This is a genomic window from Leisingera sp. ABD4_442 (genome assembly GCF_056160905.1).
The window spans coordinates 167,603-279,772 of record NZ_JBSWYB010000001.1 but is presented as its reverse complement, the minus strand read 5'-3'; the positions used below and the strand labels follow the sequence as shown (position 1 = coordinate 279,772).

General features: G+C 61.3%; 106 protein-coding genes, 3 tRNA genes and 1 pseudogene (2 of these 110 only partly in view). 45 read left to right on the top strand and 65 right to left on the bottom strand.

Annotation, left to right across the window (positions count from 1 at the left end):
* The 7 genes from argC to ACXAHG_RS01310 all read left to right on the top strand — a co-directional run.
* Positions 1-343 carry the end of an N-acetyl-gamma-glutamyl-phosphate reductase gene (argC, locus tag ACXAHG_RS01340; protein WP_475055515.1) on the top strand. Its footprint begins 686 nt before the window's first position, so only the last 343 of its 1,029 coding nucleotides appear in the window; its start codon lies beyond the left edge, outside the window; the stop codon is at positions 341-343.
* Between the two features lie 39 nt (positions 344-382).
* Positions 383-826 (top strand): cytochrome c maturation protein CcmE, encoded by a 444-nt coding sequence (gene ccmE / locus ACXAHG_RS01335; RefSeq protein ID WP_475043128.1) that lies wholly within the window; start codon positions 383-385, stop codon positions 824-826.
* 199 nt (positions 827-1,025) lie between these two features.
* A complete protein-coding gene (locus ACXAHG_RS01330) occupies positions 1,026-1,637 on the top strand; it encodes a holin-associated N-acetylmuramidase (protein ID WP_475055514.1) in 612 nt (203 codons plus the stop codon).
* Positions 1,628-2,203, top strand: coding sequence for a holin family protein (locus ACXAHG_RS01325; RefSeq protein ID WP_475055513.1), 576 nt, complete (start codon positions 1,628-1,630; stop codon positions 2,201-2,203). Before ACXAHG_RS01330 ends, ACXAHG_RS01325 begins: the two co-directional genes overlap by 10 nt.
* A gap of 111 nt (positions 2,204-2,314) precedes the next feature.
* Entirely contained in the window at positions 2,315-4,279 is a 1,965-nt protein-coding gene (locus tag ACXAHG_RS01320; protein WP_475055512.1) for a heme lyase CcmF/NrfE family subunit, read from the top strand.
* Between the two features lie 5 nt (positions 4,280-4,284).
* On the top strand, positions 4,285-4,758 hold the full coding sequence (locus ACXAHG_RS01315) for a cytochrome c-type biogenesis protein (RefSeq protein WP_475055618.1): 474 nt from the start codon (positions 4,285-4,287) through the stop codon (positions 4,756-4,758).
* A gap of 110 nt (positions 4,759-4,868) precedes the next feature.
* A complete protein-coding gene (locus ACXAHG_RS01310; protein WP_475055510.1) occupies positions 4,869-5,648 on the top strand; it encodes an enoyl-CoA hydratase-related protein in 780 nt (259 codons plus the stop codon).
* Positions 5,649-5,693: 45 nt separating this feature from the next.
* Here the strand turns inward: ACXAHG_RS01310 and ACXAHG_RS01305 are convergent, their stop codons facing one another.
* From ACXAHG_RS01305 to gltX, 3 genes are all read right to left on the bottom strand, one after another.
* Positions 5,694-6,554, bottom strand: coding sequence for a calcium-binding protein (locus tag ACXAHG_RS01305; RefSeq protein ID WP_475055509.1), 861 nt, complete (start codon positions 6,552-6,554; stop codon positions 5,694-5,696).
* Positions 6,555-6,842: 288 nt separating this feature from the next.
* Complete coding sequence (gene gltA, locus ACXAHG_RS01300; protein ID WP_475043139.1) at positions 6,843-8,138, bottom strand: citrate synthase; 1,296 nt, start codon at positions 8,136-8,138, stop codon at positions 6,843-6,845.
* A gap of 127 nt (positions 8,139-8,265) precedes the next feature.
* Positions 8,266-9,666 carry a glutamate--tRNA ligase gene (gltX, locus tag ACXAHG_RS01295; RefSeq protein WP_475055508.1) on the bottom strand — a complete coding sequence of 467 codons (1,401 nt, stop codon included), beginning with the start codon at positions 9,664-9,666 and terminating at the stop codon, positions 8,266-8,268.
* Between the two features lie 79 nt (positions 9,667-9,745).
* Between gltX and ACXAHG_RS01290 the strand changes: the two genes are divergently transcribed.
* Positions 9,746-11,809, top strand: coding sequence for a ComEC/Rec2 family competence protein (locus tag ACXAHG_RS01290; RefSeq protein WP_475055506.1), 2,064 nt, complete (start codon positions 9,746-9,748; stop codon positions 11,807-11,809).
* Here ACXAHG_RS01290 and lexA read toward each other — a convergent pair.
* From lexA to ACXAHG_RS01250, 8 genes are all read right to left on the bottom strand, one after another.
* Positions 11,803-12,510 (bottom strand): transcriptional repressor LexA, encoded by a 708-nt coding sequence (gene lexA, locus ACXAHG_RS01285; protein WP_475043144.1) that lies wholly within the window; start codon positions 12,508-12,510, stop codon positions 11,803-11,805. The two genes, ACXAHG_RS01290 and lexA, sit on opposite strands and share 7 nt — an antisense overlap.
* 145 nt (positions 12,511-12,655) lie before the next feature.
* The gene (locus ACXAHG_RS01280; protein ID WP_475055505.1) at positions 12,656-13,828 is read right to left on the bottom strand and encodes a molybdopterin molybdotransferase MoeA; all 1,173 of its coding nucleotides are present in this window, start codon (positions 13,826-13,828) and stop codon (positions 12,656-12,658) included.
* Positions 13,825-14,724 carry a GIY-YIG nuclease family protein gene (locus ACXAHG_RS01275; protein WP_475043148.1) on the bottom strand — a complete coding sequence of 300 codons (900 nt, stop codon included), beginning with the start codon at positions 14,722-14,724 and terminating at the stop codon, positions 13,825-13,827. Before ACXAHG_RS01275 ends, ACXAHG_RS01280 begins: the two co-directional genes overlap by 4 nt.
* On the bottom strand, positions 14,725-15,195 hold the full coding sequence (gene moaC / locus ACXAHG_RS01270) for a cyclic pyranopterin monophosphate synthase MoaC (protein WP_475055504.1): 471 nt from the start codon (positions 15,193-15,195) through the stop codon (positions 14,725-14,727).
* 10 nt (positions 15,196-15,205) lie between these two features.
* Positions 15,206-16,018 carry an indole-3-glycerol phosphate synthase TrpC gene (gene trpC / locus ACXAHG_RS01265; RefSeq protein WP_475045283.1) on the bottom strand — a complete coding sequence of 271 codons (813 nt, stop codon included), beginning with the start codon at positions 16,016-16,018 and terminating at the stop codon, positions 15,206-15,208.
* An 11-nt stretch (positions 16,019-16,029) separates the two neighbouring features.
* Positions 16,030-16,701: a uracil-DNA glycosylase gene (locus tag ACXAHG_RS01260; protein WP_475055503.1), complete on the bottom strand. Its 672-nt coding sequence runs from the start codon at positions 16,699-16,701 to the stop codon at positions 16,030-16,032.
* Entirely contained in the window at positions 16,698-17,717 is a 1,020-nt protein-coding gene (gene trpD / locus ACXAHG_RS01255; protein WP_475055502.1) for an anthranilate phosphoribosyltransferase, read from the bottom strand. The genes ACXAHG_RS01260 and trpD overlap by 4 nt, the downstream gene beginning before the upstream one ends.
* Positions 17,714-18,295, bottom strand: a complete 582-nt coding sequence (locus ACXAHG_RS01250) for an anthranilate synthase component II (protein ID WP_475055501.1) — start codon at positions 18,293-18,295, stop codon at positions 17,714-17,716. Before ACXAHG_RS01250 ends, trpD begins: the two co-directional genes overlap by 4 nt.
* Positions 18,296-18,484: 189 nt before the next feature.
* Here ACXAHG_RS01250 and ACXAHG_RS01245 point away from each other — a divergent pair, with 189 nt between their 5' ends.
* Complete coding sequence (locus ACXAHG_RS01245) at positions 18,485-20,035, top strand: divergent polysaccharide deacetylase family protein (RefSeq protein ID WP_475043157.1); 1,551 nt, start codon at positions 18,485-18,487, stop codon at positions 20,033-20,035.
* Between the two features lie 121 nt (positions 20,036-20,156).
* Here ACXAHG_RS01245 and trpE read toward each other — a convergent pair whose 3' ends face one another.
* The 5 genes from trpE to fabI form a co-directional block, all read right to left on the bottom strand.
* On the bottom strand, positions 20,157-21,668 hold the full coding sequence (trpE, locus tag ACXAHG_RS01240; protein ID WP_475043159.1) for an anthranilate synthase component I: 1,512 nt from the start codon (positions 21,666-21,668) through the stop codon (positions 20,157-20,159).
* A gap of 15 nt (positions 21,669-21,683) precedes the next feature.
* The gene (locus ACXAHG_RS01235; RefSeq protein WP_475055499.1) at positions 21,684-23,525 is read right to left on the bottom strand and encodes a peptidyl-prolyl cis-trans isomerase; all 1,842 of its coding nucleotides are present in this window, start codon (positions 23,523-23,525) and stop codon (positions 21,684-21,686) included.
* Positions 23,526-23,643: 118 nt separating this feature from the next.
* Entirely contained in the window at positions 23,644-24,819 is a 1,176-nt protein-coding gene (locus ACXAHG_RS01230; protein WP_475055498.1) for an aminotransferase, read from the bottom strand.
* 151 nt (positions 24,820-24,970) lie between these two features.
* Positions 24,971-25,474 (bottom strand): xanthine phosphoribosyltransferase, encoded by a 504-nt coding sequence (gpt, locus tag ACXAHG_RS01225; RefSeq protein ID WP_475043164.1) that lies wholly within the window; start codon positions 25,472-25,474, stop codon positions 24,971-24,973.
* 72 nt (positions 25,475-25,546) lie between these two features.
* On the bottom strand, positions 25,547-26,350 hold the full coding sequence (gene fabI, locus ACXAHG_RS01220) for an enoyl-ACP reductase FabI (RefSeq protein WP_039182935.1): 804 nt from the start codon (positions 26,348-26,350) through the stop codon (positions 25,547-25,549).
* Between the two features lie 132 nt (positions 26,351-26,482).
* Here fabI and pdxH point away from each other — a divergent pair, with 132 nt between their 5' ends.
* From pdxH to ACXAHG_RS01195, 5 genes are all read left to right on the top strand, one after another.
* Complete coding sequence (pdxH, locus tag ACXAHG_RS01215) at positions 26,483-27,088, top strand: pyridoxamine 5'-phosphate oxidase (RefSeq protein ID WP_475043166.1); 606 nt, start codon at positions 26,483-26,485, stop codon at positions 27,086-27,088.
* A gap of 134 nt (positions 27,089-27,222) precedes the next feature.
* On the top strand, positions 27,223-27,762 hold the full coding sequence (locus ACXAHG_RS01210) for a cold-shock protein (protein WP_475043168.1): 540 nt from the start codon (positions 27,223-27,225) through the stop codon (positions 27,760-27,762).
* A 4-nt stretch (positions 27,763-27,766) separates the two neighbouring features.
* Positions 27,767-28,243, top strand: coding sequence for a DUF192 domain-containing protein (locus ACXAHG_RS01205; RefSeq protein WP_475055497.1), 477 nt, complete (start codon positions 27,767-27,769; stop codon positions 28,241-28,243).
* A 43-nt stretch (positions 28,244-28,286) separates the two neighbouring features.
* Positions 28,287-28,363, top strand: a tRNA-Pro gene (locus ACXAHG_RS01200).
* 721 nt (positions 28,364-29,084) lie between these two features.
* Entirely contained in the window at positions 29,085-32,729 is a 3,645-nt protein-coding gene (locus ACXAHG_RS01195; protein WP_475055495.1) for a vitamin B12-dependent ribonucleotide reductase, read from the top strand.
* A 277-nt stretch (positions 32,730-33,006) separates the two neighbouring features.
* Here the strand turns inward: ACXAHG_RS01195 and ACXAHG_RS01190 are convergent.
* The 3 genes and pseudogenes from ACXAHG_RS01190 to ACXAHG_RS01180 form a co-directional block, all read right to left on the bottom strand.
* Positions 33,007-33,871, bottom strand: a pseudogene (locus ACXAHG_RS01190) (IS30 family transposase).
* Between the two features lie 150 nt (positions 33,872-34,021).
* Positions 34,022-34,885: an acyl-CoA thioesterase gene (locus ACXAHG_RS01185; RefSeq protein WP_475043176.1), complete on the bottom strand. Its 864-nt coding sequence runs from the start codon at positions 34,883-34,885 to the stop codon at positions 34,022-34,024.
* Between the two features lie 65 nt (positions 34,886-34,950).
* Complete coding sequence (locus ACXAHG_RS01180; protein WP_475055494.1) at positions 34,951-36,162, bottom strand: serine hydrolase domain-containing protein; 1,212 nt, start codon at positions 36,160-36,162, stop codon at positions 34,951-34,953.
* A gap of 264 nt (positions 36,163-36,426) precedes the next feature.
* On the opposite strand from ACXAHG_RS01180, the gene aroQ reads away from it, so the two are divergent.
* Together aroQ and ACXAHG_RS01170 are read left to right on the top strand one after the other, a co-directional pair.
* The gene (gene aroQ / locus ACXAHG_RS01175) at positions 36,427-36,876 is read left to right on the top strand and encodes a type II 3-dehydroquinate dehydratase (protein ID WP_475055493.1); all 450 of its coding nucleotides are present in this window, start codon (positions 36,427-36,429) and stop codon (positions 36,874-36,876) included.
* A complete protein-coding gene (locus ACXAHG_RS01170; RefSeq protein ID WP_475055492.1) occupies positions 36,873-37,628 on the top strand; it encodes an autoinducer binding domain-containing protein in 756 nt (251 codons plus the stop codon). The genes aroQ and ACXAHG_RS01170 overlap by 4 nt, the downstream gene beginning before the upstream one ends.
* 469 nt (positions 37,629-38,097) lie before the next feature.
* On the opposite strand, the gene tsf is transcribed toward ACXAHG_RS01170, so the two are convergent.
* The 5 genes from tsf to ACXAHG_RS01145 all read right to left on the bottom strand — a co-directional run bounded on the left by tsf (position 38,098) and on the right by ACXAHG_RS01145 (position 41,891).
* A complete protein-coding gene (gene tsf, locus ACXAHG_RS01165; protein ID WP_475055491.1) occupies positions 38,098-38,973 on the bottom strand; it encodes a translation elongation factor Ts in 876 nt (291 codons plus the stop codon).
* A 79-nt stretch (positions 38,974-39,052) separates the two neighbouring features.
* A complete protein-coding gene (gene rpsB / locus ACXAHG_RS01160) occupies positions 39,053-39,826 on the bottom strand; it encodes a 30S ribosomal protein S2 (RefSeq protein ID WP_027237674.1) in 774 nt (257 codons plus the stop codon).
* A gap of 187 nt (positions 39,827-40,013) precedes the next feature.
* Entirely contained in the window at positions 40,014-40,844 is an 831-nt protein-coding gene (gene olsA / locus ACXAHG_RS01155; protein ID WP_475055490.1) for a lyso-ornithine lipid O-acyltransferase, read from the bottom strand.
* Positions 40,841-41,602, bottom strand: coding sequence for an L-ornithine N(alpha)-acyltransferase (gene olsB, locus ACXAHG_RS01150; RefSeq protein ID WP_475055488.1), 762 nt, complete (start codon positions 41,600-41,602; stop codon positions 40,841-40,843). Before olsB ends, olsA begins: the two co-directional genes overlap by 4 nt.
* A 106-nt stretch (positions 41,603-41,708) precedes the next feature.
* Positions 41,709-41,891: a DUF3553 domain-containing protein gene (locus tag ACXAHG_RS01145; RefSeq protein ID WP_475043189.1), complete on the bottom strand. Its 183-nt coding sequence runs from the start codon at positions 41,889-41,891 to the stop codon at positions 41,709-41,711.
* 34 nt (positions 41,892-41,925) lie between these two features.
* Between ACXAHG_RS01145 and ACXAHG_RS01140 the strand changes: the two genes are divergently transcribed.
* Positions 41,926-42,522, top strand: coding sequence for a histidine phosphotransferase family protein (locus tag ACXAHG_RS01140; RefSeq protein ID WP_475055487.1), 597 nt, complete (start codon positions 41,926-41,928; stop codon positions 42,520-42,522).
* A 65-nt stretch (positions 42,523-42,587) separates the two neighbouring features.
* Here ACXAHG_RS01140 and ACXAHG_RS01135 read toward each other — a convergent pair whose 3' ends face one another.
* From ACXAHG_RS01135 to ACXAHG_RS01105, 7 genes are all read right to left on the bottom strand, one after another.
* Complete coding sequence (locus tag ACXAHG_RS01135; RefSeq protein WP_475055486.1) at positions 42,588-43,853, bottom strand: glutamate-5-semialdehyde dehydrogenase; 1,266 nt, start codon at positions 43,851-43,853, stop codon at positions 42,588-42,590.
* A 75-nt stretch (positions 43,854-43,928) separates the two neighbouring features.
* Positions 43,929-45,035, bottom strand: coding sequence for a glutamate 5-kinase (gene proB, locus ACXAHG_RS01130; protein ID WP_475055484.1), 1,107 nt, complete (start codon positions 45,033-45,035; stop codon positions 43,929-43,931).
* Positions 45,023-46,057, bottom strand: coding sequence for a GTPase ObgE (gene obgE, locus ACXAHG_RS01125; RefSeq protein ID WP_475055483.1), 1,035 nt, complete (start codon positions 46,055-46,057; stop codon positions 45,023-45,025). The genes proB and obgE overlap by 13 nt, the downstream gene beginning before the upstream one ends.
* A gap of 118 nt (positions 46,058-46,175) precedes the next feature.
* Positions 46,176-46,712, bottom strand: a complete 537-nt coding sequence (locus ACXAHG_RS01120) for a GNAT family N-acetyltransferase (protein ID WP_475043198.1) — start codon at positions 46,710-46,712, stop codon at positions 46,176-46,178.
* A 282-nt stretch (positions 46,713-46,994) separates the two neighbouring features.
* The gene (gene rpmA / locus ACXAHG_RS01115) at positions 46,995-47,264 is read right to left on the bottom strand and encodes a 50S ribosomal protein L27 (protein WP_019297807.1); all 270 of its coding nucleotides are present in this window, start codon (positions 47,262-47,264) and stop codon (positions 46,995-46,997) included.
* 11 nt (positions 47,265-47,275) lie between these two features.
* Positions 47,276-47,833 carry a 50S ribosomal protein L21 gene (gene rplU, locus ACXAHG_RS01110; RefSeq protein ID WP_475055482.1) on the bottom strand — a complete coding sequence of 186 codons (558 nt, stop codon included), beginning with the start codon at positions 47,831-47,833 and terminating at the stop codon, positions 47,276-47,278.
* A gap of 202 nt (positions 47,834-48,035) precedes the next feature.
* On the bottom strand, positions 48,036-48,887 hold the full coding sequence (locus tag ACXAHG_RS01105) for a DUF2059 domain-containing protein (RefSeq protein WP_475055481.1): 852 nt from the start codon (positions 48,885-48,887) through the stop codon (positions 48,036-48,038).
* 119 nt (positions 48,888-49,006) lie between these two features.
* Here ACXAHG_RS01105 and ACXAHG_RS01100 point away from each other — a divergent pair.
* A tRNA-Ser gene (locus ACXAHG_RS01100) sits at positions 49,007-49,096 on the top strand.
* A 193-nt stretch (positions 49,097-49,289) separates the two neighbouring features.
* Here ACXAHG_RS01100 and ACXAHG_RS01095 read toward each other — a convergent pair.
* The 3 genes from ACXAHG_RS01095 to ACXAHG_RS01085 are packed head-to-tail and all read right to left on the bottom strand — an operon-like array spanning position 49,290 to position 51,610.
* Complete coding sequence (locus tag ACXAHG_RS01095) at positions 49,290-50,351, bottom strand: methyltetrahydrofolate cobalamin methyltransferase (RefSeq protein WP_475055480.1); 1,062 nt, start codon at positions 50,349-50,351, stop codon at positions 49,290-49,292.
* A 9-nt stretch (positions 50,352-50,360) separates the two neighbouring features.
* Positions 50,361-51,287, bottom strand: a complete 927-nt coding sequence (locus ACXAHG_RS01090) for a methylenetetrahydrofolate reductase (RefSeq protein WP_475043203.1) — start codon at positions 51,285-51,287, stop codon at positions 50,361-50,363.
* A gap of 26 nt (positions 51,288-51,313) precedes the next feature.
* Positions 51,314-51,610 carry a virulence factor gene (locus ACXAHG_RS01085; protein ID WP_475043205.1) on the bottom strand — a complete coding sequence of 99 codons (297 nt, stop codon included), beginning with the start codon at positions 51,608-51,610 and terminating at the stop codon, positions 51,314-51,316.
* A gap of 284 nt (positions 51,611-51,894) precedes the next feature.
* On the opposite strand from ACXAHG_RS01085, the gene ACXAHG_RS01080 reads away from it, so the two are divergent.
* Both ACXAHG_RS01080 and ACXAHG_RS01075 read left to right on the top strand, forming a co-directional pair.
* Complete coding sequence (locus ACXAHG_RS01080) at positions 51,895-53,007, top strand: Ppx/GppA phosphatase family protein (RefSeq protein ID WP_475055479.1); 1,113 nt, start codon at positions 51,895-51,897, stop codon at positions 53,005-53,007.
* A gap of 77 nt (positions 53,008-53,084) precedes the next feature.
* Positions 53,085-53,801 carry an RlmE family RNA methyltransferase gene (locus tag ACXAHG_RS01075; protein WP_475043209.1) on the top strand — a complete coding sequence of 239 codons (717 nt, stop codon included), beginning with the start codon at positions 53,085-53,087 and terminating at the stop codon, positions 53,799-53,801.
* Between the two features lie 6 nt (positions 53,802-53,807).
* Here ACXAHG_RS01075 and ACXAHG_RS01070 read toward each other — a convergent pair whose 3' ends face one another.
* Positions 53,808-53,996 carry a hypothetical protein gene (locus ACXAHG_RS01070; RefSeq protein ID WP_475043211.1) on the bottom strand — a complete coding sequence of 63 codons (189 nt, stop codon included), beginning with the start codon at positions 53,994-53,996 and terminating at the stop codon, positions 53,808-53,810.
* Positions 53,997-54,125: 129 nt separating this feature from the next.
* Positions 54,126-54,992 (bottom strand): YihY/virulence factor BrkB family protein, encoded by an 867-nt coding sequence (locus tag ACXAHG_RS01065; RefSeq protein ID WP_475055478.1) that lies wholly within the window; start codon positions 54,990-54,992, stop codon positions 54,126-54,128.
* A 143-nt stretch (positions 54,993-55,135) separates the two neighbouring features.
* Between ACXAHG_RS01065 and cls the strand changes: the two genes are divergently transcribed.
* Positions 55,136-56,551 (top strand): cardiolipin synthase, encoded by a 1,416-nt coding sequence (gene cls, locus ACXAHG_RS01060; RefSeq protein WP_475055477.1) that lies wholly within the window; start codon positions 55,136-55,138, stop codon positions 56,549-56,551.
* On the opposite strand, the gene ACXAHG_RS01055 is transcribed toward cls, so the two are convergent.
* Entirely contained in the window at positions 56,548-56,997 is a 450-nt protein-coding gene (locus ACXAHG_RS01055) for an ion channel (protein WP_475043217.1), read from the bottom strand. The genes cls and ACXAHG_RS01055 overlap by 4 nt on opposite strands.
* Positions 56,998-57,182: 185 nt before the next feature.
* Between ACXAHG_RS01055 and ACXAHG_RS01050 the strand changes: the two genes are divergently transcribed.
* Genes ACXAHG_RS01050 through ACXAHG_RS01040 form a run of 3 tightly spaced genes read left to right on the top strand, consistent with a single transcriptional unit; the run spans position 57,183 to position 61,292 of the window.
* A complete protein-coding gene (locus ACXAHG_RS01050; RefSeq protein ID WP_475055476.1) occupies positions 57,183-57,839 on the top strand; it encodes an ABC transporter ATP-binding protein in 657 nt (218 codons plus the stop codon).
* Complete coding sequence (locus ACXAHG_RS01045; RefSeq protein WP_475055474.1) at positions 57,836-60,253, top strand: FtsX-like permease family protein; 2,418 nt, start codon at positions 57,836-57,838, stop codon at positions 60,251-60,253. Before ACXAHG_RS01050 ends, ACXAHG_RS01045 begins: the two co-directional genes overlap by 4 nt.
* A complete protein-coding gene (locus tag ACXAHG_RS01040; protein WP_475055473.1) occupies positions 60,243-61,292 on the top strand; it encodes a lipocalin-like domain-containing protein in 1,050 nt (349 codons plus the stop codon). The genes ACXAHG_RS01045 and ACXAHG_RS01040 overlap by 11 nt, the downstream gene beginning before the upstream one ends.
* A gap of 26 nt (positions 61,293-61,318) precedes the next feature.
* Here ACXAHG_RS01040 and ACXAHG_RS01035 read toward each other — a convergent pair whose 3' ends face one another.
* From ACXAHG_RS01035 to ACXAHG_RS01025, 3 genes are all read right to left on the bottom strand, one after another.
* Positions 61,319-61,750, bottom strand: coding sequence for a universal stress protein (locus tag ACXAHG_RS01035; protein WP_475055472.1), 432 nt, complete (start codon positions 61,748-61,750; stop codon positions 61,319-61,321).
* The gene (locus ACXAHG_RS01030) at positions 61,747-64,356 is read right to left on the bottom strand and encodes a TRAP transporter permease (RefSeq protein WP_475055470.1); all 2,610 of its coding nucleotides are present in this window, start codon (positions 64,354-64,356) and stop codon (positions 61,747-61,749) included. Before ACXAHG_RS01030 ends, ACXAHG_RS01035 begins: the two co-directional genes overlap by 4 nt.
* A 113-nt stretch (positions 64,357-64,469) precedes the next feature.
* Complete coding sequence (locus ACXAHG_RS01025) at positions 64,470-65,435, bottom strand: TAXI family TRAP transporter solute-binding subunit (RefSeq protein ID WP_475055469.1); 966 nt, start codon at positions 65,433-65,435, stop codon at positions 64,470-64,472.
* A 503-nt stretch (positions 65,436-65,938) separates the two neighbouring features.
* Here ACXAHG_RS01025 and ACXAHG_RS01020 point away from each other — a divergent pair.
* Entirely contained in the window at positions 65,939-66,157 is a 219-nt protein-coding gene (locus ACXAHG_RS01020) for a hypothetical protein (protein ID WP_475043230.1), read from the top strand.
* Positions 66,158-66,238: 81 nt separating this feature from the next.
* Here ACXAHG_RS01020 and ACXAHG_RS01015 read toward each other — a convergent pair whose 3' ends face one another.
* Together ACXAHG_RS01015 and ACXAHG_RS01010 are read right to left on the bottom strand one after the other, a co-directional pair.
* Positions 66,239-69,364, bottom strand: coding sequence for an efflux RND transporter permease subunit (locus ACXAHG_RS01015; RefSeq protein WP_475055468.1), 3,126 nt, complete (start codon positions 69,362-69,364; stop codon positions 66,239-66,241).
* A gap of 3 nt (positions 69,365-69,367) precedes the next feature.
* Entirely contained in the window at positions 69,368-70,519 is a 1,152-nt protein-coding gene (locus ACXAHG_RS01010; RefSeq protein WP_475043233.1) for an efflux RND transporter periplasmic adaptor subunit, read from the bottom strand.
* Positions 70,520-70,793: 274 nt separating this feature from the next.
* On the opposite strand from ACXAHG_RS01010, the gene mtnA reads away from it, so the two are divergent.
* A complete protein-coding gene (gene mtnA / locus ACXAHG_RS01005) occupies positions 70,794-71,900 on the top strand; it encodes an S-methyl-5-thioribose-1-phosphate isomerase (protein WP_475055467.1) in 1,107 nt (368 codons plus the stop codon).
* Between the two features lie 17 nt (positions 71,901-71,917).
* On the top strand, positions 71,918-72,583 hold the full coding sequence (locus ACXAHG_RS01000; RefSeq protein ID WP_475055466.1) for a class II aldolase/adducin family protein: 666 nt from the start codon (positions 71,918-71,920) through the stop codon (positions 72,581-72,583).
* Positions 72,584-72,691: 108 nt separating this feature from the next.
* Here ACXAHG_RS01000 and ACXAHG_RS00995 read toward each other — a convergent pair.
* Positions 72,692-72,777 (bottom strand) — tRNA-Leu (locus ACXAHG_RS00995).
* Positions 72,778-72,941: 164 nt separating this feature from the next.
* Between ACXAHG_RS00995 and ACXAHG_RS00990 the strand changes: the two genes are divergently transcribed.
* Both ACXAHG_RS00990 and ACXAHG_RS00985 read left to right on the top strand, forming a co-directional pair.
* Positions 72,942-73,520: a YqaA family protein gene (locus tag ACXAHG_RS00990; RefSeq protein WP_475043238.1), complete on the top strand. Its 579-nt coding sequence runs from the start codon at positions 72,942-72,944 to the stop codon at positions 73,518-73,520.
* A gap of 2 nt (positions 73,521-73,522) precedes the next feature.
* Positions 73,523-73,990, top strand: a complete 468-nt coding sequence (locus ACXAHG_RS00985) for a disulfide bond formation protein B (RefSeq protein ID WP_475043240.1) — start codon at positions 73,523-73,525, stop codon at positions 73,988-73,990.
* Between the two features lie 62 nt (positions 73,991-74,052).
* Here ACXAHG_RS00985 and ACXAHG_RS00980 read toward each other — a convergent pair whose 3' ends face one another.
* The gene (locus ACXAHG_RS00980) at positions 74,053-74,478 is read right to left on the bottom strand and encodes an Lrp/AsnC family transcriptional regulator (RefSeq protein ID WP_065267363.1); all 426 of its coding nucleotides are present in this window, start codon (positions 74,476-74,478) and stop codon (positions 74,053-74,055) included.
* A 112-nt stretch (positions 74,479-74,590) separates the two neighbouring features.
* Between ACXAHG_RS00980 and rocF the strand changes: the two genes are divergently transcribed.
* The 3 genes from rocF to ACXAHG_RS00965 are packed head-to-tail and all read left to right on the top strand — an operon-like array spanning position 74,591 to position 77,486.
* Entirely contained in the window at positions 74,591-75,517 is a 927-nt protein-coding gene (rocF, locus tag ACXAHG_RS00975; protein WP_475055464.1) for an arginase, read from the top strand.
* Positions 75,514-76,443 carry a citrulline utilization hydrolase CtlX gene (gene ctlX, locus ACXAHG_RS00970; protein ID WP_475055463.1) on the top strand — a complete coding sequence of 310 codons (930 nt, stop codon included), beginning with the start codon at positions 75,514-75,516 and terminating at the stop codon, positions 76,441-76,443. The genes rocF and ctlX overlap by 4 nt, the downstream gene beginning before the upstream one ends.
* Positions 76,440-77,486, top strand: coding sequence for an ornithine cyclodeaminase (locus tag ACXAHG_RS00965; RefSeq protein WP_475043246.1), 1,047 nt, complete (start codon positions 76,440-76,442; stop codon positions 77,484-77,486). Before ctlX ends, ACXAHG_RS00965 begins: the two co-directional genes overlap by 4 nt.
* Positions 77,487-77,674: 188 nt before the next feature.
* Here ACXAHG_RS00965 and ACXAHG_RS00960 read toward each other — a convergent pair whose 3' ends face one another.
* Positions 77,675-78,259, bottom strand: a complete 585-nt coding sequence (locus tag ACXAHG_RS00960) for an HNH endonuclease (protein WP_039123724.1) — start codon at positions 78,257-78,259, stop codon at positions 77,675-77,677.
* A gap of 230 nt (positions 78,260-78,489) precedes the next feature.
* On the opposite strand from ACXAHG_RS00960, the gene ACXAHG_RS00955 reads away from it, so the two are divergent.
* Together ACXAHG_RS00955 and ACXAHG_RS00950 are read left to right on the top strand one after the other, a co-directional pair.
* A complete protein-coding gene (locus ACXAHG_RS00955; RefSeq protein ID WP_475055462.1) occupies positions 78,490-79,143 on the top strand; it encodes a pseudouridine synthase in 654 nt (217 codons plus the stop codon).
* Between the two features lie 13 nt (positions 79,144-79,156).
* Positions 79,157-79,579 carry a VOC family protein gene (locus ACXAHG_RS00950; RefSeq protein ID WP_475055460.1) on the top strand — a complete coding sequence of 141 codons (423 nt, stop codon included), beginning with the start codon at positions 79,157-79,159 and terminating at the stop codon, positions 79,577-79,579.
* Between the two features lie 38 nt (positions 79,580-79,617).
* Here ACXAHG_RS00950 and ACXAHG_RS00945 read toward each other — a convergent pair whose 3' ends face one another.
* Together ACXAHG_RS00945 and ACXAHG_RS00940 are read right to left on the bottom strand one after the other, a co-directional pair.
* Positions 79,618-80,283: an alpha/beta hydrolase gene (locus tag ACXAHG_RS00945; protein ID WP_039145954.1), complete on the bottom strand. Its 666-nt coding sequence runs from the start codon at positions 80,281-80,283 to the stop codon at positions 79,618-79,620.
* Complete coding sequence (locus tag ACXAHG_RS00940) at positions 80,280-81,026, bottom strand: DNA-3-methyladenine glycosylase family protein (protein WP_475055459.1); 747 nt, start codon at positions 81,024-81,026, stop codon at positions 80,280-80,282. The genes ACXAHG_RS00945 and ACXAHG_RS00940 overlap by 4 nt, the downstream gene beginning before the upstream one ends.
* Here ACXAHG_RS00940 and ACXAHG_RS00935 point away from each other — a divergent pair, their 5' ends adjacent.
* On the top strand, positions 81,027-82,244 hold the full coding sequence (locus ACXAHG_RS00935) for an MFS transporter (RefSeq protein WP_475055458.1): 1,218 nt from the start codon (positions 81,027-81,029) through the stop codon (positions 82,242-82,244).
* A 54-nt stretch (positions 82,245-82,298) separates the two neighbouring features.
* On the opposite strand, the gene ACXAHG_RS00930 is transcribed toward ACXAHG_RS00935, so the two are convergent.
* From ACXAHG_RS00930 to ACXAHG_RS00910, 5 genes are all read right to left on the bottom strand, one after another.
* Positions 82,299-83,075 (bottom strand): squalene/phytoene synthase family protein, encoded by a 777-nt coding sequence (locus ACXAHG_RS00930; RefSeq protein WP_475055457.1) that lies wholly within the window; start codon positions 83,073-83,075, stop codon positions 82,299-82,301.
* Positions 83,065-84,690 (bottom strand): citramalate synthase, encoded by a 1,626-nt coding sequence (gene cimA / locus ACXAHG_RS00925; protein WP_475055455.1) that lies wholly within the window; start codon positions 84,688-84,690, stop codon positions 83,065-83,067. The genes ACXAHG_RS00930 and cimA overlap by 11 nt, the downstream gene beginning before the upstream one ends.
* Positions 84,690-86,072: a cysteine--tRNA ligase gene (gene cysS / locus ACXAHG_RS00920; protein ID WP_475055454.1), complete on the bottom strand. Its 1,383-nt coding sequence runs from the start codon at positions 86,070-86,072 to the stop codon at positions 84,690-84,692. The genes cimA and cysS overlap by 1 nt, the downstream gene beginning before the upstream one ends.
* 300 nt (positions 86,073-86,372) lie before the next feature.
* Positions 86,373-86,954: an outer membrane protein gene (locus ACXAHG_RS00915; protein ID WP_475055453.1), complete on the bottom strand. Its 582-nt coding sequence runs from the start codon at positions 86,952-86,954 to the stop codon at positions 86,373-86,375.
* A 240-nt stretch (positions 86,955-87,194) separates the two neighbouring features.
* A complete protein-coding gene (locus ACXAHG_RS00910; protein ID WP_475055451.1) occupies positions 87,195-87,461 on the bottom strand; it encodes a hypothetical protein in 267 nt (88 codons plus the stop codon).
* Between the two features lie 697 nt (positions 87,462-88,158).
* Here ACXAHG_RS00910 and ACXAHG_RS00905 point away from each other — a divergent pair.
* Positions 88,159-89,709, top strand: a complete 1,551-nt coding sequence (locus ACXAHG_RS00905) for a trimethylamine methyltransferase family protein (RefSeq protein ID WP_475055450.1) — start codon at positions 88,159-88,161, stop codon at positions 89,707-89,709.
* Between the two features lie 636 nt (positions 89,710-90,345).
* Here ACXAHG_RS00905 and ACXAHG_RS00900 read toward each other — a convergent pair.
* Entirely contained in the window at positions 90,346-91,566 is a 1,221-nt protein-coding gene (locus ACXAHG_RS00900) for an acyl-CoA dehydrogenase (RefSeq protein WP_475055449.1), read from the bottom strand.
* Positions 91,567-91,665: 99 nt separating this feature from the next.
* Here ACXAHG_RS00900 and ACXAHG_RS00895 point away from each other — a divergent pair, with 99 nt between their 5' ends.
* Positions 91,666-92,577 carry a LysR family transcriptional regulator gene (locus ACXAHG_RS00895; RefSeq protein ID WP_475055448.1) on the top strand — a complete coding sequence of 304 codons (912 nt, stop codon included), beginning with the start codon at positions 91,666-91,668 and terminating at the stop codon, positions 92,575-92,577.
* Between the two features lie 86 nt (positions 92,578-92,663).
* On the opposite strand, the gene phoB is transcribed toward ACXAHG_RS00895, so the two are convergent.
* The 10 genes from phoB to ACXAHG_RS00845 form a co-directional block, all read right to left on the bottom strand.
* Complete coding sequence (gene phoB, locus ACXAHG_RS00890; protein WP_475055447.1) at positions 92,664-93,353, bottom strand: phosphate regulon transcriptional regulator PhoB; 690 nt, start codon at positions 93,351-93,353, stop codon at positions 92,664-92,666.
* 3 nt (positions 93,354-93,356) lie between these two features.
* Positions 93,357-94,067, bottom strand: a complete 711-nt coding sequence (gene phoU / locus ACXAHG_RS00885) for a phosphate signaling complex protein PhoU (RefSeq protein ID WP_039171139.1) — start codon at positions 94,065-94,067, stop codon at positions 93,357-93,359.
* A 16-nt stretch (positions 94,068-94,083) separates the two neighbouring features.
* Entirely contained in the window at positions 94,084-94,881 is a 798-nt protein-coding gene (gene pstB, locus ACXAHG_RS00880; RefSeq protein WP_475043267.1) for a phosphate ABC transporter ATP-binding protein PstB, read from the bottom strand.
* A 15-nt stretch (positions 94,882-94,896) separates the two neighbouring features.
* Positions 94,897-96,255 (bottom strand): phosphate ABC transporter permease PstA, encoded by a 1,359-nt coding sequence (pstA, locus tag ACXAHG_RS00875; protein WP_475055446.1) that lies wholly within the window; start codon positions 96,253-96,255, stop codon positions 94,897-94,899.
* Positions 96,255-97,727 carry a phosphate ABC transporter permease subunit PstC gene (pstC, locus tag ACXAHG_RS00870; RefSeq protein ID WP_475055444.1) on the bottom strand — a complete coding sequence of 491 codons (1,473 nt, stop codon included), beginning with the start codon at positions 97,725-97,727 and terminating at the stop codon, positions 96,255-96,257. Before pstC ends, pstA begins: the two co-directional genes overlap by 1 nt.
* A gap of 114 nt (positions 97,728-97,841) precedes the next feature.
* Entirely contained in the window at positions 97,842-98,897 is a 1,056-nt protein-coding gene (locus ACXAHG_RS00865; protein WP_475043271.1) for a substrate-binding domain-containing protein, read from the bottom strand.
* Positions 98,898-99,103: 206 nt separating this feature from the next.
* The gene (locus ACXAHG_RS00860; protein ID WP_475055443.1) at positions 99,104-100,144 is read right to left on the bottom strand and encodes a sensor histidine kinase; all 1,041 of its coding nucleotides are present in this window, start codon (positions 100,142-100,144) and stop codon (positions 99,104-99,106) included.
* A 105-nt stretch (positions 100,145-100,249) separates the two neighbouring features.
* Positions 100,250-100,771 (bottom strand): gamma carbonic anhydrase family protein, encoded by a 522-nt coding sequence (locus ACXAHG_RS00855; protein WP_475055442.1) that lies wholly within the window; start codon positions 100,769-100,771, stop codon positions 100,250-100,252.
* A complete protein-coding gene (gene gmk / locus ACXAHG_RS00850) occupies positions 100,768-101,409 on the bottom strand; it encodes a guanylate kinase (RefSeq protein WP_475055441.1) in 642 nt (213 codons plus the stop codon). The genes ACXAHG_RS00855 and gmk overlap by 4 nt, the downstream gene beginning before the upstream one ends.
* 16 nt (positions 101,410-101,425) lie before the next feature.
* On the bottom strand, positions 101,426-102,322 hold the full coding sequence (locus ACXAHG_RS00845) for a YicC/YloC family endoribonuclease (protein WP_475055439.1): 897 nt from the start codon (positions 102,320-102,322) through the stop codon (positions 101,426-101,428).
* Positions 102,323-102,561: 239 nt separating this feature from the next.
* On the opposite strand from ACXAHG_RS00845, the gene ACXAHG_RS00840 reads away from it, so the two are divergent.
* The gene (locus tag ACXAHG_RS00840; protein WP_475055438.1) at positions 102,562-103,395 is read left to right on the top strand and encodes a PAS domain-containing protein; all 834 of its coding nucleotides are present in this window, start codon (positions 102,562-102,564) and stop codon (positions 103,393-103,395) included.
* 136 nt (positions 103,396-103,531) lie between these two features.
* On the opposite strand, the gene ACXAHG_RS00835 is transcribed toward ACXAHG_RS00840, so the two are convergent.
* Complete coding sequence (locus ACXAHG_RS00835) at positions 103,532-104,902, bottom strand: class II 3-deoxy-7-phosphoheptulonate synthase (RefSeq protein ID WP_475055436.1); 1,371 nt, start codon at positions 104,900-104,902, stop codon at positions 103,532-103,534.
* A gap of 181 nt (positions 104,903-105,083) precedes the next feature.
* On the opposite strand from ACXAHG_RS00835, the gene ACXAHG_RS00830 reads away from it, so the two are divergent.
* A complete protein-coding gene (locus ACXAHG_RS00830; RefSeq protein ID WP_475043281.1) occupies positions 105,084-106,088 on the top strand; it encodes a GlxA family transcriptional regulator in 1,005 nt (334 codons plus the stop codon).
* Between the two features lie 11 nt (positions 106,089-106,099).
* Here ACXAHG_RS00830 and ACXAHG_RS00825 read toward each other — a convergent pair whose 3' ends face one another.
* Positions 106,100-107,203, bottom strand: a complete 1,104-nt coding sequence (locus tag ACXAHG_RS00825; protein ID WP_475055434.1) for a PQQ-dependent sugar dehydrogenase — start codon at positions 107,201-107,203, stop codon at positions 106,100-106,102.
* 189 nt (positions 107,204-107,392) lie between these two features.
* On the opposite strand from ACXAHG_RS00825, the gene ACXAHG_RS00820 reads away from it, so the two are divergent.
* From ACXAHG_RS00820 to ACXAHG_RS00795, 6 genes are all read left to right on the top strand, one after another.
* Entirely contained in the window at positions 107,393-108,586 is a 1,194-nt protein-coding gene (locus tag ACXAHG_RS00820; RefSeq protein WP_475055432.1) for an ABC transporter substrate-binding protein, read from the top strand.
* A 98-nt stretch (positions 108,587-108,684) separates the two neighbouring features.
* Positions 108,685-109,467 carry an ABC transporter ATP-binding protein gene (locus ACXAHG_RS00815; RefSeq protein ID WP_475043287.1) on the top strand — a complete coding sequence of 261 codons (783 nt, stop codon included), beginning with the start codon at positions 108,685-108,687 and terminating at the stop codon, positions 109,465-109,467.
* Between the two features lie 91 nt (positions 109,468-109,558).
* The gene (locus ACXAHG_RS00810) at positions 109,559-110,272 is read left to right on the top strand and encodes an ABC transporter ATP-binding protein (RefSeq protein ID WP_475055431.1); all 714 of its coding nucleotides are present in this window, start codon (positions 109,559-109,561) and stop codon (positions 110,270-110,272) included.
* Between the two features lie 3 nt (positions 110,273-110,275).
* Positions 110,276-110,731 (top strand): hypothetical protein, encoded by a 456-nt coding sequence (locus ACXAHG_RS00805; RefSeq protein WP_475055429.1) that lies wholly within the window; start codon positions 110,276-110,278, stop codon positions 110,729-110,731.
* A complete protein-coding gene (locus ACXAHG_RS00800) occupies positions 110,731-111,741 on the top strand; it encodes a branched-chain amino acid ABC transporter permease (protein WP_475055427.1) in 1,011 nt (336 codons plus the stop codon). The genes ACXAHG_RS00805 and ACXAHG_RS00800 overlap by 1 nt, the downstream gene beginning before the upstream one ends.
* Positions 111,738-112,170, top strand: the start of a protein-coding gene (locus ACXAHG_RS00795; RefSeq protein WP_475055426.1) for a branched-chain amino acid ABC transporter permease. Its footprint extends 890 nt past the window's final position; only the first 433 of its 1,323 coding nucleotides appear in the window; it begins with the start codon at positions 111,738-111,740; the stop codon falls past the right edge of the window. The genes ACXAHG_RS00800 and ACXAHG_RS00795 overlap by 4 nt, the downstream gene beginning before the upstream one ends.

Below are 112,170 nucleotides of genomic sequence, written 5' to 3'. Positions count from 1 at the left end.
GCAATTCACCCCGCATCTGCTGCCCGCCAACCGCGGCATCCTGGCCACCGTCTATGTGAAGGGCGACGCGCGGGCGATCCACGACACCTTTGCCAAGGCTTACGCCGATGAGCCCTTCATCGAACTGCTGCCGTTTGGCGAGGCGCCGAGCACCCATCACGTGCGCGGCTCCAACTTCTGCCATATCGGCGTGGCGCAGGACCGGATCGAAGGCCGCGCCATTGTCATTGCGGCACTGGATAACCTGACAAAAGGAAGCAGCGGCCAGGCCTTGCAGAACGCAAACCTGATGTTAGGTGAGGAAGAGACCAAAGGCCTGATGATGGCGCCGCTGTTCCCGTAAACGGGGGCGGCGCTGTATTGGGCTTGAATTGAGGACACCATGAAGAACCTGAAGAAACAGCGCCGTATCCAGGTCATCGCGGTTGCCGCGGTGGCCCTGATCGTGGCTACCGCCCTGATCGGCTATGCCCTGCAGGACGGGATCAACTATTTCCGCTCGCCCAGCCAGGTGGCAGAGGAACCGCCGAAACCGTCTGAGGTCTTCCGCATTGGCGGGCTGGTGGCCGAAGGCTCGCTGCAGCGCGGCCAGGGCGAGACCGTGCGCTTTGCCGTCACCGACGGCGGCGCCACGGTGCAGGTGGCCTACACCGGCGTTCTGCCCGATCTGTTTGAGGAGAACCAGGGCATGGTCGGCACCGGCAGCTACGTCAATGGTGTCTTTGAAGCTACTGAAATCCTAGCAAAACATGACGAGACCTATATGCCCAAGGAAGTCATGGACGCGCTGAAGGAACAGGGGGTCTATCAGGAACCCGAAACCTGATTTCCCGTTAAGGAACGGTGCACTCCCGCCCCAAATGACGCCTCCCTTCGGGGAGGCGTTTTGCGTTGGGCCAAGCGCCGCGCGGTGCGCGGCGCGGCAACGCCTTGCACAGGGTGTTGCGTACCCAGCGCACGGTGGTGTCAGGTGATCTTAGCGCCTGTGCGGCAGTATGAACCAAACCGGAAAGTGGTGAGGTGACATGCAGACAGTAATTGAGATTGCAGAACAGATCGTGGCGCGCGAAGGCGGCTTTGTGAATGACCCGGCTGACCCGGGCGGCGCCACCAAACACGGGGTGACCATTGGAACCCTGCGGCGGCTGGGGCTGGACCTGACCGGCGACGGCCGGGTCGGGATCGCGGATGTGCGGGCGCTCAGCCGGGCGCAAGCGGTGGAGATTTTCATCCGCCACTATTACGAGGCGCCCCGCATCGCCAGCCTGCCACCCTGCCTGCAGGCGACTGTCTTCGACATGTATGTGAATGCAGGCAGCAATGCGGTTCGCATCCTTCAGCGGCTGCTGAACGAAATGGGATTTGGCGTGGCCGTGGACGGCGCCATCGGCCCGCAGACCGCCTCGGCAGCAGAGCAGGCGGCATTGGTCGACGCGGAGGCGCTGCGCGACGCCTACGGGATTGCCCGCCGCAACTACTACTTCCGCCTTGCCGACCGCCGCGCCGCCAGCCGCAAATTCGCCCGCGCCCGTGACGGCACCAAGGGCGGCTGGATCAAACGGGCGGAGGAATTCACCTCTGCCCAGTATCACCTGAGCCGCCAGGCATTTCAGCGGAGGACAGCAGAATGGGGCTGATCACGGATATCTTTGGTTTAATTTTCGGGAGCCAGCGCAACGCGTTGCGGGAAACTGTTGAGGTGTTCCGGGAAAATGCCGAGGCCGGTGCCGCGCGGGCGCATGAGATGCAGGGCGCCGCTCTGCAGCAATTGGCAGCGGAATTTCAGTACGGCGGCAACAGCAGGTTCGACCGGTTCATGGACGGTATGAACCGGCTGCCGCGGCCCTTGCTGGCGCTCGGCACCCTGGCGCTGCTGATCTCGGCCCTTAGCGATCCGGTGTGGTTTGCCGCCCGGATGCAAGGGCTGGCGCTGGTGCCGGAACCCTTGTGGTGGCTGTTGGGAGTCATTGTCTCCTTTTACTTTGGTGCACGCCACCAGTTGAAAAGCCAGGAGTTCCAGCAGGGGCTGGCCACCAGTATGGCCCGGGTGCCGCAGGTGGCCAGCAACATCGAAGCACTGGAAGGCATGCGGGCAGACTCGCCTGCTGCTGCCGCAACCAGCACCGATGCAGCCGCACAGCTGGATGCCACCGAACCGGAGGTCAATCCGGCGCTGAGGGCCTGGAAAACCCGCCGCGGCTGATCACAATTTGCCCTCTGCGGCGGCGTGGCGCGGCGTTTGCCATTGGCCCTGCCACCAGACAGGCGTATAGGAAAACCCATCCCTGAAGCCCATGCATGGACAGACCGGCACATGATCACAGAACTCGGACATTTCGCCCTAATTCTCGCCTTCATGATTGCCATCGTGCAGGCGGTTATCCCCTTGATCGGCGCCCATAAACGCTGGCCCGGCTGGATGGCCGTGGCGGAACCGGCTGCACAGGCGCAATTCCTGTTCACCGCCTTTGCCTTCGGTGCACTGATGTGGGGCTTCATTACCTCCGATTTCTCGCTGAAGCTGGTGATGCTGAACAGCCATTCGGCCAAGCCGATGCTGTACAAGATCTCCGGAACCTGGGGCAACCATGAGGGCTCGATGCTGCTGTGGGTGCTGATCGTCAGCCTGTTCGGCGCCATGGCCTCGGTCTTTGGCGGCGGTCTGCCGCCGACGCTGAAGGCACGGGTGCTGTCGGTTCAGGCCGCCATCGGCGTGGCGTTCTTTGCCTTCATCCTGTTCACCTCCAACCCGTTCCTGCGGCTGACGGTGCCGCCGTTTGACGGCCAGGACCTGAACCCGCTGCTGCAAGATCCGGGCCTCGCGTTCCACCCGCCGTTTCTCTACCTTGGCTATGTGGGCCTCAGCATGGCGTTTTCCTTTGCCGTTGCCGCCCTGATCGAGGGCCGCGTCGACGCCGCCTGGGGCCGCTGGGTGCGGCCCTGGACGCTGGCGGCCTGGGTGTTCCTGACTATCGGCATCGCGCTGGGGTCCTGGTGGGCCTATTACGAATTGGGCTGGGGCGGTTTCTGGTTCTGGGACCCGGTTGAAAACGCCTCCTTCATGCCTTGGCTGCTGGCGGCTGCGCTGCTGCATTCCGCCATCGTGGTGGAGAAGCGCGAGGCGCTGAAGAGCTGGACCATCCTGCTGGCGATCCTCGCCTTCGGCTTCTCGCTCATCGGCACCTTCATCGTGCGCTCCGGCATCATCACCAGCGTGCACGCCTTTGCCAACGACCCGGAGCGCGGGGTGTTCATCCTCTTCATCCTGGCCTTCTTTACCGGCGGCGCGCTGACGCTGTTTGCCGCCCGCGCCCAGGCGATGGAGGCCAAGGGGCTGTTCGGCACGGTCAGCCGCGAAACCGCGCTGGTGGCCAATAACATCCTGCTAGCGGTCAGCTGCTTTGTGGTGTTCTTCGGCACTGTTTGGCCGATCGTGGCGGAGATGGTTTTTGCCCGCAAGCTGAGCGTCGGCCCGCCGTTCTTCAACTCTGCTTTCACGCCGTTCATGGTGGTGCTGGGGCTGCTGCTGCCGGTGGGTGCCATGCTGCCCTGGAAACGCGGGCGGATCGGCCGGGTGGCCTGGCAGCTGCGCTATGTGTTCCTGCTGGCGGTGTCGCTGGGTGTCTTGGCCTGGGCACTGCAGACAGGACGTTCCGCACTGGGTCCGGTGGGGCTGTTCCTCGGCTCCTGGATGGTCTTTGGTGCGCTGGCTGACCTGTGGCTGCGCAGCGGTAAATCGAACCGCCTTGGCCGTATGCTGCGGCTGCCGCGGGCGGACTGGGGCAAGGCCGTGGCCCATGGCGGCCTGGGTATCACCATCTTTGCCATTGCGGGTTTGACCGCTTGGGAACAGGAGGATATCCGCGTCGCCCGTATCGGCGACCCCTTCGACGTGGGCGCCTTTACCCTGGTGCTGCAGGATGTGAGCCGCGAGCAGGGGCCGAACTATTTCACCACCAAGGGCCGGGTCGAAGTCACCCGCAACGGCCGCCCCGAGGCGGTGATGTTCCCGGAAAAACGCGACTATCCGGTTGCCAAGATGCCCACCACTGAGGCGGCGATTGATTACCGCGTGACCCGTGACCTTTATGTGGTGCTGGGCGACCAGCAAGCGGACGGCAGCTGGACCATGCGGACCTATATCAAGCCCTTTGCCAACTGGATCTGGGCGGGCTGCATACTGATGTCGCTTGGCGGTCTCCTCAGCCTCAGCGACCGGCGCTTCCGGGTGGCGGCAGGGGCGCGCAAGACACCATCGGCGGGAGTGCCAGCGGAATGAAACAGATGCGTCTTCTGATCCTGGCCCTTGCGGCGCTGATGGCTGCGGCCGTGTTCTCCCCGGCGCCTGTGCTGGCGGTGGAACCGGATGAGGTGCTGGAGGACCCGGCGCTGGAGGCCCGCGCCCGCGACCTGTCCGAGGGCTTGCGCTGCCTGGTCTGCCGCAACGAGAGCATTGATGAATCTAACGCTGACCTGGCCCGCGACCTGCGCGTCCTGCTGCGAGAGCGGCTGGTGGCCGGTGACAGCGACCGTGAGGCAATTGACTTCGTCGTCGACCGTTATGGCGAGTATGTGCTGCTGAAACCCACGGCCTACGGTGCCAACCTGCTGCTTTGGGCGGCGGGTCCCTTGATGCTGCTGGCGGCGCTGGTGATCGGTGTCTTCTATGTCCGCGGCCGGGCTCGCACGCCAAGGGCGTCAGAACAGACTTTGAGCGCCGACGAGCAGGAACGTCTCAGGAAAATCCTGGAGGATTGACGCCGGGTCTGGCTTTCCGGCCCGCTCGCTTTGCGTCACCATGCCTGCCAACCGGCTGCGCTTGCGGACAGATCGTGCGGCCCAAGGCTGTTTTTAGATAGGGCTCTCCCATGGAATACAAAGAAATCCTGTTTTCGCTGCAGGACGGGCTGGCGGTTATCACGCTGAACCGGGAGGCGCGCAAGAACGCGCTGACCAGCCGGATGCGGGCGGAGATCACCCACGCGATGCGGCTGGCTGCGGGCGAGGCGCGGGCGGTGGTGCTGACTGGCGCGGGCGATGCTTTCTGCTCCGGCCAGGACCTGAGCGATGCAGGCAGCACCGGTGGCGCGCTGGATCTGGAGCGCACGCTGCGCGATGAATACCTGCCGATGCTGCAGGCGATCTATGATTGCCCGGTGCCGGTAGTGGCTGCGGTCAATGGCGCTGCAGCCGGAGCCGGCGCCAACCTGGCGCTGGCGGCGGATGTGGTGATTGCCTGCGAAAGTGCGTTTTTCATGCAAGCCTTCACTAGGATCGGGCTGATCCCCGACGCCGGCGGCACCTGGTTCCTGCCGCGCCAGATCGGCCTGGCCAAGGCGATGGGGGCAGTGCTGTTTGCCGACCGCATCAGTGCGCAGCAGGCGAGCGACTGGGGCATGATCTGGGAAGCGGTGCCGGACGCGGAGTTCGACGCCCATTGGCGCGCGCGTGCAGCCTATCTGGCGAGCGGCCCCAGCAAGGCCTTTGCCGCCACCAAATCCGCCCTGCGCAAAAGCTATGGCCGGAGCCTGGCAGAGCAGCTGTCGGAAGAGGCGCATTTGCAGGGCCAATGCGGCAAGACCCGGGACTTCCTGGAAGGCGTCACCGCCTTCATGGAAAAGCGCCCCGCGAAGTTCGAGGGGCGCTGACGAGCTTTGCCTCGTTTCGGAGAAACCGGGACGGGGCAATAGCTGCTACAGTAGCGCTTGCGAAGCAACCAGCCTGACATGTGCTTGCACAGTAAAGCGGCCACCTGTGTCATTGATCCGCATGACGGCATCACCATCGGCATACAAGATGGAGTCCTGGCCGCCTGTACCGTTGGATTCGGTTTCTACAGTCAGCTCCGGGGGCTGCTCACCTTCCGGGAAATAGTAGAACAGCGCGTCTTCGTCCAAATCAAAGTCAGTCACTGCCGCAGCTGAGTTTCCCTCTGCCCAGTAGCCAGTCACGAAATCATTGCTGCCGCCGCCGCCGGTCAGGATATCACCATCGCCGGCAATCAAGGTGTCATGGCCGTCTCCGCCGGCGAGAGTATCGCTGACACCATCATCAGATACCGATGAAAACTCAGGTGTGAATCTGACATCCAGTCCGCTTTGGAAATCATCCAGAGCATCTGCCGCCTGATCCTGCGGAACTTCATACATCAGGCCGCCGGACAGGAGATCATCGCCGGCACCGCCGCCGATGCTGTCGGCCCCGGCACCGCCATAAAGGCCGTCGGCGCCGAAACCGCCTGTCAGGGTGTCATTGCCCTGGTCCCCTTGCAGCCAGTCTGCTCCAAGGCTGCCCGAAATTGAATCATCACCGCTGCCTCCAAGAACAACATCCCGGTCTGAGCCGCCGCGCAGCCAATCGTCTCCTTTGCCAGCGCTGATTGCGTCATCTCCGGAACCGCCTAGGATCGTGTCGTTCTGGCTGGTTCCGTTCAACACATCCTGACCATCAGTTCCCGTGATGGCCTCACCTTCAACAGCGGTGTCATCGTCGTTATCATTCAACACTACGGCACCGATAGTGAGGCCTAAGCCAAGCAAAAGAAGAAGTTCCATAAATGCATCCTAAAGTTTCAGCCGGCCAGAACAGCAAGGACTAGGCCCCAAAGTCTGGTGGTTGCAAAAGGCGTTAATAGTTCCCCTTATTCGGCTGCAGAAATTGAGTCAAATTCTTCCAGTTACTATTTACACCTTTGAAACTTGCGGCGGCCGGCAATGGAATTGTTTCCAAAATGCGTTTGGAAACTGGCGTGCGTGATCGGGACCGAGCCGGTTTCCAGAGGTTCCAGAAAAGGAAAACGCCCCGCGCGGGGCGGGGCGTTTCTGTTTTTTCCTGGACAGTGCTTAGCGCTTTTCGATGTCGACGTAGTCGCGCAGGGTCTCGCCCAGGTAAAGCTGGCGAGGACGGCCGATCTTGTTCTGCGGATCGGCGATCATTTCCTTCCACTGCGAAATCCAGCCCACGGTGCGCGACAGCGCGAAGATTGGGGTGAACATCGAGGTCGGGAAGCCCATCGCCTCCAGGATGATGCCGGAGTAGAAGTCGACGTTCGGGAACAGTTTCTTCTCGATGAAGTAGGGGTCGTTGAGCGCGGTCTGCTCCAGTTCCTTGGCGACCTGCAGCAGCGGGTTGTCCTCGACACCCAAGAGTTCCAGAACCTCGTCCGCGGATTGTTTCAGCACCTTGGCGCGCGGGTCGGTGTTCTTATACACCCGGTGGCCAAAGCCCATCAGGCGGAACGGGTCGTTCTTGTCCTTGGCGCGTTCAATGAATTCGGGAATGCGGTCAACCGAGCCGATTTCCTTGAGCATCTCCAGGCAGGCCTGGTTGGCGCCGCCGTGGGCCGGGCCCCAGAGGCAGGCAATGCCGGCCGCGATACAAGCAAACGGGTTGGCACCGGAAGAAGACGCCAGGCGCACGGTCGAGGTCGAGGCATTCTGCTCGTGGTCGGCGTGCAGGATAAAGATCCGGTCCATCGCGCGGCTGAGGATCGGGTTCACATGGTATTCCTCAGCCGGGACCGAGAAGCACATGTGCAGGAAGTTCGCCGCATAATCCAGATCGTTGCGCGGATAGACGAAAGGCTGGCCGATCGAATATTTATAGGCCATCGCGGCGATGGTCGGCAGTTTGGCGATCAGGCGCACGGCGGCGACCTCGCGCTGCCAGGGATCTGTCACATCCAGCGAGTCGTGGTAGAAGGCCGACATGGCGCCGACCACACCCACAAGGGTTGCCATCGGGTGCGCGTCGCGGCGGAAGCCGCGGAAGAAGTTGAGCATCTGCTCATGCACCATGGTGTGGCGGGTCACACGGGTCTCAAAATCCTCCAGCTGGGTGACGGTGGGCAGTTCACCGTAAAGCAGCAGGTAGCACACCTCCAGGTAGTGGGATTTGGAGGCCAGCTGGTCGATCGGATAGCCGCGGTGCAGCAGTTCGCCCTTGCCGCCATCAATATAGGTGATGGTGCTGTCGCAGCTGGCGGTGGAGGTGAAACCCGGGTCATAGGTGAACACACCTGCCTGCGCATAAAGCTTGCGGATGTCGAGAACATCCGGCCCGGCCGTTGGCGAGAAAATGGGCAGCTCGTAGTTTTCGCCATTCAGGCTGAGCGTGGCAGATTTCTGTGTCTCGGTCATGGATGTCCCTTCCTGTTACAGGCACGAAAGCTGCCGCTTGGGCGTCTTCATGCGGGGCAGCGCCTGCGCGGAGTCGCGCAGGGGTTGTCGTATCAAAACAGGCTTACCCGGGAGTTAAGGACCGGTCTCAGCCTGCTGCGTCTTTGAGCCGGGCGATGGTTTCCTCGCGGCCCAGAATCAGCATCATGTCGAACACCGAAGGCGTTACCGCCCGGCCTGCCAGCGCTGCCCGCAACGGGCCTGCCAGTTTGCCGAACTTGGTATCATGGGCTTCTGCAAATGTGTTCAGAAGCGCCTCCAGATCGTCACGGACCCAGCTAGCATTTTGCAACTGCGGCGTCAATTCTTCCAGTATACCATCGGATACAGAAGTGAGCGCCTTTTCCGCCTTCGCATCCCGTTCAATAGGCCGTGAAGCAAGGATAAAATGCGCTTTTTCAAGCAGTTCGGGGAAGGTCCGGGCGCGGTCCTTGAGGCAATACATCGCAGTTTCCAGCCCCTGTGACTGCGCGTCAGTCAGGGCGGTTTCCCCGGCAGCAGCCAGGTAGGCGCAGATTTCCTGCCGCAGCGCAGCATCATCGCTGACGGCAATGTGCTGGCCGCAGAGGTTCTCCAGCTTTTTGGTGTCGAACCGCGCCGGGCTTTTGCCGATGCCGTCAAAGTTAAACCACTCTTTGGCCTGGCTGTCTGTAAAAAATTCGTCATCGCCGTGCGACCAGCCGAGACGGGCCAGGTAATTGCGCATGCCGGCCGCGGGATAGCCCATAGCCTGGTATTCCTGCGCGCCAAGCGCGCCGTGGCGTTTGGAGAGTTTCTTGCCGTCCGGCCCGTGGATCAGCGGGATATGCGCCCAGACCGGAACCTCCCAGTCCATCGCTTGATAAATCATCATCTGGCGGGCAGCGTTGTTCAGGTGGTCGTCACCGCGGATGACATGCGTGACGCCCATGTCGTGGTCATCAACCACCACCGCCAGCATATAGACCGGGGTGCCGTCGGAGCGCAGCAGGATCATGTCGTCCAGCTGGTCGTTGCGGATGGTCACATCGCCCTGGACCTCATCCTGGATCACGGTCGCGCCGTCCTGTGGCGCCTTGATGCGGATCACGTAAGGCGCGTCCGGGTGGCTGGCTTCATCGGCATTGCGCCAGGGCGAGCGGTAGAGAGTGGACTTGCCCTCAGCCTTGGCCTGATCGCGGAAGGCGGCGATTTCTTCCTGAGTTGCAAAGCACTTGTAAGCCTTGCCTTCCGCCAGGAGCTGTTTCGCCACCTCGGCGTGGCGGTCTGCGCGTTCGAACTGGCTGATCACCTCGCCATCGTGGTCCAGGCCCAGCCATTCCATGCCCTGCAGGATGGCGGCGGTGGCCGCCGGCGTGGAGCGCTCGCGGTCGGTGTCCTCAATCCGCAGCAGGAACTTGCCGCCGCGGCCGCGGGCATAGAGCCAGTTGAACAGCGCGGTACGGGCGCCGCCGATATGCAGATAGCCGGTGGGAGAAGGCGCGAAACGGGTGACAACCGGTTGGGTCATGTGCAGGATTTACCTTTTGGAAACCATGTGAGGCGTAGAGTTTCCGCCTGTCTACCGGGCCAGAAGGCGGGGGGCAAGCATGGGGCTTGGAACTGCAGCCAGCAACGTTCTGCAAGGCCAGCGCGGCAACCTGTTTCCTTGGGTGCCGGTGTTTCTGGGTGCGGGAATCGGCCTCTATTTCAACCTGAAAACTGAACCAGGCATCGTGGCTATTGCCGGTTTGGCTGTTTTCACGCTTCTTCTTGGTGCCTGCGGGCTGATGCGGCGGCCGCTGGCGTTTCTGTGCTGGGGACCGGCGCTGCTGGCAGCCGGGTTGTGCCTGTCTTATGCCCGGGCGCATCTGCCGGCCGCCCCGGTTCTGGACTTCCGCTATTACGGCCCGGTTGAGGGACGGGTAGCGGTGGTAGACCGCTCGCCCACCGATGCGCTGCGGCTGACGCTGGATCGGGTGCGGCTGGGCCGGGTTGCGCCGGGCGATACGCCCGCGCGGGTCCGGATTTCGCTGAAGGGGCACACAGATATACCGCCGCCCGGCGCGCGGGTGATGACCACTGCGCATTTGCTGCCGCCGCAGGGGCCGGTGGAGCCCGGCGGCTTCGACTTCCGCCGCCACGCCTGGTTCAAGCAGCTGGGCGGGCTGGGGTATACAAGGGTACCGGTGCTGCTGGCGGACGCGCCGGGCAGTGAAGTGCCGGTCGAACAGCTGCGCAGGGCGCTGGCGCGGTATCTTCAAAACGCTTTGCCGGGTGAGACCGGCGGGTTTGCGGCCGCTGTAACGGCCGGTGACCGCAGCGGTGTGGGCGAGGAGACGCTAACCGCGCTGCGGCAAAGCAACCTGGCGCATCTGCTGGCGATCTCCGGTCTGCACATGGGTCTCTTGACGGGGTTTGTCTTCACTTCTCTGCGCTGCCTGATGTGCCTGGTCCCCTGGATTGCGCTGTGCTGGCCGGTTAAGAAACTGGCCGCCGCGGCGGCGCTGGCGGCCGGGGCCGGGTATCTGCTGCTGTCGGGTGGCAATGTGGCGACAGAGCGCGCCTTTGTCATGGTGGCGGTGATGTTTGGCGCGGTGCTGCTGAACCGGCGGGCGATCACCCTTCGGGCGGTGGCTGTGGCGGCGCTGATTGTGCTGCTGCGGCGGCCTGAAAGCCTGCTGAGCCCCGGTTTTCAGATGAGTTTTGCCGCCACCGCCGCGCTGGTGGCGGTGTTTGCCGCGCTAAGGGACGGGGCGGTGCCGCTGGGGCCGCGCTGGCTGCGGCCTGTTTTGGCGCTGGTGATCTCCTCGGCAGTGGCGGGGGCGGCAACGGCCCCCTTTGCGGCGGCGCATTTCAACACCATTCCCCATTACGGGCTGCTGGCGAACCTGCTGTCGGTGCCGGTGATGGGCACGGTTGTGATCCCTGCCGCCGTGCTGGCCCTGTGTTTCGCGCCGCTAGGGCTGGAGTGGATCGGGCTGACAGTGATGCAATGGGGCATGGAGTGGATCCTGATGGTGGCCCGGACCGTCTCCGGCTTTGACGGGTCTGTATCGCATGTGGCATCGCCGGGGGCTTGGGTACTGCCGCTGCTGGCCGCCGGGTTTGTTTTTTCGGTGGTTTGGCGGGGGCGGCTCCGTCTGGCCGGGTTGCTGCCTTGCGCTGCCGCGTTTGGGATCTGGTCGATAGCAGAGCGCCCGCACATTCTGATCGCCGATTCCGGCGGGCTGATCGGGGTGATGGGGTCCGAGGGCCGGGCGCTGTCACGCGCCAAGGGGCAGGGGTTCACCGCGCAGATCTGGCTGGAGAATGACGGCGATCCGGCGCCGCAGCCCGCCGCGGCGGCCCGCTGGGAAAACGGACTGGGCAGTTTGCCGGTCTGGCAGGGCGCGGGGTTCCGGCTGGTTCACGCACCGGGAAAGCGTAAACTTGCAGCGGCAAGTAATTGCAAAGACGGGGATATCATCATTTCAACCGTGCCTGGAACAGGCAGCTGCCTGCTGCTCACACCAGAGGTGATGCGGCAGACCGGAAGCCTTGCCCTGAGCCGCGGCGGGAACTTGCTCACGGTGCGGGATGCGGCGGGTGAGCGCCCGTGGACAGACTGGCAGCCTGAGGGACGGGACATCCGCCGCCTTCGGCTGCTGCTGAAGGGCGGGCGCGGTCAGTAAGTGCGGATCAGGCCAACCAGGCGGCCCTGCAGCTGAACCATATTCTCAGGATAGCGGCGGGTTTCATAGGCTGGGTTGGCAGCCTCCAGCGCGATCATGGACCCCTCGCGGAAGTAGCGTTTCAGGGTTGCTTCCTGGCCTTCAACCAAGGCCACCACGATATCGCCGTTGTCGGCTGCAGAGGTTTCGCGGATCACCACGATATCGCCGTTGTTGATACCGGCCTCAATCATCGAGTCGCCCTTGACCTCCAGCGCGTAGTGCTGGCCGGTCGGGGCAATCATGCCGCCGGGCACCGCCACGTGATGCGAAACCTGGCTGATCGCCTCAATCGGGACGCCGGCGGCGATGCGGCCCATAACAGGCAGTTCGACCGCTGCCTGTCGCAGCGGATCTGCCGCCGCGGGTGCAGGCACGGCAGTCTTGGCCTGGCCGCCCTCGATCACCTTGGGCGCAAAGCCTTGCGGCTCAGCTGTGCCGCCAAGGCTTTCGGGCAGGCGGATGATTTCGATGGCACGGGCACGGTGCGGAAGGCGACGGATGAAGCCGCGTTCCTCCAGCGCTGTGATCAACCGGTGGATGCCGGACTTCGACCGGAGATCCAATTCGGTCTTCATTTCGTCAAAACTGGGGGGCACGCCGTCACGCTGCAGGCGTTTGTGAATGAATTCCAGCAGTTGAAGTTGCTTCTTTGTGAGCATCGCCGCTCCCTCCGTGCCTCGTGTTTTCTTTTGTTCTACGCATGTTCACGTTTTGTGTCAACATGGATCTATCTGAAGAATGGCAGCAGCAGGGCCGGAGGCCTGGGCCTCCGGTTTGAGTGTTTGCGCAAAGAAGACGAAGGGGTCAGACAGCGAAGTATTGCACGGTTTCTCCTGCCTGCTGGGCGCGGCCGTTTGGCGGGCGCACCAGAAGGGCATTGGCGCCCGCCAGGATAGTGAGAAGCGAGCTGTCCTGGTTTTCACAGGCCGTCAGCTGACCGTTTTCGACCCGTGCCCGCATGTAATGTTCCCGCGGGCCGTTTTCGCCGAGCGGCTCTGCAAGGGTTGCTTCCTGCAGTTGCTGGGCCGCGGCCGGCAGGCCCAGCATGGTGCGGATCATCGGCGCCAGGAAGACGTGGCCGCAGACCATGGCCGAAACCGGGTTGCCGGGCAGGCCGACCATCGCGGCGCCTGCCATCCGGCCCGCCATCAGCGGTTTGCCGGGGCGCATGGCGACCTTGTAGAAGCTGCGCTCCATCCCAAGATCCTGAGCCACCTTGCCGACCAGATCGTGATCGCCGACAGAGGCACCGCCGATGGTAACGACAAGATCTGCGCCCTCTGCCAGCTCAAACGCGGTGCGCAGGCTGCATTCGGTGTCGCGGGCGATGGGCAGGATGCGGGCGCGGGCACCGAGATCCTCCAGCATCGCCTTGAGGCCAAATGTGTTGGAGGCGATGATCTGATCCGGGCCAGGCGTTCCGCCGGGCATCACCAGCTCGTCGCCGGTGGAGATCAGCGCGACCTCCGGCCGGCGGGTGACGGGGACCGCAGGGATGTTCATCGCTGCCAGCAGGGCGATGTCTGCAGGCGTTAGCAGCCGCGGTGCGCTGACGGTCTGGCCATCGGTGAAATCACCGCCGCGGGGGCGGATATTGTGGTTGCTGCCAGGCGCATCGGTGATGGTGATGAGATCTCCGCTGCGGGTCACATCCTCTTGGATAGCAACGAAACTTGCGCCTTCCGGAACCGGGGCGCCCGTGAAGATCCGCACTGCCTGACCCGCGCCCACACGGCCAGCGAAAGCGTGGCCGGCAGCGGCCTCGCCAATCACCTTGAACATGGCGTGCAGCTCAACCTCGGCGGCGTTGACCGCATAGCCATCCATGGCGGAGGCGGAGAACGGCGGCTGGTCGCGGCGGGCTTGCACGTCGCGAGCCAGGACCCGGCCCGAGGCTTCAGTTAAGGGAACCTCTTCGGTCTCCAGCTGGGAGACCAGAGCCAGAAGATGTGCGCGGGCTTCGCTGACGGGGATCATTTACTACCTCTGAAAATGCGTTCGGCTTCCCAATCTGCGTAGGTTTGTCCTTGGAGTGTTTTCCAAGCAGTTCTGCCATTTGCTGCGCGGCCAGAAATTACTGCGGCTGCTGCCGAAGGACTGGAAAATGCATAGTCTTCGGTCAAAACCGCCGACTGGCCCGAAGGAGTTATTAGCCCGTTTCTCTTAAGATCGTCGTGTATCTTCCAGTAATGTGTATTGTGCCTTCGGTCCCCAACCCAATCTGCCCGAATTTGTGAACCCGCTTGAACAACTATTTCCTGGTTTATCAGAAAAGCACGAGCTTCAAGGTCATGCCTGGGTAGGCGCAATACAAACTCTGGATAGCTAGCGCCTTGAGGTGAGCGCTCGCCCTCTACAAAAAGGCTGCGGCGACCAGTTTGGAACAAGTCAATCTTAATAGCAGGCAACACCATATGCAAAGTTTCCAAAAAGCTTTCCATATTCGCAGTTGCAGCTTCATTCAAACTTGCACCAGAGGGATTATTTCCATTTTCAAGTCGTCTTGAGCCTGAGCTTCTCGCAGCTTCCACCAGCCGGTTTTCCAAATACTTTACGTGCGCCTTGTGAAGAGCATCACCGTGAGTCGTAATAAGTGCAGCGACTTCCCACCAATCCTTTTCGCGAGCGTGTTGAGACAAGCGCTGCGCCATATTTTCGGTTTCACCAATGTAGGCGAGTGGACCAGTGTCATCTTCCCCCAATAGAAGATAAACTCCGGTTTGCTTGGCTTCAGCTCGCACGAGGCCTTCTGCTAAACGGGTTCGCGGGATGCGAAGAACGTGGCCTGTCCAATTGAACATTTCTGCTGTTAACATCCCGTCAGGGTTGCCGTCTACAAAGTACAATTCCAATGACCGGCCCTGAGTGTTCATCTAAGCCTCGTACCTGCCTGATTTCCCGCCATCTTTCAACGTGACGCGGATGCCGCCGATCTGCATCGCCTTATCCACGGCCTTGGCCATGTCATAGACAGTGAGCGCGGCGGCGGAGACGGCAGTAAGCGCCTCCATCTCGACCCCGGTCTGGCCGGTGGTCTTGACCGTGGCCTCGACCCGAACTCCGGGCAGGTCCGGGTCCAGCGTCAGCTCCACCGCGACCTTGGTCACCGGCAGCGGGTGGCAGAGCGGGATCAGATCCGGAGTCTTCTTGGCGCCCATAATGCCGGCCAGCCGGGCCACGGACAGCACGTCCCCCTTCTTGGCGCGGCCTTCGGCAATGATATCAAAGGTTTCTTGTGCCATGACGATGTGGCCCTCGGCGGTGGCGACGCGCGACGTTACCGCCTTGTCCGAGACATCAACCATATGGGCGTCGCCCTTGGTGTCGAAATGTGTGAGGCTCATGGCGCCCTCCTTACATCATGCCCGGCATCAGCGGGTTGGCCAGCAGCGCGCGGGTCGCACCGGCAACGTCCTCCTGACGCATCAGGCTCTCGCCGATCAGGAAGGTGCGGGCGCCATAGCGGGCCATATCGCTGAGATCCTCGGGCGTGAATAAGCCGCTTTCGCAGACGATGGTACGGTCGGCAGGCACCATGCGCGATAGGGTGCGGGTGGTGTCCAGCGTGGTTTCAAATGTCTTGAGATTACGGTTGTTGATGCCCATCAGCGGCGATTTCAGGTTGCAGGCGCGCTCCAGCTCTTCGGCGTCATGCACCTCCAAGAGCACATCCATGCCCCATTCAAAGGCGCTTTGCTCCAGCTCCTGCGCCTGGGCGTCGGAGACAGAGGCGAGGATGATCAGAATACAGTCTGCCCCCAGCGCGCGGGCCTCAGCGACTTGGTAGGTGTCGTACATGAAATCCTTGCGCAGCGCGGGCAGGGAGCAGGCGGCGCGGGCCTGGGTGAGGAAGTCCTTGGCGCCCTGGAAGCTGGGGGTGTCGGTCAGCACCGACAGGCAGGTGGCGCCGCCGTCCTCGTAAGCCTTGGCCAGCTCCGCCGGTGCGAAATCCGGGCGGATCAGGCCCTTGGAAGGGCTGGCCTTCTTAATCTCGGCAATCAGGCCGTAACCTGTGCGGTTGGCTTGCATCAGGCTTTCGGCAAAGCCACGCACCGGGGAAGCCTCGCGCGCCTCGGCCTCGACCGCCTCAAGCGGTTTGGCGGCCTTGTCTGCAGCCACTTCCTCGAGCTTGTAGGCCTTGATCTTGTCGAGCACGTTTTCGGTCATACCAGTTCCACTCATGCCTGGGCCTCCGTTCCTGCGTTCCAGTCTATGGCATCCTCGCCGCGGGCGGTAAGCCAATTGTTCACTTTTGAAAAGGGCCGGGACCCAAAGAAGCCGCGCCGCGCCGACAAGGGCGAGGGGTGGGCTGTTTTCAGGATCAGGTGATCGCCCGGTTTGATATGTTTTTCAAGCTTTTGCGCCGCATTGCCCCAGAGAATGTAGGCGGTTGGGGTTTCGGACGTCAGCTCCAGCACCTGATGCACCAGATGATGCCACCCCAGATGCTTGTGGCCGTTTGCCTCACCCGCTGGGACAGACAGGGCTGTGTTTAGCAAAAGTACGCCCTGGTTTGCCCAGCCGCGCAGGTCTGCGTTGGAGCGGGTGACTCCAAGATCCTCCTGCAGTTCTTTGTAAATATTGGACAAAGATCGGGGCAGGGGGCGCACATGCGGTTCCGCAGAGAAGGCAAGCCCATGGGCGTGGCCCGGCGTCGGATAAGGATCTTGGCCGAGGATCACCACGCGGGTGTCGGCCGGCTGTGTCAGTTCCAGCGCCGCGAACCGCTGGTGAGCGGGCGGCAGGATGCCGCGGGTATCCGCAGCGATTGCAGCGGATATCCCGGGCCATTGGTCGGTGAAAAAGGGCAGGCTGGACCAGGCACCCAGCCCCGCGGGCAGACCGGTCATGCGGCTGAGGTGATCCGGGCCAGCGCCTCAACTTTGGCCTTGGCGGCGCCGCTGTCGATCGACTCGGCGGCGAGCGCGACGCCCTCCTTGAGGTCTGCGGCTTTGCCCGCCACGACCAGCGCGGCGGCGGCGTTCAGCAGCACTGCGTCGCGGTAGGCCGAGGGCGTTCCCTGCAGCAGAACCCGGAAGGCCATGGCGTTTTCCTCAGGTGTTCCGCCGATGATCTTGTCAAAGGAATGCACCGGCAAGCCTGCGTCCTCCGGGTGCAATTCGACATCGCGGACTGTGCCGTCTTCCTCCAGCGCAGAGATCCAGCTGACGCCTGTGATGGTCAGCTCATCGGTGCCGTCAGAGCCATGCACCAGCCAAGCGCGCTCGGAGCCAAGCGCCTTGAGGGTTTCCGCCATCGGGCGGATCATTTCGCGGCTGAAGGCGCCGGTGAGCTGGCGTTTGACGCCGGCCGGGTTGGTGAGGGGGCCGAGGATGTTGAAGATAGTGCGGGTGCCAAGTTCCTGGCGGGTCGGCATCACATGGGCCACTGCAGGGTGGTGCATGGGCGCCATCATGAAGCCGATGCCTGCCTCATTGATTGCTTTTTCAACAACTTCCGGGCCAACCATCACGTTGATGCCCATCTGCGACTGCATGTCGGCAGTGCCGGATTTCGAGCTGAGGTTGCGGTTGCCGTGCTTGGCCACAACCACGCCGGCGCCTGCCGCGACGAAGGCGGTGGCGGTGGAGATATTCAGGGTGTTCTTGCCGTCGCCGCCGGTACCGACGATGTCCATAGCGCCGGCGGGCGCCTTTACCGGGTTGCATTTGGCGCGCATGACGGCGGCGGCGGCGGCGTATTCATCGACGCTCTCACCGCGGGTGCGCATCGCCATCAAGAGGCCGCCGGTCTGGCTTGGCGTGGCCTCGCCTTCGAACAGAAGGGTGAAGGCGGTTTCAGCTTCTTCGCGGGTCAGGGAACGTTCGGCGGCGGCGCCGATCAGCGGCTTCAGGCGGTCGCTCATGCGGGCACCTGCATCACGTCGAGGAAGTTTTTCAGCAGTGCGTGGCCGTGTTCGGAGGCAATCGATTCCGGGTGGAACTGGACACCGTGGATTGGCAGCTCCTTGTGCTGGAGGCCCATGATGGTGCCGTCTTCCAGCTCCGCAGTGATTTCCAGGCTGTCCGGCAGGCTTTCGCGCTCCACCACCAGGGAGTGGTAGCGGGTTGCCTCAAAAGGCGTCGGCAAGCCTTTGAAAACGCCCATATCCTTGTGGTGCATCATACCCATTTTGCCATGCACGATCTCGTGGCAGCGCACCACCTTGCCGCCGAACGCCTGACCAATGGTCTGGTGACCGAGACAGACGCCCAGCAGCGGTGTCTTCGTCTCAGCCGCTGCTTCGGTCAGCGCCAGGCAGATGCCAGCCTGATCCGGGTCGCAGGGACCGGGCGACAGCAGGATGCCTGCGGGCTTCATTGCCATCGCTTCCTGCACATCAATGGCGTCGTTGCGGCGCACTTCCATTTCCGCGCCCAGCTCGCCCAGGTAGTGGACCAGGTTGTAGGTAAAGGAGTCGTAGTTGTCGATCAGCAGCAGCATCGTGGCGGGCTCTTTTAAGGGTGGCGGGCGGGGTGCGCGCCGCAGTATAGTGGTCGCAACATACATGTTCAGGGATACGGGGCAGCGTCAAGGGCAGGATAGGCGAATGCAGGGCGGAACAGGGATTGTCTCCGCCGGGCAGGCCAGAATGGCGCAGCACGGCACAACGGATTGAGAGGCAAAACAGGCATGCGTGGATTTCTGGGCGGCGTGAGTGTCGGGGCATTGCTGGCCGCGGGCGGGCTGGCGATGCTGTCATTGTCGGTTCCTTTGCCGGAGCCTGGTGATCGCATGGCGGGGGGGCGGGCACCTGAACCCGGGCCCGGTGCGCAAGAGCCGCAGGCCGCAACACCCGAACCGGTTGCGCATGAGCCGGGTGACGCGCCGCAGCTGCCCAACGGCGGCGGCAAGGCAACCGATGCGCCGGCCAGCGAACAAGGACCGGATGCGGATCTGGTCGAGGCCCAACCCGCCGCCCCTGCTTCTGCCAGCGGCAGCGATGACCTGAGCGCGCTGGCCGGTGCTGACACCGCGCCAGCGGAAAAGCCCGAGGTTGGGCTGACGGCCTCCGTGGTCTCCTCCGGATCTTTGGAAACCGCACTGGCGCCGGGCGTGTCGGCGGCATCGCAAGAAGATCAGCCGCAGGCGGTGCAGCCCGGGGTCCCTGCAGCCCCCGGCGCTGAGGAGGTGGTTGTCGCCGCCACTGAGCCTGCGCCTTTGCCGGATGACAGCAGCCCGGCTGAGGGGGAATTCCCGGTGTCTGACCCTGTTCAGCCGGACGCGCCTGGTGCGGAGACACCGAATGAGGCGCCCGCCACAGCGGCGGTCCTAGCACCGGATATTGGCAGTGCGCCGCAGGCCACAACCTTGCCGGTGATCAGCGCGGCCCCGGTTCTTCCGCCCGCTGACGGGACGAAAAATGAACCGGCCGAAGAAGACACCGCTGTTGCAGAAGCCGGGCAGGGGGAACTGAGTCCGCGCATCGGAACGCCGGTTGTGCCGCTGACCGACCGGGACAAGCCCCAGGCGGCAAGTTTTGCGGAAGCAGCCTCGTCTGACGAGATGCCCTTTGCGGCGCATTCCGAGCCGTTTGACAACGCCACTGGCCGCCCGCTGATGTCGATTGTGCTGATCGACGATGCGGGCGCAGTCGGGGCCGAGGCGCTGGCGGAGTTTCCCTATCCGCTGAGCTTTGCGATTGATCCGGATGATCCGCAGGCGGCGGAGAAAATGGCGGCCCGCCGCGCCGCCGGGTTCGAGGTTCTGATGCTGGCCGATTTGCCGCGCAGCGCGTCACCGCAGGATGCCGAAACCGCGCTGGAGGTCTGGCGCGGTAACCTGCCCGAGGCGGTGGCGATCCTGGAGGGGATCGAAACCGGCGTGCAGGGCAACCGGCCGCTGGCGGATCAAGTGGCGGCCATGGCGGCGTCAGCGGGCTATGGGCTGGTTACCCAGAACAGCGGGCTGAACACGGTCCAGAAGCTGGCGCTGCGCGACGGGGTGCCCGCCGGGGTGGTGTTCCGCGACTTTGACGGCGCAGGCCAGAATCCGCGGGCGATCCGCCGTTTCCTGGATCAGGCCGCGTTCCGTGCCGGGCAGGAGGGCGCCGTGATCATGCTGGGCCGGCTGCGCCCCGATACGATTTCAGCGCTGCTGCTGTGGGGGCTTCAAGACCGGGCGGAGCGGGTGGCGTTGGCGCCGGTCTCTGCCAGCCTGGAAGCAAAGCTGCCTGAAAAGTAAAACGGCGCCCTGAGCGGGCGCCGTTGCCTCCCCCTCCCGGCGGCGAAGCCGCCTGCCGGGCAGAGGGACAGGAGTATTTGAAACCAGAAAGAAGCCCGGTGAGGGCGCGCCTGGAAGAAGGTCAGCTGTTGCCGTTGCCGGTGAAACGGGCCGCGTCAGCGGCTGCGCGGCGGATGGCGTTGGATTTATGAACGGTCTCCATATACTCCGCCTCAGGGTCGCTGTCATAGACAACGCCGCCGCCAGCCTGGATATATAGGTTCTGATCCTTGACGATGGCTGTGCGCAGCGCGATGCACATGTCCATGTCGCCGCCGGCTGAAAAATAGCCAACGCCGCCGCCGTAGATGCCGCGCTTTTCCGGCTCCAGCTCGTCGATAATCTCCATCGCGCGCACCTTGGGGGCGCCGGAAACGGTGCCTGCGGGCATGCCGGCAAAGAAGGCATCCAGTGCGTCCTTGTCCTCTGCCAGCTCACCCACGACGTTGGAGACGATGTGCATCACGTGGCTGTAGCGCTCGATGATGAACTTTTCGGTCGGGCGCACCGTGCCGATTTTGGCGACCCGGCCAGTGTCGTTGCGGCCCAGGTCCAAGAGCATCAGATGCTCTGCCAGCTCTTTTTTGTCGGCCAGCAGATCCAGTTCAAGCGCCTTGTCCTCTTCCGGTGTCGCACCGCGGGGGCGGGTGCCCGCGATCGGGCGGATGGTGACCTCCTGCCCGAAAACGCGGACAAGGATTTCCGGTGACGCCCCGACCACTTGGAAGCCGCCGAAGTTGAAATAGAACATGAAGGGCGACGGATTGGTGCGCCGCAGCGAGCGGTAGAGCGCAAAAGGCGGCTGACGGAATTCCTGGGTCCAGCGCTGTGCCGGCACTACCTGGAAGATGTCGCCCGCGCGGATGTATTCCTTGGCCTTTTCCACCGCAGCCATATAGCCGTCCTTGGTGAAGTTCGACTGCGGCGGGGAGACTTCGTGCGCGTCGCCCAGATCGCGGCTTTCGGCGGGCATGGCGCGTTCCAGATCGCGCACCGCGTCCATCACCCGTTCCGCCGCCTGGGCATAGGCGGCCTTGGCTGTCTGGCCGTCGCTGGACCAGACGGGGGACACCACAGTGACCTCGCCCTTGACGCCGTCGAGAACCGCAATGACCGAGGGGCGCAGCATCAGCGCGTCGGGCAGGCCGAGGGGGTCCGGGTTCACGTCCGGCAGATGCTCCACCAGCCGGATCATGTCATAGCCGAGGTAGCCGAAGAGGCCGGCCGCGGCCTGGGGCAGATCATCCGGAAGGTCGATTTTGCTTTCGGCAATCAGCGCCCGCAGGTTGTCCATCGGGTTGCCGTCCTGCGGAGTGAAGTCATCCGCATCAAACCGTGCCGAGCGGTTCAGGGCCGACTGTTCCCCGTGGCAGCGCCAGACCAGATCCGGTTTCATGCCGATGATCGAATAGCGCCCGCGCACCTCGCCGCCGGTGACGGATTCCAGCATGAAGGCGTCCTTCTGGGCGCCAGTGAGCTTGAGCATCAGCGACACCGGCGTGTCGAGGTCGGCGGCAAGGCGGGTGTAGACGACCTGATTTTCTCCGGCCTCGTAAGCCTTGGAGAACGTGTCGAAATCGGGGGTCAGGGCCATGGGTGCTTGCCTTGATTACTGAAAGTTTGCTTGCGCTGCGTTCAGCGCCTGCTGGTCAACACGGGGTTCGGCGCGGGTCTGGACGTCCTGCACATAGGCCTGGAACAGCTCGGAGGCCAGGGCCTGGTTGAGCTGTGCCTGCAGCGCCTGGGTGAGCAGGGTCATGTCGTCGCTTGCCTCGGGCGGAAGGATGGCGTCGAGGCGGACAACCACGGCGGACTCCGCATCCTGCACCAGGCGGAAGGCGCCGGTCTCCATCGTGAATACCTGGGTGATCAGATCGGCCGGAACCGTGTCGATATAGGCGGTTCGGGTCAGGCCGGTTTCGGTTTTCACCTCAGCGCCTTCTGCAAAACCGCCTGCGGCTTCAGCCTGGGCAAGCAGGCCCTCGCCCTGGGTCTTAAGCGCATTTGCCAGGCGATCTGCGTTCCAGGCCGCCAGAACCTTGTCCCTGGCATCGGCAAAGGGCTGCGGACGTTCAGGCAGGACCTCATCCAGGCGCAGGGCAAACAGGCTGCCATCGTCCAGGAAGGCCACTTCGGGGAAGTCCTCGGCAGTGACTGCTGCTGCCGCGGAGCGGAACCCCTCATAGGCGGCGATGCCGTCGCTGGCCTCATCGGTCCAGTTGATCTGTGCCAGCTCCAGGCCGCTTTCCGTGGCCAGTTCCTCGAGGGTGGCGCCGCCTGCCAGCAGGTCGTCGATATCCTCGGCCTGGGCTTCGACCAGGCGGCTGGCTCGGCCGGAGGCGATTTCTTCGCGCAGATCCTGCTCAGCCTCTTCAAAGGTGGTGATCTGTGCCTCCAGGCGGCCGTTCACACGGAAGAGTGCCGGGCCGAGGTCAGAGGGCAGGGGGCCTGCCACATCGCCGACCTGAGCGGCAAATACATCAGTGCCTGCTGCGCCGAGATCGCCCATGGTGACGTCGCCCATGTCGATGTCCTGCAGGGTCAGGCCGCGGGCGTCAACCAGGCTTTCAAAGGTCGCACCGCCGGTTTCCAGCTGTGCCTTGGCGCTGGCTGCAGCGTCCTGATCGGCAAAGACCAGGCGTTCGACCAGGCGGCGTTCGGGGACTTGATATTGGTCGGCGCGGTCCTCGAACAGCTGTTTCAGGGCAGCTTCGTCCACCTCGACCTCGTCCAGCAGCATGGATGGGCGCAGCGCGGCGTAGGTGATCAACTTGGTTTCCGGCAGCATGAACTGGCCCTGGTTGGCCTCGTAGAAGGCCTGCAGCTCTGCGTCTGCGGGGGCTTGGGCGGTCAGGGCGATGTCTGACGCGTTGACTTGCACGTATGAGAAGCTGCGGCGGGCGCCGATGAACCCGGTTAGGGTTTCGGTCAGGGTTTGCGGCATTTCGGTGCCGGACAGCACTGCGTTTTGCACGATGGTGCGGGCGGCCTCGCGGCGCAGGTCCTCTTCGAACTGCTTTTCCGAAAGGCCCGCATTGCTGAGCGCAAAGGCATAGGCTTCGCGGTCGAATTCGCCGTTCACCCCCTGGAAGGCGTCGATGGCGGCCAGTTCCGCGATCAGGTTACCGTCGCCGATCGACAGGCCCAGTTCCCTGGCCTCGTGGTCCAGCGCGGCCAGCGAGATCAGGCGGCCCAGAACCACGCGGTCAAGGCCAAAGGCGGTCATTTGCGACATTGGCATGGCTTGTCCGGTCTGCGCCTGCAGGGCGCGCTGCTCGCGCTGCAGTTCGCGCACGTAGTCGCCAATGGTCACTTCGCCGTCTCCGACGCGCGCGACGGAAGACGCGGAGCTGGTGAAATTCACCGCGCCAAATCCGGCAAGGCCGACAATCAGCATCCCCATCAGGATCCAGACAAAGGTTTTGGATAGATGTTTCATGCCTGCGGCCATGATGCCCTCTTTATTGTTCTGCTGCGCAAGGGAGTGCCTTGCAGCGGGAAATGCCGCTGACTGAATACGCGGCTGCCCGCAGAGGGGCAAGATGAATGCAGCGCAAACTGCTGGATGATCAGGGATTAAAGGCCGCCAGGCGTTCAAACAGGGTCCGAATGCCGGCTCGATCCACATTGGCAAAGGCGATGCGGAACTGGCGGGCGCCTTCCGGGTCGCCTTCTGGCATGAACATGGAGCCGGGCAGCATCAGGATTGACGCCTGTTCGACCAGTTTGCGGGCGATCTGTTCCGAGGGCTGATCGAACGGGTGTTCGACATAGGCGAAATAGGCGCCGCAGCCGAGCAGTTTCCAGCCTTTTGCCGCCAGCGCCGGAAAGCCTTCCTCAATCGCGAGGCGGCGGTCGAGGACTTCCAGGCGTTCGCCAGCCAGCCAATGGTGCAGGTTTTCGATCCCCCACAGCGCGCCGGCCTGCCCCAGCTGGGAGGGGCAAATGGTGACGGTATCCAGAAACTTCTCCATCTCGAACAGGCGGTTTGTGGAGGCGGCAATGGCGCCGACGCGGTGGCCAGTCAGCCGGTAGGCTTTGGAGAAGGAATAGAGGTGGATCAGGGTGCTGTCCCAATCCGGCATCCGGAACAGCCCATGCGGCGCGCCGCCGCGGCAGTCGAAGTCGCGGTAGGTTTCATCCACGATCAGCGCCAGGCCGCGGGCGCGGGCCAGGCTGAAGAACGCCTGCACGAGGCCCGCCGGATATTCGACGCCGCAAGGGTTGTTGGGGGTGACCAGCACGATGGCGCGGGTGCGCTCCGTGATCAGGGCCTCCGCCGCGGCCAGATCCGGCAGCATACCGTCGCCAACCTGCAGCGGCACTGCAGTGACGCCCGCCATGTCCAGCCACATTTTGTGATTGAAGTACCAGGGGACCGGGATGATCACCTCATCCCCTTCACCGCACAGGGCGGCGATGGCGGCGGCAAAAGCCTGGTTGCAGCCGGAGGTGATGGCGACCTGTTCCGGCAGGATCTCCGCCTGATAGTGGCGGCACATCTGCCGCGCCAGGGCTTGGCGCAGCGGTTCGTTGCCAAGCACGGGACCGTAAAGATGAGCGCTGACGTCGTTCAGAGCGGCCTCTGCCAGCGCCTGGCGCAGCCCTTCGGGAGGGGCTTCGGCCGGGGCCGCCTGGCTCACATTCAGCAGCGGACGGTCCGGTGGGAACTCCGCTCCGGCAACCCAGCGGCGCGATTCGACGATGGGCGAGACAAAGGTGGCTTGGGTGCGGGACAGGGGCATGGGCGGCTCCGGGCTGCTGCGAAGTCTTAGGCGCACACACAGGCGCGCCGGCCTATGTCTGGCACGGTGCCCGCCCCGGCTCAAGCTGGAAAGGACCAAAGAAAAAGGCGCGCTGTGACGCGCGCCCTAGAAGGCTGGAACCCGGTTCGGATCAATCCTTACCGCGGTAGGGCTCCACATATTGCAGGGCCATGTCCCATGGGAAGAAAATCCAGGTGTCCTGGCTGACCTCGGTGATGAAGGTGTCGACCATCGGCCGGCCCTTGGGCTTGGCATAGACAGTGGCGAAATGCGCCTTGGGGTACATCTGGCGCACCAGTTCCAGGGTTTTGCCGCTGTCCACCAGATCGTCGATGATCAGCACGCCCTCGCCGTCGCCCATCAGCTGGGCATCAGGTGCCTTCAGCACCTCGGCCTCGCCCTGGGCCTGGTGGTGGTAAGAGCGCACCGAGATGGTATCGACGGTGCGGATGTCCAGTTCGCGGCTGACGATCATCGCGGGCGCCATGCCGCCGCGTGTGATCGCCACAACAGCGCGCCAGGCGCCGTCATCGGGGCCTTGGCCGTCCAGGCGCCAGGCCAGCGCCCGGCTGTCGCGGTGGATCTGGTCCCAGCTGATGTGAAAGCCTTTTTCGTGCGGCAGACGATCGGTCATGTTCATTGCTCCCCGCGAAGTCGCGTCAGCTTGCCGGAGCCCGGACCGCTGTCCGGGGCTCCGCCTGTTCAGTTACTTGGAAATATCCGGCGCATCCACCGCCTTCATGCCGACGACGTGGTAGCCGGCGTCCACATGCAGGTTTTCACCAGTCACGCCGGAGCTGAGATCGGACAGCAGGTACAGTGCGGATTTGCCCACATCGTCGATGGTCACGTTGCGGCGCAGCGGCGAGTTGTACTCGTTCCACTTCATGATGTAGCGGAAATCACCGATGCCGGAAGCGGCCAGGGTCTTGATCGGGCCGGCCGAGATCGCGTTGACGCGGATGCCGTCCTTGCCCAGGTCTTCGGCCAGGTATTTGACCGAGGCTTCCAGCGCCGCCTTGGCCACACCCATCACATTATAGTGAGGCATCACCTGCTCAGCGCCGTAATAGGTGAGGGTCAGCAGCGAGCCGCCTTCGCTCATCATTTTCTCTGCCCGGTTTGCAACCGCGGTAAACGAGAACACCGAGATGTCCATGGTCATCTGGAAGTTGCTGCGGCTGGTGTCGACATAACGGCCGCGCAGTTCGTTCTTGTCGGAAAAGCCGATGGCGTGAACGACAAAGTCCAGCTTGCCCCATTTGGCCTCAAGCTCGGCGAACAGAGCGTCGATGGACGCTTCGTCCGACACGTCGCAAGGCAGGACAATGTTGCTGCCCAGCTGTTCGGCCAGCGGGTCGACCCGCTTCTTCAGCGCATCGCCCTGATAAGAAAAGGCGAGCTCAGCGCCGGCATCGGCGCAGGCCTTAGCAATGCCCCACGCAATGGATTTGTCGTTGGCCAGGCCCATGATGAGGCCGCGCTTACCGGCCATCAGTTGACTAGACATGCAGGTTCTCCGCCTGTGATCTGATAATTTAGCGGTGTTTATAATGCCGCGCGGGGCGCTTCAAGGGTTCACGCCCTTGCCGGCACAAAGGAAGCTGCCTAGGTTGCATCAGAATTCCCACGAGAGGTGCCCATGTCCGACCGTACAGGTATTTTCGCAGGCGATGATCCCTTTGCCATTGCCAGGTCCTGGCTGGCAGAAGCGGAACAGTCCGAGCCCAATGATCCCAACGCCATTGCGCTGGCGACCGTGGACGAAAACGGACTGCCCAACAGCCGCATGGTGCTGCTGAAAGAGATCGAAGACAGCGCCTTTGTCTTTTATACCAACTACGGCAGCGCCAAGGCGCAGGAGCTGGATCACGCGGGCAAGGCGGCCTTTGTCATGCATTGGAAATCGCTGCGCCGCCAGATCCGGGTGCGCGGCACCATCACCCGCGAGGAAGGGCCGCAGGCCGATGAATATTACAAGTCCCGCTCTCTCAAGAGCCGCCTCGGGGCATGGGCGTCGAAACAGTCTCAGCCGCTGGACAGCCGCGGCACGCTGATGGCCGAAGTGGCCAAGGTGACGGCCATGAAGGGCCCGAACCCGGAGCGGCCGCCGTTCTGGGGCGGTTACCGGCTGGTTCCGGTTGAGATTGAATTCTGGGCAGATGGCGCGTTCCGGTTGCATGACCGCTTCCGCTGGCGGCGCAATAATGCAGCTGCAGAATGGGAAATTCTGCGGCTTAATCCCTGACCGGAATGGCAAAGGTTTACCTAGGGTCAATAGCAGTTTCGTGACAATTTCAAGTCTTTTTAGCTTGAATTCCAAGGTCAGAATCGCGCATCAGGGCGTCATCAAAATAAAAAAAACGCGGTGGGAATAAGTAAGTGGCAGAAGATCTCAGCAGCTTGCAGCAAGTTCAGGGGCTGGTGAAGTGGTTCGACCCGGCCAAAGGCTACGGCTTTGTTGTCTCCGACGAGGGCGGTCCTGACATTCTTCTCCATGTTAATGTGCTGCGCAATTTCGGCCAAAGCTCCGTTGCAGACGGCGCTCGGATTGAGATTGTCACCCATCAGACCGGCCGCGGTGTTCAAGCTGTCGAAGTGATCTCCATTCAGCCGCCGGAACGCGAAGATGCGCCAGTGCTGAGTGACTTTGCCGATCTGGACATGGTCAGCCTGCAGAACGAACCGCTGGAGCCTGCCCGTGTCAAATGGTTCGACAAGGGCAAGGGCTTTGGCTTTGCCAATGTATTCGGCCGCGGCGAAGACGTGTTCCTGCATGTCGAGGTCCTGCGCCAGTCGGGCCTTGCGGATCTGCAGCCGGGCGAAGCGCTGGCGATGCGGGTGATTGATGGCAAGCGCGGCCGGATGGCCGTTGAGGTGCTGGCCTGGGAGGCCGCACTGTTGCCCGGCGATCAGGATTAATTCCATGATCCGGCGCCTGCTTCCCTGGAGCCTGGGCGCCTGTTTGGCTTTGGCCGCTGGTGCGGCCCTGGCTTCGGACTGCCGGCCCGGAAGCGTGGACCTGCGCGGCGCCTGGGGGCAGACCGCATTCAGCGTTGAAATCGCCGATTCAGAAGAAGAGCGGGCCCGGGGGCTGATGTTCCGCGAAACTATGGCGCGCGGGGCAGGGATGCTGTTTGTCTACGACAGGCCGCAGAGGGCTGCCTTCTGGATGAAAAACACGCTGATCCCGCTGGACATCATTTTCCTGGATGAGCACGGCCGGGTCTCATCGGTTCATGAGAACGCAAAACCCCACGACCTGACCCCGATCCCTGGCGGTGACAGGGTCTTTGCGGTGCTGGAAATTAACGGTGGGCTGGCCCGCCGCTATGGCATTTCTGCAGGCACGGAGATGCGCCATGAAATTTTTTCCGGCAGCGGCGCAGTTTGGCCCTGTTAGGGGTTTTCAAATCAGTTTGGCAGAGATAGGAAGGCGCACGGTCCGGGGCGTGGCGCAGTCTGGTAGCGCACCTGTTTTGGGTACAGGGGGTCGTGAGTTCGAATCTCGCCGCCCCGACCACTTCTCAGCAAAAAATGCAGCGAATCTTAAGCCGGGCGGAACCGCCTGGAGATTCGTTTCTGCTGCAGGGTGCAAACGCGTCCCCGCATTCTCCCCTGAGTGTTAATATTTCATTAACCTCCTGTTAACACACCTTTAACCAACTGCCGCTGAGGGGCATCAGAAGGTTAACCCGGCGCGCGGTCCTCTGCCTTGAGCGGCGTGAGGCCACGGCAACATCACCATAAAGTTGCTCCAGCGCCGGTGTCCGGTTCAGACGCGCGGTTTTGCACAGTTCACTCAGACGGCAGCACAAGCCGCAGTTGGGCGGCGGAGCAGCAAGTCACTTGGTTCCCATAAGAAATCCGGGTTCACGCCACCGTAGCCGGCTTGCCTGTTCCGTCCGGTTGCCTGTGGATGAATCAATGCCCGGAATCGGACCCTGCAAACGGCAGAAAGCGTCAACAGCAAAGATCGTTGCCAAGGGGTAAATTTTACGTTGACCCCTTGTGTCAGAATACGCCAAATTGTGGACACCGGTTGCGACGGCACTAAATCTGGTGGGTTAAGGGGCCGCAGCAACAACGCTGAAAACAGCAGACAGTCCTGGAAGAATGGCCGGCGAGGGCCGCAAGTGCGCCAAATGCGGCGGACACAGGTATTTTGCGTGCTGTGCAGCCGGAAATGGCAGGTGCGGGGGCACCGGACAGTTGACTGACGTGTGCTTGAGAAGGGGCAGAGCATGAAGATCGAACGGAAATACACAAAACCCGGACAGGATGCCTATGCCGATCTGGCCTTTGTCTCCGCCACATCGGAGATCCGCAACCCGGACGGGACCATCGTTTTCCGTCTCGACAATATCGAAATTCCCGCGTCCTGGAGCCAGGTTGCCAGCGACGTCATCGCCCAGAAGTACTTCCGCAAGGCCGGCGTCCCTTCGCAGCTGAAGAAGGTGCGCGAGAAAGACGTGCCCGAATTCCTGTGGCGCTCCATTCCTTGTAAGGACGCAGAGTTTGGCGGCGAGACCTCCTCCAAGCAAGTGTTTGACCGTCTGGCCGGCGCCTGGGCCTATTGGGGCTGGAAAGGCGGCTATTTCTCTTCTGAGGAGGATGCGCGCGCCTATTACGACGAGATGCGCTACATGCTGGCGACCCAGCGCTCGGCACCGAACTCGCCCCAGTGGTTCAATACCGGCCTGCATTGGGCCTATGGCATCGACGGCCCGGCACAGGGGCATCACTATGTCGACTACAAGACCGGCAAGCTGACCAAATCGGACAGCGCCTATGAACACCCCCAGCCGCATGCCTGCTTCATTCAGTCGGTCTCGGATGATCTGGTCAAGGACGGCGGCATCATGGACCTGTGGGTGCGCGAGGCGCGGCTGTTCAAATACGGCTCTGGCACCGGCACCAATTTCTCCCATCTGCGCGCCGAGGGCGAGCCGCTGTCCGGCGGCGGCAAATCTTCCGGGTTGATGGGCTTTCTCAAAATCGGCGACCGCGCGGCGGGCGCCATCAAATCAGGCGGCACAACCCGTCGGGCAGCAAAGATGGTGATCGTGGACGCCGATCACCCGGATATCGAGCAGTTCATCGAGTGGAAGGTGCTTGAGGAGCAAAAGGTCGCGTCGATTGTCGCGGGCTCCAAAATGCACGAGAAAATGCTGAACGGCATCTTCGAGGCGATCCGCGGCTGGGATGGTGCCGAGGCGGACGCCTATGACCCGGCGGTCAATGGCGGGCTGAAATCGGCGGTCCGCGAGGCCAAGAAAGTTGCGATCCCGGAAACCTACATCAAGCGGGTTCTGGATTATGCCAAACAGGGCCATACCTCGATCGAGTTTCCGACCTACGACACCGATTGGGACTCGGAGGCCTACAGCTCTGTCTCCGGGCAGAACTCCAACAACTCAATCCGGGTGACAAACGCCTTCTTGCACGCGGTCGAAAAAGATGCCGATTGGGAGCTGTTCAACCGCACCGACGGTAAGGTCGCCAAGGTAATCAGAGCCCGCGACCTGTGGGAGAAGGTCGGCCATGCGGCCTGGGCCTGCGCCGATCCGGGCATCCAGTTCCACGACACCGTGAACGAGTGGCACACCTGCCCGGAAGACGGTGAAATTCGCGGCTCAAACCCTTGTTCGGAATACATGTTCCTGGACGACACCGCCTGCAACCTGGCGTCGCTGAACCTGCTGAGCTTCCTGAAGGACGGGCTGTTCCAGGCGGATGATTTCATGCATTCCTGCCGCCTGTGGACGCTGACGCTGGAAATCTCGGTGATGATGGCGCAGTTCCCGTCCAAGGAAATCGCACAGCGGTCCTATGACTTCCGCACCCTGGGGCTGGGTTATGCCAACATCGGCGGCCTGCTGATGAACATGGGCTTTGGCTATGACTCGGACGAGGGCAGGGCGCTTTGCGGGGCGCTGACCGCGCTGATGACCGGTGTGTCCTATGCGACCTCCGCCGAGATTGCCTCGGAGCTGGGGCCCTTCCCTGGCTATGCAAAAAACGCAGACCATATGCTGCGTGTGATCCGCAACCACCGCAATGCTGCAAAAGGCAGCGCTGAAGGCTACGAAAACCTTTCGGTAAAGCCGGTGCCGCTGGACATCGCCAATTGCCCCGATGCACTACTGACCGATCTGGCCGCCAGCGCCTGGGACGAAGCACTGGAACTGGGTGAAAAGCATGGCTACCGCAACGCTCAGACCACGGTGATTGCACCCACCGGCACCATCGGCCTGGTGATGGACTGCGACACCACAGGGATTGAGCCGGACTTTGCCCTGGTGAAGTTCAAGAAACTCGCAGGCGGCGGTTACTTCAAGATCATCAACCGCTCAGTGCCCTCGGCGCTGGAGGGACTGGGCTACAGCTCTGCCCAGATCGAGGAAATCGTCTCTTACGCGGTGGGCCACGGCTCTATCGGTAATGCGCCGGGCATCAACCACACCTCGCTGGCTGGCCACGGCTTTGGCCCCAATGAGCTGGCCAAGGTGGATGCGGCGCTGGAATCGGCCTTTGATATCCGCTTTGTGTTCAACCAATGGACCCTGGGCGAGGACTTCTGCACCGGCGTGCTGGGAATCCCGGCAACCAAGCTGAACGATCCCACCTTCGACCTGCTGCGCCACCTTGGCTTCACCAAGGCGGACATCGAGGCGGCCAATGACCACGTCTGCGGCACCATGACCCTGGAAGGAGCGCCGCATCTGCAGCAAGAGCATTACGCGATCTTTGACTGCGCCAACCCCTGCGGCAAGAAGGGCAAGCGTTTCCTGAGCGTTGACAGCCACATCCGCATGATGGCAGCAGCCCAGAGCTTCATCTCCGGAGCGATCTCCAAGACAATCAACATGCCAAACTCGGCCACTATCGAAGACTGCCAAAAGGCCTATGAGCTGAGCTGGAGCCTGGGGGTTAAGGCCAATGCACTGTATCGCGACGGCTCCAAGCTGAGCCAGCCGCTGGCGGCGGCGCTGGTCGAAGACGATGACGATGCGGCCGAGGTGCTGGAAAGCGGCGCGCCGCAGGAGAAGGCAGCTGTTCTGGCTGAGAAAATCGTCGAAAAAGTGGTCATCAAAGAGGTGCTGAAGTCGCACCGCACCAAGATGCCGCAGCGGCGCAAGGGCTATACCCAAAAGGCGGTTGTCGGCGGCCACAAGGTGTACTTGCGCACCGGCGAGTATGAGGACGGCAATCTGGGCGAAATCTTCATCGACATGCATAAGGAAGGCGCAGGCTTCCGGGCGATGATGAACAATTTTGCCATCGCGGTGTCGGTCGGCCTGCAGTACGGCGTGCCGCTGGAGGAGTTTGTCGACGCCTTCACCTTCACCAAGTTTGAGCCCGCAGGCATGGTCCAGGGCAACGACTCGATCAAGAACGCGACCTCAATCCTCGACTATGTGTTCCGCGAACTGGCTGTCAGCTATCTCGACCGCACCGATCTGGCGCATGTTAAACCGGAAGGCGCGACGTTCGACGATCTGGGCCGTGGCGAGGAAGAAGGCGTGTCCAACCTGTCGGAGCTGAGTGAAAGCGCAGCAACCCGGTCGCTGGAAGTTCTCAAGCAAATCTCTTCGACCGGCTATCTGCGCAAGCGGCTGCCGCAGGATCTGGTGGTGCTGCAAGGCGGCCAGACCGATGCAGGGGTGCTGGACACCGGAACCGATCCGGTCGCAGCGCTGCAGACCCTGGTTCCTGAAACCAGCGCAGCACCGGCGCAAAACACGAGCGGAATGGACGCGCGCACCAAGGCAAAGATGCAAGGCTACGAAGGCGAAGCCTGCGGTGAATGCGGCAACTACACGCTGGTGCGCAACGGCACCTGCATGAAGTGCAACACCTGCGGCGGGACCTCCGGCTGCAGCTAACGGAATACCGTCTGTGCCTGCGAATTTCCCTCGGCGGCGCAGACGGCAGCTGGAAGCGGAATTATCCGCTTCCGATACGATCCGGGACGGGTGCGCCCGTTCTGAACACTGAGAAGGCCCAGGTAAGAATACAATCGGGCAGTCAATGAAGGAGCCTGATCGGTGATAACTGGCTTCCTCTGGTTTCAGAGGAAGCCATTTTCTTTTCCCGTAAGGCAAAGGCTGGGGTACGCGTATATGTGAACTCACGCTGAAGCGCAATTTCTGATATGCCGTTCTATTCCAATCGGTTTTGGATTTCCATCAGCTCGTTTTCGAAGATCTCAGCAGGGGTATGGTAGCCCAAGCACTTGCGCGGTGTGGAATTGAGGCGATGGCAAATCGACCTCAAATACCGATTTGTCAGCGCCGTCGGTTCGGTTGATCTGGGCAGATATCGGCGCAGCCTGTTATTGGTGTTCTCAACCGTGCCTTTCTGGTACGGCGCTTGCGGGTCACAGAACCACGCATCCGCACCGGTCCCGGCTTTGAGGTGCCGCCGGTCTGAGAACTCCGTACCTCGATCAAAGGTGATCGACTTGCGCGCCTCGGCGGGCAGGGGAGCCAGGCCTTGGGTTAGCGCTTCCATGATCGGCTTGGACTGGCGATCCTCGTTGCGCATGACGACAGCATACCGGCTGACGCGCTCGACCAGGGAGGTTACGTTGACCTTCCCATATTCCTTGCGGAACATCATCAGATCGCATTCCCAGTGGCCAAACTCGGCACGCTCAGAGATGCGCTCAGGCCTGTGGGACAGGCTTTGGACGTCGAAGATGTGTGTCCTGTTGTGCCTGCGATCTGTTCCGGCGGCCAGCCAGCTTTGAGCCTGTCTTCGATGGCTTCCTTCAGTTCAGGATAAACGATCATCTTGCGATGGATCGCGCGGCGCGCCTCGTATTTGTCCTGAGCGACAAGCGCGTGGTAGCCGTTCAGCTCCGGTAGTTCGTCGTCCGTATATTGGTTCCGCTTGATGTCCCGGTAGATCGTGCAGGGCGCGCGGCCCAAGCGATCAGCGATCTTCGCTATCGGCATTTGGCTTCAAGCCACTTAGCGAGCTTGCGTCGTTCAACCAGCTTCAGGTGACAGTAGTGGCTTCCCATTCTTCATACTCCATGCAACTCTCTGTATTCGTACAGAATTTGCACTTCGTTTGTGAATCCACCCATAGCGGCTTCTGTAGTCTTATAATCAGAATTATGTTAAGCTAATACAGATCTGACACCTCGGGGATCGGATGAAAGCATTAATTTTCAACGATCTACAGGCCGCAGCAAACCTTCCTGGGCTACGCTCGCTACCAACTCACCGCTCTCTGTGTAGATTGATCCGCGATTGAAGCCGCGGCCATTTCCTGTGAATGGTGCGTCCATTGAATAGAGATGCCAATTCTCCAGCTGCACCGGAGCATGGAACCACATCGCGTGATCCAGGCTGGCTGTCATGGCGCCGGGTTTATGAAATGTCAGCCCATGCGGCCGCATGGATGATCCCAATAGTCCAAAGTCGGAGGCATAAGCCAACAGGATATGCTGAAGCTCCGGTCCAGCCCCTTTGGCGGCTTCCATTCTGATCCACATACTGTTGATGTCACTGGTCTTTTCCGGTGCCAGCGGATCCCTTGGCTCAACCTCGCGGATTTCAAACGGCCGCGGCCTGGTGAATTCGCGGCGTTTGTCCGGATCGACGCGGAATGCGTTTCGCAGAAGGATTTCATGACGCGGCTCCAGCCCGGCAGGTCCAGGCACATCCGGCATCGGGTGCTGATGGCTCCAGCCGGGTTCCTGGCCGTGAAACGAGGCCGCCAAGTTCAGGATCTGCTTGCCGTTTTGAATGGCAACCACCCGCCGCGTGGTAAAGCTGCGGCCGTCCCGTGCCGGGTCGACTTCATAGATAACCGGTCGCGAGGGATCGCCAGGGCGGATGAAATAAGCATGAAGAGAATGGCATAAACGCCCGGAAACAGTGGCATAAGCAGCGGTGAGCGCCTGAGCGATTACTTGGCCGCCATAAATCCGAGTAGGCGTTTCGCCGCCAGATCCGGAACCGCGGAACAGATTGCTGTCCAGTGTTTCCAGATCCAGGAGATCAAGGAGGATCTTGGCGGTATCGGGCATTTTGAGCGCTTTCGTTGTTTGGCTTGCAGCGCAGGCAGTTTAGCCGCAAAGCAGCCAGTTGGAAGTCATCCCGTAATAGCCCCATGCACCAGCGCCTTGAGCTCCGGCCGGGAGGGATAGGAACTGGACGGGGCCAGCTGGGTCAGGAAAACCACCGACAGGCCCAGCGTGCGGTCCACCCAGAAGAAGGTCGAGGCGATACCGCCCCAGCTGAAGTCGCCAGCGGATCCCGGGCAGCGGGCACGCGCAGGGTCAAGAACCACCGCGCCGCCAAGGCCAAAGCCCATGCCTTCCATCGGCTGTTCGGCAAAGCTCTGCGGACCCATCGACGCGATTTCACCGGGCAAATGGTTTCTCATCATAAAATCAGCAGTTTGCGGACTCAAGATGAAGCCGTCGGCGTATCGCCCCCGATTGCGGAGCATCTCGGCGAACTTCATGTAGTCGTCGATCGTTCCGATCAGCCCGCCGCCGCCGGACTGCATCTGTGCGCCTTCAAATGGTGAATGCCGGTAGCTGTCCGTCAGGCGCAGGCTGTCCGTGTTCTCTGCCTCTGAATTCAGCGCGAAGGCATCCCCGGCGAGAGGTGTATAGAGAGAGGCAAACCGGTTCCCTGCCCCATTTGGCAGCTGGAAGCCTGTCTCGGACATGCCAAGCGGTTCGAAAATCTCCTCGGCTAGGAAACAGCCAAGCGGTTTGCCGGACACCACCTCAATCACCCGGCCAAGCACATCCGTAGCAACCGAATACTCCCACCGGGAGCCGGGCCTGAAGGCCAGAGGCAGCTCCGCAAGATCACGGACAGCCTGTGCCAAGGGACCCTGATCCGGTTTGAACATCAGATCTGCGCTCTCCATGGCCTCAGGCAGGATGCCGGGGTTGAAAGGATAGCTGAGCCCGCTGGTATGCGTCAGCAGCTGGTGCAGTGTTGGCGGCGCACAGGGTTCCGTGTGGGTAATTGACGCCGCTGTCTCAACAAGGGCCTGCGGAGCGCTGAATTCAGGGAGAAATGCGCTGACGGGGGCGTCGAGATGAAGTTCCCCGCGTTCCAGAAGAATCGTGAGCGCGGTGGATGTCACTGGTTTGGTCATTGAATAAAGCCGGACCAGCGTGTCGCGGGTGAAGAGGAGGTTTTCTTCGATATTTCGCAGACCTGCTGCGTGAAAGAAGCATTCCCTGCCATCGCGGTTGATCAGAAGCGCACTGCCAGCGTATTTTCGTTGGTTCACATACCGCTGCTGCCAGGTTTTGATGCGCTGCAGACGTTTCTTGTCCATTGCCCTGCCCCTCAGCGGTTTCTGCCTGGGCATACTGCGCTGCTGTGGCAGCCAGGTCGAGCCAATTCCGGCTGCAATAACAACCTTTCTGAATTCTAATAAGCAAAAATAAACAAGCGCAGGTTTCTCTGTGCGCTGCGCAGGAAAGCCAGGCTGCTAATTCAGGTAGGAGAAATTTTCCAATTCGTGCGCATTTGTGTATTCGCATTCTGATTGGAATTGTCTTAGAAGTTCAGGGGGAAGGAAGATAAGGACAGACAGGCGATGACGAGTATTCTGGTTTTGAACGGCCCCAACCTGAACCTGCTGGGCACCCGGCAGCCTGAGGTCTATGGCTCGGTCACGCTGAAAATGGTGGAGACCGCCTGTGCAGAGCATGGGCAAACCCTGGGGCTGGAGGTGACGTGCCTGCAGTCAAATCATGAAGGTGCGCTGATTGACGCCATCCATGCCGCCAAGGGCGTGCATGATGGTATTGTCCTGAACGCCGGTGCCTACACCCATACCTCCATTGCCCTCATGGACGCCCTGATTTCCGTTGAAATCCCGGCAGTCGAAGTCCACCTCTCCAACATCCATGCGCGGGAGGCGTTCCGGCACACCTCCTATATCTCCAAGGCTGCGCTGGGGCAGATCTGCGGCTTTGGCGCCCAAGGCTACCTGCTGGCGCTGCAAGCCCTGGATTCGCATCTGAAAGAGGCCGGAAGCGCATGAATCTAAAGGACTACCTCAGCTTTGTCTGCGGCGCGCAAAGCCTGGAGGAGCTTTGGCACGGCCATGTCCAGCAGATGGGCAAATTCGGCTTTGACAGGCTGATCTACGGCTATACCCGCTATAAGACGGAGACCTCGCTGGGGGATCCGGATGATTTTGTGATCCTGTCGAACCACAACAGCGAATATCTGAACGGGTTCCTGCACAAGGGCCTTTATTTTCATGCGCCGATGCTCCGCTGGGCGCTGGAGAATGAAGGCGCCGGCAGCTGGCGTATCGTCCAGGAGATGGCTGCTGACGGCATGCTGGGGCCGGAAGCGCAAAAGGTGCATGAGTTTAACAAGAAGCTGGATTTGACCGCAGGCTATACTATCAGTTTCTATTCCGCATCGCCGCGCTACAAGGGGGCCATTTCTCTGGCGGCCAAACCGGAGATGGGTCAGGTTGAAGTGGACGCATTGTGGGCGGAGGCGGGCGAAGACATCGTGCTGATGAACAATGTCGCGCATCTGAAGATCCTTACCCTGCCCTACACAGCGCCAAACCGCAGCCTGACCAAACGCCAGCGCGAAGTGCTGCAATGGGTGGGTGACGGAAAAACCACCCAGGACATTGCGATTTTGATGGGGCTCACTCCCGCTACGATTGAAAAACACCTTCGTCTTGCGCGTGAATCTTTGTCAGTTGAAACAACCGCCCAGGCTGTCCTGAAGGCTGCGCTGCACAATCAAATGTATGTTATGGATGCATAGGCGGGTGCGAGAAGCCTGCATTAATGCATTGAATTTCAAAGATTAATTGATCGGTTTTTCGATTTTCAATCTGGCAGCGGCCTAGCCGGGAAACCAGGCCTGACCGTGCCAAGGAGCATCTACTAAAAAGTAAGGAATACTATACTACCGTTATAGGTTAATTCGCTGCATGTTTCACTTGTTCCGTGAGTGGTGGCTTTGGCCTAGGAACCTTTGGGTAACGACCCTTGCGATTTCAAGGCTCTCCTACCTGGTCGGGAATAGGCGCGTATTGTTCCGCGTCTATTCCGATATCAGAGGGGCCTCATCCATCCCCATCAGTGAGGCCCCTCGCCTTTCCTTCCCAACAATCGGAACAGACCCAGATCCGGCCGGATATTCCGCCAGCGATGGGTCTTTTCCCGTTGCCTGCGCACAAAAAAACCGGCGGGCCGCCCCGCCGGTTCCAATCCTCAGGCTGTAAGGCAGATCAGCCCTGAGCGGCCTTGGCCACTTCTGCAGCAAAGTCTTCTTTCTCGACTTCGATGCCTTCGCCGACTTCCACGCGGACAAAACCGGTGATGGTGGCGCCAGCTTCCTTGGCAGCTGCTTCCACGGTCAGATCCGGGTTCACCACGAACTGCTGGTTCAGCAGGGTCGATTCAGCCACGAATTTCTTCATCCGGCCTTCGATCATTTTCTCAATCACCTGCTCCGGCTTGCCGGATTCGCGGGCGATGTCGATCTGAACCTGCTTTTCCTTCTCAACGATGGAAGCGTCCAGGTCTGCTTCGGACAGAGCGGCAGGGTTCACGGCTGCAATGTGCATTGCGACCTGCTTGCCGATGGCTTCATCACCGCCGGTCATCGCAACCAGAACGCCGATTTTGCCCATGCCTGCGGTTGCCGCGTTGTGGACGTAGGAAACGACGGTCTCGCCTTCCAGCTTCTCCATGCGGCGCAGCGACATGTTCTCGCCGATGGTGGCGATCTTGTCGGTCAGGGTTGCTTCGACAGACTTGCCGCCCAGGTCGGCTGCTTTCAGCGCTTCGACGTCGTCTGCGGAAAGAGCGGCCTTGGCGATGCCTGCGACCATTTCCTGGAATTCGCCGTTCTTGGCAACGAAGTCGGTTTCGGAGTTCACTTCAACCGCAACGCCTTTGCCGCCTTCGACGACCACGGCCACCAGGCCTTCAGCAGCGGTACGGCCGGATTTCTTGGCGGCTTTCGCCAGGCCTTTGGTGCGCAGCCAGTCAACGGCGGCTTCCATGTTGCCATCGTTTTCGACCAGTGCTTTCTTCGCATCCATCATGCCTGCGCCGGTGGATTCGCGCAGTTCTTTCACCATTGCTGCAGTGATTGCCATCTTAGGCTCTCCTCAATTCAAAAACGGATTTGGGGCAGGTGATACCCTGCCCCGCATGTCAGTTCCGTGACAGGACGGATCAGGCTTCGGCGGCTGCTTCTTCAGCAACGGCTTCTTCTGCCGGTGCTTCTTCCAGCGCGCCCAGGTCAACGCCTGCTGCGCCCAGCTGAGCCGACATGCCGTCCAGAGCCGCACGGGCCACCAGATCGCAGTACAGCGAGATGGCGCGCGATGCGTCGTCGTTGCCCGGGATGATGAAGTCGACGCCGTCGGGGGAGCAGTTGGTGTCGACAACAGCCACAACCGGGATGCCCAGTTTCTTGGCTTCGGCGATTGCCAGTGCTTCTTTTTTAACGTCGATGACGAACAGCAGGTCCGGCACGCCGCCCATTTCGCGGATGCCGCCCAGGGAGGCCTGCAGCTTCTCCTGGTCGCGTTCCATGCCCAGACGCTCTTTCTTGGTCAGGCCTTCGGCGCCGGAGGACATCTTCTCGTCGATTTCCTTCAGGCGGTTGATCGACTGGGAAACGGTTTTCCAGTTGGTCAGGGTGCCGCCCAGCCAGCGGTGGTTCATGTAGTACTGCGCAGATTTCTCAGCGGCTTCGGCGATCGGGCCGGCTGCCTGGCGCTTGGTGCCGACGAACAGGACACGGCCGCCTTTGGCGACGGTGTCGCGGACAACCTGCAATGCCTGGTCCAGCATCGGAACAGTCTGGGTCAGGTCCATGATGTGGATGCCGTTGCGCGCGCCGTAGATGAAGGGCGACATGCGCGGGTTCCAGCGCTGAGTCTGGTGGCCGAAGTGTACGCCAGCTTCCAGCAGCTGACGCATGGTGAACTCGGGAAGAGCCATGCTATTCTTTCCTTTCCGGTTTCAATCCTCGGCGGGGGTTCAGAGCAGATGCTCCAACCGGGGGTCCGTCAGGGATGTCTCCCCTGATCAGGCCAAACCCCGCCTGCGGGTTCGTAGGCGCGCTCATAGAGCAGAAATTGCCAGCTGACAATAGTTGATCCGCAGAAATCGGCGCCTGGTCCGGATTTCAGCTGGGAAGCCCGCTGTGATGGCCTTCGCGGACCGCGCTTCCGGCCGCCGCGGCGAGCGATTTCCGGTCCGGGAAATCTGAAGCTTTCAGGGGCGGATGATAGATCAGCTCAACCTCTCCCTGGCACGGTGCTGCCAGAACCTTGAGGAGATGAGGACCAAAATCCATATCGCCCCACCAGCCGTAAAACCGCGCGGGCGCCCCCTTGGGAGCCCGGTAGATGACGGTAACCGGCTGGATGTGCATCCCGTCCCGCAGATGCTCGTTAAAAAACGCTGCGAAAAGTGTTGTTTTAAAGGGCAGAACCCGCAACCCATCGGTGGAGGTGCCCTCGGGGAAGAACAGCAGTTTATGGCCGGCCTGCAAACGCTGTTCAAAGACCGCCGCCTGTTCCTTGGCCCGCGCCGGATTGCGTTCGATAAAGACAGTGCCGGTAGCACGGGCGAGCCAGCCGATCCCCGGCCACTTGGCGACCTCGGCCTTGGAAACAAAATAGATCCGTTTGCGTGCGTTCAGCGCAAAGATATCCAGCCATGAGGCGTGATTGGCCACGACGGCGCCGCGCGCCCGCATCAAGCTGCCCCGGGTCTTGTAGGTGATCCCCAGAATGCGGAAGGCATTGCGGCACACAAACTGGGTGATAAAGGGGGTCACCGGCCGGTTCACACCGCAAAGCGGCCGCTCGGCCAGCCGTATTGCCAGCAGCAGCAGCAGCCCACCAAAGACCAGCGTTGCCAGCGGCAGCCCGCGCAGCAGCACCAGCCCCCAGCCCAAGGCCGAAATCCGGACCGGATCCGGCGCTTCGCTGCTGTGCCAGCTGACGCTCATGCCCGCTTCCTGCCTCCGGCATAGATCCTGTGCTGGCGCTCGTTCATCCGGGCTGTGTCCAGGATCAGGCAGACATCCGTGGTGTTGAAAGCATGATCCACAAATGCGCCCTCGCCGACATAGCCGCCAAGGCGGAGATAGGCCTTGATCAAGGCAGGTGTTTCAACCATGGCTTGCTTCCGGTCCAGATCATCTTTGGTGATCAAATCCATGGATTCAAACGACTTTGATCTCACCCGCAAGTCTGTTGGCGCAAGATGGTTGTGATGCAGCATTGCCAGCGGTGTGGCCAGCTGCTGCGGGTCAGTGCCGTGGAAACTGGCCACGCCGAACAGAACCTCGATCTGATGGTCTTCGACATAGTCCGACAGCGCGGACCAAAGGTGAAACATCGCCATTCCGCCACGGTAGTCGGCGTGCAGACAGGAGCGACCCAGTTCCAGCAGCTTGCGTCCCGAGGACTTGAGAATGCTAAGATCAAATTCCGCCTCGGAATAGAACTGCCCGGCCTGGGCTGCCTGATCATCGCGCAGCAGCCGGTAGACTCCTGCCACCCGGCCATTGCTGTCATCGGTGACCAGCATGTGGTCGAAAAACGGGTCAAAGCGGTCCCGTTCCAAGCCGGCGCTGTGGTCGACCATCTCGCCGCTGCCGCCAAGCTCCCGCACAAAAACCTCGTACCGCAAAGACTGGGCCGCGCGCAGCTCCTCTTCGCTGTCGGCAATCTTGACGGAAAATACCGGAGAGCTGTCTGGCATTTGAAACCCTTGCGTAGTTCAGGCTTGAGCGCACCGCCCCGATAGGGCAAAGAACGCGCAGAAATTCAGGCTAATTTGAGGGATTACGTTAACCCTTCATAAACCGTTATGGATCAAAGACGGGAATAAGGGAGACACGCGCTCCGTCAATCACCAGCTTCCCCTGATCGGGAAAGTTTACAGTGATCTTGCCGCCCGCGTTTGACTGGACCTGACCGGTTCCCCATTCCGGGTGGTCAGGATGCCGGACAAACATGCCGGGGGCTAATATAGCGTTGAGGTCATTCATCTGCGGATGGCCCAGTTCGGAGGAAGTATACGTTATGGGTGTAGATAACGCCAATCTTGCGGCTTTGGTAGGGTCGCGGATCTGTCATGACCTGATCAGCCCGGTCGGCGCCATTAACAACGGTCTGGAATTGCTTGGCATGGCCGGCAGCATGTCCGGACCGGAGCTGGAACTGATCTCCGACAGTGTTGCAAATGCCAATGCGCGCATCCGTTTTTTCCGCATCGCTTTTGGTGCGGCAGGCGATCAGCAGACACCGCGGACTGAGGTGGTTTCGGTGCTCGAAGACGTCAGCAAAGGCGGACGCATCCAATACCAATGGTCCCCGCTTGAAGGCTGCACCCGCAGCGAGGCAAGGCTGGCACTGCTGTCCGCGCTGTGCCTGGAAAGTGCCCTGCCCTATGGCGGAACGGTCAAAATTTTCTGCGCCGACGGCAAGTGGACCGTGATGGGCGAAGGCCGCAAGGTTACAGTCGATGACGAATTATGGGCACGGATCAGTGGCGGCAATTCGAACGCTGAAATCACTCCGGCACTGGTCCAATTTGCGCTCCTGCCGGAAGCGGCAAAAGAGGCAGGCCGCACGGTGCGTCTGGAGCTGAACCTGGAAAAGATCACGCTGCAGTTTTGAACTGCGCCACTTCTTTTGGTATGAAACGCCGGGCAATCTGCCCGGCGTTTGGCGTTTAATAGGTATCAGGCGCGGGTGGTGCCGTTGCCGCGCACCAGATATTTGAAGCTGGTGAGCTGGGTTGCACCGACCGGACCGCGCGCGTGCATCTTGCCGGTGGCGATACCGATTTCAGCACCCATCCCGAACTCGCCGCCGTCGGCAAACTGAGTTGAGGCATTGTGCATCAGGATGGCGCTGTCGAGTTCCGCAAAAAACTTCTGAACAGCCGCCTCGTCCTCAGTAATGATGCAATCGGTGTGCTGGGAATGATGGGCGCGGATGTGCTGGATCGCTTCATCTATGTCCGCTACCTGCTTGGCTGCAATAATGGAATCCAGGTATTCCTTGCCCCAGTCATCGGCCGTGGCGGCGGTCATGCCGTCCGGTCCGGGCAGCCCTGCCTCGGCGCGGATTTCAACGCCGGCAGAGGCCAGGGCATCCAGCAGCGTCTTGCCCAGTGTGGGCGCGATATCCTGGTGGATCAGCAGGCATTCCGCGGCGCCGCAAATGCCGGTGCGGCGGGTCTTGGCGTTCAGCACCACATCCAGCGCCTTCTGCGGATCGGCAGCTTTGTCGAGGTAGATATGCACGATGCCTTCAAGATGGGCAAAGACCGGCACGCGCGCCTCGCGCTGTACCAGGCCCACCAGCCCTTTGCCTCCGCGCGGAACGATGACGTCCACATAATCCGTCATGGTCAGCAGTTCCTGCACCGCGGCGCGGTCGCGGGTCGGCACCAATTGCACGGCGTCTTCCGGCAGACCGGCTGACTTCAATCCTTCAGCCAGGCAGGCATGGATCGCTTGCGAGGAATGGAAGCTTTCGGAGCCGCCGCGCAGGATCACCGCGTTGCCCGATTTCAGGCAGAGCGCGCCGGCGTCAGCGGTCACATTGGGGCGGCTTTCGTAGATCACGCCAATCACGCCCAGCGGGGTACGGACGCGCTGGATCTTGAGGCCGGTGGGCTGTTCCCACTCCTCCATCACCTCTCCAACCGGGTCGCGCTGCTCCGCCACAGCGCGGAGACCATCAACGATGCCTTGAATACGCGCCTCGTCCAGCATCAGCCGGTCCATCATCGCGTCCGAAAGGCCCTTGCCCCGGCCGAACTCCAGATCCTTGGCATTTGCTGCGATGATCTCTGCCCGGCGGCTCCAGACCGCTTCTGCAGCACCAATCAGCGCTGCATATTTGCGTTCAGCGCTGGCCGTCGCCAGGACTTGCGCCGCTTGCTTTGCACGTTTGCCAAGCTCCGCCATCACGGCGGGGATGTTTTCATTGTCTTTCATATGTCTCGTGCCCTTGCCGGTCCCTGTCTGGCACTGGGTGCCGTCCCGGCTGGAATAAACTATCAGGTGGTGCGTTCAAAGCGCCATATCATCGCGGTGGATCAGTGCAGCGCGGCCGGGATAGCCCAGCGTCGCCTCGATCTCCTGCGATTGGCGCCCCTGGATGGCACGGGCCTCATCGGCGGTATAGCGCGACAGCCCCTGCCCCAGTTTGCGCCCGTCTGGGCCGAGGATGGCCAGCGGATCGCCGCGGCCAAAGTCACCCTCCACATGACGGACGCCTGCGGGCAGCAGGCTTTTGCCGTACATCAGCGCACGGGCGGCGCCTTCGTCGATGGTCAGAACACCGCGGGTTTTCATCGCCGCAATCCAGCGCTTGCGCGCGGCCTGCGGATCCCCCTGCCCGGTGAACCAGGTGCAAGGCACACCTTCCTCAAGCGTTTTCAACGGGTTCAAGGGCGAACCTTCAGTAATTGCCATGGCGCAGCCTGCGGCAGTTGCCATCTTGGCGGCCAGCAGCTTGGTGATCATGCCGCCCTTGGACAGGCCGGAAACGCCATCGCCCGCCATCGCCTCGATCTCGGGCGTGATCTCGTCAATCCGGTCATAGCGCTTGGCGTCCGGGTCCAAGGCCGGGTTGGCGCTGTAGAAGCCATCGACATCAGACAACAGGATCAAAGCATCCGCCCCGACCGTTACCGCAACCTGCGCCGCCAAACGGTCGTTGTCGCCATAGCGGATTTCATCCGTTGCGATGGTGTCGTTTTCGTTGACGATGGGCACCGCGCCCATGCCCAGCAGTGTTTCAAGCGTCGCGCGGGAATTCAGGTACCGGCGGCGGTTTTCGCTGTCTTCCAGCGTCACCAGCACCTGCGCAGTGGTGATACGGTGGGGGGCCAGTGCCTCCTCATAAGCGCGGGCCAGGCGGATCTGGCCGACTGCAGCGGCGGCCTGGGACTGCTCCAGCGGCAGATCGGCACGCGGCAGGCCCAGCACACCGCGGCCCAGAGCGATAGAGCCGGAAGATACCAGCACAACATCGGTGCCGCGGGATTTCAGCCAGGCAACATCATTGGCCAGCGAATGCAGCCAGCCCGCGCGCAGCTCGCCGGTTTCCCGGTCAACCAGAAGTGCCGAGCCGATTTTGACAACAATCCGTTTTGCCGACGTCAGGGCTGCCAAGGCTTTTCCTCCTTGGCGGGTTTCATCCGCAGGCGGTCGTCGTCGATCTCATTGCGCAGGGCTCGCAGGATTTCATTCACCCCCTGTCGGCTGACACCGGACATCAGATGCACCGGGCCGCCCACAGCCGCTTCCAAAGCGGCACGCTTCTCTTCCAGTTCCTCCGGATCAATCGCATCAACTTTGTTGAGCGCGGTGATCCGGGTCTTGGTGGCCAGAACGCCGCCATAGGCCTCCAGTTCACCAATGATGGTCTCGTAGTCCTCAACCACAGTGTCAGAGGTGCCGTCGATCAGGTGCAGAAGCACCGCGCAGCGCTCCACATGACCCAGGAAGCGGTCGCCGATCCCTTTACCCTCATGTGCGCCTTCGATCAGGCCAGGGATGTCCGCGACCACAAATTCGGTGTTGTCAATGCCGACCACGCCCAGGTTCGGGTGCAGCGTGGTAAACGGGTAATCCGCAATCTTGGGCCGGGCATTGGAAGTGGCCGACAGGAAGGTCGATTTGCCAGCGTTGGGCAGGCCCAGCAGACCTGCATCTGCGATCAGCTTGAGCCGCAGCCAGATGGTGCGCTCAACCCCTTCCTGACCCGGGTTGGCCCGGCGCGGCGCCTGGTTGGTGGCGGATTTGAAATGCAGGTTGCCGAAACCGCCGTTGCCGCCCTTGGCCAGCAGCACACGCTCGCCGGGCACGGTGAGGTCGGCCAGCACCGTTTCCTGATCCTCGTCCAGGATCTCCGTCCCGACAGGCACGCGCAGGATGATGTCGTCGCCATCCTTGCCGGTGCGCTGGCGGCCCATGCCGGACTGGCCGTTCTTTGCAAAGAAATGCTGCTGGTAACGGAAGTCGATCAGGGTGTTCAGCCCTTCGGTGACTTCAGCCCAGACCGAACCGCCCTTGCCGCCGTCGCCCCCGTCCGGGCCGCCGTATTCGATGTATTTCTCACGGCGGAAGCTGACGCAGCCGTTCCCGCCGGCGCCCGAGCGGATATAGACCTTTGCCAGATCGAGGAATTTCATGACAGCTCCTTAATGCGGCAGGCCCCTGCCCAACCGCGCAGTACAAGTGTCCCGCCAAGGCCCGGGGCCATGGCGGGACTGTTTCGATTGCCTTACCGCAAAGCGCGCGCCGCGCCAATCACAGTTTTCGGCTGTAAGTCCATGTTGGAACAGAGGTGTCGCGCGCCACCGAATAGCTTTCGGCGTCGCCCAGATAATCAAAGCCGCAATGGATCAGCACCCGGGCCGAGGCCGGGTTGTCCTGAAAAACAGAGGCAAACATCGCATCGTTCCCTTGCGGGTTGGCATCAACCAGCGCCTTCAGAGCCGCAGAGGCCAGCCCGGTGTTCCAGAACGGCGGCGCCGTCCAATAAGAGACCTCGGACTGATTGCGGTCCATCCGCTTGAGACCGATAACACCTTTCAGCTCGGAGTCACCCTCAACAGTGCCATCAATCACCCAGACATCCTCGTCCCGCTCTTCCGCCATGGCGCGCGCCACAAAGGCCTCAGCTGCGCCGGGCGGCAAAGGGTGCGGCACTGAGCGGGTCATACGGGCGACACGTTCATCACTGACATAATGCTCAATCAGCCCAGCGTCGGATTTGCGCAAAGGGCGCAGGATAAAACGTTCCGTTTCAATCACTTGCTGGCACACGATCTGTTCCAGGTTCATTTCTGTGCTCCTCCTCTGCCGGATGCCGGGCATCCGCACGATCCGCGGCTGGCTGCGCGGTTTAACTCAGATGTGTGTGCCAGGCCTGTCAGGCAAGGCATACAGGGTTCAATTCGTTCAAAAATTTCCGTTGGCACGGCGTGAGCGCGCAGTTTTTGCGCCAAAATATACCGGCCTTCAGTTCTGGCAGAAAAGATCATCTTAAACTCGCATCCGGAAACAGAAAGGGGGACCGGCCGTATAGCCGATCCCCCTAAAGATTTCTTTACCCTTCGGGTCGGCTTACTCAGCGGCCTCCGCCACTGGGAGAACCGATACAAAGGTGCGGCCTTTCAGGCCTTTGCGGAAGCTTACAGCACCGTCGGCAGTTGCGAAAAGGGTGTGATCCTTGCCCATGCCCACGCCTTCGCCGGCCCAGAACTTGGTGCCGCGCTGACGCACGATGATGTTCCCTGCGATGGCCGCCTGGCCACCGTAGAGTTTCACGCCAAGGCGGCGGCCCGCGGAGTCGCGGCCGTTGCGTGAGGAACCGCCAGCTTTCTTATGTGCCATTCTCTCTCTCCTTAGCCTTTGGCCAGCTCTTTGGCCTGCTCAACCCACTCGGGCTTCACTTTGATTGCTTCGATACCAGCAATGTCGTCTTCGGACAAGGCTGCGATCTGGGCAAAGCTGGTGAGGCCTGCGTCTGCCAGTTTCGCGGCTGCGGCGGGGCCGACGCCGGTCAGCTGGGTCAGATCGTCCGAACCGGCGGCTTCGGCAGCAGCGGGTGCAGCTTTGGTGGCGGCTTTCGGAGCAGATTTGGTTGCGCCGGATGCCAGGATCTCGGTGATCCGGACCAGGGTCAGTTTCTGACGGTGGCCGACGGTGCGCTTGGAGGAGTGCTTCCGGCGGCGTTTGACGAAGTTGATGACCTTGTCGCCTTTGATCTGGTCGATGACTTCCGCTTTGACAGCAGCGCCTTCGATCAGCGGAGCGCCAACAACCGGTGCGTCGCCGCCCAGCATCAGAACTTCGTCGAATTGGATGGTTTCGCCAGCATCAGCAGCCAGTTTTTCAACGCGGAGCACGTCGCCCGCCTGAACCTTGTACTGCTTGCCGCCAGTCTTGAGGACCGCAAACATGTGCGTCTTTCCTTTTCCAACCGCGTCCTACGGCCCCCTTGCGGGTGTTTCGGCAGATGCCGCCTCGAACAGCGCGCCCCTTTTCGGGGCGTATTACAAATGAACCCCGGCGCGCGGAATCCGGGCCGGGATGCGGGCTTATGGTTCGGAATTCCTGCTGTGTCAACCTGTTTTCCACAGGCCGGGCGGAATGCCCTCTGGGTCAGATATCCTGTCCCGGTGTGAGCTCTGCCATGCGATGCGCCAGCTCCTCAAAACGGTTGGCGGTAATCTCGTACTGGACCGCGTTCAGCAGCTCATACACCCGTTGCATCGGCGCCTCCTCCAGGGCCTCGACATAGGCCTGCACCTCGGCGTCCGTGAACTCCTGATACGTATAAGCAGAAGCGGCAAGGCTGGAGGCCTGCAGGCTGAGGCGCAGCTCGCCCTCCTGCTCCTTCATCAGCGCCTGCAGCCCGTCCGCATCCAGTTCCAGCTTGATCACACCGGCAGCCGCGGCAGCCATCAGGAACCGGAACTGGATCTGTTGCAGCGCCCTGACGCCAGTGCCTGCGGCATCAATTGCCGCCCCCATCCGCTGGTACAGGGCAACGCGCGTGCTGCCAGCCTTGACCAGATCGGAAATGATCCGATTCCCGGCAAGTTGCTTAACCTCGTCATCCTCAATCAGGTGGGACGCGTTTTCCGCCCGAACCAGTCGGCGGCCCAGGTCGCTGGCGTAAAACGATGCGGCATGGTCCAGCGCAGCATCGTCCAGGGTGTTTTCCAGGATTTCCAGCGCAAGGCTGCGCATTTCGGCCGTATCAAACACATCCTCAGACAGGCGGGTCCACTGACTGCCAAAGGCTCCCGCATCAACGCCCAGCATCTCCGGCGCGCTTGAGGCTGACAGGGCGATACTGTCCAGCGCCACGTCAAAGCCGGTCACTTCGAGAAACGCAGCGACCCGCTCCCGGTCCGCGGCGCCGCCCGGCTGCGCGAGTAAAGCAAAGGAAAGCCCCAGAAAAGCAAGGGCACGCAAAAGAAGCATGGCGGAATTGAAGATCATACGCATAGGGCAAATCTAGGCAAAAACCTTTGGCTGACAACGGGAAACCGGCTTTTTTTGCCAAAGCTGCAATTCGCCCCTTGCGCCGGTCAGGAATCAACATTAAACCGCGCCTCACCCCCCGCGGAGAGGTGCCGGAGTGGTCGAACGGGGCGGTCTCGAAAACCGTTGTGGGTGCAAGCCCACCCAGGGTTCGAATCCCTGTCTCTCCGCCACTTTTCCCATTGCAGACCGCTTCGAATTGCCGCCGTTCCACGCGGCAAACGGCGCTTCCTGCCGTTCCGCTGACTCAACCTACCCTTGCGGGCCGCTGCCGCGCGTTAAGAGCAGTTTCCACAGCAACCTGTTGCGGTCAAAAAGAAAGCCGGGCACTTGGCCCGGCTTTCAAAGGTCTTGCTGCTGCGCGGATCAGGCGCGGCGGCGGCGTCCGCCGACGCGGCCGCCACGGCCGCGGCCTTCTTCGCCTTCAGCGGCGGGCGCCTTGTTGAACTTGATCCACTCACCGCCATGCGGGTCGTTGTTGGTCAGGAAGTTGGCAGCGCGGATGGCTTCCATTTCCTTACCGGCGCGCGGCTTGGTGGAGCCGAGGCCGAACATGGTGACAAATGCCTCATCGTCCATGCCTTCCGGCAGGATGATGCCGGCGGCTTCCACCGCAGCTTTTTTCTCGGCGATTGCCTTTTGGGTCACCGGCAGCGCCACCGGGTTCATGATCGCAGAGGTCATGCCCGCGCCCATTGCCATCGGCAGGAAGGCGTTGTTGATGCCGTGGCGGTTCGGCAGGCCGAAGGAGATGTTGGACGCACCGCAGGTGGTGTTCACGCCCAGCTCTTCGCGCAGGCGGCGGACCAGGGCAAAAACCTGCAGGCCGGCAGTTGCCATTGCGCCAACCGGCATCACCAGCGGGTCAACCACAATGTCATGCGCCGGGATGCCAAAGTCGGCAGCACGCTCGACGATCTTCTTGGCGACAGCAAAACGCACATCGGGATCTTCCGAGATGCCAGTGTCATCGTTGGAGATCGCCACGACCGGCACGTTGTATTTTTTGACCAGCGGCAGGATCTGTTCCAGGCGCTCTTCTTCACCGGTGACAGAGTTCAGCAACGGACGGCCTTCGCAGATTTCCAGACCGGCTTCGAGCGCGCCGGGAACCGAGGAGTCGATGCACAGCGGCACGTCGACCAGGCCCTGCACCAGCTCGACGATCTTCTTCATCAGCGGGGGCTCGGTTTCGTTCGGGTTCGGGTTGGAGTTGTAGACCACGCCCGCGTTGATATCGAGCACGGTTGCCCCGGCCAGAACTTGGGCCACAGCGTCCTTTTCAACGGTGGAGAAATCGCCGGCTTCCAGCTCGGCCGCCAGTTTCTTGCGGCCGGTCGGGTTGATGCGCTCACCGATCACGCAGAACGGCTCATCAAAGCCCAGGACCGCGGTTTTTGTTTTTGATTCTACGACTGTACGGGTCATTGTGGATCCTTAGGAGTTAACCGGCTTGGCGGAATCGCCGCCGTTGTTGATGGCCCAGGTGGCATTGGTCTTGATGCCACCCAGCGGGAAGAAGTGGACCTTCTCAATCTGGAAGTCCGGGTTGGCGGCCTTATGGGCTGCCAGATCCGCCAGAATTTCACCCGGCTCATGCGGCAGCAGCAGCTTGGAAACGTCCTTGGCACGCTTCTGCAGCACTTTCAGCGACGGGCCGACACCGCAAGCAATGGCGAATTTGATCATGGTCTGCAGCTTGGCCGGGCCTGCGATGCCGATGTGGACCGGCAGGTTCATTCCGCGCTCTTTCAGCTCGTTCACCCAGTCGATTACCGGCTGAGCTTCGAAGCAGAACTGGGTTGCCAGCGCCATCTGCGCATCGGTGCGCTTGGAGAATTCCTGTTTCCAGTCCAGTGCCGCGTAGGTGTTGGCACGGCCGCCGTTCGGATCGATATCCAAGTTCGGCTCGGGATGGCCCGCAACGTGCAGGTTGGTAAAGCCCGCCTGGTCGAACAGGCCCGTCTCCAGCAACTGCATGGAGCTGTCGAAATCACCATGCGGCTTGGCAACACCGCCTGCCAGGATCAAGCCCTGCTTGACGCCGGCTTCGCCCTGGTAACGGTTGATCCAATCACCCAGGGTCGCCTTGTCCTTGATGATACGCGCCGGGAAGTGCGGCATCACATCGTAGCCTTCGCCAGCGATACGCTTGGCGGTCTCGACCATATCCTCGATCGGGGTGCCTTCGATGTGCGCGATGTAGACGCGGGTGCCGGCGGGCAGCAGGTCGCGGAAATCTTCGACCTTGGCAGCGGTACGGGGCATCACCTCGATGGAATAGCCTTTCAGGAAAGCTTCCATTTCGGGGGTGGCAGCCTGGCCAGCGCCAGAATCGCGTTTTTTAAAGTTCAGCAAAGCCATCACGGCCTCCCATAGTGGTGTCAGGCTCACGCCCATCCGTCGTTTGCGATCAGCGCCTTCAGGCGGTCCTGATCGTATTCCGTTTCCAGGCGGGTTGCCTCAGCTTCGGCAATCTCGGCTGCGTCGCCGTCTGCGGCAAACGGCGCGGCCTTGCGCCATTCGGCAAGATAGGCGTCGCTGTCCTTGGCGTTCACCTTCATAGCCGCGCGGTCGATGGCCTGCTCAAACCGCTCTTCGAGCTGCCGTTTGGCCCCGCGGCGGCCTTTGCCAACGATGACCTGCGCGGGGATATCGCGCCAGTATACGATCGTTACGTCGGGCATGCCTTGATTTCCTCCTAGCCTGGATAGACCACGTTCTAGTGCGGTGGCGCGCCGCAGGTTGGTCGATTTTCGACAACACGATGGGATTGAGCGACGTTTTGCTGCCGCGACACTAGCTTTGTACACCTGCGAATGCCACCGGGCCAAACCGCCAAAATATTCATGTGAATTATGAGATTTCCTCGAAGCGGTGGAAATTGCTCCACTTCTGGCGCCTGACGCTTGCGCCGCAGCAACTGGGCACCTATTGTCGTTGTTAACACGATAATCGGAGGGCGTGAATCATGGCGCCCAGGCGCTCGAAAGGTGCGGGCGCGTTTCCCAAAGCGGTTGAGACCCCTGCACCGGCCCGTCCCGATCCTGATGCGCTTTATGCCGCGCTGGATCTGGGTACAAATAGCTGCCGCATGCTGATCGCCCAGCCTAAGGGCAGCGGTATTCATGTGGTCGACAGTTTCTCCAAGTCGGTGCAGCTCGGCGCCGGGCTGGAGCGGACCGGGCGGCTGTCACGGTCCTCAATGGCGCGCACCATTCAGGCGCTGCGGATCTGCCAACAGAAACTGAAACGCAACAAGGTCAGGCGGATGCGGCTGGTGGCCACTGAGGCCTGCCGCCGCGCCAAGAACGCGCGCGACTTTATCCGCCAGGTGAAACGGGAAACCGGTCTGACGCTGGAAATCATCCAGCCGGAGGAAGAGGCACGGCTGGCCGTGATCTCCTGCGCGCCGCTGGTGTCCACCAAGACAGAACAGCTTCTGGTGGTCGACATCGGCGGCGGATCCACGGAATTGGTATGGATCGACATTTCCTCGGTGCCGCGGCGCGACCGGCCCTCGGCGATCATGCGGCTGCACAACGGGTTTCATACAGCCGAAAGCCCCTTTCCCGCGGCCAAGGTGGTGGATTGGATTTCTGTGCCGCTGGGCGTCGCAACCCTGCGCGACCAATTTAATGATGTGGAGGATGACGCGGCACGTTTTGCTCTGATGAGCTGGTTTTTTGAGGAGAACCTGGCCGATTTCGCCCCCTATAAGGACGAGCAAACACGCGCTGGCTTCCAGATCGTGGGCACCTCGGGCACCGTGACTACGGTTGCCGCTTCGCATTTGGGGCTGAAGCGTTATGACCGCACCAAGGTGGATGGGCTGCGGATGACCAGCGATCAGATTGACAAAGTGATCCGCGGTTATCTAGAACTCGGCCCCCAGGGCCGACGCCGCGACCCGCGCATCGGCGAGGACCGGCAGGCCCTGATCATGTCCGGATCCGCCATCCTGCAGGCACTGTTGCGCTGCTGGCCCACGGACAGGCTGTCAGTTGCGGACCGCGGCCTGCGCGAGGGACTGCTTTACGCGCAGATGAGCGCGGATGGCGTTCTGGAGGACGGCCCCTACTAGGCGGGGCCGGAAAATTGGATTTTTCCGGGCCGGAGTTTTTGCAGAATTCCGCGCTCCCGGGGCATACGGTGGCGGAAATGGCTAAGACACCAACTGGTAAGAACACATCGGGCCGCGGACAGCGCGACCTCAAGGTCAAGGTAAAGTCGGCCCGCGGCCGCAAGCTCAGCTCGACCCGCTGGCTGCAGCGGCAGTTGAACGACCCCTACGTCAAACGCGCCCAGGCCGAAGGCTACCGCGGCCGCGCGGCCTACAAGATCATGGAGCTCGACGATAAATTCCGTTTCCTGGTGAACGGCGCCCGGGTGGTGGACCTGGGGTGCGCCCCGGGCGGCTGGGCGCAGGTTGCGGTGAAACGGATCAACGCATTGGGTGAAAAACCGGGCAAGGCCGTGGGCCGCATCATTGGCGTCGACCTGCAGGAGGTTGAACCGCTTGCGGGGGCTGAGTTCCACCAGCTGGATTTCATGGACGATGGCGCTGATGAGCTGGTCAAGGGCTGGCTGGGCGGCAAGGCCGATGTGGTGATGTCGGATATGGCGGCCGCGAGTTCCGGGCACAAGCAAACCGACCACCTGCGGATCATCTCCCTGTGTGAAACCGCGGCCTATTTCGCCTTTGATGTTCTGGAGGAAGGCGGCACCTTTGTCGCCAAGGTTCTGGCAGGCGGCGCCGAGGGGGAGCTGCAGAAGCTGCTGAAGCAGAAGTTCACCAAGGTGATGAATATCAAGCCGCCCTCATCGCGGTCGGACAGCTCTGAGAAATTCGTGGTGGCCACCGGGTTCCGCGGCTAGGCCCGGTTAGACCCGGCGGCTGTGCGGGGTGGTCAGTGACCGCGCCGCCAGCTCGCGCAGCAGGATCGCCTCTTCCGCGTCATCGTCGGTCAGCCGCGACACCCGCAGCTTGCGGCTGACGTGGCTGGCCATCTCACGCTGGCGCATCAGTTCAAAAAGCCGCATGTGGCGCAGTTTGTTTTGCAGTTTTGTCATGATGGCCCCTTCTGGTTCCGCTGCTATGCTGCGTAAGTAAAAGAGGATTGGGCCGGAACGGAGGCTCAATTGTGGCAAGGCTGCCTTATTGTTCAAGATTAGGAAACAGTTGCCGCAAAGCCGCAGCTGTTATTTCCGCCCTAGGCTGTCAGCCATGTCGATGAGCGCACCGTTGAATTCTGCCCCAAGGATCAGGATCGCGGCATTCAAGTAGAGGAAGATCATCGCCGCCATTGCCCCGGCAAGCCCCGCATAGGTGGCTGAGTACTGGGCAAACGAACCGACATAGACGGCAAAGCCGCTGCCCGCGGCCAGCCACAGGACCAGTGTCAGGATTACCCCGGGGAGTATCCGGCGCAGCCTGTGGACCCGGCCGGGCAGCAGGATGTGAAACGCCAGAACGGCACCAACCGGCAGCAAAGCCGCAAACAGGCCGCTCAAGCCCTGCTCCCATTGGCCGGGCAGCTGTCCGAAAGGCAGCAGGTCCGCCAGGTAACGTACGTACAGCGGCAGGAAAAGTTCGAAAACCGCAGCTGCAAGGATCCCTGCCCCGCCCAGGATCACCAGCCCGATGCACAGGCCGCGGGTCTTCCAGAATGGCCGGGAGTCAGTGTCGTGATAGGCCTGCACCAAAGCGATGCGAACAGCGTCCACGCCGTTTGATGCAAAATAGAGAGCAAACAGCCCCCCCAATGTCGCCAGCTGGGTGCTGGAGGTCTGCAAAACGGCTTCGACCTCAGCCAGGATCGGCCGGGCCACCGACTCGGGCCAGGCGCCGAACACCAGTTCCGTCATGCTGTCCAACTCGACATTCTGGGAAAACAAGCCCGCCAGCGTACCGGCCAGAGCCACCGTGAACAGCACAAATGGAAACAGCGCCAGCATCATCGACATCGCGATATGGCTGCTCATCACCCATCCGTTCTTCTGGCCGAAACGGCGGGCGGCGGTGATCAGGGCGGCCGGCCAAAGCCGGAAAGGTGGTAAAATCGGCATTGAGGCAGAGTTCCACACAGGTTGCGCAAACGCCAGCATCTGCAGGAAAAACTCTCATATTGTTCCCCGGATGCCGCGACCGGGTGTAGCGGCAGCGCGATTGCAGGACTAGGTTGCAATAGAGGCAGCCACCAAGGCCTGGAATGTTCTGGATTGTTCTAAGCTCAGCGGCGCTGGCCGCAACCTGGATTGCAGCGGGGCTTGCAGCGCTCAGCGCTGCCCGCACGGCACGTACGCCGCAGGGCGCCATCGGCTGGGTTGTGTTCCTGCTGGCGGCCCCGGTTGCCGCCCTGCCCGCCTATGCCGTCTTTGGCGACCACCGCTTCAGAGGATACTGGAAAGCCCGCCATGAAGCGGAACAAGCCGTGGCCTCGATCAGGACCTATACCATCGCGCAGACTGAAGATGCGAAGGAACTGCCGGTCGACTCTGCTGTGTTTGAAGCAATTGCCGGGATGGCTGTGTGCCGGGGCAATGGAATGGAACTGCTGACCAATGGCGAAAACACATTCAACCCCATCTTCCAGGCGATTGATAATGCGCAGGAATATATACTTGTCCAATACTACATCTTTCGCGCAGATGGTTTGGGCAGGAAACTGCAGAGCAAGCTGATCAATGCAGCCGCGCGGGGCGTAACGGTTTGGTTCATGGCCGATAGTATCGGCAGCCGCAAACTGCCGCAAAGCTTCCTTCGGGAGCTGGAAGACGCGGGCGTAAACCTGATCGATCCCGCAGCCCGGCGGCGTCCATGGCGCCGGCTGCGGATCAACTTCCGCAATCACCGGAAAACGGTGATTGCCGACGGGCGGATAGGATTTACCGGCGGCTTGAATGCCGGTGATGAATATCTCGGCCTGGACCCGGTCCTGGGCCGCTGGCGGGACACCCATGTGAGGCTGACAGGTCCGGTGGTTCAGCAGTTGCAGCTGTCCTTTGCGGAGGACTGGCACTGGCGCACGCAGGAACAGATCATTGATCTTTTGAACTGGGAACCTGAACCCTCGCCGCAGGACCGGCCCGCGCTGATTGTTTCGACGGGTCCCGGCAATGCCTTTGGCAATGGCTCCATGATGTATTTTTCCGCCATCAGCGCCGCACGGCACCGCGTTTGGCTGGCCTCTCCCTATCTTGTTCCGGACCAGGAGGTCTCCGCTGCCCTGAAGCACGCTGCGCTGCGCGGGCTTGATGTACGTATCCTTTTGCCGGATTCCATTGACCATTACCTGCCATGGCTGGCGGCCTTTGCATTTTTTGATGAGCTGCGGGAGGCCGGTGTCCGGATCCTGCGCTACCAGCATGGTTTCATGCATCAAAAGTGCTTTGTCATTGATGACACGGTGTCCGGAATTGGGACTGCCAATCTCGACAACCGGTCCTTCCGCCTGAATTTTGAAACCATGGCGCTGTTTTTTGATCCGCGGTCAGCGAAAGAAATATTGCAAATGCTGAGCCGGGATTTCGACAACTCCACGGAACTCAGCCAGCCGCTGGAACAGCAAACAAGCACTGTCCGCCTGCTGGCGCCAGTGGCCCGGTTGCTGGCTCCTGTGCTTTAATCTATCGCCTCAGCTTTCTCACCATTCAGTGAAAAAAGGCGGCCCATGGCGCTGACCAGAAAGGCCGTGCTGATGCCAAAGCCAAATAGTCCGGTGACAGCGGCAAAGGCGGCAAAAATCCGCAGCGCGGGGCCCAGAACGACATCGCCGTACCCCAGCGTCGTATAGGTGGCCAAGGAAAAATAGACTGAGGTGTTCCAGTCCGCAATCGCCCCAACCAGAACAAAGGCCGCAGACCATATCCAAACCTGTGCCGTGTGGCTGCCCAGAATGATGAAAATGGCCACCACGAGCATGATACCGATTTGCCAGGGTCTGAAGGGTTTGGCAAAACCCGCTGCCAGTTTGTTCAGAACTGACGAGCACCAGACCAGCACAGAGATTTCCAAAACCAGGCAAACGCTGAGATAGATCGAGCCCCAAAGAAGCTGGTTCCATAATGTCATTCCAGCCCTCCTGCCCGGCACTGCCTATTCAAGCCATGGCTGCACCATAGAAATTCACTCGCCAACCCTCAACTGCAGTTCCGTGGAAATCCTCCGTCATTCTGCCATGCTGGACATTCTGAGGCTTGCAGTATTGAGTTCCCTTGCGAAGCAGACACCGCAACGGCGCTGGAGGGAGCCTCAGGATGGTTCTGAAGATCCGGAATGTGACCAAGGCCTATCCCGGCCAGACTCAGGAAACCGCGGTTCTGCGCGGGATTTCGCTGGATCTTGCCGGCGGACGCAGCCTCGCTCTGACCGGTGACAGCGGCTCTGGAAAAAGCACCCTGCTGCATCTTGCCGCCGCGCTGGATCGTTTTGACAGCGGCGAAATCGAGATTGATGGCACCCCTTTGTCCGGCCTGGGCGACGGCCAGCGCGCAGATCTCCGCAGGAAGAAGGTTTCGATTGTTTTTCAGCAGTTTAACCTGATCCCTTCACTCGACGTCGCGCGGAATATTTCGCTTCATGCGCGGCTTGGCGGACGCTGGGACGCCAATTGGGGGCAGGCCCTGGCCGCCAGGCTGGGGCTTGCTGGGCTGCTGAGCCGTTATCCGGAGCAGCTGTCCGGCGGCCAGCAGCAAAGAGTTGCGATCGCGCGGGCGCTGGCTGTGCGGCCCAAGCTGCTGCTGGCGGATGAGCCGACCGGCAATCTCGATGAAACCGCCAGTGCGGCTGTTATGGAGCTAATGCTGGACCTCGTGCGCGAAAGCGGTACAGCGCTGTTTCTAGTGACACATTCTGCTGCAATAGCCGGCCTCTTGGACCGGCGCCTGCATCTGCGGCAGGGAACGATAGCATGACCCGCACGGCGCTTCTTGCCATGCTTTCGCATTGGCGGCGCCATCCGCTGCAGCTTGCTGTTCTGATCACCGGATTGGCCTTGGCTACGGGGCTATGGTCGGCGGTCCAGGCTATCAATGGAGAGGCGCGTGCCAGCTATGCAAGGGCTGCTGAGCAGCTTGGCACCGCGTCCCTTGACCGTTTGTCACCGCAGAGCGGCAGCATCCCGCTGCGCCAGTATGCGGCGCTGCGCCGGGCGGGATGGCAGGTTTCCCCTGTTCTTGAAGGCACTGTCAGGTTCGGGCAGCAACGCTTTGATATCATGGGGGTTGACCTTCTGAGTCACCCCTTGGTTCCAACGCTTGCCGCGGTGGCTGAACAAGAACAAGTGCCGGCCCTGGAGGCGTTGACACCGCCGGGGCGCTTGTTCGCCCATCCTGAAACCGCAGCCTTGGCCGCAGCCGCTCAGAACGGTATTCCCGTGTCCAGCACGGATACCTTGCCGCACGGCATCCTGATCGCTGATCTGAGCCTGGTCAGCCGCCTGCTGAACCGCCCGGCTGAGCTGAGCTATCTCGTGGTCATGCCCGATCAGCTCCCAGGTGTGTTGCCGATTGCGGATCTGGCGCCGGATCTTACGCTGGTGTCCGGGCAAACGGCTGCCGCAGACACCGCCCGCCTCACCGATAGCTTTCATTTGAACCTCACCGCCTTCGGGTTACTCTCCTTTGCTGTTGGGCTGTTTATTGTGCAGGGTGCCATCAGCCTCAGCCTGGAGCAGCGCAGGGGCATGATCCGAACCTTGCGCGGCCTGGGTGTGCCGCTGCGGCTGCTGGCGATGCTGCTGGCGGCAGAGCTTGCTGCCATCGCACTAATTTCTGCCGTCCTGGGGCTGGCGGGTGGCTATCTGGTGGCCGCGGCGCTGCTGCCGGACGTGAGGGCAACCTTGTCCGGCCTTTATGGTGCGGACATCGACGGAAGCCTGTCATTGCGCCTGCAATGGGTCGCATCCGGCCTGGCAATGGCGCTGGGTGGAACATTCCTTGCGGCGGCGCAGTCTCTTTTTGCCCTGTGGCGGATGCCTTTGCTGGCGGCCCCTGCAACCCATGCCCGCGGGCAGCAGGCAGGGCGCACACATGTGCTCGGTGCCATCGCAGGCTTTTGCCTGATCCTGCTTGGCAGCGCGGTGTTGCAGTTGTTTGATGGTCTGATCGCCGGATTTGCCTTTCTGGCAGGCATCATGCTGGGCACAGCACTGATGCTGCCCTTGCTTATCTCCATAGGCTTGAGGGCGGGCGCAAGGCTAAGCACCCGCCCGTTTTCAGAATGGCTTTGGGCGGACACCCGGGCGCAATTGCCGGGCATGTCCTTGTCCCTGATGGCGCTGTTGCTGGCATTGGCCGCAAACATTGGCGTAGGAACAATGGTTTCCAGCTTCAGGCTCACCTTTTCCGGCTGGCTGGATCAGCGCCTGGCGGCAGAGGTCTATGTTACCGCAGCAAGCGACGCGCAAGGGCAGCAACTGGCGCTTTGGTTAAAGGACCGCGGGATCACTGCCCTGCCCATCCGCCGCAGCGACTTGCGCTATAAGGGTGCCCCATTGCGTGTTTACGGGATTGTGGATCATGCCACATACCGTGATAACTGGCCGCTTCTGCAGGCGTTGCCGCAAGTTTGGGAGCGGATCGCATCAGGCCAGGCCCTGCTGATCAATGAGCAGTTTGCCCGCCGCCACAGCTTGTCTCCTGGACAGAAACTGCCGCTCGCCCCTGGTTGGGAGCTGACGGTTGCTGGCATCTACTCTGACTATGGCAACCCAAATGCACAGGCCATCCTGTCCTTGCAGGCGCTGCTCGCGCGGACGCCGGATATTCCCAACCGCCAGTTCGGATTGAGGCTGCCGCCCGGGGAGGTTCCCGAAATGATCAAGTCCATCAAGGAAGACTTTGACATTCCACGGGAAAACATCGTGGATCAAGCCAGCATCAAAGCCCGGTCCTTGGCTGTGTTTGACCGCACTTTCACAATCACTGCTGCGTTGAACGTGCTGACACTGGGCGTCGCGGCCTTTGCCATGCTGACCAGCCTTCTGACGCTTTGGAACCAGCGGCTGCCGCAGCTTGCTCCGGTTTGGGCGATGGGGCTAAGCCGCCGGCAACTGGCTGCGGCCGAAGTCCTGCGCAGCCTGCTGCTGGCTGCATTCACCGCTGTTCTGGCCCTGCCGCTTGGGCTGGTTCTGGCCTGGGCATTGCTTGCGGTGATCAATGTGGAGGCGTTTGGCTGGAGACTGCCGATGCATTTGTTTCCCTATGAATGGCTGCGCTTGCTGCTCCTGGCTCTGCTGGCTGCAGCGGCAGCAGCCGCCTTCCCGGCCAGCCGTCTGGGCCGGCTGGACCCGTCGGATCTGCTCAGGGTTTTTGCCAATGAACGTTAAGATCATCCCCCTGTTGTTTGCGGTTTTCACGTCCACTGAGGCCTTTGCACAAGGGTATGCTGGATTGGGCACAATTGCGGAAGGCTTTGCAGTTCCGCAAACCGACACACAGCTTTCCTTTCCTGCAGATCATGCCCCCCACCCGGATTTCCGTATTGAATGGTGGTACTTAACCGCCAATCTTCAAAGCTCTGACGGCGAGGATTACGGGATCCAATGGACCCTGTTCCGCTCTGCACTTTCTCCTGGTGAGGCGGAGAGCTGGCAAAGCCCGCAAATCTGGATGGCGCATGCTGCAGTGACCTCGGCAGAGACGCATATGTTCGCGGAACGCATCGCCCGGGGCGGCGTGGGTCAAGCTGGTGTAAGCCCGGATCCCTTCACTGCCTGGATCGACGAGTGGGAGATGAAATCGGAAGGGCAAACTCTTGACAACCTGTCACTTTCCGCGTCGTCTTCTGCGTTTTCCTACGCCCTGGATCTAACCGCCGAGGGTCCCTTGGTCCTTCATGGAAACAACGGGTATTCCGTCAAATCTGACAGCGGACAGGCGAGCTATTACTATTCGCAGCCACGATACCGGGTCGCAGGAACACTAAGGCTGCCTGATGGGCCAGTTGAGGTTACCGGCCATGGCTGGCTGGACCGGGAGTGGTCTAGCCAACCCCTGGCGGAGGATCAAAGCGGCTGGGACTGGTTCTCGCTCAGTTTTGACAGCGGTGAAAAGCTGATGGGATTTGTCCTGCGCGGTGATGCCGGGGACTTCACTTCCGGCACCTGGATTTCCGCTGACGGAACCGTTGCTTCGCTGGAACCCGGGGCATTTATTGCAGAACCGCTGGAGGTGAGCGAAGTTCAGGGCAGAACCGTCCCGACCCGCTGGCGCGTTGCTTTGCCTGAACGGGAGGTTTCTGTGGAAGTGCAATCACTTAACACCCAAAGCTGGATCGGTGCATCGTTTTCCTATTGGGAAGGGCCGGTCAAGGTCACAGGCAGCCACAGCGGCAAAGGCTATTTGGAGATGACCGGATACGACTAGGGCGCCCGCAGGCGCCCCAATCCGTGTCAGCGCACCACAAAGACCGAGCAATCCGAATGCCGGATCACCCGGGCCGCGTTTGGCCCGAGCAGGTAGTCCTTGAGGTCAGGCTTATGCGCACCGATCACAATAAGTCCGCTGCCAGCGGTCTCCGCGACCTTCAGAATCTCCTGATAGGCGGTGCCGGTTGCAACAACATGGCGGACGCTGGCATTACGGTCCTTGCCCAGAACCTTGGCGCACAGATCCGTCAACCGTTGGGTGGTGTCCTTGACTGCCTTTTCGTGGTGGTGCTCTTCGAAGAATCCCGAGACCCAGCTTTCCCCGAAATCCGGCAATACGTTGACCACATCCAGCTGAGCCCCATCCAGATCAGCAAGCCGGGCGGCCTGGGACAGGACCTTTTCATCCAGGACCGGGTCATTCAGCTCCAGAGCGCAAAGAACGGGTTTGCTCATGCTGTTACTCCTTCTTCTTCACGCGCGCGGCCGCGTTGCATCAAGGCAATAAGCGCCACCAGCAGGAGCGCCGGCAGGAACATCAGCTCCTTCGGAAGCTGGCTGGCTGGCGCCTGAATTGCGGCAATCTGCACGGGTTCATCTGCGTAGAAATCGAAGCTCTCCAGGCTGGGGGCTGCCGGGGTTCCGAACATCGGCTCTTCCAGCTTGATAGCGCCGCCTTCCTCCAGCAGCAGCAGGCCGAAGGCGTCCACTGCAGCCTGACCATCACTGCCATCGGCGGTTATGATCATTGTTGTGCTCTTGATCTCAGAGGTGTCGAAATCCGGGCCTTCCACTGTGATCCGGATCTCTGCCCCCGGTTCAGCCTCTCCCAGCGCCTGTGCCAATTGGGCGGGCGGCACCTGGGTAAAGGGCGGCATCACCCGGTCCATAAAGAAATCCGGGCGGAACAGCGCAAAGGCTGCAAAGATCAGCAGAACGCTCTCATAGATCCGGTTGCGGCTGACGAAGTAGCCCATGGTGCCGGCGGTGAAGACCAGAATCGCAATTGTGGCTGATATGGCCACAAGAATGCCCTGGGTCCAGCCAACGTCGATCAGCAGAAGATCCGTATTGAAGATGAACACAAACGGCAGCGCCACAGTTCGCAAGCTGTAAAAGAAGGCGGTGAAACCGGTGCGGATCGCATCGCCGCCCGACACCGCCGCCGCGGCAAAACTGGCAAGCCCCACAGGCGGCGTCACGTCAGCCATGATCCCGAAGTAGAACACAAACAGATGCACGGCAATCAGCGGCACGATGAGGCCGGACTGCGCACCCAGTTCTACCACCACACCCGCCATCAGCGAGCTGACAACGATGTAGTTGGCAGTGGTCGGCAGGCCCATGCCCAGAACCAGCGACAAGAGGCCGACCATCACCAGCATCAGGATCAAGTTTCCGCCCGAGACAAATTCGACCAGGTCAGCCATCACCTGGCCCACGCCGGTAAGGGTCACCGTGCCCACGATCACGCCAGCCGTGGCGGTTGCCAGCGCGATGCCGATCATGTTGCGGGCGCCGTCAATCAGGCCGTTCCAGAAGTCATGCACGCCTTCGGCGAAAGCGTTTGCCATGTTGCTCTGGCCGCGGAAGATCGCCTTGAGCGGTTTCTGGGTCAGCAGGATCACAAACAGCAGCGCGGTTGCCCAAAAGGCCGACAGGCCCGGAGACTTCTGTTCGATCATCAGGAAGTAGACCAGCACGATGATCGGCAGCAGGTAATGCAGACCCGCCTTGTAGATCTCGGCGACCACCGGCAGTTCGACCTCCTTGGCGTTCGGATCATCCGGCACCAAGTCATCAACACCCGAAGCCAGCCACAGCAGCGCAATGTAAGCGGCTACAACCAGCGCCGACAGGGTCAAACCAGAGGCACCGGGCATCGCTGCGATGATCCATTTCACTGGATACTGGACGCCATAGCAGAGCGCCGCAAAACCCGCGAAGAACAGAGCCATACCGCCGATGGTGCGGCCCATGGAGACGACGCGGTTGCCGAGCGTCGGCATGTTCCGCTTCACCGCTTCCAGGTGCACGATGTAGACCAGCGCGATGTAAGAGATCGCAGCAGGCAGGAAAGCATGGGTGATCACTTCGACATATGAGATTCCGACATATTCCACCATCAGAAAGGCAGCGGCGCCCATCACCGGCGGCATGATCTGGCCGTTCACCGAAGAGGCAACCTCGACCGACCCCGCCTGTTCTGACGTAAAGCCAACGCGCTTCATCAGCGGGATGGTGAAGGTGCCGGTGGTGACCACATTGGCGATGGAGGAGCCGGAGATCAGGCCGGTGGCGGCAGACCCCACAACCGCCGCCTTGGCCGGGCCGCCACGCAGATGCCCCAGGGCGCCGAATGCCATCTTGATGAAATAGTTACCGGCGCCCGCCTTATCCAGCAGCGCACCAAACAGCACAAACAGGAACACGAACTTGGTGGAGACCCCCAGGGCGATGCCGAACACGCCTTCCGAGGTGATCCACATATGGCTCATCGCCTTTTTCAGGCTGGCGCCTTTCCAGCGGATAACCTCAGGTACCCATTCGGAGGAGCCGAAGAAAACATAGGCGAGGAAAATCGTTGCGATGATCGCCATGGCCGGGCCAAGCGCGCGGCGGGCGGCTTCAAACAGCAGGATCAGGCCGGCGAGGGCGAACCACTTGTCCATATCATCGGCAAGCCCGCCAGAGTCGACGATTTTCTGATAGAAGATATAGCCGTACATCGCGATTGCGGTGCCGGCCAAGGCAAAAACCCAATCCTGCACGGGGATGTAATTCCGCGGGCTGGATTTCAGCGCGGGATAGGCTGCGTAGGCCAGAAAAAGGGCAAAGGCCAAATGGATTTGCCGGGAATTGTTGATCACGCTGCCGGGCAGCAACTGGTTGGCCAGCGGCGAGGCCAGGATGACTTGGAACACGGACCAGATGACAGCGACGATCGCCAGGAACAGCCCTACGCTTCCCACCGGGTTGCGGGCGCCTGCGTCGGAGGACGCGACCAGTTCCTGAAGTTCTTCTTCGCTAAGCGGCCGATTTCCCTGAGCATCGGATGTCATGGATAATCTCCCCTGCGGCCGCCGTTTCCCGGGGCCGGTATAGTCAAGCCCGGGCCCTGGGCCTCAGGCGGAAACGGGGCGCGTGATGCGCCCCGTTCCTGTTGTCTGGCGGATTATTCGATCCAGCCTTTTTCTTTGTAATATTTGGCTGCGCCCGGATGCAGCGGCGCAGACAGGCCGTCCGCAATCATCTCTTCCGGCTTCAGGTTGGCGAATGCCGGGTGCAGCTTCTGGAAGGCTTCGAAGTTTTCAAAGACCGAGCTGACCACCGCGTATACAGCATCCTCAGAAACGTCGGCGGAGGTCACAAAGGTCGCGCCGACACCAAAGGTGCTGGTGTCGTTGTCGGAGCCGCGGTACATGCCGCCCGGGATGGTCGCGGTACGGTAGAAGGAGTTGTCACCTACCAGCTTCTCAACCGCTTCGCCGTCCACGGTCACCAGGACGGAGTCGCAGGCAGTGGTGGCTTCCTGGATGGAGCCGGACGGGTGGCCGACGGTATAGATCATCGCGTCGATCTGGTTATCGCACAGAGCTGCGGACTGTTCCGCCGCCTTCAGCTCAGTCGCCAAGGCGAAGTCTTCCATGCCCCACCCTTTGGCTTCCATCAGCACTTCCATGGTGCCGCGCTGGCCAGAGCCCGGGTTGCCGATGTTGACGCGCTTGCCCTTGAGGTCGTCAAAAGTGGAGATGCCTGCATCTGCCCGGGCCACGACAGTGAAGGGTTCCGGGTGCACCGAGAACACGGCGCGCAGGCCTTCGAACGGGCCCGCTTCCTCAAACTTGGAGGAGCCGTTGTAGGCATGATATTGCCAGTCGGACTGGGCCACACCAAACTGCAGTTCGCCTTCGCGGATGGTGTTGATGTTGTAGACCGAGCCGCCGGTGGACTCGACAGCGCATTTAAAGCCATGCTCCTTGCGGCCCTTGTTGACCAGACGGCAGATGGCGCCGCCGGTCGGGTAATATACACCGGTCACGCCGCCGGTGCCGATGGTGATGTATTCCTGAGCAAATGCTGCGGGTGCCGCAAAGGACGCCGCCACCAATGCACCGATAGCAAACTTGGTGTGTTTCATGATCAAGTCTCTCCCACTTGTCTTATGATTTGCAGCCCGCCTGAGAGGCAGCGACCTGAATTAGCAGTCTCTTTGCTGCCATTGTTTCCGGCCTGCCAGGCAGGGCGCGTGCCGTTTTATTTTGCACGCGCAGAAGGGTTTCACCGGCACCTCCTCAAGTCAAGAGTGAGATTTATTGACGCACCCGGTGAAGCGTGTTTTTACACGATATTGACGCAGGTTACAGATTTTTCCCCGCCAGGTGGCTGGCGGATCGGGGCTCAGGACACAAAGATTTTTCTTGCCAGGAAAAAATTCTTTCGCCGATTCTTTGCAGCCACTCCGCCTGCGAAGGCACCCTTCCCCGTTCCGCAGCATTTTGAATGGTTTCCGGCGATTTTCAGCTGTTTCCCAACACCCGCTGGTGACAATTGCAGAAAATGACGCTAATACGCTGCACATAAAAAATTGATCCGCTGTTCAAGAATTAATTTGCGGACAGAGTTTACAGGGAGGCTGCGGCAATGCTGCTGAGCCAAGTGATTACCGACAACCCGTCTTTGACGGATTTCTGGGCGCTGGAACGCTGTGTTTCCGCTGCCGCCCGTAGAATACCCGGCGATGCGAATGCGCCCTTGACCTGTGATGTAGAGCCGGAATTCCGCTCCACTCCGCGGAAATGGCAGCTGATCCTGTCTGCAGCGCATGAACGCGGGCTGCGGGCGCGTTGTGTCCGGGCCTGAAGCCTGAGCCTTGCCGGCTCAACTTGTTCCGCACAGAAGACAGGTGCTCCGCCAGTATTTCACCTGGCGGAGCGATTGACGTTATTCTGCCGGACTGGCTGCGGGCGCGCCTTTGACCCGTTCCCGCAGGCCTTGCATCATCGCATATAGAACCGGCACGACAATGACGCCCAGCACGGTGGCTGCAAGCATGCCGCCAAAGACCGCGATCCCGATTGCGCGCTGGCTGGCCGCGCCGGCGCCCGATGCGATCAGCAGGGGCACCACACCAAGCAGGAAGGACAAGGCGGTCATCATCACCGCACGGAAGCGCTGTTTCGCGGCCTCTTGCGCAGCTTCGCGAATGCTAAGGCCGGCGGCCCGCTGTTCCATGGCGAATTCCACAATCAGAATGGCATTCTTGGACGCCAGGCCGATCAGCATGATCATCCCGATCTGGGTGTAAAGATTGATGTCATTTCCGGCTATGGCAACAGCAGCCACCGCCCCGAACAGCGCCACGATCACCGACAAAAGAATGGCAACCGGCATTGTCCAGCTCTCATACTGCGCCACCAGGAACAGATAGCCAAACAGCACCGCCATCGCCAGGATCACGGTCACCAGACCAGCCGAATCCAGCTGCTGCTGCGCGGTGCCGGTCCACTCAAAGGCATAGCCCGGCGGCAGCGCTGTCGCGGCCTCTTCCTGCATCACGCGGATTGCATCGCCCGTAGACAGGCCTGCCCCTGGAACTGCAGTGACGGTAGCCGAACGGAAGATGTTGTGCCGCTTCAGCAGCACCGGCCCCAGCACGTTCTCGACGTCGATCAGGGTCGACAGCGGCACCATCTCACCTGACTGGGCCCGCACATAAAGACCGCCGATATCCTCGATCTTGTCCCGGTAGGAGCCCTCCGCCTGCAGCATCACCTTGTAAACGCGGCCGAACAGGTTGAAGTCGTTGACATAATAAGACCCCAGATGCGCCTGCATGGTCTGGAACACCTCGGCAATCGGCACGTTCAGCGTCTTGGCCTTTTCCCGGTTCAGATCGACGAAGACCTGGGGCACATTGGCGCGGAAGGTGGTGTAGGACTGGGCGATCTCAGGCCGCTGATTGGCGGAGTAAACCAAAGACCCCACCGACTGCGCCAGATCCTGCGGGGTGCCGCCTGCGGTCTGCTGCACCGCCATCTCCACACCTGCGGACATGCCCAGACCGGAAATCGGCGGCGGGTTGAAGGCAACGATGCTGGCCGCAGCCTCGCCATTGGCGATGCCATAGATCTGACCCAGGATCGCATTTGGCTGCAATGCCTCCTCCTGCCGCTGATCCCAAGGGGCCAGGTTGGCAATGATCATCGCACCATTGGCGCTGGCTCCGTTCAGCAGGCTGAACCCGTTGACCAGTACGGTGCCCTGCACGCCCGGAATCTGGCGGATCTGCTCATCAATCCTGCGCGTCACGGCCTCTGTCCGCCCCAGCGCCGCTGCGTCCGGCAGCTGAACATCGACAAACAGGTATCCGTTGTCCTCAGCTGGCAGGAAGCCCTTGGAGGTGGAGTTGAAGACCGTTCCGGTGCCAAAGGCCACGGCCGCGATGATCGCAAGGCCAATGACTGGAAGCCGCAGCAGCCTGGTAACGATGCTGAGATAGCCGCTGCGCACACCGCCGATCATGTTCTCGAACATCGCCAGCAGCCCCTTGGGCGGGCCGGAACGGGCTTTCAGCACGATTGCGCACAAGGCAGGCGACAGCGTCAAAGCGTTGACCGAGGAAATCACCACTGCGACCGAAATTGTCACGGCAAATTGCGAATACAGCCTGCCGGTTATGCCCGGCATAAAGGTGACCGGCACAAACACTGCCAGCAGCACCAGGGTCGTGGCAATAACCGGTCCGGTGATCTGGCCCATCGCCTTGCGCGTAGCCTCCGCCGGGGGCAGCCCCTCCTCTGCGATGATACGCTCGACGTTCTCCACGACCACGATGGCATCATCGACCACAATCCCGATCGCCAGCACCAGCGCAAAAAGAGAAATGGTGTTAAGGGACATCCCCAACGCCAGCAAGAATGCGAAGGTGCCGATCAGCGAGACGGGAATGGCCACTGCTGGAATGATAGTGGCACGGAAGGAGCCCAGGAAAATGAAAACCACGGAGATCACCAGAACAAAGGTCATCATCAGGGTGGAGATCACATCATTCAGCGACTGCTCGACAAAATCAGTCGTGTTGAAAGGCACCGAATAGGAAACGTCGTCGGGGAAATCCAGCGACAGCCGGTCCAGTTCTGCCAGGACATTTTCGGACACCGCTAGCGCATTGGCACCCGGCGCCTGATAGACTGCCAGAATAGTCGCCGGCACGCCGTCATAGTAGCCGGAGGAGCTGTAGTTGGAGGCCCCCAGTTCCACTTTGGCAATATCCCTCAGGCGTACCGTGCTGCCGCCATCGCCTGTACGGATCACGATGTCCTCGAACTCGCTGACCTCGGTCAGGCGACCCTTGGATTTGATCGTGTATTGAAACACCTGGTCGCCAGGAACCGGCGGCGCGCCCACCTGCCCTGCGGACACCTCGATGTTCTGCTCGCGCACGGCGTTGATCACGTCGCCAGGTGAAATCCCCAAACCAGCCATCTTGTTCGGGTCCAGCCAGACCCGCATGGCATATTCGAAGTTGGTCAGGATATCCGCCTTGCCGACCCCGTTCACACGCGCCAGCGCATCCTTGATGTTGATCGCGGCATAATTCGACAGAAACACGCTGTCATATGACCTCTTAGGGGACGTCAGCGCCGCAACCAGCAGCATGTTGGAGGAGCTTTTCTGGGTGACGACGCCATTTGCCGTGACTTCAGCAGGCAGAGCAGCGACCGCTTGTGCGACACGGTTCTGCACGTTGACTGAAGCGATATCGGGGTCGGTCCCGACCTCAAACGTCACCGCCAGCGAGTAGCTGCCGTTGTCAGCGGAGGTGGAGGACATATAGAGCATCCCGTCCACCCCGTTGACCTGCGCCTCAATCGGTGCAGCGACGCTTTTTTCAACCGTCTCAGCATTGGCACCGGGGTAGCTTGCGGTGACATTGACCACCGGCGGCGTGATCTCTGGAAACTGCGCAACTGGCAGTGCAAAGTAACCGATCACCCCCATGACCGTCAGCACCAAGGAGATGACGATCGCGAATTTCGGCCTGGATATGAAAGTGGAGGAAAACATCGCTTATTCTCCAGCCTGCGCGGCCATCACCGGGTCGACCTCGACGCCGGGGCGGATTTTCTGCAGCCCTTCGACCACAACGGTTTCCCCCTTGGTCAGCCCGTCCAGAACGATGATGCCGGTTCCCTGAACATCACCGGTGACGATATAGCGCTGCTGCACCTGGTTCTGCGCATCCACCACCAGCACAAACGGCCCCTGCTGATCACGCTGGATTGCTGCCTGGCTGATGATGATGCGGTCGACAGCCTCCTGCGATTGAAGGCCCACAGTCAGAAAGGCGCCATCCAGGATCAGGCCATCGCCGTTCTGAAACTCTGCCCGCACCGTTACAGCGCCGGTGGCGGGATCAACGCGGTTGCCGGCAAAGGCAATCTTTCCCTTTTCTTCCAGCTCAGCCCCATTGGGCAGCACAACAAAGACCTCTGGCGCAGTTTCAGTGTTGGAGCGGTCGATGCCCTCTGCCTCCAATTCCTGAAGTATTTCGACAAACTGCTTTTCGTTCAGCGAGAACGACACATAGACAGGAGCTTCGCGCACGATGTTGACCAAAGGCGATCCGCTGGGGCTGACCACATCGCCGGTACTGACCTGCACCCGCCCGACGCGGCCCGAAAACGGTGCGTGGACCTCGGTATAGCTGAGGTCCAGTTCCGCCTGCCGGATTGCGGCCGCCGCGGCCCTCACCTGCGCCTCAGCCACCAGTTCATTGGCGCGCGCGGTATCCCGGTCTGCTTCCGGCACGGATCCGCGCTCAAACAGTTCCTGTTTGCGTGCCAGGTCCAGCGATGCCAGTTCCAAGCTGGCCTCAGCCTGCGCCAGTTCCGCCCGGCGGCTTTCCAGCACGGCCTCGTAAGCGCTGCGTTCAATCCGGAACAGGACATCGCCCTTTTCGACTTCGGCGCCGTCCTTGACCAGTACTTCCTCCAGGTAGCCGCTGACCCGCGCCATAATGTCAGCCTTGTCGATCGCCTCGCCGCGGCCGATGAATGTCGCGGTGTCTTTGACCGGCTTGATCACCGCCTCAGAGACGGACACCTTTGGGGCTGCCCCCTGTTGCTGCGCAAATACAGGAGCGGCGCCTGCCAGGCTTAGGGCCGCCGCTACCGCCAGTCCGGCCCCGCCGGCCAGGCCCTTGTTCCAGAAACACATCATCCTTGAGCCTTTCAATTTATCAGAAGAATTCCACACGGCAGGATTTCCCGGAAAACCGGCCGGTAACCATAAAGTTACCCTATTGAATACCGCGCCAGCGCACATCTGCAAGCTGCACACGCCGGGCGCTGGCCATTCCGCCGGGAATAATCCTGGAAATCCGCCGCCGGACGCAACGAAACCTTGCGCGCTGGCCGCATTTCAGAGAAACCAGAGGCCAATCTTCCGGACTATTGGCCTCAGAGGCTGCGCCGCAACACGAAGGGGTTTTCCGATGAAAGTGAATGGTACGCATTACCGCTCTCTGTGGTGGGATCACGACAAAGACGCGCTGCAAATCATCGACCAGCGCTGGCTGCCGCATGACTTTCGCATTCAGCAAGTGAACACACTGCAGGAATTTGCCGATGCGATTGTCGAAATGCGGGTGCGCGGTGCGCCGCTGATCGGAGCGACGGCCGCATACGGCATGGCGCTGGCAATGCGGCTGGACCCATCAGATTCGGCAATGGATAACGCCTGGAGCTTCCTCAACGCGACCCGGCCGACAGCGATCAACCTGCGCTGGGCGCTGGACCGCTGCCGCAGCCATTTGCGCCCTCTCAAGGCGGAGGACCGGGCAGCCGCCGCATTGGCACTGGCCCATGAGATCGCGGACGAAGACGTCGGCATCAACCGCAGCATAGGTGCGCATGGGCTTGAACTGATTAAAGAAATTGCCGCAACAAAGCCCACCGGAGAACCGGTCCGGCTGCTGACCCATTGCAACGCCGGCTGGATCGCAACGGTTGATTGGGGCACGGCCACCAGCCCGATGTATCAGGCACATGATGCCGGCATACCTATCCATGTTTGGGTCGATGAAACCCGCCCGCGCAATCAGGGCGCGCTGACATCCTGGGAGCTTGGAAGCCATGGGATAAGCCACAGCTATATTACTGACAATGCCGGCGGCCATCTGATGCAGCACGGCCAGGTGGATCTGGTGATTACCGGCACAGACCGCACCACCCGCCGCGGCGATGTCTGCAACAAGATCGGCACCTACTTGAAGGCGCTGGCAGCCAAGGACAACGGCGTGCCCTTCTATGTTGCCCTGCCCTCGCCGACCATCGACTGGACAGTCTCCGACGGCGTTGCCGAGATCCCGATTGAAGAGCGCAGCGACCGCGAGATCACTCATGTTCAGGGGAAGACCGGCGCCGGGGAAATCGGTGTGGTTCAGGTGACACCCGATGGAACCCCGGGCGGAAACCCGGCTTTTGACGTGACCCCGAACCGGTTGGTTACAGGGCTGATCACGGAACGCGGCATCTGCGAAGCTTCCGAAGACGGGCTTGCCAGCCTGTTTCCGGAAATGGCCGCAGTACAATCAGCCTGATTGCGGGAGAGCATTGCGTGAAACCTCCGTACCAGGACTGCCTTGAGGTACGGCAGGCTGTGATCAGCGCCTGCCTGGAAATGAATGCAACCGGCATCAACCAGGGCACGTCTGGAAACATTTCCGTGCGCGCAGGCGGCAACATGCTGATCACGCCGTCCGGTGTCCCCTACGGGAATATGGCGCCCGAAGACCTGGTTTGCCTGCCTTTGGACGGAAGCCCGGCACCAGACGGACAGCTGAAGCCCTCGACTGAGTGGCCGTTTCACCTGGCCATTCTGCAGTCCAAGCCGGGCGTGAATGCGGTGATCCATGCCCATCCTGTCTATTGCAGCGCATTGGCCATGAACCGCCGGGTTATTCCCGCGTGCCACTACATGGTGGCAGCCTTTGGCGGCAGCGACGTCCCGGTCGCTGATTACGCGCTGTTTGGCAGCAAGCAGCTTTCGGACAACATCACTCAGGCTTTGCAGAACCGCAGTGCTTGCCTGATGGCAAACCACGGTGCGGTTGCCACCGGCGAAAGCTTGCAGCGGGCGCTTTGGCGAATGGGGGAATTGGAAACCCTGGCAAAGAGTTACGTGGCAAGCCTAACGATAGGCAATCCGCATATCCTGAGCCAGGGCGAAATGGCCGAGGTGATAGCGGCCTTTGCCGATTACGGACTGAAAGACAGCCGTTAATCTTGCGTCTTTGCAAAGTCTGCCGGGCCAAGCCCGGCGGTAGCGGCAGCTGGTGAAAGAAAAAACAAAGGCCCACAGCAAAAACACGCTGCAGGCCTTTGTTTTTATTGGTACCCAAGGCCGGACTCGAACCGGCACGCTGTCACCAGCGGGGGATTTTGAATCCCCTGCGTCTACCATTCCGCCACTTGGGCCGCGCCCTGTTCCTAGCCAAGCTCGCGGCCAAGGTCCAGAGGCAAAACGGGCTTTGGCTTCCGAAAAAAGCAGCTGTGGCAGATTCACAGGCCTCAACGGTTGACGAGGCGCTATGCACATGCCACCTCCCTTGGCAAAACCCGTTGAGGACACAGGGCGCCGCATGCTGAAACCGCTATACGACCGGACAATGGCGCTCGCCGATCACCCTAAGGCGCTGTGGTGCCTGGCGGTTGTGGCCTTTGTTGAAAGCTCTGTCTTTCCGATTCCGCCAGACGTGCTGATGATCCCGATGATCCTGGCCCGTCCATCGCGTGCATGGCTGATCGCACTTGTGGCACTGATCGCTTCAGTGGCCGGCGGTGTTCTGGGATATGCCATCGGCGCCTTCTTCTATGAAGGCATCGGGCAGCCGGTACTGGAGGCCATGGGCAAGGGCGGCGCCATGACGGAGTTCAACACCCGCTTTAACGATTTCGGGTTCTGGGCGGTGCTGGGTGCGGGCATCACACCATTCCCCTACAAGGTGATTACTATCATGTCGGGCTGGACCGGAATGCCGCTTGGCACTTTCATTGCCACCTCTATCCTTGCACGGGCATTGCGTTTTTTCATCGTGGCGGGCCTTTTGTGGCAATTCGGCGCCCCGGTCCGCGATTTCATTGAACGCCGCCTGGGACTGGTGTTCACCGTCTTTATGGTGATCCTGTTCGGCGGCTTCCTGATGGTGAGGTTCATCTGATCATGCACAGGCTTCTGATCGTATTGGCCGCCGCCGGGTCCGCTGCGCTTTTGCTGGGGGCGCTGGGGTTCCAGTACATTGGCGAAATGGCCCCCTGCAAACTCTGCTATTGGCAACGCTATCCCCATGCCGCTGCGGCTGGCATCGGCGTCCTTGCGCTGATCATCCCTGGCGCGCTGCTGCCGTATCTGGGCGCACTGGCTGCACTGGCGACCGCCGCAGCCGGCGCCTATCACACCGGGGTGGAGCGCGGCTGGTGGGAAGGCCCCTCCACCTGCACCTCCGGACCGATTGGCGGGCTGTCGCCGGACCAGCTGATGGAGCAGATCATGGCCGCGCCGCTGGTGCGCTGTGACGAGGTTCCGTGGGAGATGCTGTCGCTTTCCATGGCCAGCTGGAACGCCATCGCGTCCTTTGGCCTTGCGCTGCTGTGGATCGCTGCGGCCAATCACATCCGCAAACAGCCTTAACCTTCCAGCAAGCTTCAATGCGTCCGTCAAGACACTGGCCGCATTGAGAAACCTGAACCGTGTCAGGTGTCCTTCTTGGTTGCCAGCAGCAGATTGGTTTCGCTGCTCACCACACCTTCGAACGTCCGGATCTTGGCCAAGGCCGCATCCAGAGTTTCCAGCGTCTCGGTACCCAATTCGACAATCAGGTCCCAGCGCCCGTTGGTGGTGTGGATCGCCCGCACCTCCGGCAACCCCTGCAATTGCCGGGTGATCCGGCTGGTGCCGCGCCCTTCGATCCCGATCATCATCAGCCCGCGCACCGGATCGCGCAGCACGTCCTCCTTCAGCACAACGGTGAAACCTAGAATATCACCCCGCGCCTGCAGCCGTTCTATCCGCGCTCTCACCGTCGTGCGCGACAGGTTCAACTCCAACGCAAGGTCCGACAGCGACGCCCGTGCATTGTGCCGAAGCGCTGACACCAGCCGCTCATCCGTTTTGTCCATACCCTGCCCCACAATGATCAATTGCACCCCATTATGAGCAAATTGATTGCTGGAATCCATCACGTTTCGGAAGTTTCTAGTACTAAACCTGAGAATTTGGGAGATCAAAACAGTGACCGCACAACACTGCATCCTGATTGGCGCCCCGGTAGATAGCGGCAAACGCAGAGCCGGCTGCCTGATGGGGCCCGATGCCTACCGCACTGCCGGTATCGCAGACGCATTGCGAAGCCTCGGCCACACCGTCGAAGATCTCGGCAATCTGGCCCCGGACAGCCACGCTGCGGACACAAATGACGGGCTGATCTTTGCCCGCAACGAAACCATCGGCTGGACCTCTCGCCTGGCGCAGGCGGCCGAGGATGCGCTGGTGTGCGGCATGCCAATCTTCCTTGGCGGCGATCATTCGCTGTCGCTGGGATCCGTCGCCGGTGCCGCCAACCATGCGGCCAAATCCGGCCGGCCGCTGTTTGTCCTGTGGCTCGACGCGCATACCGACTTTCACACGCTAGCAACGACAGACAGCGGAAACTTGCACGGTACTCCGGTTGGATATTTCACTGGCCGCAATGGTTTCGAGGGCTTTCCTGAAGTTGCCAACCCGGTACCGCAGGAAAATGTCTGCATGATCGGCCTGCGCTCTGTCGACACCCAGGAGCGGCTGGCGCTGGAAGGCAGCAGCATCCTCACCCACGACATGCGCCATATTGACGAAAACGGCATCGCCGGACCGCTGAACCGCTTCCTGGAGCAAGTGGCCCAGGCCAACGGCATGCTGCATGTCTCGCTGGACGTCGACTTCCTGGACCCCTCCGTGGCTCCTGCCGTCGGCACCACCGTGCCCGGCGGCGCAACCGTGCGGGAGGCGCATCTGGTCTGCGAAATCCTGCATGATTCCGGCCTCATGACCTCGCTGGACCTCGTTGAGCTGAACCCGTTTCTGGACGAGCGCGGCCGCACCGCGCACCTGATGGTCGACCTTTGCGCCTCAGCACTTGGACGCCGCGTCTTTGACCGCCCGACACGGAGCTACCAGTGAGCAGCCTGCAAGCCCCCTCAGCAGTGGTGATGATCCGGCCCCACCACTTTTGCTCCAACCCGGAAACAAAGGGTGATAACGCCTTTCAAACGCTCGCAAATACCTCGGCTCAAGCAACCTCTGCCCAAGCACTGGCGGAGTTTGACGGTGCGGTGGAAGCCCTGCGAAACGCCGGCGTTAAGGTGCATGTATTCGACGACACCACCACCGATACACCGGACAGCGTGTTTCCCAACAACTGGTTCTCCACCCATGCTGGCGGCCACGTTGCGGTCTACCCGATGTTTGCCGAAAACCGGCGCAAGGAACGGCGCTGGGATGTGATCGAACTTCTGAAGCACGACTACCGCGTGCAGGATGTGATCGACTATTCCGGTCTGGAACAGGACGGTTTGTCGCTGGAAGGCACCGGCGCAATGGTGCTCGACCATATCGGGCGCATTGCTTACACGGTTAAATCCAATCGTGCCGACCCGGTGCTGCTGGAACGCTTCTGCACCCATTTCAACTTTGAACCCATGGTGTTCGAAGCCAAAGATGATGCGGGCCGGGACGTTTACCACACCAATGTTCTGATGGGCATCGGCACCGACTACGCGCTGATTTGCCTGGATATGATCGTAGATCGCGCCCGCCGTGCCGAAGTTGCGGCACGGCTGGAGGAAACCGGCCGCCGCGTCATTGACCTGACGCCAGAGCAAATCGCCAGCTTTGCCGGCAATGCCCTGGAACTGACTGGCCGCAGCCGCATTTTGGCTCTCTCTGCCAAAGCGCTGCGGGCGCTGCGGTCAGACCAGATATCGGCCATTGAGCAGAGCGCCGAGCCGCTGCCCCTGACCATTCCAACCATCGAAACCGCAGGCGGGTCGGTGCGCTGCATGCTGGCAGGCATCCACCTCAGCCCCCGTGAAAGGAAATCCGCATGACACAGCCTTCGGACAAGGCACTGGTGCCTTTTGTCAGCGTCGATAACATGATGCGCCTCATTCATCACGTTGGCATCGAGCAGATGCTGCGCGACTTGGCGGACTATGTCGAAGAGGACTTCAAGCGCTGGGAGCTGTTCGACAAGACCCCGCGCGTAGCCAGCCACTCCGAAGTCGGCGTGATCGAACTGATGCCGACCTCGGATGGGGAGGCTTACGGGTTCAAATATGTGAACGGCCACCCTAAGAACACCTCCGAGGGGCTGCAGACTGTCACCGCCTTTGGCCTGCTCGCGGACGTCTATACCGGTTATCCGGTACTGCTGACCGAAATGACCATGCTGACCGCCCTGCGTACTGCGGCGACCTCAGCAATGGCAGCCAAGTATCTGGCACCCAAAGGCGCAACCACCATGGCGATGATCGGCAACGGTGCCCAGTCTGAATTCCAAACCCTGGCGATGAAGGCAATCATCGGCCTTAAATCCGTCCGCCTGTATGACAAGGATTCTGCAGCCACCGAGAAATGCGCGCGCAATCTGCAAGGCCTGGGAATTGAGGTGGTCAGCTGCAAGACACCGGAAGAAGCCATTGAAGGCGCTCAGATTCTTACCACCTGCACCGCGGACAAACAATATGCCACTATCCTAACGGACAACATGGTCGGCAGCGGGGTGCATATCAACGCCATCGGCGGCGACTGTCCCGGCAAGACCGAATTGGCGGCAGGCATTCTCAGCCGCTCAGACGTGTTTGTCGAATACCCGCCGCAAACCCGGATCGAGGGCGAAATCCAACAGATGCCGGAGGATTTTGCCGTGACTGAGCTGTGGGAAGTCATCACGGGCCAGAAACAGGGCCGCACTGGCGACCGCCAGATCACCCTGTTTGACAGCGTTGGCTTTGCGATCGAGGATTTCTCGGCACTGCGCTACATCCGCGACCGCATCAAGGGCACCGATTATTTCATCGACCTGGACATGCTGGCAGACCCGGATGATCCGCGTGATCTGTTCGGAATGCTTCAGCGCGCCAAAAGCTGAAGTCACTTAAGCAGAATGCAAGGCGGCACGCCCTAAACGAGGCCGCCTGCATCTTCGGCCTTTTCACCTGCATCAGTTTAACGGGGCTTGCACGCGGCATTCCTGGGGATCGGAACTGCTGCTCTCTCAGCAGTACGCCCTTTGCAGGTGGAAAGGCCGAAACCCTTCGCGCCCCAGTGTTGGCGTTTTCAGGCGTCCAGTTCGGTATCCCAATACAGAAAATCCATCCAACTCTCGTGAAGATGGTTCGGCGGGAACTTGCGGCCTGTATTGCGCAGCTCTTCTGCCCCTGGCCGCCGCGGCGGTTTGCGCAGCGACATGCCGGCCCGGTGCAGTGACTTGGACCCTTTCTTGAGATTGCAGGGGCTGCAGGCCGCGACCACATTCTCCCAGCTGGTCACCCCGCCTGCGGCGCGCGGCACAACGTGGTCAAAGGTCAGCTCACCCTTGCTGCCGCAATACTGGCAGCGGAATTCATCCCGCAGAAACAAATTAAAGCGCGTGAAGGCCACGCGCTTTTGAGGTTTTACATAATCTTTCAGAACCACCACAGACGGTATTCGGATCTCAGTGCTCGGACTGTGCACCACCTCGTCATACTCGGCCACGATCGCCACCCGGTCCAGCCAGGCAGCCTTCACCGCATCCTGCCAGGACCACAAGGACAATGGGTAGTAAGACAGTGGCCGGTAGTCCGCATTCAGCACCAGCGCGGGGTGCTGTTTCAGCGCCCCCGGAGATCTGACAAACTCTGCTCTGAAATCGCCATCCATTTTTGAACGTCTTCCTCGCCCTGATCTTCCGATTTCCGGAACCAGAGCGGGGAACCCGCCCCAGCCTACCATTGACTATATATCGTGGTTAGCGCCTGACAAGCCCTGACAACCTACAATATGTCGGGAGTACGCTGCCGCGATTCCATGACATGCCCGTGACAGTTAACCCCAGTGCGGCTGGATCCGTTCCTCTTGCCCTGCCGCGGCTGCGCGCCTATTGCCATTTCATGACCCGCCTGATCCGTTTCAACAAACCCTATGATGTTCTGCCTCAGTTCACTGACCGGGGCAGTCAGGACAGCCCGCGCGCAACGCTCAGCCAGTATATCGACTGCCCCGGCGTTTATGCCGCCGGACGGCTTGACCGGGACAGCGAAGGGCTGATGCTGCTGACAGACAACGGCAGGCTGCAATCCTGGATTACCGATCCCAAGCACAAGCTTGAGAAGACCTACTGGGTGCAGGTTGAGGGGGTCCCCAGTGACGAAGCTCTGAACCTGCTCCGCGAAGGTGTTGAATTAAAAGACGGGATGACCCGGCCCGCGCAGGCCCGGAGGATCCAAGAACCGCCCGGGCTCTGGGCGCGCACGCCGCCTGTCCGGGTGCGCAAGACGGTTCCGGACAGCTGGATCGCGCTCACCATCCGCGAGGGGCGCAACCGCCAGGTGCGGCGCATGACTGCGGCTGTCGGGCATCCGACACTGCGGCTGATCCGCTACAGCATTGGCGCCTGGACGCTGGACGGGCTGGCGCAGGGCGCCTGGAAGGAACTGGAGCCGCCCCGCGTACCCGGCCCGCCCAAACCCTCGCAAAAACCGCCGCGCAGGCCCAAGGCCGCATCCGCGCGCCCGGCAAAAGGTGACAGGCCCCGCCGCCGCTGATAGCCTGCGGGCTATGCTGCCCCAAGCCCCTGCACCGCAAGCCATCCTCGAAACCGCGCTCTATGTGGATGATCTGGATGCGGCTGAAGAGTTTTACGGCGGCATCCTCGGGCTGGAGCAGGTCCAACGTGCCGGCAACCGCCATGTATTCTTCCGCTGCGGCAAGTCCGTTCTACTGCTGTTCAATGCGGCAGAAACAGTTAAGCCTCCAGGCAACCCCCGACTGCCGGTCCCTCCGCATGGGACCAGGGGACCGGGGCACGTCTGCTTTGCCATGTCTCGCAACGACCTGCTGAAAATGCGCGACAGGCTGCAGGCAGCAGGAGTTGAAATTGAGGCGGAGTTTGATTGGCCGCATGGGCCCCGGTCCGTTTACTTCCGGGACCCGGCAGGAAATTCAATTGAGATTGCGGAGCCGCACCTGTGGTCCTACTGATCCGCAAAGACGCTCCAAAACCTAAATTTTTCAACCTGTTACAGACTTAACTTATCCCGCATAAAGGCCAATGCCACGCTCAACCCATCCGGCGCGATGCCATGGGCCGTGCCTTTCTGAATGTGTGCAAACACATCCTGGAAACCGGCCTCCTGCAGCGCCTCAGCAGCCTCGGGCAGCGATTGCACCGGCACCACGTCATCCTGATCGCCATGCACCAGCAGAACCGGCATCTTGGACACCGCCTCATCCTTCAGCAGCTCCGGTGCCAGCAGACGGCCGGAGAAGGCAACGATCCCGGCAACCGCATCTTCGCGCCGCGGTGCCACATGAAGGCTCATCATTGTGCCCTGGCTGAAGCCGAACAAAACCACCTGTTCCGGCAGCACGTCCTCATCTACCATCAGCGCATCCAGAAAAGCGTTCAGGTCTTCAACCGCGGCCTGCATCCCGCGCATGCTTTCCTCTTCCGACGATCCGTCGATCCAGGGAATGGGGAACCACTGGAAGCCGAACGGTGCCCCGGCACAGGCCTCTGGCGCGTCGGGCGCAACAAACAGCGTATCCGGCAGATGTTCGCCCAGCGGATCGGCCAGCCCCAACAGGTCCGCACCATTGGCGCCATAGCCATGCAGGAACACCACAACAGAGCGGGTATCACCGGAGAGCGGCTCTTTGCGGCCGGCATTCAGTACACGAGTCATCGGATTCCTTCCCTGTCCTTCGCCACCCGGTAATAGGCCCAGAGAATGCGCGCCGCAACCGACCGCCAAGGCGACCAGGCTTCCGCAATTTGCCGCATCTCCCGCTCCTTAGGGCGCGCAGGCAGATCGAACAGCACGCGTGCAGCCTCCTGCAAGGCCAGATCGCCATGGGCAAACACGTCAGCGCGGCCCAGCGAAAACATCGCGTAAATTTCAGCGGTCCAGACGCCAATCCCCGGCACCTGCACCAGCGCAGCAATCACCTCTGCATCAGGCGCAGTGCGCAACGCCTTGAAATCAATACGCGCCTCCGCCAAAGCCCGGGCATAGCGGATCTTCTGACGGCTAAGGCCCGCTGCGCGTAATTCTTCGTCGCTCGCCCATCGGATCTTACGCGGCCCGGTCAGCTTGGCCTCTTTCATCCGCTTCCAGATGGCACTGGCAGAGGCCACGCTCACCTGCTGGCTGACAATTGCACTCAGCAGCTCGGCAAAGCCTTCGGGCTTGCGCCTCAGCGGCAGCGGACCAGTCTGTTCCAGCGCTTCGGCAAACCGGCGGTCCTGCGCCGCCAGCCAGTCCGCGCCTTCGGAGACGCAGTCGCTACACTGAATGATCCGGCCAACTCCAGGCAGGAACAGTTTCTGTTCTGACGCCACGTCACCCCCTTTGACCGCGGCAAATGGGCGGCCCTCCAGCGCGGCAAGCGCCTTGCCCCGCCCGCGGTTCACCGCTACGCATCCCATATGAGCATGACCATGACCACCCCCAGCGACGCGGTCGCCAAGAAAAACGTTGCCATCCTGGTGCTGGCCCAGGCGATCCTCGGCGCACAGATGCCGATGATCTTTATCGTTGGCGGGCTCGCGGGTCAGTCGCTGGCGTCCAACCCGTGCTTTGCGACGCTGCCGATCTCGCTGATCGTGGGCGGTTCGATGCTGGCGGCCACGCCGATCTCAGCGATCATGCAGCGCTGGGGCCGCCGTGCCGGTTTCTTCACCGGTGCTGCCTTTGGCGCCATGGGCGGCCTGATTGGCGCTTACGGTCTGTATCTGGGCTCCTTCCCGATCTTTCTGTTCGGCAGCCTGCTCACCGGCGTCTACATGAGCGCACATGGGTTCTACCGTTTCGCAGCAGCCGACACCGCCTCAGAGGCGTTCCGCCCCAAGGCGATTTCCTATGTGATGGCGGGTGGACTGGCAGCCGCGCTGATCGGCCCGCAACTGGTTAAGCTGACCAGCCAAGCCTTTGTTATTCCGTTTCTTGGCACCTATCTGACGGTGATTGCCGTCAATGTGTTCGGCGCGGCGCTGTTCCTGCTTCTGGATATTCCCAAACCACCAGCGCCCAGCCAAGACAGCCCTAGGGGCCGCAGCCGCCTTGAGCTGCTGAAAACGCCGGTTATTGCCGTATCTGTCATCTGTGCAATGGTTTCCTATGCGTTGATGAATCTTGTCATGACCTCGACCCCGCTGGCTGTTGTGGGATGCGGTTTCACACAGGGCAATGCCTCCGATGTGGTGATGTTCCACGTTCTGGCGATGTATGTGCCGTCCTTCTTCACCGGACACCTGATTACCCGCTTCGGCGTGGAGAAGATTGTCGCTGCGGGTTTGATCATACTTGCTGGCGCCGGCGCCGTTGCGCTGCAAGGCGTTGAACTGGAAAACTTCTTCATCGCGCTTGTGCTGCTTGGCCTTGGCTGGAACTTCGGGTTTATCGGCGCCACCACCATGCTGGCCGGCGCCCATGACAGCCAAGAGAAAGGCCGGATGCAGGGTTTGAACGACCTGCTGGTCTTTGGCGGTGTCACCATGGCGTCGCTAGCCTCCGGCGGGTTGATGAACTGCTCCGGCGGCAATCCGGTGGACGGCTGGAATGCGGTCAATATGGCCATGGCGCCCTTCCTGGTGCTGGCGGGCGGCGCGCTGATGTGGCTGGTGATGCGTCCCAAGGAGGCTTGAGAGGTCAGGACAGAAGAATAAAGGCGCCCAAACAGGCGGCTTTACCGTGACCTCTTACCAGCGCCCGGAGACCGTGCGCCGGATCAACCCTGCCCGGCGCCGGAATTCGCTTAGGCCAAGTGCGCCCTGCGCAACCCGCTCCGGCTCCCGGATCGCCTGTCTTAAAACCGCTTCTGCCTGCCATCCAGCCAGCAGAGCCGCCCCGGCAGATTTCGCGACCGCACCCCTATGGCCGCGCGCTTTAATCAGCCTTTCCAATCCCCTACGCGCCAAAGCTTGCACACCTTCAACGGTGCCGTCCAGCAGCGGGATCCGCTTCTGCGCTTCCAGCTCAGGAATTGCCCGCAGCCAGCTGGCAACACCCATGCCATAGCCGAAGTCCCTGACCACAGCTTCATCCGCCCCCCCCAAGGATGCTGCCGCCATCCACATCAGCGATCCGCTGGTGCGGTCAATGTAGCTGTCGAACTCCGCCTCATCCTCAAACGGATCCTTGTAAATGTCCCAACGCCGCGCCTCGGCCATGCCGTCGATGCAAGCCGCCAGTTCCGGCTTCAGCAGCCGCGCCAAGGGTGTCGCCACATAGTGGCGGCGGACCAGTTTACCCTCCGCAATCTCTGCGCCCACGTCGCGCCACCACTGGACGCGCATCTCGGCAATCATGCTTTCCTGGCTGGCCCAGGGCGCCCGAGCCAGCTCGATATTGAAGGCGTATAGCGAGAACAGCAACGGACGGGCCTGGACCGGCGCCGCCATGGTGGCGAGGAACCGGTCAGGGTCGGCTTTTTGAACCAGCTCCGCGCAGGCGGTCAGATCGGCGTCAAACTGCATCCGCCTGCCCGTCGTGGATTAACTTCCAACGGATTGCGTCCAGCAGCGCCTCAAATGAGGCGTCGATTATGTTTGCACTGACACCGACGGTGGACCAGCGGTGGCCCTGGCTGTCTTCGCTGTCGATGATGACCCGGGTAACAGCCTCGGTGCCGCCCTGGGTGATCCGCACCTTAAAGTCCACCAGCCGCATGTCCTCAAGCTGCGCGGAATAGCGCCCCAGGTCCTTGCTCAACGCCCGTGCCAGCGCGTTCACCGGGCCGCGGTCGCTGCCGGTCTCATCCAACGACTCGCTGACCGACAGGCGTTTCTCGCCATCAACCTTCACCACGACCACCGCCTCGGACAGGCTGACCATGCGGTTATACTTGTTCTTCCGCCGCTCCACGGTGACTTTGTAGCGCTTGACTTCAAAAAAGTCCGGCAGCTGCCTCAGTTCCTTGCGCGCCAGCAGCTCAAACGACGCCTGCGCGGTGTCATAGGAATACCCCTCGGCTTCGCGCTCCTTGATCCGCTCCAGAATCCGCGCCAGCGCCGGGTTGCCGTTTTCAACGCTCAGGCCGGCATCGGTCAGGCGCTTGCGCAGGTTCGACTGCCCGGCCTGGTTCGACATCGGGATCACCCGGGCATTGCCAACCTTGCCCGGTTCGATGTGTTCATATGTGGTGGGATCCTTCAGGATTGCGCTGGCGTGCAGCCCGGCCTTATGGGCAAAGGCCGAGGCCCCCACATAGGCCGCCTGCCGCACCGGAACCCGGTTCAGGATATCGTCCAGCATCCGGCTGGTCCGGGTCAGCCCCGCCAGCGCGTCCAGGCTCACCCCGGTGCCGAATTGGCTGGCATAGGGTTCCTTCAGCAGCAGCGTCGGGATCAGCGCAGTCAGGTTGGCATTGCCGCAGCGCTCCCCCAGACCGTTCAAGGTTCCTTGGATCTGCCGCGCCCCGGCATCCACCGCCGCCAAGGAGCAAGCCACGGCATTTTCCGTGTCATTATGGGTGTGTATGCCCAGCTTCTCACCCGGAATTCCTGCTGCAACCACCTCACTGACGATCCGGTGAACCTCTGCCGGCAGCGCGCCGCCATTGGTATCGCACAGCACCACCCAGCGTGCCCCGGCCTCCAGCGCCGTACGGCAGGCCGCCAGCGCGTACTCCGGATTGTCTTTGTAGCCGTCAAAGAAATGCTCGGCATCAAACAACGCCTCACGCCCCTGTGCCGCGATATGCGCAACCGATGCGCGGATATTGTCCAGGTTTTCCTCCAGCGTGATCCCCAAGGCATGGGTCACGTGGTAATCATGGCTCTTACCGACCAGGCAAACCGCCGGAGTGCCCGCGTTCATCACCGCCGCCAGCACATCATCGTTCTCTGCCGACCGGCCTGCCCTCTTGGTCATGCCAAAGGCGGTCATAGTGGCGCGGGTATCCGGCACCTCCCCGAAAAACGCGCTGTCGGTGGGGTTGGCGCCCGGCCAGCCGCCCTCGATATAGTCGATGCCCAAGGCGTCCAGAGCCGTCGCTATTTGCTTCTTCTCGGCGGTGGAGAACTGCACCCCCTGGGTCTGCTGCCCGTCCCGCAGTGTGGTGTCGTAGAGATAGAGGCGTTCCCTGGCCATCAAAGCGCCTCCAGCTTGGCCGGATCAAACCCGGCACCCGGCACCAATTCCACACCGTCCTTACTCATGCGCACTTCCAACCCTGCCTCTACCAACGCGGCCTTCAGCTGATCAACTTCCGAAAAGTCCTTGCTTTCCATAGCCTTCTGCCGCGCTTTAAACAGTTTCTCTTCGTAAGCAGACAAGTCGACAGCAGGAGCAGAAGCCCAGGCACCCATCTCCTCCGTCAGCAGTCCCAGCATCCGGGCCGAGGCCAGAAGACCGTCGGCATCGCCAGCCGCGGCCAGCTTGTGCAGCTCAGCAATGGCGCCCGCAGAATTGAGGTCATCCGCCAGCGCATCCAGGACCGCGGCAGCAGCGCTGGACGCGGGCTCGATGCCCGCGGTCAGCGCCCGCCACTTGCGCAGCGTTGCCTCGGCTTCCTTGGCTTTCTTGTCGGTCCAGTCCATCGGCTTGCGGTAATGGGTCTGCAGGAACACCAGCCGGATCACCTCACCCGGATACCCCTGGTCGAGCAGGTCGCGGACGGTAAAGAAGTTGCCCAGGGACTTGGACATTTTTTTGCCTTCGACCTGCAGCATCTCGTTGTGTAACCAGTAGCGTGCAAAGCTATCATCGCCATTGGCGCAGCAGCTTTGCGCAATTTCATTCTCATGATGCGGGAACATCAGGTCGTTGCCGCCGCCGTGAATGTCAAAGGTCTCACCCAGCAGCTCATAGGACATTGCCGAGCATTCGATATGCCAGCCTGGCCGCCCGCGGCCCCAGGGGCTGTCCCAGCCCGGCAGATCATCGCTGGATGGCTTCCACAGCACGAAATCCATCGGGTTCTTCTTGTAAGGCGCAACCTCAACCCGGGCGCCGGCAATCATGTCGTCCACCGAACGGCCCGACAGCTTGCCATAAAGCTCTTTCCAGCTGTCGACAGCAAACAGCACATGGCCTTCGGCGGCATAGGCGTGGCCTTTGCTGATCAGGTCTTCGATCATCGCCACCATCTGCGGGATGTACTGGGTCGCGCGCGGCATATGGTTGGGCTGCAGCGCGCCGAGTTCGCCCATATCATCCAGGAACCACTGCGTTGTTTCCGCAGTGATATCGCCGATCGGACGTCCGCTTTCTGCGGCGCGGGCGTTGATCTTATCGTCGACGTCGGTGAAGTTTCGGGCATAAGTCACTTTATCTGCACCATAAACTTCGCGCAGCAACCGGAACAGCACGTCGAACACCACAACCGGGCGTGCGTTGCCCAGATGCGCACGGTCATAAACAGTAGGACCGCAGACATACATCCGCACGTTGCTGGCGTCGATCGGCTCAAAGACCTCTTTCTTGCGGGTCTTCGTATTCTGCAGCTTGATCACTCTGTCCTTGGTTCCCATGCCCGGCTCCTTTTCCGTGCCCAGCCCGATACGGCCAGCACTACCCTTTGCGCGCAGCGCGGGCTTAGCAACTTGTCAGGGAAATGAAAACGACAGAAACCAGCCCGCTGATATGTCAGCAGGTAATGCAGCAGATAATGGTGGTGCAATTCTGGTTCATGCAGGCTGCTTAGCACGGGTCTGCACGTCCGCCAAGGGTTTTGCGATGGGGGCGCAACGGCCGCCCGGCCCGTCTTGGGCACAGACCGGACGGCCAGGGGCGCGGCGGAACAGGAGTGCCGCGCCCGTATTCAGGCAAGCTTAGAACTTGAACGAAGCACGCAGCGAAACAGAGGTCGCATCGGCGCCAACGCCGGAGTTGCCGAACTGGTCAAACTCATGCTCCAGCACTTCGCCGCCAATCTGCCACTGATCCGTGATCTGATACGCGAGGCCAACACCGTAGAATTCCCCGGTCTCACTGCCCAGCGAGCTGTCGGCCTCTGCCACGCCGCCGGTGACATAGGCCAGGACGTTGCCAAAGTCATAGCCGGCCTTCACCTTGGCCCGTGCCACGGAATCCACCGTTGCGCCGCCGCCCAGGTCCAGGTCGGTGCTGTCATATTCCAATTCGCCACCCAGGACAAAGCGGCCAAAGTCATGATTGTAGCCGCCGTGGATACCGTAAGAGGTATCGTCACCCGAGGCGCCATTGGTTGCATCGGCATCCAGCTGGCCAACCTGGCCACCCAGATAGAAACCGGTCCAGTCGCCGCCATCATTTGCCACCGGCACAGGCGCCGGAGCTGGCGCAGGTTCGACCACCGGCTCACTGATGTTGCCGGCAAAGGCCGCACCGCCCATTACGGCTGCGATGGCTGTCATAGCTACGAAACGAGTCATTCAGACTTCTCCTTTTGCAGTCCCGGCGCAGGCTGTGCGCCGGTGAGAGCTACAAAAGACCTTTGCATGCAAACTTCCAGAGGCGGAATCTTCACACGCTCTAAACTGGCGGTGACCGGCCGAATTCTACCGGGCGTCTGCGCCTTTCCGCCGGAAAACTCAGGCAAAAATCCGCCAAGCCATTGAAAAGATGCTGCCGCTTCCCTAGCGGCTGACACGGCGCCTGACCGGATATTCGGGTTAGAAGCGGAAGGCTGCGCTCACTGACAGGGTTTCACCGCGCGCGCTGGCGCTTCCATTCTCCGGACCCGCCTCGTGGTGCAGCAACTCGCCGGTCAATTGCAGGGCGCGGTTCAGGGACACCCGCATCCCCAGGCCGAATATTGCCCCCCGGCGCGATCCCTCAGAGGTTTCTGCCTGGAGGCCGCCCAAACTCACAAAGCCGGTCGCTGGCCCGAAATCATATCCTGCGTGCAGCCGCAGCTGCCGGGTTTCATCAGCTTGCACCGCTTGCGGCAGCAATCCGGACTGCTCTCTTGCAACGGTCCCGGCAAGGAGCATCCCGCCAATTTCACGGCCATAGGCAAATTGGAAAGACCCGGCGTCTGTGGAAATGCCAGACAGCCGCCCGGAGGAGGACTGAGGGTTTCCAGCCAAAACGTTTCGCCATTCTTGAGCATAGGATGTTTGAGCAAGACCGCTGGCCGCACAGGCAATCGCGGCAAGGGCGAGGCAGTTTCTGGCTTTCTTAACCATCGGCATGTGGCAGTGCCCTTTTGAAATGCGCTGTTCCAGCGCTCCATCCCCAGGAGACCCAGTATACCCATTAATGCTTAATATTTGGTTCCCTCCGCCACTTTGCCAACAATAACATTCCGCGGGAAGCGTTAAAAATAGAAGTTACACCATTAAAAATAATGAGATTTTAGACAAAATGGTCTCCACCGCCCAGCCGGGGTTGCTCTCTGCGGTCAGATGAAAAATGTGTCGCTTTTTTCACCGGCGTCGTTAATGTGATAGAAACTGCACGCCAGCGTGCCAATTTGCGGCAAAAGGAACAGGAGTCCGCATGCAGGGAGAACGCTGCCACGTCAGCCTTATCTACCGCACCATTGGTGCGGCGCGCGGCCGTGCAGCCAGGGGACGGCCGCAGTGAGTTGAACGTTTCGAAACCTCACTCTCACATCCCCTGAAAGGCACGAAAATGAACGAACAAGCCTCCTCCTCCCGCGCTGGCCGCAGCGGCGGGCGCAATGCACGCCGCGCCGCCCGTGCAGCAGCCCTGCCGGAACATCTGCGCCCGGTACGCCCCGGCATGGAGTCCACCGCCCTGAAACTGCTCAGCCAGGCGGATATGGAAAAAATCCACGAGGCCGCACTGACAGCACTGGAAGAGATCGGCCTCGCCGACGCGCCGCAAAGCGGTATCGAATATTTGACTGGCGCCGGCGCTGTTCTCGGCGATGACGGCCGCATCCGCTTCCCCCGCGCGCTTGTCGAAGACACAATCGCCAAGGCCAACCGCTCCGTCACGTTGTTCAGCCGGGACGGCAAGACCGATCTGGAGCTGTCGGGCGGCCGCGTCCACTACGGCACTGCCGGCGCAGCTGTCAGCATGGTCGATGTCCACGGCAAGGAATACCGCGATTCCACCGTGCAGGATCTCCATGATGCAGCCCGCATCTGTGATCAGCTGGACAATATCCACTTCGTCCAGAGACCTATGGTCTGCCGTGACATTCCGGACAATTGCGAGATGGACCTGAATTCCATCTACGCAACGACCGCAGGCACAACCAAGCATGTTGGCGTCTCCTTCACGGAACCGGATTTCGTCAAGCCCGGACTGGAGCTGCTGCATATGATTGCCGGCGGCGAGGACAAGTGGCGGGAGCGCCCCTTTGTGTCGAACTCGAACTGCTTCGTGGTTCCGCCGATGAAATTCGCGACGGAATCCTGCGAAGTGATGGAAGAATGCATCAAGGGCGGCATGCCAGTGCTTCTGCTTTCCGCGGGCATGGCGGGCGCGACGGCCCCCTCGACAATCGCCGGGGCAATCACACAAGCGGTTGCAGAATGCCTGGCCGGGCTGGTTTATGTAAACGCTGTAAAGCCTGGAGCTCCAGCGGTTTTTGGCACTTGGCCCTTCGGACTGGACCTGCGCACCGGCGCCATGAGCGTTGGGTCCGGCGAGCAGGCTCTGCTGTCTGCGGGCTGCGCGCAAATGCATAAATTCTACAACCTGCCGGGCGGTGCCGCAGCCGGGGCATCCGACTCGAAACTGCCCGACATGCAGGCAGGCTGGGAGCAGATGTGCTCCGCAGTCATGGCAGGGCTTTCCGGGCTCAACATGGTTTACGAGGCCGCAGGCATGCATGCGTCGCTGCTGGGGTTCTGCCACGAGTCGCTGATCCTCGACAACGATCTGCTCGGACAGGCACAACGCTGTGTCCGCGGTATCGAAGTGAACCACGAAACGCTGGCGCTGGATCAGATGCGCGCAACCTGCCTTGGCGGCCCTGGTCATTACCTGGGTACGGACCAGACCCTCAGCCGGATGCAGGTGGATTATGTCTACCCGGAACTTGGCGACCGGACCTCCCCCAAGGAATGGGCCGAGCTGGAAAAGCCGGATCTGATCGAAAAGGCGATTGCTAAAAAGGAAAAGATCCTGTCAGAACGTGCCTCTGCCCGCTTTGACGCGGAAACGGACATGGCCATCCGCCAGAAGTTCAATATTCACCTGCCCGCATAAGGCCACGCGGATCAGGTCAGAAACGGACCGGTTTTGCCGGTCCGTTTTTTTGTGACTGAAAGGTTTGCACCTTCAGCCGGCTTGCCTTGCTGCGCCCGCCAACTTCATTAAAGTCTTCTTAACTTTCGCCTTGCACCCACTGGCGCATAAAGTTAACCTACTGTAAATGCGCTAAAAAACGCAATAGTGCGCTAAATCCAAGCTGCATAGGTTTGCGCATTTTCACTTGCAGATGCGCAAAACGAACATGCATTTTTGCATAGCTTGCAGTTATTGGGAAAGGCGAGACGCGCTCATTTTGCACGAACGCAAGACGCGGCCTTCAATTTTCTCTTCTGAAGACGTTTTGCAATTTTGCAGAGGAGAGTTTTGACTCTGCCCCATCGCAACAGAGAATGCGCAAATCAGCCTGGTCTTGTTAATCTGATTTACCGCCTCAAAATGCAGCAGGCGTGAAAATGCGCTGCATCAGTCAGAAAACTCATTAACCAGATTTCCGGCCCCAGGACGCTTTACGCGGTGATGCCGCTGTTCAACTATCTTTGCAAAAATCTCCGTTCGGCCAATGGCCGCAAGAACGCAAACTCAAATTGCAAAAATGCAGCGCGAAGCAAGCTCCGCGCTGCGGCTCTGCAATCAGAAGAACGCCTGCAATCCAGTCTGAGCACGGCCCAGGATCAGCGCATGGACATCATGAGTGCCCTCGTAAGTGTTCACGGTCTCCAGGTTCACCATATGCCGGATCACGTTGAACTCCAGGCTGATACCGTTTCCGCCGTGCATGTCACGGGCCATCCGGGCGATCTCCAGCGCCTTGCCGCAGTTGTTGCGCTTGATGATCGAAATCATCTCGGGCGCGGCATTGGCCTCGTCCATCAACCGGCCGACGCGCAAGGAAGCCTGCAGTCCCAGGGTAATTTCGGTTTGCATGTTCGCCAGTTTCAGCTGGAACAGCTGGGTATTTGCCAGCGGCCGGCCGAATTGCGTGCGGTCCAATCCGTACTGACGGGCGGCGTGCCAGCAGGCCTCAGCAGCGCCCATGGCGCCCCAGCTGATCCCATAGCGCGCGCGGTTCAAACAGCCGAACGGTCCCTTCAGTCCTTCGACATGCGGCAGCAGCGCGTCTTCGCCGACTTCCACGCTATCCATCACAATCTCACCGGTGATCGAGGCCCGCAGGGAAGCTTTGTTTTCGATTTTCGGCGCGCTGAGACCCTTCAGCCCTTTATCCAGGACAAAGCCGCGGATCTTGCCGCCATGCGCCTCGGACTTGGCCCAGACCACAAACACATCGGCAATCGGCGCGTTGGAGATCCACATCTTGGAGCCTGTAAGCCTATAGCCTCCATCAGTTCTTTCCGCTCTGGTCTTCATGCTGGCGGGATCTGAGCCGGCATCCGGTTCGGTCAGGCCAAAGCAGCCAATCCATTCGCCCGAGGCGAGTTTCGGCAGGTATTTCCGGCGCTGGTCCTCACTTCCGTATGCGTAGATGGGATACATCACCAGCGAGCTTTGCACCGACATCATCGAGCGGTAGCCGCTGTCGACGCGTTCCACCTCGCGGGCGACCAGGCCATAGGACACATAGCCGCCGCCAAGCCCGCCGTATTCTTCCGGAATGGTGGTGCCAAGGAGGCCCATTTCGCCCATCTCACGGAAAATCTCCGGGTCAGTTTCTTCGTTTTCATAGGCACTTAGCACGCGCGGCTGAAGTTTTTCCTGGGCATAGGCACGGGCCGAGGCGGAGATCATCCGCTCGTCCTCGGTCAGCTGATCCTCCAGACGCAGCGCGTCTTCCCAATTGAAACGGCCCAGATCCGGGGCATCCTTGGCACGCAGGGCGGGTTTGTCGGTCATCTTGTCACCTCAGTGGTTCGCGATTTGGCCAAACCCTAACGGGAGGTGAACGGAAAAAACAGCGAGACTTTGGCAACAAAGCATGACAAACACTCATACATGACAGTGCCACGCAAATTCCTGCCTTCGATTCCCTCCCTGCGCGCGCTGGAAGCGCTGGACCGGCTTGGCAGCGCCTCAGCCGCGGCGGAGGAACTGGCGCTGACGCAAGGCGCGGTCAGCAGACAGCTGCAAACGCTGGAGCGGCAGCTGGGGATGGAGCTTGTGCAACGGGACCAAAAGCGGCTGGCGCTGACCACTGAGGCGCGGGATTACGCGGCGGAGATCCGCCAAGCCCTGAACCAGATCGTGCAATCCACCCTGCGCCTGCAGGCGGCACCGCTGGCGGGCACGCTGAATCTGGCGATCCTTCCGGCCTTTGGGATGCGCTGGCTGATGCCCCGGCTGCCGGAGTTTTCCCGGTTGCACCCGGATGTGACCATCAACATGGCAACCCGGCTGGAGCCATTCAACTTTGCCACCGAACCATTTGATGCGGCGATACATTTTGGAGATGCGTCCTGGCCGGGAACCCAATCATTGCTGCTGAAGCATGAACAGTTGCTGCCGGTCTGCGCCCAGCAGCTTCTGGAGGGGCGCAGGATTAATGAGCCGAGGGAAATTCTGAAGCTGCCTCTGCTGCACATCCAGACCCGGACAACCGCCTGGAAGGACTGGTTTGAACAGCAAGGCATAGAGGCAGGCGCGGACCTGAGCGGCACGATCTATGATCAATTCGCAACCATCACGCAGGCTGCACTGCACGGGCTGGGCGTCGCGCTGATGCCGGATTACCTGGTGGAGCAAGATCTGGCCACAGGCCGATTGATGGCACTGCATCCGGAGCCGGTGGAGAGCGCAGGCGCCTATTACCTGGTCTGGCCGGAGCAGAAATCCAATGCGCCGGCGCTGACGAAATTCCGCGGCTGGCTGGCTGGCAAGGCGCAGCCGGAGGATCCGTTGCCGCGGTGATGTTCAAAGAGTGAAAATCAGGGGGTGATTTGCGTGCACCCCCTGTACACCCCTTGTGCACCCTCTGGTGCCGTTTCAGCCAGGCTTCAGCCCAGGGCGTAGCCGGCGCCGCGCACAGTGCGGACAGGATCGTCGCCGCCATGCTGGGTCAGCGCCTTGCGCAAGCGGCCGATGTGAACGTCGACGGTGCGGGTGTCGACATAGATGTCGCGGCCCCAGACCCGGTCCAGCAATTGCTCGCGGCTCCAGACCCGGCCCGGTTTCTCGATGAAGGTGGAGAGCAGGCGGAATTCGGTCGGCCCCAGCTTGAGCGGGTTGCCGCCCCGGCTGACCTTGTGGGTTTCGGCGTCCAGCACGATGTCGCCGTATTCCAGCCGCACGCCGACCGTGGAGGGCCGGACCCGGCGCAGCTGGCTGCGCACGCGGGCCATCAGTTCCACCACCGAATAGGGTTTCACCACGTAATCATCGGCGCCGGTTTCCAGGCCGCGCACCTTGTCCACTTCCTCGGACCGGGCGGACAGCATGATCACCGGGATGTTGCGGGTTTCGGCGCGGGTCTTGAGGCGGCGGCAAACTTCGATACCGCTAAGGTTGGGCATCATCCAGTCGAGGATGATGATATCGGGCATGTCTTCCTCGACCACCAGCAGCGCTTCTTCGCCATCCTTGGCCCTGAGCACGCGGAAGCCGTCAGCTTCGAGATTGTAGGCCAGCACTTCCCGCTGGGCCATTTCGTCTTCTACAACCAGAACGGTGGGCTGGTCGGCAGCCATCGGTCAGATCTCCTGCGGTGTGGTCGAGGTGGTGTCGGCTTTTTTGCGGTCTTCTTCCGGCTTTTCGCCGGTGACCAAATAGATCACCTGCTCGGCGATCGCGGTCACATGATCGCCCATGCGTTCGGTGTTTTTTGCAATGAAATGCAAGTGCATACAGGCCGAAATGTTGCGCGGGTCCTCCATCATATGGGTCAGAAATTCGCGGAACAGGGCGTTATACATCTGATCCACGTCGCGGTCGCGCTCGATCACATCGCGGGCCAGTTCCACATCGCGCTGAATATAGGAATCAAGCGCGTCCTTCAGCATCCGCTCCACCTCGCGCGCCATGCGGCGCAGGGCGGAGGTACCCTCGCTGATGTTCGGACCCTGGGCCAGAACACCAGTGCGCTTGGCCATGTTTTTCGCATAGTCGCCAATGCGTTCCAGGTTGCCGGCAATCTTCATCACCGACAGAACCAGCCGCAGGTCGGAAGCGGCAGGCGCGCGCAGGGCGATCAGGCGGGCGGTTTCCTCGTTGATCAGCTCTTCCAGCCCGTCGATGGCCTTGTCGCCCTGGCGGACGGTCAGGGCCAATTCCTCGTCGCGGGTTTCCAAGGCACGCGCGGCTTCGCGGATCGCGTCCTCGACCAGGCCGCCCATCTTCATGATCCGGGCTTGAATTGCCTCCAGATCGCGGTCGAAAGCAGATGCAATATGCTGTGCAGTCATTTGATTTTCCTTGAAATCAGCCGATCCGGCCGGTGATGTAGCTTTCGGTGCGCTTGTCTTCGGGATTGGTGAAGATCTGGCCGGTCGGTCCGAATTCCACCAGGTTGCCAAGGTGGAAAAAGGCGGTTTTCTGGCTGACGCGGGCGGCCTGCTGCATCGAGTGGGTGACGATCACCACGGAATACTGGCTGCGCAGCTCGTCGATCAGTTCCTCGACTTGCGCGGTGGCAATGGGGTCCAGCGCCGAGCAGGGTTCGTCCATCAGCAGAACTTCGGGTTCTGTGGCAACCGCGCGGGCAATGCACAGACGCTGTTGCTGGCCGCCGGACAGGCCGGTGCCGGGCGCGTCCAGACGGTCCTTGACCTCATCCCAGATGGCACCGCGGCGCAGGGATTTCTCTACGATTTCATCCAGTTCCGCCTTGTTTTTGGCCAAACCGTGGATCCGCGGCCCATAGGCCACATTGTCATAGATAGACTTGGGGAACGGGTTCGGCTTCTGGAACACCATGCCGACCTTGGCGCGCAGCTGCACCGGGTCGACGCGCTTGTCATAGATATCCTCGCCGTCCAGCAGGATGTCGCCCTTGACGCGGCAAATGTCGATGGTGTCGTTCATCCGGTTCAGGCAGCGCAGGAAGGTGGATTTGCCGCAGCCCGAAGGGCCGATAAAGGCAGTGACGGTCTTGTCCTCGATCTGGACATTCACGTCTTTGATCGCGTGGGAGTCGCCGTAGTAGACGTTGACGTCTTTGGCGGCGATTTTGATTGCTTGCGTGTCCACGGTGTTTTCCATCACGGTCATGTCGTTCATAGCACTATGCCCCTTTTACCAGCGGCGTTCAAAGCGGCGGCGCAGGATCACGGCAAGCGTGTTCATGGTCACCAGGAAGATGAGAAGGATGATGATGCCGCCCCAGGCGCGTTCGTAGAATGCGGGGTCGGCGCGTTTGGCCCATTCGTAGATCTGGGCGGGCATTGCGGAGTTCGGGGCCAGCAGCCCGTCAGCCAGGGTTTCCGGCGCGTTGGAGGCGATGAAGCCGACCATGCCGATCAGCAGGAGCGGCGCGGTTTCCCCCAGCGCCTGCGCCAGGCCGATGATGGTGCCGGTCAGGATGCCGGGCGCGGCCAGCGGCAGCACGTGGTGGAACACCGCCTGCATCTTCGACGCACCGACGCCCAAGGCGGCGTCGCGGATCGACGGCGGCACCGATTTCAGCGAGGCGCGGGTGGAGATGATGATGGTCGGCAGGGTCATCAGCGTCAGCACCAGCCCGCCCACCAGCGGCGCCGAGGTCGGCAGGTGCATGTAATTGATGAAGACCGCCAGGCCCAGGATGCCGAACACGATGGAGGGAACGGCGGCAAGGTTGGAGATGTTCACCTCAATCAGATCGGTGAGCCAGTTCTGCGGCGCAAATTCCTCAAGATAGATCGAGGCTGCGACGCCGATCGGCAGCGCCAGCGCCAGCACCACGAACATCATGAACAGCGAGCCCAGCATTGAGACGCCGATACCGGCCGCCTCCGGGCGGGCGTCGGAGGCATCCGCGCCAAAGATGAAGTCGAGGTTGAAGGTCTTCTCCAGCACACCGGCAGCGGCCAAAGCATCAACAAGATCAAGCTGTTCCGCTGAGATGTTCTTGTCGTTGGCAATGCTGTCACGGGTGACGCGGCCCTTCAGGTAGCCATCCACGCGGCTGGAGGCGAGGAAGCGGAACTCCACCGTCTGGCCGATCTGGTCCGGGTTCGCCAGAACATACGCCCGCAGCTGCGCCGCGGCGTCCTTGGACAGGATACCGGCCAGCTGCTTGGCCTTAAGACCGGTTTCAATGCCCAGATCCTCAACCGCCGCGGTCATGGCGCCCTTGATGATCGGGGCGTAACCGAAAGTGGTGACCTTCTTGATATCAGCCAGGTCGCGGTTGCCTTTCTTGTCGAGCTTCTTCTCCAGCAGCTCCACCTGCAGGGTGATAAAGGTCTGCTGAAAGGCGCCGGTGCCCTTGCCGACGATGGTGGTCACCAGCACCAGCAGCATGATCAGCCCCGCGGTGATGGCGGCGATGCCATAAGCCTTGAACCGGGTTTCCGCAGCGTTGCGTTTGCGGGTTTGCGCGGATTTTTCCAGCAGCGAGCCGCCGTGTTTGCGGGGCGCGGCGCCTGCGGGGGTTTGGCTGAGGTCAGTCATTATTCGTACTGCTCCCGGTATTTGCGCACGATGTAGAGCGCCAGGACGTTCAGGCCGAGGGTCAGGACAAACAGGGTCAGGCCCAGGGCAAAGGCAACCAGCGTTTCGGGGCTGGCAAAGTCGGTGTCGCCGGTCAGCTGGCTGACGATACGGGTGGTGATTGTGGTCATCGACTCCAGCGGGTTGGCAGAGAACTTGGCAATTGCGCCCGCCCCCATGACCACGATCATGGTCTCGCCAATGGCGCGGGAGGCGGCCAGCAGCACCGCGCCGACGATGCCCGGGAGTGCTGCCGGCATCACCACCTGGCGCACGGTCTCGGATTTGGTGGCGCCAAGGCCCAGAGAGCCGTCGCGCATCGCCTGCGGCACCGCGTTGATGATGTCGTCGGACAGCGAGGAGACGAAGGGGATCAGCATGATGCCCATGACAAGGCCCGCGGTCAGGACCGAGGTGGCGCCTGCCATCCATTCAACGCCCAGCAGGCCGCCCTTGCCAAAGAGGTCTGCCAGTGCCGGGCCGACGGTCAGCAGCGCAAACAGGCCGTAGACGATGGTGGGGATGCCCGCGAGGATTTCCAGCAGCGGCTTGGCAAAGGCGCGCACGGCGCCGCTGGCGTATTCAGACAGGTAGATGGCGGCAAAAAGGCCGACAGGCACCGCCACCAGCAGCGCGATGAAGGAGATATAGAGCGTGCCCCACAGCAGCGGCAGGATCGACAGTTCACTGCCGCCGCGGAAGTTCGGCGCCCAGGTGGAGCCGAAGAAGAAGTCCGTCCAGCTGTGCAGGCCAAAGAAGTTTTTAGTTTCAAACAGCATCGACAGAACGATGCCAACGGTGGTCAGGATCGCCAGCGAGGCGGCCAGGATCAAGAGCGCCAGCACCGCGCGTTCCACCACGTTGCGGGCGCGGAAATCCTTGTGGGTGCGGCTGTAAGCCCATGCAAAGCCGCCAAGCGCCAGCAGCGCCACAACCACGGTCATGGCGGTGCGGCCAGTGTTCGAGAGGTTGCGGTAGGCCTGCGCGGCATTCAGCACTTCCGGGCGCACGTCATCGCCCAGGGCCACGCCCACCTCGCCCATCAGGGCGCGGACGTCCTGGCCGCTGCCGGCGACATTGCGGGCCTCGCGGGCGGTCAGCAGCCCCTGCTCCACCGCCAGGTCCAGGCCCTCGGCCACCCGGCGCACATCGCTCATCACCAGGCCGATGGAGGAGCTTTCCGGAACTGCATCCGCCGGGATCATGCCGGAGACGCGGGTCTCGATGAACATGGGCTGAGCCAGCAGCCAGATCGCAAGCGCGCCGATGGCCGGAACAAAGGCCGCAAGCGCCACGTGGTAGCCGTAATAAGATGGCAGCGAATGCAGGTCTTTGACATTGCCCGCAGCGGTGGCAATCGCGCGGCGGCGGCCGCCGTAGTAGCCCGCAGCAGAGAGCGCAAGCAGGAGGGCAACAAGCCAGAAAGTGGGCATGAAAAGCTCCGGTATTGGCGGTGGCGTATTGGCTGCGGCAGCCCTGCCGCGGAAGAAGCGCCGGGGCGGAGGTTGGCTCCGCCCCGGCAAGGATCAGATCACAGGCGGGACAGCTTAGGAGTTGCCGCCCATCACGGCCTCATTGGCAACCGCTTCCTGAGTGTCCGCCAGTTCCGGGTCGGCAACCAGGCCGTATTCGGCCAGCGGGCCGTCTTCGCCGGCAACCTCGTCTGCGACGAAGAACTCAGCGTATTCCTTCAGGCCCGGGATCACGCCGATGTGGGCTTTCTTGACGTAGAAGAACAGCGGGCGGGAGACCGGGTATTCGCCGGTTGCGATGCTTTCGGTCGAGGGAACCACGCCGGACATGGTTGCAACCTGCAGCTTGTCGGTGTTGTTCTCGTAGAAGGCCAGGCCAAAGACGCCGATGCCGTCTTTGTTGGACTCAATCCGGGCCAGGGTCTCAGTGTAGTCGCCGTCGATGTCGACCGATTTGCCGTCGGTGCGCAGCGCAATGCAGGCTTTCTCAGCTGCTTTGTGCTTGGCCTTGTCGGTGTCGCCTTCGGCGTTGGCCAGCAGGTGCTCAAACGCGCCGGTGGCTTCGCAGCCGGCCAGGATTACCTTGTCTTCGAACACTTCGCGGGTGCCGTGCTTGGTGCCCGGAACGAAGGCCTGGATATCGACCGCCGGGAAGTTGGCGTTCACGTCTGCCCAGGTCTGGTTCGGGTTGTCGACCAGCTGGCCGTCAACCAGCACCTTGTCGGACAGCGCCAGGAACCAGTCGGACGGGGTGTATTCGAAACCGTTGGCGTTGATGTCGGAGGCAAAGACGATGCCGTCATAGCCGATGCGGACCTCGATGATGTCGGTCACGCCGTTTTCGGCGCAGGCCTTGATTTCCTTGTCTTTGATCTGGCGCGATGCATTGGCGACGTCGATGGTGTTTTCCCCCACGCCTTCGCAGAAACGCTTGAGGCCAGCGGAGGAGCCGCCGGATTCCACAACCGGGGTCGGGAAGTCGAAGTTCTCGCCAAAGGCTTCTGCCACGATGGAGGCGTAGGGCAGAACGGTGGACGAACCGGCAACCTGGACCTGGTCGCGCGCAGCAGCTGCGGTTGCGGAAACGGCGGCGATTGCCAGGGTGGATGCGGTCAGTTTCACAAAGGACATTTGTGTCTCCAAGAGTTTCATATGTCGATCACCCCCTCGATGATCTTGCCGCCTCTCCTATGGGGTGGTGATGAGGCTTTTGTGACAGCTGTGTAACAGCCGTATGACAAAGCCGGTTTGCGGCGAAAAAAATCGGTCACAAACGGCAACGCCGCCGCCGTGGTTTTACGGCTGCGGCGTGCTTCCGGCGCGTGTTCCTGTGCAGATCAATCCGGCAAAACGACTGTAAAAACAGATCCTTCGCCAACGTTGCTTTCGACGCGCAGACGGCCGCGGTGGCGGTTGATGATGTGTTTTACAATCGCCAGACCCAGCCCGGTTCCGCCCATCTCGCGGGAGCGGTGGCTGTCGGCGCGGTAGAAGCGCTCTGTCAGCCGCGGCAGGTGGACGGCAGCGATTCCGGGGCCGTTGTCGATCACCTGGACAAGCGCGGCGGGCGCACGCACTGACGGATCGCGCTCTGAATGCGTCAGCACGACCCGCACCTGATCGCCGCCGTATTTCACCGCGTTTTCCACCAGGTTGGTGAAGACCTGCTGCAGCTGATCCGGGTCGCCGGTGACACCGACCGGATCCTCCGGTGCCTCCAGTGTCATCGCAGTGCCACGGGCCTCTGCCACTGGCGACAGAGTTTTCAGGGTGGAGCACAGAAGGCCGGTGAGATCCACCTGCTCCTTGGGGCGGACCCGTTCCTCGCTTTCCACGCGGTTGAGTGACAGAAGATCCCCGACCAGGCGGTTCATCCGGCTGGCCTCGCCTTCCATGATCGTCAGGAACCGGTCGCGGGCAGCGGCGTCGTCCCGGGCCGGGCCGCGCAGGGTTTCGATAAAGCCGATCAGGGCCGTCAGCGGCGTGCGCAGCTCATGGCTGACATTCGCAACAAAGTCGCGGCGCATCTGGCCGGCCTGCTGGCGTTCGGTGATGTCGTCGAAACAGGCCAGCACCGCGCCGCCGCCCACCGCGCCGATGCCGGGCACATAGCGCAGGGTGACCGTGTAGGTGGTGTCCTGGGCGCCGTCGTTGGACAGGTGCCGGGCAGTGCGGGGCTGCTTGTCGTGCAGACAGGCCTCGATCGCGGTGGCAACGCTGGGCTGGCGCAGGATGGTGGCGAAGTGGCGGCCCTGCACGCCCTGCCCCAGCAGCGCCTCCGCACCGCTGTTTACGGCGATGAAACGTTCGGTCTGATCCACCATCACCGCCGGAAGCGGAATGGCCGCCAGAAATCCTTCTATCAGCTCGCTCGTCATCTGTTCCCCGCTGTTGACCAGTCCGGCCTGCCTACTGCCGTTCTGTAAACCTGTTGTGGCAGAAACCGTTCAATCAGCGCAAAACCGTGCTGCCTGCGGCGCCGGCTACAGCGGTTTCAGTTCCGCCCGGAACCGGCGCATGTTGTCCTGATAGAGGAGCGCGCTTTGTGTGAGCTTTTCGGCCAGGGCCGCGTCGACCTCGCGCACCACCTTGCCGGGGCTTCCCATCACCAGAGAATTGTCGGGGATTTCCTTGTTCTCGGTGATCAGCGCCCCCGCCCCGATCAGGCAGTTTTTGCCGATCCTGGCACCGTTCAGGATGGTTGCGCCCATGCCGACCAGAGAGTTTTCGCCGATGGTGCAGCCGTGCAGCATCGCCTTGTGTCCGATGGTGCAGTTTTTGCCGATGTTCAGCGGGAAGCCTGCATCAATATGCATCACCACGTTTTCCTGCACATTGGTGCCTTCGCAGATGCGGATTTCCTCGTGATCGGCGCGGATGGTGACACCGAACCAGACCGAAGACCCCGCCTCCATCACCACCTTGCCGATCAGGTTGGCATCAGGGGCAACCCAGGTGTCTTCGTGGATTTGCGGGCGGTCGGCGCCAAGGGCAAAAAGGGTCATGACTGTTCCTCGAACTGGGTCTGCAGGGCGCGGACGTGGTCCTGCAGCTTGGGCTGCTGGATGCGGCGCATCCGCTCTGCCTCGACGATGGTTTTCAGCTTGGCCTCGGTTTCGTCCAGGTCGTCGTTGACCAGCACATAGTCATAATAGCCCCAGTGGCTGATTTCGTCCCAGCTTTTCATCATCCGCTTGGAGATCACCTCGTCGCTGTCCTGGGCCCGGGTTTCCAGGCGGCGGCGCAATTCGGTGATCGAAGGCGGCAGGATGAAGATCGACAGCGCGTGCTTGCCCAGGTCGGAGTTGCGGATCTGGATTTCGCCCTGCCAATCGACGTCGAACAGCACGTCCTGGCCGGCCTCGATGGTGTCCTTCACCGGGCCTGCGGGCGAGCCGTAGAAATTGCCGAACACATGGGCGTGTTCCAGCATGCCGCCCTCGGCCACCTTGGTTTTGAATTCGTCTTCCGACATGAAGTAGTACTCGCGTCCGTGCTCCTCGCCCGGGCGCGGGGCGCGGGTGGTGGCGGAGACAGAGAAGGCAAGACCCGGGTCCCAAGCCATCAGGCGGCGGGCCAGGGTGGATTTGCCTGCGCCCGAAGGCGACGAGAGGATGATCAAAAGGCCGCGGCGGTCCGCCATCAAAGCACTCCTTTTCTTATTCTATGTTCTGGACCTGCTCGCGCATCTGGTCGATCACGGTTTTCAGCTCAAGCCCCACTGCCGTCAACCCGGCATGCTGCGCCTTGGAGCACAGCGTGTTGGCCTCGCGGTTGAACTCCTGCATCAGGAAATCGAGCTTGCGCCCCACGGCACCGCCCTTGACCAGCAAATCGGCGGCGGCGTCCACATGGGCGCCAAGGCGGTCCAGTTCCTCTGTCACATCGGCCTTGACTGCGATCAGCGCCAGTTCCTGCGCCACCCGGTCGGGGTCGGCGCCCTCTGCATTGTCCATGACGCGGGCCAGGTTGGCCTTCAGCGTTTCGGCCATTTTCACCTTGCGCTCTTCAGCACGCTCTGCCGCCTGGGCGGTCAGGGCGGCCACCTGTTCCAGCTGGCCGTTAAGGATTACGGCAAGCGCGGCGCCCTCGGCCTCGCGCATCTGAACGAATTCCGCCACAAGGGTTTCCAGTTCCTTGCCAAGCACGGCAACCAGCGGCGCCGGATCATCGTCGCCCGAAGACTGTTCCAGCACGCCCTTGAACGCAAGAAGCTCTGCCGCAGAGGCGGGCTGCACCTCTACCCGGTTCTGCATGGCAACCGACTGCGCTTCGGCCAGGGCCTTGACCACCGATTGCAGAACATTGGTGTTGACCTGCACTTGGCCTGCGCTGTCCTCGGACCGGGAGATACGCAGCGACAGGGAAACATTGCCCCGCGCCAGCGATTTGCCCAGAACGGAACGGACCTGGTTTTCAAGGCCTTCCAGCCAATCCGGAACCCGCAGGCGAAGGTCCAGCCCCTTGGCGTTGACAGAGCGCAGTTCCCAGCTCCAGCTGTGCGGCCCCAGGCTGCCCTGCGCCGAGGCAAAGGCCGTCATACTGCGGATCGTCATGGATAGAACCCTCGTTTCGCTGGTGATTGGTCTGCTCTACTGTCTCAAAAGTATAGGGTGCAAGCGCAATCGCATAAACTCCCCCATCCCGACGCGTTAACCATTGCTTAAAGAAGTAGTCCAAATTTGAATTAGATTGTGTCATCTTAACTTCAGGGTAACCATACCGGCCCTAAGAGTTAACACAGCCACAGGCTGCTGGAGACCAAGGGGCGTCCGGGGGTCAAGGGGATGAGAAGATGATTTTTGGCAGCCGCAGCGGAACTGACATGCAGACAAGCCAGAACAAGGTTGTATCCATGAGCCGCTTCCGCAAGGGTGGCGCGCAGTCGCCGCTGCGCCAGGCGGAGGCCTATTGGACCGCGCTTCGCCGCGGCGACGACGTGCCCAGCCGGTCGCAGATCGACCCGCGCGGCCTGGAAAACATCCTGAGCAACACGTTTATTCTGGAACGGATCGCACCGGGTATCGCGCGGTTCCGCCTGGCTGGCTCCCTGGTCAATGAAATGGCAGGGATGGAAGTGCGCGGGATGCCGGTCACGGCCTTCTTCACCACCGAAGCGCGCAAACAGCTGAGCTCCGCCATGGAGCATATGTTTGAAACGCCTGCCATCGTCGAACTGGAGCTGCAAATCGAGGCCCCGCGCCAGCGCACGCCGCGCGAAGCCCGGATGCTGCTGATGCCGCTGCGCAGCGATCTGGGGGACATCAGCCGGGTGCTGGGGGTACTGGTGGCAGAAGACGGAACCGCTGCGACGTCCCAGCGTTTCTCAATCAGCTCGATTGAAATGCGCACCGTTGGCAAGTCTGCAGACAGCGGGGAATTCAAGGCCAAGCCGCGCGCTGACGCCAAGGAGGAGCGCCCGGAGGTGAACCAGCCCAATCCTGGCTTTGCTGAGACCCAGGCCCGGTTCAAGCCTGAACGCTCGCTTTTGGATGAAGCCAAGGCGCTGCTGGACCGCAGCCGGACACGGCCGCCTGCGAAACCCGAAACCGAGGCGCAGAAAGACACCCCGGCTGCCGGCAAACGCACTGGCGCACCGCATCTGCGTCTGGTGGTCAGCCGCGACTGACCCTAGGCCAAATCTTATCATTCAAGTACAAGGTCATAGCACTTGAATTGACTGCGCCCCGAGAGAGAACTCCGGGGCGCCTTTTTATCTTCACATGTCTGAAGCGGGCCGCCGCAACCGGCGGCCCCTGCCGGGGTCAGCCGGCCTGGCGTGCGGATTGGCTGGCGCGCAGGGCGGACAGTTCTTCGGCCACCAGGAAGGCCAGTTCCAGCGACTGGCTGGCGTTCAGGCGCGGATCGCAGGCGGTGTGGTAGCGGTCGCTCAGATCCTCTTCGGTCACCGCGCGCACGCCGCCGGTGCATTCGGTCACGTCCTGGCCGGTCATCTCGAAATGCACGCCGCCGGGGATGGTGCCCTCGGCCTTGTGGACGCCGAAGAAGTCACGCACCTCGCGCAGCACGCTGTCGAAGGGGCGGGTCTTGTAGCCGGTGGAGGACTTGATGGTATTGCCGTGCATCGGGTCGCAGACCCAGGTGACGTTGGCGCCCTCTTCCTTCACCGCCTTGACCAGACGCGGCAGATGCTCACCCGCTTTGCCGGCGCCGAAGCGGGCGATCAGGGTCAGCTTGCCCTCTTCGTTTTCCGGGTTCAGGCGCGACATCAGCACCTTGAGATCCTCAGCGGTGGTGGTCGGGCCGCACTTGAGGCCGATCGGGTTCAGCACGCCGCGGCAGAATTCAACATGGGCGCCGTCCGGCTGGCGGGTGCGGTCGCCGATCCAGATCATGTGGCCGGAACCGGCCAGCCATTTGCCGGAAGTCGAATCGAGGCGGGTCAGCGCCTCCTCATATTCCAGCAGCAGGCTTTCGTGGCTGGTGTAGAATTCGACGGTGGAGAATTCATGCGTGGTGTCGGCGCTGATGCCGGCCGCGTTCATGAAATCAATGGTGTCCTGAATGCGGGTTGCGATTTCGCTGTATTTCTGGACTTCCTGCTCGTCCGTAAAGCCCAGGGTCCAGGAATGCACCCGGCTCATATCGGCAAAGCCGCCGGTGGAGAAGGCGCGCAGCAGGTTCAGCGTGGCCGCGGCCTGGGTATAGGCCTGCAGCATCTTCTGCGGGTTCGGGATGCGGGCTGCGGCCGTAAAATCCAGTTCGTTGATGATGTCGCCGCGGTAGCTGGGCAGTTCGACGCCATCAATGGTTTCGGTCGCCGCGCTGCGCGGCTTGGCGAACTGGCCGGCCATCCGGCCCACCTTCACCACCGGCACCTTGGCGCCATAGGTCAGCACCATCGCCATCTGCAGCATCACCTTGAAGGTGTCGCGGATTGCGTCGGCGCTGAACTGGTCAAAGCTTTCAGCGCAGTCGCCGCCCTGCAGCAGGAACGCCTCGCCGCGGCCTGCCGCGCCCAGGTGCTGTTTCAGGCGGCGCGCCTCGCCGGCGAAGACCAGCGGCGGGAACTTGGAAAGCTGAGCCTCGACAGCGTTCAGCGCTGCGGCATCGGTGTAGTCCGGCATCTGCACCCGCGGCTTGTTGCGCCAGTCCGATTTTTGCCATTCGCTCATGACTTTATCTCCGCATCAGAGGTCTTTAGTATATCCTGCGTGCTCTATACAAAATCCGCTCCGCGGAGGCCAGTTTAGAAATGCGCCTACTTGACCCCGGCTTCAAGCTGTGAGCACGGTTTCCCGACCCGCCGCGCAGCAAGCTGCCGCGGCCCGATCTGTTTCTTGAAGGACGCGCGCCATGCAGACGACACGCAAGCCTGCTGATTCTGGAGCTGAAGCCGGCCAGCCGAAAAGGTTCGTTTTTGTGCTTCTCGACAAGTTCACGATGCTGTCTTACGCATCGGCTGTCGAATGCCTTCGGATCGCCAACCGTATGAATGGCGATGATACCTATTCCTGGACTCTAATCGGCGAAGGCGGCGAGACCGTAACCTGTTCGGCCGGAACAACCTTTCAGCTGGACAGCGATCTGATCGAATTGCGCCGCGACGACGTGATGATGCTGTGTTCCGGCATTGACGTGCAGGAAGCCACCACCAAGAAACTGCTGGCCTGGCTGCGCCGGGAGGCCCGCAAAGGGCTGACCGTGGGCGGTTTGTGCACGGCTTCCTATACCCTGGCCAAGGCCGGGCTGCTGGACGGCAAGCGCGCCACCATCCACTGGGAGAACGCCGACAGTTTTGCTGAGGAGTTCGACGAGGTCGACCTGACCAAATCGGTTTTTGTCATTGACGGCAACCGGGTGTCCACCGCGGGCGGGACGTCCTCGATCGACCTGATGCTGAAGCTGATTGCCAATGACCACGGCGAAGAGCTGGCCAATGCGGTGGCGGATCAGCTGATCTATTCCTCGATCCGCACCGACCAGGACACCCAGCGGCTGTCGATCCCGACCCGCATCGGTGTGCGGCACCCGAAGCTGTCGATGGTGATCCAGATGATGGAAGCCAATATCGAAGAGCCGATCAGCCCCTCGGTTCTGGCGCAGGATGTGGGCATGTCCACCCGGCAGCTGGAGCGGCTGTTCCGCCGCTACCTGAACCGCTCGCCCAAGCGCTATTATATGGAGCTGCGGCTGCAGAAGGCGCGCAACCTCCTGATGCAGACCGATATGAGCGTGATCAATGTGGCGCTGGCCTGCGGTTTTGCCTCGCCATCGCATTTCTCCAAATGCTACCGGGCGCATTACGACACCACGCCCTACCGCGAGCGCGGCAGCAAGGCGGCGACGTATAAGGCTTAAGGCCCCGGTTGTCAGCGGGCGATCCGCAAGATCGCCCCTTCCCCCTCCGAGGCAAACCAGATGCTGCCATCGGGCGCCTCCTGCACATCGCGGATGCGGCCTGTCTCGCTGCTGCGCAGTTGTTCAACCTCTTTGAGCGGCGCACCGGACAGGCGGGAGATATAGTCGAACTTGAGCGAGCCGACGAAGATATCCCCGCGCCATTCGGGCCACATCCTGCCGGAGTAGATCATCATGCCGGAGGGGGCGATTGAGGGGTCCCAGTACCATTCCGGCTGCTCCATCCCGGGTTTCGAGGTGCCTTCGCCGATCCGGGCGCCGGAATAGTGGCGGCCGTAGGAGATAACGGGCCAGCCGTAATTGCGCCCTTTGCGGACCCGGTTCACCTCGTCGCCGCCTCTGGCGCCATGTTCGGCGACCCATAGGCTGCCTTGCAGGTCCAATGCCATGCCTTGCGGGTTGCGGTGGCCGTAGGACCAGATTTCCGGCTGGGCATCCTCGCGGCCGGTAAAGGGATTGTCCGCCGGAACCGTGCCGTCGCGGTTGATCCGCACCACCGATCCCTGGTGCAGGCGCAGGTTCTGGGCGCTGGGCCGGTCGCCGCGCTCACCCAGGGACAGGAACAAGGTGCCGTCCCGCGCCTCCACCACTCTGGAGCCAAAGTGACGCCCGCCCAATGCGCCTGGGGCGGCCTCAAACAGGATACGCAGATTGGACAGGCGGGAATTGGCAGGATTGAGGCGCCCAACAGCCAGCGCCGTTCCGGCACCGCGGCCCTGCCGTTTGGAAAAGGTCAAAAACACCTCCCGGCTGCGGGCAAAATCCCGCGGGATCATGACATCCAGCAAGCCGCCCTGCCCTTCGGCGGCCACCGGAGGCGTTCCGCTGATCCGCTGCCGCCTGCCGTCCCGGACATAGTAAAGCTGACCGTCCCGCTCAGTCACCAGGAGGCCGCCATCCGGCAAAAACCCGAAGGCCCAGGGCACATCAAAGCCCTCAGCCATGCGTGCCACCTTGAGATCGCCCAGGCTGCTGGGCAGGTTTTCTGCCCGCGCTGCCGTGAAAACCGTCAGGAACGCAAGGGCAACCGTCAAGAGCAGGGATTTTCGCGGCATTGAGGTCTTTTCCTTTCTCTGATTCCCCTGTAGAGGCTCGCCCGCGCTGCATCCGGGGATCTTATGGAGGTGCAGCTTAAACCAAGCGGCCCAAGGACAAATGTTCCGGTTCGATAAGACTTTTCTTTTTCTACCGGCTTGCCTAGGGTCCGATGTGAACATTTTTGTTCCAACAATGGGAGTTTTCAAATGAAGAAACTGCTGATGGCCACTGCGGCCGCTGCGCTGACGGCTGGCACCGCATTTGCCGGCGGCCACGCCAAGGAAGTGAAACTGGGCGTGCTGTTCGGCTTCACCGGCCCGATTGAATCGCTGGCCCCGGCCATGGGCGACGGCGCCGAGCTGGCCATGGAAGAAGTCACCAAGTCGGGCAAGCTGCTGGACAGCGCCACCGTGACCCCGGTCCGTGCCGACACCGGCTGCATCGACAACGGCCTGGCTGTGGCCAACGGCGAGAAACTGGTCGCTGAAGGCGTGAACGGCATCATCGGCGGCGACTGCTCGGGTGTGACCGGCGCCATCCTGCAGAACGTGGCGATCCCGAACGGCATGGTAATGATTTCGCCGTCCGCAACTTCGCCCGGCCTCAGCACCATGGAAGACAACGGGCTGTTCTTCCGCACCTCGCCGTCGGATGCACGCGAAGGCCAGGTGATGGCCGAGATCCTGAAAGAGCGCGGCATCAACTCGATCGCGCTGACCTATACCAACAACGACTACGGCAAGGGCCTGGCGGACGCGATCCAGTCCTCCTTTGAAGGTGTTGGCGGCGAAGTCACCATCGTGACCGCGCATGAAGACGGCAAGGGCGACTATTCCGCAGAAGTCGGCGCGCTGGCATCGGCCGGCGGCGACATACTGGTGGTTGCAGGCTACCTGGACCAGGGCGGCCTGGGCATCATCCAGGGCGCGCTGGACTCCGGTGCGTTTGACACCTTTGGCCTGCCCGGCGGCATGATCGGCGACACCCTGCCGGCCAACGTCGGCCCGGACCTGGACGGCTCCTTCGGCCAGATCGCGGGTTCCGACTCCAAGGGCGCGGAAATCTTTGCCGAAATGGCAAAAGAGCGCGGCTTTGACGGCACCTCGGCCTATGCGTCTGAATCCTATGACGCGGCGGCGCTGTTCCTGCTGGCAATGCAGGCTGCCAACTCCACCAACCCGGCGGATTATGTCGGCAAGATCCTGGACGTGGCCAACGCCCCGGGCGAGCCGATCAACCCGGGCGAGCTGGGCAAGGCGCTGGAAATCCTCGCCGCTGGCGGCGACGTTGACTATCAGGGCGCGACCGGCGTTGAGCTGATCGGCCCGGGTGAGAGCGCTGGCTCCTACCGCGAGATCGAAGTGAAGGGCGGCAAGAACGAAACCCTGCGCTTCCGCTGATAACCATCAGAAATCTAACCGAAAAAGAGCAGCCCGGGTTCCGCCCGGGCTGTTCCAAGTTAAAAACGCCGCAAAATCGCGGCAGGGGATGAAATGACATGATCGTCGTCGAGGACTTGCATAAGCACTTCGGCGGGTTCCACGCGGTGGACGGCGCTTCGCTGGAAATCGCAAAGGGGTCCATAACCGGTTTGATCGGGCCGAACGGTGCCGGCAAAACCACTTTGTTCAATGTAATCGCGGGTGTTCTGCCGCCGACCTCCGGCCGTGTCACCATGGATGGTGAGGATATCACCGGCCTGCCCCCGCATGAGCTGTTCCATAAAGGTCTGCTGCGCACCTTCCAGATCGCGCATGAGTTCTCCTCTATGACCTGCCGGGAGAACCTGATGATGGTGCCGGGCGCGCAATCGGGCGAGACCCTGTGGAACACCTGGTTCGGCCGCAAGCGGATTGCTGATGAGGAACGCGCGCTGCGGGCCAAGGCCGATGAGGTGCTGGAGTTCCTGACAATCAGCCATATCGCCGATCTGAAGGCGGGCCAGGTGTCCGGCGGCCAGAAAAAGCTGCTGGAGCTTGGCCGGACCATGATGGTGGATGCCAAGATCGTCTTCCTGGATGAGGTGGGCGCCGGTGTGAACCGCACTCTGCTCTATACCATTGCCGATGCCATCAAGCGCCTGAATGAAGAGCGCGGCTATACCTTTGTCGTGATCGAGCACGACATGGAATTTATCGGCCGCCTTTGCGATCCGGTGATCTGTATGGCCGAGGGCAAGAAGCTGGCCGAGGGCACGCTGGACGAGATCAAGGCGAACGAGCATGTGATCGAAGCCTATCTGGGCACTGGTCTCAAGAACAAAGACAAGCTGGAAGCATGATGGGCAGAGTTGTTGGTTATTGGGGCTCTGCCCCCGCCGCTGCGCGGCTCCCCCGGGATATTTTCAGCCAGAAGAACAAGGGAGGCCTTTGATGTCTGAACCCTTTTTGATTGGCGACACCATGACAGGCGGATACGGCAAGGGGCCGGACATCCTGCATGACTGCACCATCGCCGTGAACCCCGGCGAAATCGCCGTGATCGTGGGCCCGAACGGAGCCGGCAAATCCACCGCGATGAAGGCGGTGTTCGGGATGCTGAACGTGCGTTCCGGCGCGGTGCGGCTGGGTGGCGAGGATATCACCGCGCTGTCACCGCAGGACCGGGTGGTCAAGGGCATGGGCTTTGTGCCGCAGACCAGCAACATCTTCACCTCGATGACGGTGGAGGAAAACCTGGAGATGGGCGCCTTTATCCGCACCGATGACATCCGGGACACAATGGAGCAGGTCTATCACCTGTTCCCGATCCTGAAGGAAAAGCGCAACCAGCCGGCCGGCGAGCTGTCCGGCGGCCAGCGCCAGCAGGTGGCGGTGGGCCGCGCGCTGATGACCAAGCCCAAGGTTCTGATGCTGGACGAACCGACAGCAGGTGTCTCCCCCATCGTGATGGATGAGCTGTTCGACCGGATTATCGAGGTCGCCCGCACCGGGCTGCCGATCCTGATGGTGGAGCAAAACGCCAAGCAAGCGCTTGAGATCGCGGACAAAGGCTATGTTCTGGTGCAGGGGCGTAATGCCTATACCGGCACCGGCAAAGAGCTGCTGGCCGATCCCGAAGTGCGCAAATCGTTCCTGGGGGGCTGAGTGATGCCCGTTGGCAAGACACATTCCACACTGGCTGCAATAGGTTTGTGCACACTAAGTGCATTTCCCGCGTTTTCTGCAACTACACCTTCCATTTTATGTTCTGTTGAAACCTGCACCATCGAAGCACTCTGTATGTCTGGAGCAAGCTGCCAGCCAACTAGTTGTTTAGATGGCTCCTTCCTGTTGGAAGTCAGCATTCAAGAGAACGTAATGAAAATGGAAAGCGTTGCCCCGATTGCTCGCGAAAGAGTTTTCTTTGGCCAACTCGCAGTGAGTGATGAACTCACATCAGGAGACAAATACAGAGCTATGCAACTTTCCGAAGACAATTTGGAGGTTGCCGCACTGCGCATCTATGACAACTGGAAAGATGGAGAGTTTGTCCTTACGGAGCAATCTCTTATCTCTCCATTTGAAACAACAGTCATAGCTGGCTCTTGCAAGGAGGATCAATAATGGATCTTCTCAACGCCCTTGTGGCGCTTACCAATTTTGTTGTTGTCCCCGGGCTGGCCTATGGCAGCCAGTTGGCGCTCGGCGCGCTGGGGGTGACGCTGATCTACGGGATTCTGCGGTTCTCGAACTTTGCTCATGGCGACACCATGGCCTTTGGCGCGATGGTGACGATCCTGGTCACATGGCTGTTCCAGTCCATGGGAATCAGCTTTGGCGTGCTGCCGACGGCGCTGCTGGCCCTGCCCTTTGGCATTGCAGGCACAATTGCGCTGGCCCTGTTTACCGACCGGACTGTCTACCGCTTTTACCGCGCGCAGAAGGCAAAACCGGTGATCTTCGTGATGGTCTCGCTGGGTGTGATGTTCATGATGAACGGACTTGTGCGATTCATCATCGGCCCCGGCGATCAGCGGTTTGCTGATGGCGAGCGTTTCATCATCAAGGCGCGCACCTTCAAGCAGATGACCGGCCTGAACGAAGGCCTGGCCATCAAGACCACCCAGGGCATCACCGTGATCACCGCGATCATCGTGGTGGCAGTGCTGTTCTGGTTCCTGAACAAGACCCGCACCGGCAAATCCATGCGGGCCTATTCGGACAATGAGGATCTGGCACTGCTGTCGGGCATCAACCCGGAGCGGGTGGTGATGTACACCTGGATGATCGTGGCGGGACTGGCGACCATTGCCGGCGTGCTTTACGGCCTCGACAAATCCTTCAAACCCTTCACCTATTTCCAGCTGCTGCTGCCGATCTTTGCCTCCGCCATCGTGGGCGGCCTTGGAAATCCGATTGGCGCGATTGCCGGCGGGTTCATCATCGCCTTCTCCGAGGTGACGATCACCTATGCCTGGAAGAAGGTGCTGAATTACTCGCTGCCGGATGCCCTGGCGCCTGACGGGCTGGTTCAGCTCCTCAGCACTGACTACAAGTTCGCGGTTTCCTTTGCGATCCTAATTGTTGTCCTCCTGTTCAAGCCCACCGGCCTCTTCAAAGGGAAAGCGGTATGAGTGAGACCATGAAACATACCCTTCTTTTCGTCTTTGTCGGCGTGATGATCCTCGCAGAGGGCATGACCGACTTCCTGTTCTTCTCGGGCTCCTGGAACTCGGCGCTGGTGATCCTGAACATGGGGCTGATCTCGGCTATCATGGCCATCGGAGTGAACATCCAGTGGGGCTTTGCCGGGCTGTTCAACGTCGGCATCATGGGCTTTACCGCGCTTGGCGGGCTGGCGGTGGTGCTGACCTCCACTCCGGTGATCCCCGAGGCCTGGTCCTCTGGCGGGGTCAGCATCGTGATGGCGCTGATCATGGGCGCGCTGACCGTTGCGGCTGCCGTAATGATCACCAAGTTCATGCCCGCGGGCAAGCTGCGCACCGCTGTTCTGCTGGCTGTGCTGATCATGGGTTTCTTCGTCTACCGCGCGATCTTCGATC

Bases quoted from the DNA above. Each gene is read 5' to 3' on its own strand.
- ccmE (WP_475043128.1), top strand. From the start codon at position 383: ATGAAGAACCTGAAGAAACAGCGCCGTATCCAGGTCATCGCGGTTGCC.
- ACXAHG_RS01330 (WP_475055514.1), top strand. From the start codon at position 1,026: ATGCAGACAGTAATTGAGATTGCAGAACAGATCGTGGCGCGCGAAGGC.
- ACXAHG_RS01325 (WP_475055513.1), top strand. From the start codon at position 1,628: ATGGGGCTGATCACGGATATCTTTGGTTTAATTTTCGGGAGCCAGCGC.
- ACXAHG_RS01320 (WP_475055512.1), top strand. From the start codon at position 2,315: ATGATCACAGAACTCGGACATTTCGCCCTAATTCTCGCCTTCATGATT.
- ACXAHG_RS01315 (WP_475055618.1), top strand. From the start codon at position 4,285: ATGCGTCTTCTGATCCTGGCCCTTGCGGCGCTGATGGCTGCGGCCGTG.
- ACXAHG_RS01310 (WP_475055510.1), top strand. From the start codon at position 4,869: ATGGAATACAAAGAAATCCTGTTTTCGCTGCAGGACGGGCTGGCGGTT.
- ACXAHG_RS01305 (WP_475055509.1), bottom strand. From the start codon at position 6,554: ATGGAACTTCTTCTTTTGCTTGGCTTAGGCCTCACTATCGGTGCCGTA.
- gltA (WP_475043139.1), bottom strand. From the start codon at position 8,138: ATGACCGAGACACAGAAATCTGCCACGCTCAGCCTGAATGGCGAAAAC.
- gltX (WP_475055508.1), bottom strand. From the start codon at position 9,666: ATGACCCAACCGGTTGTCACCCGTTTCGCGCCTTCTCCCACCGGCTAT.
- ACXAHG_RS01290 (WP_475055506.1), top strand. From the start codon at position 9,746: ATGGGGCTTGGAACTGCAGCCAGCAACGTTCTGCAAGGCCAGCGCGGC.
- lexA (WP_475043144.1), bottom strand. From the start codon at position 12,510: ATGCTCACAAAGAAGCAACTTCAACTGCTGGAATTCATTCACAAACGC.
- ACXAHG_RS01280 (WP_475055505.1), bottom strand. From the start codon at position 13,828: ATGATCCCCGTCAGCGAAGCCCGCGCACATCTTCTGGCTCTGGTCTCC.
- ACXAHG_RS01275 (WP_475043148.1), bottom strand. From the start codon at position 14,724: ATGAACACTCAGGGCCGGTCATTGGAATTGTACTTTGTAGACGGCAAC.
- moaC (WP_475055504.1), bottom strand. From the start codon at position 15,195: ATGAGCCTCACACATTTCGACACCAAGGGCGACGCCCATATGGTTGAT.
- trpC (WP_475045283.1), bottom strand. From the start codon at position 16,018: ATGACCGAAAACGTGCTCGACAAGATCAAGGCCTACAAGCTCGAGGAA.
- ACXAHG_RS01260 (WP_475055503.1), bottom strand. From the start codon at position 16,701: ATGACCGGTCTGCCCGCGGGGCTGGGTGCCTGGTCCAGCCTGCCCTTT.
- trpD (WP_475055502.1), bottom strand. From the start codon at position 17,717: ATGAGCGACCGCCTGAAGCCGCTGATCGGCGCCGCCGCCGAACGTTCC.
- ACXAHG_RS01250 (WP_475055501.1), bottom strand. From the start codon at position 18,295: ATGCTGCTGCTGATCGACAACTACGACTCCTTTACCTACAACCTGGTC.
- ACXAHG_RS01245 (WP_475043157.1), top strand. From the start codon at position 18,485: ATGCGTGGATTTCTGGGCGGCGTGAGTGTCGGGGCATTGCTGGCCGCG.
- trpE (WP_475043159.1), bottom strand. From the start codon at position 21,668: ATGGCCCTGACCCCCGATTTCGACACGTTCTCCAAGGCTTACGAGGCC.
- ACXAHG_RS01235 (WP_475055499.1), bottom strand. From the start codon at position 23,525: ATGGCCGCAGGCATGAAACATCTATCCAAAACCTTTGTCTGGATCCTG.
- ACXAHG_RS01230 (WP_475055498.1), bottom strand. From the start codon at position 24,819: ATGCCCCTGTCCCGCACCCAAGCCACCTTTGTCTCGCCCATCGTCGAA.
- gpt (WP_475043164.1), bottom strand. From the start codon at position 25,474: ATGACCGATCGTCTGCCGCACGAAAAAGGCTTTCACATCAGCTGGGAC.
- fabI (WP_039182935.1), bottom strand. From the start codon at position 26,350: ATGTCTAGTCAACTGATGGCCGGTAAGCGCGGCCTCATCATGGGCCTG.
- pdxH (WP_475043166.1), top strand. From the start codon at position 26,483: ATGTCCGACCGTACAGGTATTTTCGCAGGCGATGATCCCTTTGCCATT.
- ACXAHG_RS01205 (WP_475055497.1), top strand. From the start codon at position 27,767: ATGATCCGGCGCCTGCTTCCCTGGAGCCTGGGCGCCTGTTTGGCTTTG.
- ACXAHG_RS01195 (WP_475055495.1), top strand. From the start codon at position 29,085: ATGAAGATCGAACGGAAATACACAAAACCCGGACAGGATGCCTATGCC.
- ACXAHG_RS01185 (WP_475043176.1), bottom strand. From the start codon at position 34,885: ATGCCCGATACCGCCAAGATCCTCCTTGATCTCCTGGATCTGGAAACA.
- ACXAHG_RS01180 (WP_475055494.1), bottom strand. From the start codon at position 36,162: ATGGACAAGAAACGTCTGCAGCGCATCAAAACCTGGCAGCAGCGGTAT.
- aroQ (WP_475055493.1), top strand. From the start codon at position 36,427: ATGACGAGTATTCTGGTTTTGAACGGCCCCAACCTGAACCTGCTGGGC.
- ACXAHG_RS01170 (WP_475055492.1), top strand. From the start codon at position 36,873: ATGAATCTAAAGGACTACCTCAGCTTTGTCTGCGGCGCGCAAAGCCTG.
- tsf (WP_475055491.1), bottom strand. From the start codon at position 38,973: ATGGCAATCACTGCAGCAATGGTGAAAGAACTGCGCGAATCCACCGGC.
- rpsB (WP_027237674.1), bottom strand. From the start codon at position 39,826: ATGGCTCTTCCCGAGTTCACCATGCGTCAGCTGCTGGAAGCTGGCGTA.
- olsA (WP_475055490.1), bottom strand. From the start codon at position 40,844: ATGAGCGTCAGCTGGCACAGCAGCGAAGCGCCGGATCCGGTCCGGATT.
- olsB (WP_475055488.1), bottom strand. From the start codon at position 41,602: ATGCCAGACAGCTCTCCGGTATTTTCCGTCAAGATTGCCGACAGCGAA.
- ACXAHG_RS01145 (WP_475043189.1), bottom strand. From the start codon at position 41,891: ATGAATGACCTCAACGCTATATTAGCCCCCGGCATGTTTGTCCGGCAT.
- ACXAHG_RS01140 (WP_475055487.1), top strand. From the start codon at position 41,926: ATGGGTGTAGATAACGCCAATCTTGCGGCTTTGGTAGGGTCGCGGATC.
- ACXAHG_RS01135 (WP_475055486.1), bottom strand. From the start codon at position 43,853: ATGAAAGACAATGAAAACATCCCCGCCGTGATGGCGGAGCTTGGCAAA.
- obgE (WP_475055483.1), bottom strand. From the start codon at position 46,057: ATGAAATTCCTCGATCTGGCAAAGGTCTATATCCGCTCGGGCGCCGGC.
- ACXAHG_RS01120 (WP_475043198.1), bottom strand. From the start codon at position 46,712: ATGAACCTGGAACAGATCGTGTGCCAGCAAGTGATTGAAACGGAACGT.
- rpmA (WP_019297807.1), bottom strand. From the start codon at position 47,264: ATGGCACATAAGAAAGCTGGCGGTTCCTCACGCAACGGCCGCGACTCC.
- rplU (WP_475055482.1), bottom strand. From the start codon at position 47,833: ATGTTTGCGGTCCTCAAGACTGGCGGCAAGCAGTACAAGGTTCAGGCG.
- ACXAHG_RS01105 (WP_475055481.1), bottom strand. From the start codon at position 48,887: ATGCGTATGATCTTCAATTCCGCCATGCTTCTTTTGCGTGCCCTTGCT.
- ACXAHG_RS01095 (WP_475055480.1), bottom strand. From the start codon at position 50,351: ATGACCCGTACAGTCGTAGAATCAAAAACAAAAACCGCGGTCCTGGGC.
- ACXAHG_RS01090 (WP_475043203.1), bottom strand. From the start codon at position 51,287: ATGGCTTTGCTGAACTTTAAAAAACGCGATTCTGGCGCTGGCCAGGCT.
- ACXAHG_RS01085 (WP_475043205.1), bottom strand. From the start codon at position 51,610: ATGCCCGACGTAACGATCGTATACTGGCGCGATATCCCCGCGCAGGTC.
- ACXAHG_RS01080 (WP_475055479.1), top strand. From the start codon at position 51,895: ATGGCGCCCAGGCGCTCGAAAGGTGCGGGCGCGTTTCCCAAAGCGGTT.
- ACXAHG_RS01075 (WP_475043209.1), top strand. From the start codon at position 53,085: ATGGCTAAGACACCAACTGGTAAGAACACATCGGGCCGCGGACAGCGC.
- ACXAHG_RS01070 (WP_475043211.1), bottom strand. From the start codon at position 53,996: ATGACAAAACTGCAAAACAAACTGCGCCACATGCGGCTTTTTGAACTG.
- ACXAHG_RS01065 (WP_475055478.1), bottom strand. From the start codon at position 54,992: ATGCCGATTTTACCACCTTTCCGGCTTTGGCCGGCCGCCCTGATCACC.
- cls (WP_475055477.1), top strand. From the start codon at position 55,136: ATGTTCTGGATTGTTCTAAGCTCAGCGGCGCTGGCCGCAACCTGGATT.
- ACXAHG_RS01055 (WP_475043217.1), bottom strand. From the start codon at position 56,997: ATGACATTATGGAACCAGCTTCTTTGGGGCTCGATCTATCTCAGCGTT.
- ACXAHG_RS01050 (WP_475055476.1), top strand. From the start codon at position 57,183: ATGGTTCTGAAGATCCGGAATGTGACCAAGGCCTATCCCGGCCAGACT.
- ACXAHG_RS01045 (WP_475055474.1), top strand. From the start codon at position 57,836: ATGACCCGCACGGCGCTTCTTGCCATGCTTTCGCATTGGCGGCGCCAT.
- ACXAHG_RS01040 (WP_475055473.1), top strand. From the start codon at position 60,243: ATGAACGTTAAGATCATCCCCCTGTTGTTTGCGGTTTTCACGTCCACT.
- ACXAHG_RS01035 (WP_475055472.1), bottom strand. From the start codon at position 61,750: ATGAGCAAACCCGTTCTTTGCGCTCTGGAGCTGAATGACCCGGTCCTG.
- ACXAHG_RS01030 (WP_475055470.1), bottom strand. From the start codon at position 64,356: ATGACATCCGATGCTCAGGGAAATCGGCCGCTTAGCGAAGAAGAACTT.
- ACXAHG_RS01025 (WP_475055469.1), bottom strand. From the start codon at position 65,435: ATGAAACACACCAAGTTTGCTATCGGTGCATTGGTGGCGGCGTCCTTT.
- ACXAHG_RS01020 (WP_475043230.1), top strand. From the start codon at position 65,939: ATGCTGCTGAGCCAAGTGATTACCGACAACCCGTCTTTGACGGATTTC.
- ACXAHG_RS01015 (WP_475055468.1), bottom strand. From the start codon at position 69,364: ATGTTTTCCTCCACTTTCATATCCAGGCCGAAATTCGCGATCGTCATC.
- ACXAHG_RS01010 (WP_475043233.1), bottom strand. From the start codon at position 70,519: ATGATGTGTTTCTGGAACAAGGGCCTGGCCGGCGGGGCCGGACTGGCG.
- mtnA (WP_475055467.1), top strand. From the start codon at position 70,794: ATGAAAGTGAATGGTACGCATTACCGCTCTCTGTGGTGGGATCACGAC.
- ACXAHG_RS00990 (WP_475043238.1), top strand. From the start codon at position 72,942: ATGCTGAAACCGCTATACGACCGGACAATGGCGCTCGCCGATCACCCT.
- ACXAHG_RS00985 (WP_475043240.1), top strand. From the start codon at position 73,523: ATGCACAGGCTTCTGATCGTATTGGCCGCCGCCGGGTCCGCTGCGCTT.
- ACXAHG_RS00980 (WP_065267363.1), bottom strand. From the start codon at position 74,478: ATGGACAAAACGGATGAGCGGCTGGTGTCAGCGCTTCGGCACAATGCA.
- ACXAHG_RS00965 (WP_475043246.1), top strand. From the start codon at position 76,440: ATGACACAGCCTTCGGACAAGGCACTGGTGCCTTTTGTCAGCGTCGAT.
- ACXAHG_RS00960 (WP_039123724.1), bottom strand. From the start codon at position 78,259: ATGGATGGCGATTTCAGAGCAGAGTTTGTCAGATCTCCGGGGGCGCTG.
- ACXAHG_RS00955 (WP_475055462.1), top strand. From the start codon at position 78,490: ATGACCCGCCTGATCCGTTTCAACAAACCCTATGATGTTCTGCCTCAG.
- ACXAHG_RS00950 (WP_475055460.1), top strand. From the start codon at position 79,157: ATGCTGCCCCAAGCCCCTGCACCGCAAGCCATCCTCGAAACCGCGCTC.
- ACXAHG_RS00945 (WP_039145954.1), bottom strand. From the start codon at position 80,283: ATGACTCGTGTACTGAATGCCGGCCGCAAAGAGCCGCTCTCCGGTGAT.
- ACXAHG_RS00940 (WP_475055459.1), bottom strand. From the start codon at position 81,026: ATGGGATGCGTAGCGGTGAACCGCGGGCGGGGCAAGGCGCTTGCCGCG.
- ACXAHG_RS00935 (WP_475055458.1), top strand. From the start codon at position 81,027: ATGAGCATGACCATGACCACCCCCAGCGACGCGGTCGCCAAGAAAAAC.
- ACXAHG_RS00930 (WP_475055457.1), bottom strand. From the start codon at position 83,075: ATGCAGTTTGACGCCGATCTGACCGCCTGCGCGGAGCTGGTTCAAAAA.
- cimA (WP_475055455.1), bottom strand. From the start codon at position 84,690: ATGGCCAGGGAACGCCTCTATCTCTACGACACCACACTGCGGGACGGG.
- cysS (WP_475055454.1), bottom strand. From the start codon at position 86,072: ATGGGAACCAAGGACAGAGTGATCAAGCTGCAGAATACGAAGACCCGC.
- ACXAHG_RS00915 (WP_475055453.1), bottom strand. From the start codon at position 86,954: ATGACTCGTTTCGTAGCTATGACAGCCATCGCAGCCGTAATGGGCGGT.
- ACXAHG_RS00905 (WP_475055450.1), top strand. From the start codon at position 88,159: ATGAACGAACAAGCCTCCTCCTCCCGCGCTGGCCGCAGCGGCGGGCGC.
- ACXAHG_RS00900 (WP_475055449.1), bottom strand. From the start codon at position 91,566: ATGACCGACAAACCCGCCCTGCGTGCCAAGGATGCCCCGGATCTGGGC.
- ACXAHG_RS00895 (WP_475055448.1), top strand. From the start codon at position 91,666: ATGACAGTGCCACGCAAATTCCTGCCTTCGATTCCCTCCCTGCGCGCG.
- phoB (WP_475055447.1), bottom strand. From the start codon at position 93,353: ATGGCTGCCGACCAGCCCACCGTTCTGGTTGTAGAAGACGAAATGGCC.
- phoU (WP_039171139.1), bottom strand. From the start codon at position 94,067: ATGACTGCACAGCATATTGCATCTGCTTTCGACCGCGATCTGGAGGCA.
- pstB (WP_475043267.1), bottom strand. From the start codon at position 94,881: ATGAACGACATGACCGTGATGGAAAACACCGTGGACACGCAAGCAATC.
- pstA (WP_475055446.1), bottom strand. From the start codon at position 96,255: ATGACTGACCTCAGCCAAACCCCCGCAGGCGCCGCGCCCCGCAAACAC.
- pstC (WP_475055444.1), bottom strand. From the start codon at position 97,727: ATGCCCACTTTCTGGCTTGTTGCCCTCCTGCTTGCGCTCTCTGCTGCG.
- ACXAHG_RS00865 (WP_475043271.1), bottom strand. From the start codon at position 98,897: ATGTCCTTTGTGAAACTGACCGCATCCACCCTGGCAATCGCCGCCGTT.
- ACXAHG_RS00860 (WP_475055443.1), bottom strand. From the start codon at position 100,144: ATGACGAGCGAGCTGATAGAAGGATTTCTGGCGGCCATTCCGCTTCCG.
- ACXAHG_RS00855 (WP_475055442.1), bottom strand. From the start codon at position 100,771: ATGACCCTTTTTGCCCTTGGCGCCGACCGCCCGCAAATCCACGAAGAC.
- gmk (WP_475055441.1), bottom strand. From the start codon at position 101,409: ATGGCGGACCGCCGCGGCCTTTTGATCATCCTCTCGTCGCCTTCGGGC.
- ACXAHG_RS00845 (WP_475055439.1), bottom strand. From the start codon at position 102,322: ATGACGATCCGCAGTATGACGGCCTTTGCCTCGGCGCAGGGCAGCCTG.
- ACXAHG_RS00840 (WP_475055438.1), top strand. From the start codon at position 102,562: ATGATTTTTGGCAGCCGCAGCGGAACTGACATGCAGACAAGCCAGAAC.
- ACXAHG_RS00835 (WP_475055436.1), bottom strand. From the start codon at position 104,902: ATGAGCGAATGGCAAAAATCGGACTGGCGCAACAAGCCGCGGGTGCAG.
- ACXAHG_RS00830 (WP_475043281.1), top strand. From the start codon at position 105,084: ATGCAGACGACACGCAAGCCTGCTGATTCTGGAGCTGAAGCCGGCCAG.
- ACXAHG_RS00825 (WP_475055434.1), bottom strand. From the start codon at position 107,203: ATGCCGCGAAAATCCCTGCTCTTGACGGTTGCCCTTGCGTTCCTGACG.
- ACXAHG_RS00820 (WP_475055432.1), top strand. From the start codon at position 107,393: ATGAAGAAACTGCTGATGGCCACTGCGGCCGCTGCGCTGACGGCTGGC.
- ACXAHG_RS00815 (WP_475043287.1), top strand. From the start codon at position 108,685: ATGATCGTCGTCGAGGACTTGCATAAGCACTTCGGCGGGTTCCACGCG.
- ACXAHG_RS00810 (WP_475055431.1), top strand. From the start codon at position 109,559: ATGTCTGAACCCTTTTTGATTGGCGACACCATGACAGGCGGATACGGC.
- ACXAHG_RS00805 (WP_475055429.1), top strand. From the start codon at position 110,276: ATGCCCGTTGGCAAGACACATTCCACACTGGCTGCAATAGGTTTGTGC.
- ACXAHG_RS00800 (WP_475055427.1), top strand. From the start codon at position 110,731: ATGGATCTTCTCAACGCCCTTGTGGCGCTTACCAATTTTGTTGTTGTC.